This window comes from Methylopila jiangsuensis, assembly GCF_027922305.1.
Lineage (GTDB): Bacteria > Pseudomonadota > Alphaproteobacteria > Rhizobiales > Methylopilaceae > Methylopila > Methylopila jiangsuensis.
The window spans coordinates 898211-1011308 of sequence record NZ_BSFK01000005.1 but is presented as its reverse complement, the minus strand read 5'-3'; the positions used below and the strand labels follow the sequence as shown (position 1 = coordinate 1011308).

General features: G+C 70.5%; 102 protein-coding genes and 1 tRNA gene (2 of these 103 cut by a window edge). 65 read left to right on the top strand and 38 right to left on the bottom strand.

Annotation, left to right across the window (positions count from 1 at the left end):
• On the top strand, positions 1-1368 hold the 3' portion of the coding sequence (locus PKE85_RS06255; RefSeq protein ID WP_271203916.1) for a baseplate multidomain protein megatron. It extends 2571 nt beyond the left edge of the window; 1368 of the gene's 3939 nt are visible here — the last part of the coding sequence; the start codon falls outside the window, past its left edge; the stop codon is at positions 1366-1368.
• A gap of 39 nt (positions 1369-1407) precedes the next feature.
• Positions 1408-2919 carry a DUF2793 domain-containing protein gene (locus PKE85_RS06250; RefSeq protein WP_271203915.1) on the top strand — a complete coding sequence of 504 codons (1512 nt, stop codon included), beginning with the start codon at positions 1408-1410 and terminating at the stop codon, positions 2917-2919.
• An 86-nt stretch (positions 2920-3005) separates the two neighbouring features.
• Here the strand turns inward: PKE85_RS06250 and PKE85_RS06245 are convergent, their stop codons facing one another.
• Complete coding sequence (locus PKE85_RS06245; protein WP_271203914.1) at positions 3006-3218, bottom strand: hypothetical protein; 213 nt, start codon at positions 3216-3218, stop codon at positions 3006-3008.
• Positions 3219-3344: 126 nt separating this feature from the next.
• On the opposite strand from PKE85_RS06245, the gene PKE85_RS06240 reads away from it, so the two are divergent.
• From PKE85_RS06240 to PKE85_RS06225, 4 genes are all read left to right on the top strand, one after another.
• Positions 3345-3869: a PepSY domain-containing protein gene (locus PKE85_RS06240; protein WP_271203913.1), complete on the top strand. Its 525-nt coding sequence runs from the start codon at positions 3345-3347 to the stop codon at positions 3867-3869.
• A gap of 19 nt (positions 3870-3888) precedes the next feature.
• Positions 3889-4557, top strand: a complete 669-nt coding sequence (locus tag PKE85_RS06235) for a response regulator transcription factor (RefSeq protein ID WP_271203912.1) — start codon at positions 3889-3891, stop codon at positions 4555-4557.
• On the top strand, positions 4554-5969 hold the full coding sequence (locus tag PKE85_RS06230; RefSeq protein ID WP_271203911.1) for a sensor histidine kinase: 1416 nt from the start codon (positions 4554-4556) through the stop codon (positions 5967-5969). The genes PKE85_RS06235 and PKE85_RS06230 overlap by 4 nt, the downstream gene beginning before the upstream one ends.
• A gap of 119 nt (positions 5970-6088) precedes the next feature.
• Positions 6089-6565: a glycine zipper 2TM domain-containing protein gene (locus tag PKE85_RS06225; RefSeq protein WP_271203910.1), complete on the top strand. Its 477-nt coding sequence runs from the start codon at positions 6089-6091 to the stop codon at positions 6563-6565.
• Between the two features lie 67 nt (positions 6566-6632).
• On the opposite strand, the gene PKE85_RS06220 is transcribed toward PKE85_RS06225, so the two are convergent.
• A complete protein-coding gene (locus tag PKE85_RS06220) occupies positions 6633-8351 on the bottom strand; it encodes an FAD-dependent oxidoreductase (protein ID WP_271203909.1) in 1719 nt (572 codons plus the stop codon).
• The gene (locus tag PKE85_RS06215; protein ID WP_271203908.1) at positions 8348-9496 is read right to left on the bottom strand and encodes an NAD(P)/FAD-dependent oxidoreductase; all 1149 of its coding nucleotides are present in this window, start codon (positions 9494-9496) and stop codon (positions 8348-8350) included. Before PKE85_RS06215 ends, PKE85_RS06220 begins: the two co-directional genes overlap by 4 nt.
• A gap of 235 nt (positions 9497-9731) precedes the next feature.
• On the opposite strand from PKE85_RS06215, the gene ccmI reads away from it, so the two are divergent.
• From ccmI to PKE85_RS06180, 7 genes are all read left to right on the top strand, one after another.
• Positions 9732-10853 (top strand): c-type cytochrome biogenesis protein CcmI, encoded by a 1122-nt coding sequence (ccmI, locus tag PKE85_RS06210; RefSeq protein WP_271203907.1) that lies wholly within the window; start codon positions 9732-9734, stop codon positions 10851-10853.
• A gap of 12 nt (positions 10854-10865) precedes the next feature.
• On the top strand, positions 10866-11366 hold the full coding sequence (gene ccmE / locus PKE85_RS06205; RefSeq protein WP_271203906.1) for a cytochrome c maturation protein CcmE: 501 nt from the start codon (positions 10866-10868) through the stop codon (positions 11364-11366).
• On the top strand, positions 11363-13357 hold the full coding sequence (locus tag PKE85_RS06200; RefSeq protein ID WP_271203905.1) for a heme lyase CcmF/NrfE family subunit: 1995 nt from the start codon (positions 11363-11365) through the stop codon (positions 13355-13357). The genes ccmE and PKE85_RS06200 overlap by 4 nt, the downstream gene beginning before the upstream one ends.
• Positions 13354-13839 carry a cytochrome c-type biogenesis protein gene (locus PKE85_RS06195; RefSeq protein WP_271203904.1) on the top strand — a complete coding sequence of 162 codons (486 nt, stop codon included), beginning with the start codon at positions 13354-13356 and terminating at the stop codon, positions 13837-13839. Before PKE85_RS06200 ends, PKE85_RS06195 begins: the two co-directional genes overlap by 4 nt.
• A 181-nt stretch (positions 13840-14020) precedes the next feature.
• Complete coding sequence (locus tag PKE85_RS06190; RefSeq protein WP_271203903.1) at positions 14021-15607, top strand: Do family serine endopeptidase; 1587 nt, start codon at positions 14021-14023, stop codon at positions 15605-15607.
• Positions 15608-15841: 234 nt separating this feature from the next.
• Positions 15842-16534 (top strand): response regulator transcription factor, encoded by a 693-nt coding sequence (locus PKE85_RS06185; RefSeq protein WP_271203902.1) that lies wholly within the window; start codon positions 15842-15844, stop codon positions 16532-16534.
• On the top strand, positions 16518-17966 hold the full coding sequence (locus PKE85_RS06180) for a sensor histidine kinase (protein ID WP_271203901.1): 1449 nt from the start codon (positions 16518-16520) through the stop codon (positions 17964-17966). Before PKE85_RS06185 ends, PKE85_RS06180 begins: the two co-directional genes overlap by 17 nt.
• A gap of 9 nt (positions 17967-17975) precedes the next feature.
• Here the strand turns inward: PKE85_RS06180 and PKE85_RS06175 are convergent, their stop codons facing one another.
• Complete coding sequence (locus PKE85_RS06175) at positions 17976-20195, bottom strand: TonB-dependent receptor (RefSeq protein ID WP_271203900.1); 2220 nt, start codon at positions 20193-20195, stop codon at positions 17976-17978.
• A gap of 289 nt (positions 20196-20484) precedes the next feature.
• Here PKE85_RS06175 and PKE85_RS06170 point away from each other — a divergent pair, with 289 nt between their 5' ends.
• The 3 genes from PKE85_RS06170 to PKE85_RS06160 all read left to right on the top strand — a co-directional run bounded on the left by PKE85_RS06170 (position 20485) and on the right by PKE85_RS06160 (position 24650).
• Positions 20485-21834, top strand: coding sequence for a PQQ-dependent sugar dehydrogenase (locus PKE85_RS06170; protein ID WP_271203899.1), 1350 nt, complete (start codon positions 20485-20487; stop codon positions 21832-21834).
• A 119-nt stretch (positions 21835-21953) separates the two neighbouring features.
• Positions 21954-22727 (top strand): SDR family NAD(P)-dependent oxidoreductase, encoded by a 774-nt coding sequence (locus PKE85_RS06165; RefSeq protein ID WP_271203898.1) that lies wholly within the window; start codon positions 21954-21956, stop codon positions 22725-22727.
• 48 nt (positions 22728-22775) lie between these two features.
• Positions 22776-24650 (top strand): diguanylate cyclase domain-containing protein, encoded by a 1875-nt coding sequence (locus tag PKE85_RS06160; protein ID WP_309299068.1) that lies wholly within the window; start codon positions 22776-22778, stop codon positions 24648-24650.
• A gap of 11 nt (positions 24651-24661) precedes the next feature.
• On the opposite strand, the gene PKE85_RS06155 is transcribed toward PKE85_RS06160, so the two are convergent.
• The gene (locus PKE85_RS06155) at positions 24662-25708 is read right to left on the bottom strand and encodes an ATP-binding cassette domain-containing protein (RefSeq protein ID WP_271203897.1); all 1047 of its coding nucleotides are present in this window, start codon (positions 25706-25708) and stop codon (positions 24662-24664) included.
• A 258-nt stretch (positions 25709-25966) separates the two neighbouring features.
• On the opposite strand from PKE85_RS06155, the gene PKE85_RS06150 reads away from it, so the two are divergent.
• From PKE85_RS06150 to PKE85_RS06135, 4 genes are all read left to right on the top strand, one after another.
• The gene (locus tag PKE85_RS06150; protein ID WP_271203896.1) at positions 25967-27130 is read left to right on the top strand and encodes an aminotransferase; all 1164 of its coding nucleotides are present in this window, start codon (positions 25967-25969) and stop codon (positions 27128-27130) included.
• Between the two features lie 209 nt (positions 27131-27339).
• Entirely contained in the window at positions 27340-28704 is a 1365-nt protein-coding gene (locus tag PKE85_RS06145) for an NAD(P)-binding domain-containing protein (RefSeq protein WP_271203895.1), read from the top strand.
• Positions 28705-28855: 151 nt separating this feature from the next.
• Positions 28856-31099 carry a trimethylamine N-oxide demethylase gene (locus PKE85_RS06140; RefSeq protein ID WP_271203894.1) on the top strand — a complete coding sequence of 748 codons (2244 nt, stop codon included), beginning with the start codon at positions 28856-28858 and terminating at the stop codon, positions 31097-31099.
• A gap of 166 nt (positions 31100-31265) precedes the next feature.
• Positions 31266-31700: a GlcG/HbpS family heme-binding protein gene (locus PKE85_RS06135; RefSeq protein ID WP_271203893.1), complete on the top strand. Its 435-nt coding sequence runs from the start codon at positions 31266-31268 to the stop codon at positions 31698-31700.
• A gap of 124 nt (positions 31701-31824) precedes the next feature.
• Here the strand turns inward: PKE85_RS06135 and PKE85_RS06130 are convergent, their stop codons facing one another.
• Together PKE85_RS06130 and PKE85_RS06125 are read right to left on the bottom strand one after the other, a co-directional pair.
• Positions 31825-33108, bottom strand: coding sequence for an O-acetylhomoserine aminocarboxypropyltransferase (locus tag PKE85_RS06130; RefSeq protein WP_271203892.1), 1284 nt, complete (start codon positions 33106-33108; stop codon positions 31825-31827).
• Positions 33109-33465: 357 nt separating this feature from the next.
• Complete coding sequence (locus PKE85_RS06125) at positions 33466-33903, bottom strand: CoA-binding protein (RefSeq protein ID WP_271203891.1); 438 nt, start codon at positions 33901-33903, stop codon at positions 33466-33468.
• A 99-nt stretch (positions 33904-34002) separates the two neighbouring features.
• Here PKE85_RS06125 and PKE85_RS06120 point away from each other — a divergent pair, with 99 nt between their 5' ends.
• Complete coding sequence (locus PKE85_RS06120) at positions 34003-35472, top strand: S10 family peptidase (protein WP_271203890.1); 1470 nt, start codon at positions 34003-34005, stop codon at positions 35470-35472.
• Positions 35473-35522: 50 nt separating this feature from the next.
• On the opposite strand, the gene folK is transcribed toward PKE85_RS06120, so the two are convergent.
• From folK to PKE85_RS06100, 4 genes are read right to left on the bottom strand one after another with little or no spacing between them, the layout of a single operon-like run.
• On the bottom strand, positions 35523-36044 hold the full coding sequence (gene folK / locus PKE85_RS06115) for a 2-amino-4-hydroxy-6-hydroxymethyldihydropteridine diphosphokinase (protein ID WP_271203889.1): 522 nt from the start codon (positions 36042-36044) through the stop codon (positions 35523-35525).
• 6 nt (positions 36045-36050) lie between these two features.
• Positions 36051-36422, bottom strand: a complete 372-nt coding sequence (gene folB, locus PKE85_RS06110) for a dihydroneopterin aldolase (RefSeq protein ID WP_271203888.1) — start codon at positions 36420-36422, stop codon at positions 36051-36053.
• Positions 36419-37486, bottom strand: coding sequence for a hydantoinase/oxoprolinase family protein (locus PKE85_RS06105; RefSeq protein WP_271203887.1), 1068 nt, complete (start codon positions 37484-37486; stop codon positions 36419-36421). Before PKE85_RS06105 ends, folB begins: the two co-directional genes overlap by 4 nt.
• Complete coding sequence (locus PKE85_RS06100; protein WP_271204082.1) at positions 37483-38433, bottom strand: ATP-grasp domain-containing protein; 951 nt, start codon at positions 38431-38433, stop codon at positions 37483-37485. The genes PKE85_RS06105 and PKE85_RS06100 overlap by 4 nt, the downstream gene beginning before the upstream one ends.
• A gap of 304 nt (positions 38434-38737) precedes the next feature.
• On the opposite strand from PKE85_RS06100, the gene PKE85_RS06095 reads away from it, so the two are divergent.
• Positions 38738-39436, top strand: coding sequence for a HisA/HisF-related TIM barrel protein (locus PKE85_RS06095; RefSeq protein WP_271203886.1), 699 nt, complete (start codon positions 38738-38740; stop codon positions 39434-39436).
• Here the strand turns inward: PKE85_RS06095 and PKE85_RS06090 are convergent.
• The 6 genes from PKE85_RS06090 to PKE85_RS06065 all read right to left on the bottom strand — a co-directional run bounded on the left by PKE85_RS06090 (position 39390) and on the right by PKE85_RS06065 (position 45307).
• Positions 39390-40208: a triphosphoribosyl-dephospho-CoA synthase gene (locus PKE85_RS06090; protein ID WP_271203885.1), complete on the bottom strand. Its 819-nt coding sequence runs from the start codon at positions 40206-40208 to the stop codon at positions 39390-39392. The genes PKE85_RS06095 and PKE85_RS06090 overlap by 47 nt on opposite strands.
• A complete protein-coding gene (locus PKE85_RS06085) occupies positions 40198-41106 on the bottom strand; it encodes an ATP-grasp domain-containing protein (protein ID WP_271203884.1) in 909 nt (302 codons plus the stop codon). Before PKE85_RS06085 ends, PKE85_RS06090 begins: the two co-directional genes overlap by 11 nt.
• Before the next feature lie 270 nt (positions 41107-41376).
• Positions 41377-42336, bottom strand: a complete 960-nt coding sequence (gene mch, locus PKE85_RS06080) for a methenyltetrahydromethanopterin cyclohydrolase (protein WP_271203883.1) — start codon at positions 42334-42336, stop codon at positions 41377-41379.
• Entirely contained in the window at positions 42333-43487 is a 1155-nt protein-coding gene (locus tag PKE85_RS06075) for an ATP-grasp domain-containing protein (protein ID WP_271203882.1), read from the bottom strand. The genes mch and PKE85_RS06075 overlap by 4 nt, the downstream gene beginning before the upstream one ends.
• On the bottom strand, positions 43465-44358 hold the full coding sequence (locus PKE85_RS06070) for an NAD(P)-dependent methylenetetrahydromethanopterin dehydrogenase (protein ID WP_271203881.1): 894 nt from the start codon (positions 44356-44358) through the stop codon (positions 43465-43467). Before PKE85_RS06070 ends, PKE85_RS06075 begins: the two co-directional genes overlap by 23 nt.
• Positions 44345-45307, bottom strand: coding sequence for a beta-ribofuranosylaminobenzene 5'-phosphate synthase family protein (locus PKE85_RS06065; RefSeq protein WP_428981317.1), 963 nt, complete (start codon positions 45305-45307; stop codon positions 44345-44347). The genes PKE85_RS06070 and PKE85_RS06065 overlap by 14 nt, the downstream gene beginning before the upstream one ends.
• Before the next feature lie 243 nt (positions 45308-45550).
• On the opposite strand from PKE85_RS06065, the gene PKE85_RS06060 reads away from it, so the two are divergent.
• The 5 genes from PKE85_RS06060 to PKE85_RS06040 are packed head-to-tail and all read left to right on the top strand — an operon-like array spanning position 45551 to position 50489.
• The gene (locus PKE85_RS06060) at positions 45551-45922 is read left to right on the top strand and encodes a 4a-hydroxytetrahydrobiopterin dehydratase (RefSeq protein WP_271203879.1); all 372 of its coding nucleotides are present in this window, start codon (positions 45551-45553) and stop codon (positions 45920-45922) included.
• Between the two features lie 7 nt (positions 45923-45929).
• The gene (locus PKE85_RS06055) at positions 45930-47159 is read left to right on the top strand and encodes a hypothetical protein (RefSeq protein WP_271203878.1); all 1230 of its coding nucleotides are present in this window, start codon (positions 45930-45932) and stop codon (positions 47157-47159) included.
• Positions 47156-48814 (top strand): formylmethanofuran dehydrogenase subunit A, encoded by a 1659-nt coding sequence (locus PKE85_RS06050; protein WP_271203877.1) that lies wholly within the window; start codon positions 47156-47158, stop codon positions 48812-48814. Before PKE85_RS06055 ends, PKE85_RS06050 begins: the two co-directional genes overlap by 4 nt.
• Positions 48811-49707 (top strand): formylmethanofuran--tetrahydromethanopterin N-formyltransferase, encoded by an 897-nt coding sequence (gene fhcD / locus PKE85_RS06045; RefSeq protein WP_271203876.1) that lies wholly within the window; start codon positions 48811-48813, stop codon positions 49705-49707. The genes PKE85_RS06050 and fhcD overlap by 4 nt, the downstream gene beginning before the upstream one ends.
• Positions 49704-50489, top strand: coding sequence for a formylmethanofuran dehydrogenase subunit C (locus tag PKE85_RS06040; RefSeq protein ID WP_271203875.1), 786 nt, complete (start codon positions 49704-49706; stop codon positions 50487-50489). The genes fhcD and PKE85_RS06040 overlap by 4 nt, the downstream gene beginning before the upstream one ends.
• Positions 50490-50507: 18 nt before the next feature.
• Here PKE85_RS06040 and PKE85_RS06035 read toward each other — a convergent pair whose 3' ends face one another.
• Positions 50508-51392 (bottom strand): LysR family transcriptional regulator, encoded by an 885-nt coding sequence (locus PKE85_RS06035; RefSeq protein ID WP_271203874.1) that lies wholly within the window; start codon positions 51390-51392, stop codon positions 50508-50510.
• A 90-nt stretch (positions 51393-51482) separates the two neighbouring features.
• On the opposite strand from PKE85_RS06035, the gene PKE85_RS06030 reads away from it, so the two are divergent.
• Both PKE85_RS06030 and PKE85_RS06025 read left to right on the top strand, forming a co-directional pair.
• Positions 51483-51905, top strand: coding sequence for a CidA/LrgA family protein (locus PKE85_RS06030; RefSeq protein ID WP_271203873.1), 423 nt, complete (start codon positions 51483-51485; stop codon positions 51903-51905).
• Positions 51889-52593 (top strand): LrgB family protein, encoded by a 705-nt coding sequence (locus tag PKE85_RS06025; RefSeq protein WP_271203872.1) that lies wholly within the window; start codon positions 51889-51891, stop codon positions 52591-52593. The genes PKE85_RS06030 and PKE85_RS06025 overlap by 17 nt, the downstream gene beginning before the upstream one ends.
• An 11-nt stretch (positions 52594-52604) precedes the next feature.
• On the opposite strand, the gene PKE85_RS06020 is transcribed toward PKE85_RS06025, so the two are convergent.
• From PKE85_RS06020 to PKE85_RS06005, 4 genes are read right to left on the bottom strand one after another with little or no spacing between them, the layout of a single operon-like run.
• Positions 52605-53300, bottom strand: a complete 696-nt coding sequence (locus PKE85_RS06020) for a (5-formylfuran-3-yl)methyl phosphate synthase (RefSeq protein WP_271203871.1) — start codon at positions 53298-53300, stop codon at positions 52605-52607.
• Positions 53297-53863, bottom strand: coding sequence for a DUF447 domain-containing protein (locus PKE85_RS06015; protein WP_271203870.1), 567 nt, complete (start codon positions 53861-53863; stop codon positions 53297-53299). The genes PKE85_RS06020 and PKE85_RS06015 overlap by 4 nt, the downstream gene beginning before the upstream one ends.
• Positions 53860-55350: a DUF6513 domain-containing protein gene (locus PKE85_RS06010; RefSeq protein WP_271203869.1), complete on the bottom strand. Its 1491-nt coding sequence runs from the start codon at positions 55348-55350 to the stop codon at positions 53860-53862. The genes PKE85_RS06015 and PKE85_RS06010 overlap by 4 nt, the downstream gene beginning before the upstream one ends.
• The gene (locus tag PKE85_RS06005; protein WP_271203868.1) at positions 55347-55955 is read right to left on the bottom strand and encodes an amino acid kinase family protein; all 609 of its coding nucleotides are present in this window, start codon (positions 55953-55955) and stop codon (positions 55347-55349) included. The genes PKE85_RS06010 and PKE85_RS06005 overlap by 4 nt, the downstream gene beginning before the upstream one ends.
• A 169-nt stretch (positions 55956-56124) precedes the next feature.
• On the opposite strand from PKE85_RS06005, the gene PKE85_RS06000 reads away from it, so the two are divergent.
• The 5 genes from PKE85_RS06000 to PKE85_RS05980 all read left to right on the top strand — a co-directional run bounded on the left by PKE85_RS06000 (position 56125) and on the right by PKE85_RS05980 (position 61979).
• On the top strand, positions 56125-57096 hold the full coding sequence (locus tag PKE85_RS06000) for a quinoprotein relay system zinc metallohydrolase 2 (protein WP_428981316.1): 972 nt from the start codon (positions 56125-56127) through the stop codon (positions 57094-57096).
• Between the two features lie 319 nt (positions 57097-57415).
• Positions 57416-59224, top strand: a complete 1809-nt coding sequence (xoxF5, locus tag PKE85_RS05995; RefSeq protein WP_271203866.1) for a lanthanide-dependent methanol dehydrogenase XoxF5 — start codon at positions 57416-57418, stop codon at positions 59222-59224.
• 234 nt (positions 59225-59458) lie between these two features.
• Entirely contained in the window at positions 59459-60241 is a 783-nt protein-coding gene (locus tag PKE85_RS05990) for a substrate-binding domain-containing protein (RefSeq protein WP_428981327.1), read from the top strand.
• A gap of 31 nt (positions 60242-60272) precedes the next feature.
• A complete protein-coding gene (locus PKE85_RS05985; protein ID WP_271203864.1) occupies positions 60273-60821 on the top strand; it encodes a PQQ-dependent catabolism-associated CXXCW motif protein in 549 nt (182 codons plus the stop codon).
• A 105-nt stretch (positions 60822-60926) separates the two neighbouring features.
• On the top strand, positions 60927-61979 hold the full coding sequence (locus tag PKE85_RS05980; protein WP_271203863.1) for a fatty acid desaturase family protein: 1053 nt from the start codon (positions 60927-60929) through the stop codon (positions 61977-61979).
• Here PKE85_RS05980 and PKE85_RS05975 read toward each other — a convergent pair.
• On the bottom strand, positions 61973-62116 hold the full coding sequence (locus tag PKE85_RS05975; protein WP_271203862.1) for an entericidin domain-containing protein: 144 nt from the start codon (positions 62114-62116) through the stop codon (positions 61973-61975). The genes PKE85_RS05980 and PKE85_RS05975 overlap by 7 nt on opposite strands.
• 186 nt (positions 62117-62302) lie before the next feature.
• Between PKE85_RS05975 and PKE85_RS05970 the strand changes: the two genes are divergently transcribed.
• A complete protein-coding gene (locus PKE85_RS05970) occupies positions 62303-63391 on the top strand; it encodes a catalase family protein (RefSeq protein WP_271203861.1) in 1089 nt (362 codons plus the stop codon).
• A 149-nt stretch (positions 63392-63540) separates the two neighbouring features.
• Complete coding sequence (locus PKE85_RS05965; protein WP_271203860.1) at positions 63541-65079, top strand: LysM peptidoglycan-binding domain-containing M23 family metallopeptidase; 1539 nt, start codon at positions 63541-63543, stop codon at positions 65077-65079.
• Positions 65080-65149: 70 nt separating this feature from the next.
• On the opposite strand, the gene PKE85_RS05960 is transcribed toward PKE85_RS05965, so the two are convergent.
• Positions 65150-66034, bottom strand: coding sequence for an ATP-binding protein (locus PKE85_RS05960; RefSeq protein WP_271203859.1), 885 nt, complete (start codon positions 66032-66034; stop codon positions 65150-65152).
• 291 nt (positions 66035-66325) lie between these two features.
• Between PKE85_RS05960 and yajC the strand changes: the two genes are divergently transcribed.
• Genes yajC through PKE85_RS05935 form a run of 5 tightly spaced genes read left to right on the top strand, consistent with a single transcriptional unit; the run spans position 66326 to position 70527 of the window.
• Positions 66326-66664, top strand: coding sequence for a preprotein translocase subunit YajC (yajC, locus tag PKE85_RS05955; RefSeq protein WP_271203858.1), 339 nt, complete (start codon positions 66326-66328; stop codon positions 66662-66664).
• Between the two features lie 58 nt (positions 66665-66722).
• Positions 66723-68339 (top strand): protein translocase subunit SecD, encoded by a 1617-nt coding sequence (secD, locus tag PKE85_RS05950; RefSeq protein WP_271203857.1) that lies wholly within the window; start codon positions 66723-66725, stop codon positions 68337-68339.
• A 16-nt stretch (positions 68340-68355) separates the two neighbouring features.
• The gene (secF, locus tag PKE85_RS05945) at positions 68356-69312 is read left to right on the top strand and encodes a protein translocase subunit SecF (RefSeq protein ID WP_271203856.1); all 957 of its coding nucleotides are present in this window, start codon (positions 68356-68358) and stop codon (positions 69310-69312) included.
• 25 nt (positions 69313-69337) lie between these two features.
• Positions 69338-69712 (top strand): Mth938-like domain-containing protein, encoded by a 375-nt coding sequence (locus PKE85_RS05940; protein WP_271203855.1) that lies wholly within the window; start codon positions 69338-69340, stop codon positions 69710-69712.
• Positions 69712-70527 (top strand): squalene/phytoene synthase family protein, encoded by an 816-nt coding sequence (locus PKE85_RS05935; protein WP_271203854.1) that lies wholly within the window; start codon positions 69712-69714, stop codon positions 70525-70527. Before PKE85_RS05940 ends, PKE85_RS05935 begins: the two co-directional genes overlap by 1 nt.
• 9 nt (positions 70528-70536) lie before the next feature.
• On the opposite strand, the gene PKE85_RS05930 is transcribed toward PKE85_RS05935, so the two are convergent.
• Entirely contained in the window at positions 70537-71139 is a 603-nt protein-coding gene (locus PKE85_RS05930; protein ID WP_271203853.1) for an LOG family protein, read from the bottom strand.
• Positions 71140-71321: 182 nt separating this feature from the next.
• Between PKE85_RS05930 and PKE85_RS05925 the strand changes: the two genes are divergently transcribed.
• From PKE85_RS05925 to PKE85_RS05910, 4 genes are all read left to right on the top strand, one after another.
• On the top strand, positions 71322-72719 hold the full coding sequence (locus PKE85_RS05925; RefSeq protein WP_271203852.1) for a LysM peptidoglycan-binding domain-containing protein: 1398 nt from the start codon (positions 71322-71324) through the stop codon (positions 72717-72719).
• 55 nt (positions 72720-72774) lie between these two features.
• Positions 72775-74670 carry an ABCB family ABC transporter ATP-binding protein/permease gene (locus tag PKE85_RS05920; protein WP_271203851.1) on the top strand — a complete coding sequence of 632 codons (1896 nt, stop codon included), beginning with the start codon at positions 72775-72777 and terminating at the stop codon, positions 74668-74670.
• 62 nt (positions 74671-74732) lie between these two features.
• Positions 74733-75437 (top strand): phosphatidylserine decarboxylase, encoded by a 705-nt coding sequence (locus PKE85_RS05915; protein WP_271203850.1) that lies wholly within the window; start codon positions 74733-74735, stop codon positions 75435-75437.
• Between the two features lie 27 nt (positions 75438-75464).
• Entirely contained in the window at positions 75465-76277 is an 813-nt protein-coding gene (locus PKE85_RS05910; protein ID WP_271203849.1) for a CDP-alcohol phosphatidyltransferase family protein, read from the top strand.
• A 6-nt stretch (positions 76278-76283) separates the two neighbouring features.
• On the opposite strand, the gene PKE85_RS05905 is transcribed toward PKE85_RS05910, so the two are convergent.
• Complete coding sequence (locus PKE85_RS05905) at positions 76284-76478, bottom strand: hypothetical protein (protein WP_271203848.1); 195 nt, start codon at positions 76476-76478, stop codon at positions 76284-76286.
• Positions 76479-76602: 124 nt separating this feature from the next.
• On the opposite strand from PKE85_RS05905, the gene PKE85_RS05900 reads away from it, so the two are divergent.
• The 7 genes from PKE85_RS05900 (at position 76603) to PKE85_RS05870 (ending at position 81981) form a co-directional block, all read left to right on the top strand.
• A complete protein-coding gene (locus PKE85_RS05900) occupies positions 76603-77463 on the top strand; it encodes an urease accessory protein UreD (RefSeq protein ID WP_487353023.1) in 861 nt (286 codons plus the stop codon).
• 22 nt (positions 77464-77485) lie between these two features.
• Positions 77486-77788, top strand: coding sequence for an urease subunit gamma (locus tag PKE85_RS05895; protein WP_271203846.1), 303 nt, complete (start codon positions 77486-77488; stop codon positions 77786-77788).
• A gap of 11 nt (positions 77789-77799) precedes the next feature.
• Entirely contained in the window at positions 77800-78105 is a 306-nt protein-coding gene (locus PKE85_RS05890; protein ID WP_271203845.1) for an urease subunit beta, read from the top strand.
• A 43-nt stretch (positions 78106-78148) separates the two neighbouring features.
• Positions 78149-78448, top strand: a complete 300-nt coding sequence (locus PKE85_RS05885; RefSeq protein ID WP_271203844.1) for a hypothetical protein — start codon at positions 78149-78151, stop codon at positions 78446-78448.
• Complete coding sequence (locus PKE85_RS05880; protein ID WP_271203843.1) at positions 78445-78837, top strand: type II toxin-antitoxin system VapC family toxin; 393 nt, start codon at positions 78445-78447, stop codon at positions 78835-78837. Before PKE85_RS05885 ends, PKE85_RS05880 begins: the two co-directional genes overlap by 4 nt.
• Before the next feature lie 22 nt (positions 78838-78859).
• Entirely contained in the window at positions 78860-80572 is a 1713-nt protein-coding gene (gene ureC, locus PKE85_RS05875; RefSeq protein ID WP_271203842.1) for an urease subunit alpha, read from the top strand.
• Between the two features lie 170 nt (positions 80573-80742).
• Positions 80743-81981 carry a lytic murein transglycosylase gene (locus PKE85_RS05870; protein ID WP_271203841.1) on the top strand — a complete coding sequence of 413 codons (1239 nt, stop codon included), beginning with the start codon at positions 80743-80745 and terminating at the stop codon, positions 81979-81981.
• 134 nt (positions 81982-82115) lie between these two features.
• On the opposite strand, the gene PKE85_RS05865 is transcribed toward PKE85_RS05870, so the two are convergent.
• The 3 genes from PKE85_RS05865 to PKE85_RS05855 form a co-directional block, all read right to left on the bottom strand.
• Positions 82116-82433 carry a hypothetical protein gene (locus PKE85_RS05865; protein ID WP_271203840.1) on the bottom strand — a complete coding sequence of 106 codons (318 nt, stop codon included), beginning with the start codon at positions 82431-82433 and terminating at the stop codon, positions 82116-82118.
• Positions 82434-82813: 380 nt separating this feature from the next.
• Entirely contained in the window at positions 82814-83476 is a 663-nt protein-coding gene (locus PKE85_RS05860) for an SLATT domain-containing protein (protein ID WP_271203839.1), read from the bottom strand.
• A gap of 535 nt (positions 83477-84011) precedes the next feature.
• Positions 84012-84085 (bottom strand) — tRNA-Cys (locus tag PKE85_RS05855).
• Between the two features lie 186 nt (positions 84086-84271).
• Here PKE85_RS05855 and PKE85_RS05850 point away from each other — a divergent pair.
• The 4 genes from PKE85_RS05850 to PKE85_RS05835 all read left to right on the top strand — a co-directional run bounded on the left by PKE85_RS05850 (position 84272) and on the right by PKE85_RS05835 (position 87742).
• Positions 84272-84916 (top strand): protein-L-isoaspartate O-methyltransferase family protein, encoded by a 645-nt coding sequence (locus PKE85_RS05850; RefSeq protein WP_271203838.1) that lies wholly within the window; start codon positions 84272-84274, stop codon positions 84914-84916.
• 161 nt (positions 84917-85077) lie between these two features.
• The gene (locus tag PKE85_RS05845; RefSeq protein ID WP_309802632.1) at positions 85078-86505 is read left to right on the top strand and encodes a TolC family outer membrane protein; all 1428 of its coding nucleotides are present in this window, start codon (positions 85078-85080) and stop codon (positions 86503-86505) included.
• A gap of 137 nt (positions 86506-86642) precedes the next feature.
• The gene (locus PKE85_RS05840; protein WP_271203836.1) at positions 86643-87224 is read left to right on the top strand and encodes a PopZ family protein; all 582 of its coding nucleotides are present in this window, start codon (positions 86643-86645) and stop codon (positions 87222-87224) included.
• Between the two features lie 11 nt (positions 87225-87235).
• The gene (locus PKE85_RS05835) at positions 87236-87742 is read left to right on the top strand and encodes a GNAT family N-acetyltransferase (RefSeq protein WP_271203835.1); all 507 of its coding nucleotides are present in this window, start codon (positions 87236-87238) and stop codon (positions 87740-87742) included.
• 53 nt (positions 87743-87795) lie between these two features.
• Here PKE85_RS05835 and PKE85_RS05830 read toward each other — a convergent pair whose 3' ends face one another.
• Both PKE85_RS05830 and PKE85_RS05825 read right to left on the bottom strand, forming a co-directional pair.
• Positions 87796-89766 carry a calcium-binding protein gene (locus tag PKE85_RS05830; protein ID WP_271203834.1) on the bottom strand — a complete coding sequence of 657 codons (1971 nt, stop codon included), beginning with the start codon at positions 89764-89766 and terminating at the stop codon, positions 87796-87798.
• A gap of 257 nt (positions 89767-90023) precedes the next feature.
• Complete coding sequence (locus PKE85_RS05825; protein ID WP_271203833.1) at positions 90024-92540, bottom strand: TonB-dependent receptor; 2517 nt, start codon at positions 92538-92540, stop codon at positions 90024-90026.
• Positions 92541-92864: 324 nt separating this feature from the next.
• On the opposite strand from PKE85_RS05825, the gene PKE85_RS05820 reads away from it, so the two are divergent.
• Together PKE85_RS05820 and PKE85_RS05815 are read left to right on the top strand one after the other, a co-directional pair.
• Positions 92865-94886, top strand: coding sequence for a glycosyl hydrolase 108 family protein (locus tag PKE85_RS05820; RefSeq protein ID WP_271203832.1), 2022 nt, complete (start codon positions 92865-92867; stop codon positions 94884-94886).
• Between the two features lie 81 nt (positions 94887-94967).
• On the top strand, positions 94968-95951 hold the full coding sequence (locus tag PKE85_RS05815) for a DUF808 domain-containing protein (protein WP_271203831.1): 984 nt from the start codon (positions 94968-94970) through the stop codon (positions 95949-95951).
• 34 nt (positions 95952-95985) lie between these two features.
• Here the strand turns inward: PKE85_RS05815 and fhuB are convergent, their stop codons facing one another.
• Genes fhuB through PKE85_RS05800 form a run of 3 tightly spaced genes read right to left on the bottom strand, consistent with a single transcriptional unit; the run spans position 95986 to position 101059 of the window.
• Positions 95986-97917, bottom strand: a complete 1932-nt coding sequence (gene fhuB / locus PKE85_RS05810) for a Fe(3+)-hydroxamate ABC transporter permease FhuB (RefSeq protein WP_271203830.1) — start codon at positions 97915-97917, stop codon at positions 95986-95988.
• Positions 97917-98786, bottom strand: coding sequence for an ABC transporter substrate-binding protein (locus tag PKE85_RS05805; protein ID WP_271203829.1), 870 nt, complete (start codon positions 98784-98786; stop codon positions 97917-97919). Before PKE85_RS05805 ends, fhuB begins: the two co-directional genes overlap by 1 nt.
• 47 nt (positions 98787-98833) lie before the next feature.
• The gene (locus tag PKE85_RS05800) at positions 98834-101059 is read right to left on the bottom strand and encodes a TonB-dependent siderophore receptor (RefSeq protein ID WP_271203828.1); all 2226 of its coding nucleotides are present in this window, start codon (positions 101057-101059) and stop codon (positions 98834-98836) included.
• Between the two features lie 247 nt (positions 101060-101306).
• Between PKE85_RS05800 and PKE85_RS05795 the strand changes: the two genes are divergently transcribed.
• The gene (locus tag PKE85_RS05795) at positions 101307-102149 is read left to right on the top strand and encodes a helix-turn-helix domain-containing protein (RefSeq protein ID WP_271203827.1); all 843 of its coding nucleotides are present in this window, start codon (positions 101307-101309) and stop codon (positions 102147-102149) included.
• 17 nt (positions 102150-102166) lie between these two features.
• Here PKE85_RS05795 and PKE85_RS05790 read toward each other — a convergent pair whose 3' ends face one another.
• Positions 102167-102967, bottom strand: coding sequence for an ATP-binding cassette domain-containing protein (locus tag PKE85_RS05790; protein WP_271203826.1), 801 nt, complete (start codon positions 102965-102967; stop codon positions 102167-102169).
• Positions 102968-103065: 98 nt separating this feature from the next.
• Positions 103066-104757: a malate dehydrogenase (quinone) gene (gene mqo, locus PKE85_RS05785; protein WP_271203825.1), complete on the bottom strand. Its 1692-nt coding sequence runs from the start codon at positions 104755-104757 to the stop codon at positions 103066-103068.
• Between the two features lie 378 nt (positions 104758-105135).
• Between mqo and PKE85_RS05780 the strand changes: the two genes are divergently transcribed.
• Entirely contained in the window at positions 105136-106230 is a 1095-nt protein-coding gene (locus tag PKE85_RS05780) for an anhydro-N-acetylmuramic acid kinase (RefSeq protein WP_271203824.1), read from the top strand.
• Positions 106231-106561: 331 nt separating this feature from the next.
• Here PKE85_RS05780 and PKE85_RS05775 read toward each other — a convergent pair whose 3' ends face one another.
• Positions 106562-107272 (bottom strand): alpha/beta hydrolase, encoded by a 711-nt coding sequence (locus PKE85_RS05775; protein WP_271203823.1) that lies wholly within the window; start codon positions 107270-107272, stop codon positions 106562-106564.
• A gap of 191 nt (positions 107273-107463) precedes the next feature.
• Between PKE85_RS05775 and PKE85_RS05770 the strand changes: the two genes are divergently transcribed.
• From PKE85_RS05770 to sufD, 5 genes are all read left to right on the top strand, one after another.
• Positions 107464-108636: a cysteine desulfurase family protein gene (locus tag PKE85_RS05770; protein ID WP_271203822.1), complete on the top strand. Its 1173-nt coding sequence runs from the start codon at positions 107464-107466 to the stop codon at positions 108634-108636.
• Between the two features lie 111 nt (positions 108637-108747).
• Positions 108748-110217 (top strand): Fe-S cluster assembly protein SufB, encoded by a 1470-nt coding sequence (sufB, locus tag PKE85_RS05765; protein ID WP_271203821.1) that lies wholly within the window; start codon positions 108748-108750, stop codon positions 110215-110217.
• A 44-nt stretch (positions 110218-110261) separates the two neighbouring features.
• Positions 110262-110654: a hypothetical protein gene (locus PKE85_RS05760; RefSeq protein ID WP_271203820.1), complete on the top strand. Its 393-nt coding sequence runs from the start codon at positions 110262-110264 to the stop codon at positions 110652-110654.
• Between the two features lie 52 nt (positions 110655-110706).
• On the top strand, positions 110707-111459 hold the full coding sequence (sufC, locus tag PKE85_RS05755; RefSeq protein WP_271203819.1) for a Fe-S cluster assembly ATPase SufC: 753 nt from the start codon (positions 110707-110709) through the stop codon (positions 111457-111459).
• Between the two features lie 17 nt (positions 111460-111476).
• The gene (gene sufD / locus PKE85_RS05750) at positions 111477-112793 is read left to right on the top strand and encodes a Fe-S cluster assembly protein SufD (protein ID WP_271203818.1); all 1317 of its coding nucleotides are present in this window, start codon (positions 111477-111479) and stop codon (positions 112791-112793) included.
• 74 nt (positions 112794-112867) lie between these two features.
• Here sufD and PKE85_RS05745 read toward each other — a convergent pair whose 3' ends face one another.
• A protein-coding gene (locus PKE85_RS05745; protein WP_271203817.1) for a PilZ domain-containing protein crosses the window boundary here: on the bottom strand, positions 112868-113098 show its 3' end. 366 nt of this gene lie beyond the right edge of the window; only the last 231 of its 597 coding nucleotides appear in the window; its start codon lies beyond the right edge, outside the window; it ends in the stop codon at positions 112868-112870.

The following is a 113098-nucleotide window of genomic DNA, read 5'->3' as shown; positions in this document are numbered from 1 at the left end:
CGCCTCACCCGCGCGCAGGCCTCCGAAGTGCCGGCGGCGCTTCAGCTGCGCCATGTGGACCCGGAGATCGACTACCGGCAGGGCGCGGTGGAGGCGCGGCGGCTCGCGGGCGAGGGCCGCGCGGTGGCCGAAATCAGCGTGCCGCTGGCGCTGACCGCGCCAGAGGCGCAGGCGCTGGCGGACGGCCTGCTGATCGAAGCCTCGGTTCGGCGCGAGCGCGGCGAGTGGACCCTGCCGCCGGGCCGGCTGGCGCTTGAGCCGGGCGATCTGGTGGCCTTCGCCGCCCATGGCCGGACCACGCTGATGCGGCTTGACGAGGTGGGCGAGGAGTACGGCCGCCCGGTGAAGGCCGTGCGGGCGGACCCGGACGCGCGCTCCGTCGCGCCGGTGCAGGACGATCCCCGTCCGCCGCCGGACCGGCCGCGCGCGGTGGCGCCGGTCTTCGCCGTGCTCGACCTGCCGCTGCTCTCCGGCGACGAGCCGGCGCACGCGCCGCGGCTTGCGGCCTACGCCAAGCCCTGGGCGCCCATGGCGGTCTATCGCTCCCGCGACGGGGCGGCGTTCGAGTTGGACCAGGTGCTGCCGCTGCCGGCGACGCTCGGCGAGCTGAAGGCGCCGCTTCCCCGCCACGCCAGCGGCCGCTTCGACCATGCCAACGCGCTGGAGGTGGAGATCGGCCCGGACCGCACGCTCGAGAGCGTCACCGAGCAGGCGCTGTTCGCCGGCGCCAACGCGGCGGCGGTGCGGGGGCCTTCCGGCCAATGGGAGGTGGTGCAGTTCCGCGACGCCGCGCTCGTCGGGTCCGGCCGCTGGCGCCTCACCGCGCTGCTGCGCGGGCAGGCGGGCACGGAGGACGCCATGGGCGATCCCACGCCCGCCGGCGCCGCCTTCGCCCTGATCGGCGCGGCGACGCCGGCGTCGGAAGCGCCGGAGACCGAGCGCGGCCTGACGCTCGCATGGTCGGCGGGGCCGGCGACGCTGCCGCGCGGCGATCCGGCCTATGTCCCGCTCGCAGCGCCCATGGCCGGGCGCGGGCTGCGGCCGCTCGCGCCGGTGCGGCTCTCGGCGCGCAGGCTCGCCAACGGCGACCTGCGGTTCGGCTGGATCCGCCGCACGCGGATCGGCGGCGACGATTTCGACGCCCGCGAGGTCCGGCTCGGCGAGGAGACCGAGGCCTATGAGGCCGAGGTCTGGGCGGGCGGCGCGCGGGTCCGGACGTTCGAGACCACGTCGCCGTCCGCGCTCTACGCCGCCGCCCAGCAAGCGGCAGACCTCGGCGGGCCGGCCACGGCGATCGAACTGCGGGTGCGGCAGCTCTCCGCGACCGTCGGGCCGGGCCTGACGGCGGCGGAAAGCTTCGCCGTCTGAACGGCCGTCCGCGTTTCTCTCTGATCGGAGCCTGAACCCATGAGCGACAGCCCCCATCTCGGGCTCGGCTATCTGGCGCCGTCGCAGGCGCAGAAGCACGTCACCGTCAACGAGGCCTTCCGCCGGCTCGACGCGCTGGTGCAGTGCGGCGTGCTGGACCGGACCCGGACCGAGCCGCCGGCCGTCCCCGCCGAGGGCGACCGCCACATCGTGGCCGCGGGCGCGACCGGGCTCTGGGCCGGGCGGGACGGCCGCATCGCCGCCCGGCTCGACGGCGTCTGGGCCTTCATCGCGCCGAAGCCCGGCTGGCTGGCTTACGTGGCGGCGGAGAACGCGCTGCTCGCCTTCGTGGGCGGCGCCTGGGTCGGCGCCGCCGGCCTGATCGCCGCGCTCGACGGGCTTTCGACGCTTGGCGTCAACGCCACGGCCGACGCCGCCAACCGGCTGGCGGTGGCGGCCGACGCCGCGCTGTTCACCCATGACGGCGACGACATGCGGCTGAAGCTGAACAAGGCGGCGGCGGGCGACGTGGCGAGCCTGCTGCTGCAGACCGGCTTCTCCGGCCGCGCGGAGCTCGGCCTGATCGGCGCCGACCGCTTCGCGCTGAAAGTGTCCGGGGACGGCGCGGTCTGGAAGACCGTGTTCGAGGCCTCGCCGGAGGACGGCCGCCTATCCTTTCCGCTGTCGCCGCAGCGGGCGCAGGTCGACGTGCTCACGGCCGGTGGGACGTGGTCGCCTCCCTCCTGGGCGTCGCGCTGCCGGGTGCTGCTGATCGGAGGCGGCGGGGGAGGCGGAAGCGGCGCGTGCGGCGAAAGCACCTACATCCGCGGCGGCGGGGGCGGCGGCGGCGCAGGAGGCCTGGCGCTGGAGGAGTTCCCTGTCACCGATCTGACCGCTCCTTGCGGCGTCGCCATCGGCGTGGGCGGCGTTGGGGGCGCGGGCCTTGCTCCGGGCTCCCCCGGCGTCGGCGCGGCGGGCGGGGCCGGGGGAGCGACCTCGTTCTCGCTCAACGGCACGGAACCGGAGAACGTCGCGCTGAGCGCGCCCGGCGGCTCCGGCGGCGTCGGGGGCTCCACGTCCAACGCCGCCGGAGGCGCAGGCGGCGCCGGCGCTTTCGGAGCCTCGAACGGCGGCGGCGCGGGCTCGTCGACGGGCGCGGGGGCCGCGGGGTCCGTCTTCTTCGCTTCCGGGCCTGGCTCAGGCGGCGGAGGCGCCGGGCTGTCCACCGCGACCGCCTCAGGCGGCTTCGCGGGCGGCGGAGGATCGGCGGGCTACGCTATGGGCGGCGCGCTGCGCCTCGCGCCGGCGGGGGCTGGGGGAGCGGCCGGCGCGCACGGAGAGGACGGCGCCGGCCGCAGATGGGCGCGCGGCGCCGGAGGCGGGGGAGGTGGAGGAGGATCGATCACGTCCGGGAGCCCCGGCGCGGGGGGCGCGGGCGGGGAAAGCGGCGGAGGCGGTGGCGGCGGAGGAGCCGGACGCGCCGCTTACGGTTCGGGAAGCGGCGGCCTGGGCGGCGCCGGAGTGTGCGTGATCGTGTCCGTGGCGCTGTGACCCCGGCTCAGCGCCCGTTCCGAAACGGCGCCCTGCGGCGCCACGCAGGGTCGAGGAGGCCGCGGGACGACGTTCGGAACAGGTTCTCAGAGCCGCTTGAGCTGGTCGAAGCGGATCACGGTGAGCACGAAGATGCCGGTGGCGTAGACCATCACGCCGAGCGCCGGGAACCACGGCTCGTCCGCGAAGCGCATGTTGATGATCATGTAGTCGAACACGAGCCCGCAGAGCGCCGTCCAGAGCAGGAGGGCGAGGTAGAAGATTCTGCGGTGGCGCAGCCTGTGCATGGGCCGCAGCATGCGGCGCCGCGGGCCCGTTCGCCAGAGGACGCGGCGTCGCGCGTGCGCGCGTCCCGCGTATTTCCGCGAGGCGCCGCCGTCCGCGCGTTCATGAAGGGTTCAGCCCGGATGGACATAGTCCGCGTCATGATCCTGTCCCGTCTTACGCGCGCGCCGCTCGGGCTCGGCGTCGCCGTGTGTCTGGCGGCCTGTCTCGCCGGCGCGTCCGCGCAGGAGGGGCCGCGCGAGGATGGTCGCCCGCGCATCCTCGTGCCCGCGCCGGGCGCCGGCGAATATCTGCGGGTGCCGCCCTCCGCCGACCGCTCGCCGGACGCGCCGTCGCCCGGTCTCTATCGCCGGGTGCCGCGGGACGAGCGCTCCGACCGCCCGGTCTCGAAAGCCCTGCCGGACGACGACGGACTCGACGCGCCGCGGGATGGCGGCTGCCTGTCGGCCCGCGACGCCCGCGACGCCATCCGCTCCAAGCGCGCGGTGCCGCTTGCCGCCGCCGCGCGCGCCGCGCGCGCCGCCTGGGACGGCGAGGTGATCGACTATAAGCTCTGCCGCGTGAGCGGCCTTCTCACATACAATCTCACGCTGCTCAGCGACGACGGGCGCGTGGCGCGCGCGCGCGTCGACGCGGGAACCGGCAAGCTGCTCGCCGTGAAGTGAGCCCGTCGCAGGAGTCACCATGCGTCTTCTCGTCGTCGAGGACGATCCCGACCTGAACCGGCAGATCGCAACCGCGCTCGAGGACGCGGGCTACGCGGTCGACCGCGCCTTCGACGGCGAGGAGGGCCACCACCTCGGCGACACCGAGCCCTATGACGCGGTGGTTCTGGACATCGGCCTGCCCAAGAAGGACGGCATCTCCGTTCTCGAACAGTGGCGACGCGACGGGCGGGTGATGCCGGTCCTGATCCTCACCGCCCGCGACCGGTGGTCGGACAAGGTGCAGGGCTTCGACGCCGGCGCCGACGATTACGTGCCGAAGCCGTTCCACATGGAGGAGGTGCTGGCGCGGCTCAGGGCGCTGCTGCGCCGGGCCACCGGCCACGCCTCCAGCGAGCTGCTGTGCGGCCCGGTGCGGCTCGACACCCGCGCCGGCCGGGTGACGCTCGACGGCCATCCCATCAAGCTCACCTCCCACGAGTACCGGCTGCTGGCCTATCTGATGCACCATCAGGGCCGGGTGGTGTCGCGCACCGAACTGGTCGAGCATCTCTACGATCAGGACTTCGACCGCGACAGCAACACCATCGAGGTGTTCGTGGGGCGGCTGCGCAAGAAGCTCGGCTCCGACGTGATCCAGACCGTGCGGGGACTCGGCTACGTGCTGATGGCGCCGGACGGCGCATGAGCGCCGCAGCGCGGACGCCGGACGCGCAGGGCAAGCCGCGCCGCGCCGCCTCCATCGCGGCCCGCCTGTTCGGCTCCGCCGCGCTGTGGACGCTCGCGGCCCTGCTGATCGGCGGAGTCACCCTGTCGTCCTACTACACCCGCTCGGTGGAGCGGAGCTTCGACCAGCGGCTGCACGTCTATCTGAAGACGCTGGTCGGGGCGCTGGCGGACGGCGGCTTCGACAAGGACGATCCCGGCTCCTTCGGCGAGCCGCGCTTCGAGCTGCCGCTGTCCGGCTGGTACTGGCAGGTGACGCGGCTCGACCGCGACCCGCCCGAGGCCACCACCTCAAAGTCCCTGTTCGAGGAGCAGCTTCCGCGGCTCGCCGATCTCGGCGTCGAGGAGACGCTGGTAGGCACCCGCGAGGGCTACGCGCTCGGGCCGGAGAACCAGCGCCTCCGGGTGGTGGAGCGCATCATCGACCTCGGGCAGGACGGCCGGTTCCTGATCTCAATCGGCGGGCAGGCCAACGAGATCGACGACGACATCAAGAACTTCAACGCAGCGCTGCTGGTGAGCTTCCTGCTGCTCGGCCTCGGGCTGGTGGCCACCACCGGCTTCCAGGTGCGCTTCGGCCTCAGGCCGCTGGTCCATCTGCGCGCCCAGCTGGCGGAGGTGCGCGCCGGCGGCCGCTCCCGGCTGGAGGGCTCGTTCCCGGAGGAGATCGCGCCGCTGGCGGTGGAGCTGAACGCGCTGCTCGATTCGAACCGCGAGATCGTGGAGCGCGCCCGCACCCATGTGGGCAATCTCGCCCATGGGCTGAAGACGCCGCTGTCCGTCATCGCCAACGAGGCGGACGCGGGCGAGGGCGCCTTCGCGGACAAGGTGCGCGAACAGGCGCAGGTGATGCGCCGCCAGATCGACCACCATCTGGAGCGCGCGCGCCTGTCCGCCGGCGTCGCCTTCGCGGGCGAGGCCACGCCGGCGAAGCCCGTGGTGGAGGCGCTGGTCCGCACCATGCAGAAGATCCACCGCGACCGTGACCTGACGGTGGAGGCTCACGTTTCGGATGAGCAGCTCCGGTTCCGGGGCGAGCGGCAGGACCTGGACGAGATCGTCGGCAATCTGGTTGACAACGCCTGCAAATGGGCGGCTGGCCGGGTGACGGTTACGGTGGAGCCGGCGCCGGCGCCGGTGGTGGGCGGTGCGCGGCTGCTGAAGGTCGCAGTCGACGACGACGGTCCGGGCCTCACCGAAGAGCAGCGCATCGCGGCGCTCGCCCGCGGCAAGCGGCTGGACGAGACCAAGCCCGGCTCCGGCCTCGGCCTGGCTATCGTCGGCGACCTGACGCGGCTTTATGGCGGACGGTTCGAGCTGGAGCGCTCGAAGCTGGGCGGCCTGCGCTGCGCGGTGACCTTGCCGGCGCTGTGACCCGCGCCACATCGCCGCCCGCGAAGGCCTTCGTCCCCGCTTTCGCCCGAATCCCGCATTTCTGTGTGCCCTCAAGCCGAATCGTCCGGGGGGCGACGACGGCGGCAACGGGAGGTTTCATGTTGATTTCCAAAGCGGCGGCCCTGGCGGCCGTTGGCGTGCTCGCGCTGGGCCTCACGGCCTGCGGTCCGGGCCGTGAAGGCGAGGGCCTCGGCACCGTGGCGGGCGCGGTGGGCGGCGGCCTGATCGGCTCCACCATCGGCGGCGGCTCGGGCCGGGTCGCGGCCACCGTCATCGGCGCCGGTCTCGGCGGTCTGGTCGGCAACCGCATCGGCGCCGCCATCGACGACGACGCCCGTCGCCGCGCCCACGACGCGGAATACGAGGCGCTGGAAAGCGGCTACGAGGGCCGGCCCTACGAGTGGCGCAGCGATCGCTACCGCGGCGAGGTCATCGTCGGCCCGCGCTACTCCCGCGCCGATTACGAGCGCTGCCGCTCCTACACCCGCCGCATCTACATGGACGACGGGCGCGTGATCACCGAGCGCGGCCAGACCTGCCGCGGCCCGCGCGGCCGCTGGGTCGAGGTCGGCTGAACGATCTCGCTTCCGAACGGAACGTTCGACCGCCGCGCCTTCCCGGAAGGCGCGGCGGTTTCGTGTTTCAGGCGTTCTCCACCAGCCGGGCCCGCGCGGCGAGAGCGCCGAGGGTGAGGCGCGGCGACGGCGCTGACGGCGGGGCGGCTTCGCCCAGCACGTCGTCCGCGAGCGCCGATCCGGCGAGGCCGCCGTCGCGGCCCCGGCCGAGGCCGAGCCACCGCCGAAGCGCCGGGCCGGACAGGCCCATAAGCCGCGCCTGACGCAGATCCCCGAAGGTCACGTCCGCACCCGCGTCGATGACGGCCGCATCGGCCGGATCCCCGCTTTCGCCGAGCCGCGCGCGAGGGGCGGCGCGGGCCGCCGCGTCCTCCGGCGCGTCGGGGAGCCCCTGAACGTCCCAGCTCTCCGCCTCGGCCTCCCGGCCGAGGTGGCGCGCCGCGGCGGCGCCCGCCGCCACGCCGTCCCGGACCGCGCTGGCGAGATCGGCCTGGCGGCTCGCCACGAACAGCCCCTGCGCCTCGTCGAGCCCGGCGGCGTCCGCCAGCTCCCGCCGGGGCGCAAGACCGTCCGACGCCACCAGCGCGTCCGCGAACAGGGTGCGGCGGCCTGCGGCGGCGCCTTCGCCGCCGACGTTGCAGGCCGTCACGCCCACGATGCGGTCGGAGCCGTCGGCGGTGGCGACGCCGGTCGCGAGGCTCGACAGGCTGAGCGGCAGGCCATGCGCCTTGGCGCGGTCGACCAGGGCGCTGTCCGGCGCCGCGCGGGCGTCGAGGATCATCTCCACCGTGACGCCGGCTTCAGCGAGGTCGATCGCCGTGCGGTAGCCCTCGTCGCCGGTGGTGGCGACCACCACCCGGTCGCCGGGCGCCACCGCGTAGCGCCTCAGCAGTCCGCGCGCGGCGCCGGCGAGCAGGACGCCCGGCCGGTCGGCGCCGGCGATGAGCAGCGGACGTTCGTGGAAGCCGCAGGCGAGAATGATCGCGCCGGCGCGGATCGCCCGCAGTTTCGCCGGGCCCGGACGCGGGCCGGCGCCGCGCTGGCTCACCAGCGCCGTTCCATCGGGCTCGATCGCGAGCGCTTCGGCGCGCAGCGCCAGCGCGGCGGCGTCGCGGCCGGAAAGTTCTCCGGCGCGCTGAAGCGCCCAGTCCTGCGGCGCGAGGCCGTCGATCGCGCCGTCGTAGAGATCGGCCAGCCCGCCGACGCGCCCAGTGGCCTCCACCACGCGGACAACGAGGCCGGAGCGCTGGGCCGTGACGGCGGCGGCGAGACCCGCAAGCCCCGCGCCCACCACCAGCGCGTCGCAGCTCTCCTCCGCAGCCTCCACGAGCGGCGGGAGCGAGGCCGCGATCGCGGGCGGCAGGGCGGCGTGGCGCCGCAGCCGCGCCAGCAGGCGGCGGCCCGGCGGAAACGCTCCGGCCACGGGACCGTCCGCCGCCGCGCGGGCGAACAGCCGGGACGGCGCGGCCCCGGACGGAACAGCCGTCGCCGACCCGCCTTCGACGGCGGCGATGTCGTCGGCGCGCAGCGGTTCGGATCCGTCCTCCGGGATCGCCCAGGCGAACGGCTCGTCGAGCCCCAGCGCCGTCAGGCCGCGGGCGCGGCCGAGCAGCGGCCCGCGGCCGAAGCCGGCGCGGCCGTTTGCGAGCAGGGCGCTCGCCAGCGTGTCGCCGTAGAGCGCCGGCAGCAGGCGGCCGTCGAAGCGGAAGCCCACCGGCTCGCCGCGGTCGATGGCGGAGCCGAAACGCGCCGGCGCCGAGCCGGGAAGACGATGGAACCCGCTCATTGCGCCGCCTCCAGCAGCCGGAGCGCCGCGCGCCGGGTCGGCGCGAAGGGCGCGAGCGCCGGGGACAGGGCGTCGCCCGCAAGCGCCGCGGCCAGATGATCCGCCACGGCGAGCGCCGGCGACAGCGCGTCCCGCCCGAAGCCGAGCGCCAGCCACAGCCCCGGCAGTTCGGCAGCGCCGATCTGCGGGCGGCCGTCGACGCCGGTCCAGCTGGTGACGTTCTCGATGGCGCGGATGCGGGCGGCGCGCAGACGCGGCAAGAGCGCCTCCGCGCGCAGGGCGACGCGCTCCGGCGCGTCGGCGGCGGACAGCAGGACGGCGCCGCCGCCGTCCTGCGCCGCCAGAAGGTCGTCCTGGACCAGCGCCGGCCCGAAGGCCGTGTCGCTGTCGAGCGTCAGGGCGGAGCGCTCCTCCCGCGTCAGCGACAGCCGGCCGCGCCCTTCCCGCACCAGCCGGATGGCGGAGTGATCGTCCGCCAAAACGACGGCGCCGGCGCGGATCGCGCGGCCTTGGAGCGCGACGCCCGTGACGGCGGCGTCGTCCCGCGCCAGCGCCTCCACCGGCGTGTGGGCGAACACGGCGGCGCCCGCCGCCTCCGCCGCGATGGCGAGACCGAGCGCCAGCGCGTCCGCATACACGGTCACGGCCGCCGGATCGTTGAGCGCGGGCGGCGGCGTGACGCCGGCGAGCGCGGGCGAGAGCGCCGCGGCCGCCTGCGGCGCGTCCAGCCACACGTCGAGGCCGAGCGTCTGCGCGTCTGCAGCCTCGCGCGTCAGGGCGTCCAGATCGCGCTCGCGGCCCGCGAGCGTCAGACTTCCGACGCGGTCCAGACCGGGGGAGAGCGGCAGCGTCCGGGCGAGCTTCGCGGCCCGCGCCGGCGCGTCCGCCTGCAGCGCGGACCGGTTCGGGTCGGGCGCGCTGGTCCGGATCACGGGCCAGACCCGTTCCGGCGACGTGGCGCAGATGCCGGCCGGCGCGAGCAGCGCCACCGAGCGCCCGTCGAGCGCCGCGGCGCGGGCGATCGCGGCCGCGAGCACGCCGCCTCCGATCACGATCGCATCATAGGCGTCCGCCGGCCGCCGGCTCTCCTGAGACGCGAAAGCGGGCGCAGGGCGGGCGCGGGCGGGAAGAAGAGCGCGGAGCACGGATCCTCCGGAGGTCGTGGACAGATTGCGCCGTCCCAAGCCCGGAGGGCGCGTCGGGCTCAACATAAGGCGTCGCGCGCGGATGGGCGCCCCGTGGCCTGCGAATTGTTCCAAACCGCGCCAAATGCGCCGTCGGCGCCGAAAGCGTTAGGGGGTGCGCGGGCGAAGCCTCTTCTCGCGGGCGCGCTCCGGGTCTATGTCCTGCGCCAGAATTTGGAAGGACTAAAGATCGCAGATGGCTCTCTGGCTGATCCTGGCCGCCATGACGGCGGCGGCGGCGCTCGTGGCGCTGCTCCCGCTGGCCCGCAGGCGCGCCGCCGACCATGACGGCGGCGACGCCGCGGTCTATCGCGACCAGATCGCGGAGATCGAGCGCGACAAGGCGCGGGGACTGATCGGCGCCCGCGAGGCGGAGGCCGCCCGGGCCGAAGTGGCGCGCCGCCTGTTCGCCGCCACCGAAGCGGAGGCCGCAGCCCGCGTCCGCACGGGAAGCGAGGCCTCGGCGCTGCGCCGTCGCCGGATCGCGGCGGTCGCGGCGCTGGTGGTGACGCCGGCGGTGGCGCTCGGCTTCTATGGCGCGCTTGGCCGTCCCGACGTGTCGGACCGACCGCTCGCCGCCCGCCGCGCCGCGCCGCCGGACAGCCGCAACGTGGACGAACTGGTGGCCCGCGCCGAGGCGGAGCTGAAGAAGAACCCGAACGACGGTCGCGGCTGGATGGTGCTGGGCCCGATCTATCTGCGGCTCGGGCGCGCGGAGGAGGCGGTGTCGGCCTACGCCAACGCCATCCGCATCATGGGTGCCAATCCGGATCTCGAAGCCAGTCTGGGCGAGGCCATGATGGCCCGCGACGACGGCGCGATCTCGGCCGAGACCCGCGCGGTGTTCGAACGCGCCGCCAACGCCGAGCCGCCTTCGGTGAAGGGCGCGTTCTACCTCGCCCGCGCCGCCGAGCAGGAGGGCGACCTCGCGGCCGCGGTGGCGCGCCTCAAGGGGCTGCTCGCCAAGGCGCCCGCGGGCGCGCCCTACGTCCAGGGCCTGAAGGGCGAGCTGACCCGCATCGCCGCGCCGCCCGCGATCCCCATGCCGAGCGATCAGGAGGCCGCCGCCGCCAAAACGCCGCAGGAGCGCATGCAGATGGTGCGCGGCATGGTGGACCGGCTCGAGGCGCGCCTGAAGGACGGCGGCGAGATCGGCGACTGGCTCCGGCTGGTGCAGTCCCGCGCGGTGCTGGGCGACGCCGACAGCGCCCGGGCCTCGCTCGCCGAGGCGCGCCGGCGTTTCGCCTCCGATCCGCGCGCGACCGCCCGGCTCGACGCGCTGGCGGTCGGGGTTGGTCTCGAAGGGCAGGGAGCCTAAAAGGGTATCCGGATGACGATCGAAGCCTCTCCCTCCGCCTTTCCGTCGCCGCGCCGCCGGGGCTCCACCCGCAAGCGCCGGCGGCTCGCGCTGTTCGCCCTCGTCGGCCTCGTGCTGGCGGCGGCGACCGCGCTGGTGCTGACCGCGCTCGACGACACCATCGTGTTCTTCCGCACCCCGAGCGAGATCGCCCAGCGCGGCGAGGTTCCGGGCACGCGGCTGCGGCTCGGCGGTCTGGTGAAGGCGGGCTCCATCGTGCAGGACGGCGCGACGGTGCGCTTCGCGGTGACCGACAACGCCCGCGACATGCCCGTGACCTACAAGGGGCTGCTGCCGGACCTGTTCCGCGAGGGGCAGGGCGTGGTGTCGGAAGGGGTGCTGCAGGCGGACGGCTCGTTCCTCGCCGACACCGTGCTCGCCAAGCATGACGAGAACTACATGCCCAAGGACGTGGCCGACCGCATGAAGGCGCAGGGGCTCTGGAAGGGCGACGACGCGGGGGCCGCCAAGTGATCGCCGAGACCGGCCATTACGCGCTCGTCCTGGCGCTGGCGCTGGCGCTGCTGCAGTCGGTGCTGCCGATCTGGGGCGCGCGCACCCGCGACGCGGCGCTGATGGGCCTCGCCGGCCCGCTCGCCTACGGCCAGCTCGCCTTCGTCGCCCTGTCCTTCGCGGCGCTGACCCACGCCTATGTCACCTCCGACTTCTCGGTGGTGAACGTGGTGGAGAACTCCCACTCCGCCAAACCGCTGATCTACAAGATCTCCGGGGTGTGGGGGAATCACGAGGGCTCGCTGCTGCTCTGGGTGCTGATCCTGACGCTGTTCAGCGCGCTGGTGGCGTTCTTCGGCAAGAACCTGCCGGATCGCCTCCGGGCGGACGTGCTGGGCGTGCAGGCGATGATCTCGGTCGCCTTCCTGCTGTTCGTGCTGCTGACCTCCAACCCCTTCGCCCGGCTCGACCCCGCGCCCATGGAGGGCCAGGACCTCAATCCGCTGCTGCAGGACCCCGGCCTCGCGATCCATCCGCCGCTGCTCTACGTCGGCTACGTGGGCTTCTCGATGGCGTTCTCCTTCGCCGTCGCGGCCCTGATCGAAGGCAAGGTGGACGCCGCCTGGGCGCGCTGGGTGCGGCCCTGGACGCTGGGCGCCTGGCTGTTCCTCACGCTCGGCATCGCCATGGGATCCTACTGGGCCTATTACGAGCTGGGCTGGGGCGGCTTCTGGTTCTGGGACCCGGTGGAGAACGCCTCGCTGATGCCGTGGCTGTCCGGCACGGCGCTTCTGCACTCCGCGGTGGTGATGGAGAAGCGCGAGGCGCTGAAGGTCTGGACGGTGCTGCTGGCGCTGCTCACCTTCGCGCTGTCGCTGCTCGGCACCTTCCTGGTGCGCTCCGGCGTGCTGACCTCGGTTCACGCCTTCGCGGTGGACCCGGCCCGCGGCGTCGCCATCCTGATCATCCTGATCGTCTTCGTGGGCGGCAGCCTCGCGCTCTACGCGCTGCGCGCCCCGACGCTGAAGCAGGGCGGCATGTTCGCGCCGGTGTCGCGCGAGGGCGCGCTGGTGCTGAACAACCTGTTTCTCACCGCCGCCACCGCGGCGGTGTTCGTGGGCACGCTCTACCCGCTGGCGCTGGAGGCCATGACCGGCGAGAAGATTTCGGTCGGCCCGCCCTTTTTCAACAACACCTTCGGCCCGCTGATGCTGCCGGTGATGCTGGTGATGCCGTTCGCGCCGCTGCTGGCGTGGAAGCGCGGCGACGCCGCCCGCGCCGCCCGCGCCATGGTCTACGCCGTCGGCGTCGCGGTGGTCGCGACCGCTCTGGTGGCGGGCTTCGCCCGCGGCGGTCCGACGCTTGCGCCGCTTGGCGTCGGCCTCGCCCTGTTCGCCATCACGGGCGCCTTCGCGGAGCTGGTGGAGCGCTCCAAGCTGTTCCGCGCGCCCTTCGCCGAATCGGTCCGGCGCCTGCGCGGCGCGCCGAGCTCCACCTGGGGGTCGGCGCTGGCCCATGCGGGCATGGGCGTCACCCTGCTCGGCGTGGTCGCGGCCACCGCCTGGCCGAGCGAGGCGGTGGTGGCGCTGAAGCCGGGGCAGTCGGTCTCGATCTCGGGCTACGATCTCACCTTCGAGGGCGTCAGCCAGCGGCCGGGGCCGAACTACGCCTCCACCATAGCTGCGCTCACCGTGCGCAAGGACGGCGCGGTGGTGCGCCGCCTGGAGCCCTCCCGCCGGCTTTACGCCGCCCGGCAGATGGACCTGACGGAGGCGAGCATCGCCACCTTCGGCCTGTCGCAGCTCTACGCCTCCATGGGCGAGGCGCGGGGCGACGACGCCACTGCGCTGCGGGTGACCTACAAGCCGCTGGTGACGCTGATCTGGTTCGGCGCGGTGATCATGGCGCTCGGCGGCGGCCTGTCGCTGGCGGACCGGCGGCTCAGGGTCGGCGCGCCGCGCCGGGCCGCGAAGCCCGTTCCCGTCTCCGCCCATCCGGCGCCGGCGGAATGAGCCCGGCCTTGCGCCGGGCGGCGCTCGCTGCGGCGCTGACGCTCGCCGCTCCGGCGGCCGCGTTCGCCGTCCAGCCGGGCGAGGAGCTGTCCGATCCGGCGCAGGAGGCGCGGGCGCGGGCGCTGAGCGCGGAACTGCGCTGCATGGTCTGCCAGAACCAGTCCATCGACGATTCGGACGCGCCGCTCGCCAAGGACCTTCGGGTGCTGGTGCGGGAGCGCATCTCCGCCGGCGACAGCGACAAAGACGTGATCTCGTTCCTCACCGCCCGTTATGGCGACTTTGTGTTGCTGCGGCCCCGCTTCACCTGGGAGACCGCGCTGCTCTGGCTGTTCGCGCCGGCGGTGCTGCTCGCCGGACTGCTCGGCTATCTGGTCTTCGTCGTGCGCGCGCGCCGCGTAGAGGTCGCAGGCGCGGGGCTGACCGAGGCGGAGCGCGCCCGGCTCGAAGCGCTGCTCGCCCGCGAGGACGAGAGGGCCTGAACGCCCTCGGCCGCATGGGCCGCCAAGGGCGGCGGTTCAATGAATCGCGGCGATTTTCAGGGCGTCGCCCGTTACGGAATTTTCATCTCCGGGACAGAACGCCGTAATCCGGGCTGGGTGACTCTCCCCCTCGAACGCCCATATGAGGCGACAGGATCACCGCTTCGGAGAAGACCGCCCGATGTCGTCAGAACTGAATTCCACCTCCCGGCCCTCGAACTTCCTCGCCCGCCGCCGCGCCGCCATGCTTGGCTCCGCGGTCGCGCTCGGCGTCGTCGGAACGCTCGGGCTGCAGGCCGTCACGGGCGGCGCCTCCCCGGCCTTCGCCCAGTCCTCCGCCATCGCGCCGCAGGCCGGACCGCAGCTTCCGAGCTTCGCCGACGTCGCCGACCGGGTGAAGCCCGCCGTGGTCAGCGTGCGCGTCAAGATCGAGGCGCCCGCCCAGCAGCAAGGCTTCGGCATTCCCGGACTGCCGGGGCAGGGCGGCGATCTGCCCGGCCTCGACCAGCTCCCGGACGATCATCCGCTGAAGCGCTTCTTCCGCCAGTTCGGTCAGGGCGGGCAGGGCGGCGAGCAGCGCGGCCAGCGTCGCGGACCGCGCCAGTTCGGCATGAGCCAGGGCTCGGGCTTCTTCATCTCCGGCGACGGTTACGTGGTCACCAACAACCACGTGGTCTCCACCGCCAAGGAGGTGGAGCTGGTGCAGGACGGCGGCGAGACGCTGAAGGCCAAGGTGGTGGGCACGGACCCGCGCACCGACCTCGCGCTGCTGAAGGTGGACGGCGACCGCAAGGACTGGCCGCACGTCACCTTCGCCGACACCAAGCAGACCCGCGTGGGCGACTGGGTGATCGCGGTGGGCAACCCCTTCGGCCTCGGCGGCACGGTGACGGCGGGCATCGTCTCGGCCCGCGGCCGCGACATCGGCGCCGGCCCCTATGACGACTTCCTGCAGATCGACGCGGCCGTGAACCGCGGCAACTCCGGCGGCCCGACCTTCAACCTGCGCGGCGAGGTGGTGGGCGTGAACACCGCCATCTATTCGCCTTCGGGCGGCAACGTGGGCATCGCGTTCTCCATCCCCGCCGAGGTGGTGACGGACATCGTCGCCAAGCTGAAGGACGGCGGCGTGGTGGAGCGCGGCTTCATCGGCGTGCAGATCCAGCCCGTGACCGACGACATCGCCGAAAGCCTCGGCATGGCCAAGGCCGAGGGCGCGCTGGTGGCGGAGGCCCAGTCGGGCCAGCCGGGCGAGAAGGCCGGCCTCAAGTCCGGCGACGTGATCCTGAAAGTCAACGGCGAGGCCATTCCGCAGGCGCGCGACCTGTCCCGCAAGATCGCCTCGTTCAAGCCGGGCGCCAAGGTGGAGCTGACCTACTGGCGCGGCGGCAAGGAGGCGACCACCAGCCTCACCCTCGCCAAGCTGCCGGACCAGCAGACCGCTTCGCTCGACGGCGAGGACGGTGAAGGCGGCGCTCAGCCGACCTCCGCCGTCAAGCTCGGCATCCGGGTGCAGCCCGCCGCCCGCGTCGCCGGCTCCGGCGACAAGGGCCTTGTGGTGACGGATGTGGACGACGGCGGCTCCGCCGCCGGCAAGCTGCAGCAGGGCGACGTGATCCTCGAGGTCGGCGGCAAGGAGGTGGCCTCCGCCGGCGACGTCTCGTCCTCGCTCGACGCCGCCCAGAAGGACGGCAAGAAGACGGTTCTGCTGCGCATCAAGCGCAGCGACGCGACGCGCTTCGTCGCCATCGAGATCGGCCGCGGCTGACGCCCCGGCCGAACGGTCCCGCGGGCTCATGACCCCCCGCTGACCTTCGGGATCGACACGCGGACGGCGAGGCGCGCCGGGTTCCCCCTTCCCGGCGCCGCCCGCCGTTTCCGCGGCGCGCCTTGCGGCCTCCAGCGGTTTCTTTCCTCCCGCTGGAGGCCGCTTTTTCACGATCTTCGTTTTCGGCGCGATCAGCGCCGGACAGAACCCTTGCGGCCGCGCGGGAGGCGGGTCATGACCTCGTCCATGAAGCTGCTCATCGTCGAGGACGACCGCGAAGCCGCGGCCTACGTGGTCAAGGCCCTGACCGAAGCCGGCCATGTGGCCGACCACGCCGCCGACGGCGTGGAGGGGTACGAGCTCGCCAGCTCGTCCTCCTATGACGTGCTGGTGGTGGACCGCATGCTGCCCCGGCTCGACGGCCTGACGCTGATCCGGCGCCTCCGGGCCGAGGGCGCCGCGACGCCGGTGCTGATTCTCTCCGCGCTCGGGCAGGTGGACGACCGGGTGCAGGGCCTGCGCGCCGGCGGCGACGACTATCTCACCAAGCCGTACGCCTTCGCGGAGCTGCTGGCCCGCGTCGAGGCGCTGGCGCGCCGCGGCGGGCCGGGCGCGGGCGACACCGTCTACAAGGTGGCGGATCTGGAGATCGACCGCCTGTCCCACACGGTGACGCGCGGCGGGCAGGAGATCGTGCTGCAGCCGCGCGAGTTCCGCCTGCTCGAATACCTCATGCGCAACGCCGGCCAGGTGGTGACGCGCACCATGTTGCTGGAGAACGTCTGGGACTATCATTTCGACCCCCAGACCAACGTGATCGACGTTCATGTCTCCCGGCTGCGCTCGAAGATCGACAAGGGCTTCGACAAGCCGTTGCTGCACACCGTGCGCGGCGCGGGATACGTGATCCGTGACGGCGGCCGGTAAGCTCCTTCGCACCGCGGGCAAGCTTCTCCGCACCACCGCCTTCAAGCTGGTGCTGGCCTACCTGTTCGTGTTCGCCACGCTGTCCGTGGTGGTGCTGATCTATGTGTCGTGGCACGCCAACGCGCTGCTGGCGGCCCAGCTCAACGCCACCGTCAACGCCGAGGTGACGGGCCTGTCCGACCAGTACCGGCAGGGCGGCATACGGCGTCTGGTCGCGATCGTGGAGGAGCGCTCAAACCGTTCCGGCGGCTCGATCTACCTGCTCACCACCATGAGCGGCGAGGTGCTGGCCGGCAACGTCTCGGGCCTGCCCAACGCGTCGCTCGCGGAGGCCGGCGAGCGCGAGCTGCCCTACCGCCGCGTGGGCGAGGAGAACGCCGCGCCCTATCCGGCGGTGGTGCGGGTGTTCGTGCTGCCGGGCGGCTACCGCCTGCTGGTCGGCCGCGACACCGAGGAGCGCGAGCGGCTGTCGGCGGTCATCTCCAACGCCGTGCAGTGGTCGCTGGCGCTGGTGGTGGTGTTCGGCCTCGCCGGCGGCGTGTTCGTGGCGAAGCGCGTGCTCGGCCGCATCGACGCCATGACCGAGACCGCCCGCACCATCATGGCGGGCGATCTCTCCGGGCGCCTCGCCGTCACCGGCTCCGACGACGAGTTCGACCGTCTGGCGGGCGCCACCAACGCCATGCTCGACCGCATCAACGAGCTGATGGCGGGGCTGAAGGAGGTGTCCGACAACATCGCCCACGACCTCAAGACGCCGCTGACGCGCCTGCGCAACCGCGCAGAGGCGGCGCTGCGCGACGCCCGCACCGAGGACGACTGGGCGGCGGCCATGGAGCGGGTGATCGCCGACACCGACGCCATGCTCGGCATCTTCAACGCCCTGCTGCTGATCGCCCGCGCGGAATCCGGCGGCGCCCGCGACAAGCTCGCGCCGGTGGATCTGGCGGACATCGCCCGCAGCGTGGCGGAGCTCTACGAGCCGCTGGCGGAGGAGCGCGGCGCGCGCCTCACGGTGGCCGCGCCGGTCGCGATCTCCGTGCTCGGCAGCCGGGAGCTGATCGGGCAGGCGGTGGCGAACCTGATCGAGAACGCCCTCAACTACGGCGCCGACGACGGCGGCGAGGTGCGGGTCGAGGCGATGGCGGACGATGAGACCGCGCGCATCGTGGTGGCGGATCGCGGCCCCGGCATTCCGGAGGCGGACCGGGAGCGGGCGCTCGACCGTTTCGTGCGGCTGGACACCAGCCGCACGCGTCCGGGCTCGGGCCTCGGCCTTGCGCTCGCATCCGCGGTGGCCCGTCTGCATGGCGGGACGCTGGCGCTGGAGGACAACGCGCCGGGCCTGCGCGTGGTGGTGACGCTGCCCCTGCGGGTCCCGACGCTCGCGGCGCCGCCGCCGAAGCTCGCGCTCGCGGCTCCGGCGGCATGAGGCGAGCGCTTAGAAGCCCACCTTCACGAACAGTCGCGCGCCGGCGCCCGGCAACAGGATCTCGTCCTTCTTGAAAGAGGCGGCGTTGCGGATGCGGTCGTTCAGCAGGTTGTCGCCGAGCAGGCCGACGGTCAGCGTGCTCACGCGGCCGGGCAGGGCGTCGGGGAAGCGCTTGGTGTAGCTGAGCTCCGCCTTCAGGTTGTCGTAGCCCGGCGTCCGGGTCTCGTGATCCGCGAATTTGGTCTGCGCGAAGGCGTGCAGCAGGTTCACGCGGGCGAAGAACCCGGTTTCCGAGCGCCAGAACACGCCGCCGCCCAGGCGGTGCGGGGGGATGCGCGGCACGTTCGCGCCGTCCGTGAACTTCGCGCGGGTGAAGTCGTACTGCCCCTCGACGCCGAACGTGTTCTGGCCGACCGTCACCGCGTCGAACTGCGCCGCGAGCTCCACGCCGTAGAACTTCGCGTTCTTCTGCGAGTAGACGCTCTGGTCGAACTCGTCCTCCTCGCCGCAGCTCTCGAACGCGTGGCCGCATCCGACGCCCGTCAGCCGCCGGTAGATGAAGCCGTCGAACCAGGTGTGATAGGCGCTGGCGTCGAGCCTGAGCGCCCCTTCGGAGCGGCGCAGGCCGATCTCGACCGATTTCGCGGTTTCAAGCTTGAGATTCGGATCGCCGATCTCGAACAGGCCGGCGGCGTGGTGGGAGCCGCGGGAGAACAGCTCCAGCCCGCTTGGGGCGCGCTCCACATACTGGCCGGTCAGGCTGGCCACGAAGCCGTTCGGCAGATCCTGAAGCAGTCCGAGGCTGCCGCTGATCGGCGTGAACGCGCGCTTCCGGTCCCGGTCGATCGGATCGGTTCCGTCCGGGACCAGACCCGGATAGGTGGTGGACACGCCATCGGCGCTCGCATGTTCGATGCGGCCGGCGCCCTGAAGCTTGAGGCCCCGCCCGAAATCGATCTGCTCGAACACATAGGCCGCGACCGTCGTGCTGTCGGTGGGGGCGATAAGCCCGTCGCCCTCGCCGGACGTCTTGAGCTTGCCGCGACCGGCCTGGACGCCGAAGGCGCCCGTCAGGCTGCCGAAGGAGAACGTCGCCGGCGCGTGCTGAAGTTCGACGCGGGCTTCCGTCTCCCGGTTCCTGAACACGCCGTGGACGACGTCGGCGCGGGCCTCCTCATGCTCATCCTCGTGGTCATGATCGTGATCGTGATCATGCCCGTGGCCCTCGTCTTCATGACCGTGATCGTGGTCCTCCTCGAGCCCGAGCTCCCTGTGCTTGTAGCGCGACGCGTTGACCCAGAACCGCACCGCAGCGAACGGGCCGTCCTCGAAGCGATACTCGCCCTGCGCCTGGAGCTTGTCCTGTTTGGGATCGAGCCGGGAGTTGAGTTCCGCCGACTCGCCGCCGGGGATCCGGTAGAGGCTGTCGTAATGGCTGTAGGACAGCCCGACATAGCCCTGCTCGAACGTCTTCGAGAAACCGACCCCGCCGCCGGTCGAACGCGCCTCCGAATTCGCCTGCCGGCCGTCGGGGGTGTCGTAGGCTCCGGACTTCGTCGCGAAGCCGTCGGCGTGGAACAGGAAGCCGTTGTGGCCGGCGTCGAACCTCGCGGCGGCGGAGCGGCCACGGCCGACGGTCGAGAAGCCCGCGATCGCTTCGCCCGAATAGCCGCCCTCAGGCGCCGTCCGCGGAATCCGGGAGTTCTCGACGCTGACCACGCCGCCGATCGCGGACGAACCGTAGCGCAGGGTCGCGGGGCCGCGGATCACCTCGATCTGGTCGGCGACGAGCGGATTGACCGGCACGGCGTGGTCTTCGCCGAGCGCGGAGACGTCGTGCACGCCGAGCCCGTTCTCGATGATGCGCACGCGCGGACCCTCGAGGCCCCGGATGATCGGCCGGTCGGCGCCTGGCGCGAAGCTCGAGCCTGTGAGGCCAGGCTTGTCGCGCAGGGCCTCGCCCAGCGTGAGCGGCTGCGCGCGCGCGATCTCGTCGCGCGTGACGACCGTCACCGGCGCGAAAACATCGGTGACGACCGGCAGCGCGCCGGTCGGCGTCGCCGCGGCGGCGGCGGGCTGAGCCGGCGCCCGCCGCACGGGGCTCGGCGAGGTGACCTCGATCTCCGGCAGTTCGATCGACTGCGCGGACGCGCGAGGCGCGAGGACGAAAGCCCCCGCCGCGAGCGCGGTGGCGGACAGCAGCGCTGAGCGGGCGCAGAGGCGAGACATCAGGACAGCACCTGTTACGTTATGTTGTTACATAACGTTCTAACATCACATTTCAGTCGTGACGTCACCCCGCTTTCGCCGGAAATCGCGTCGCAGGGCGCGCGAGCGCGGCGCTGTCGCTTTTTTCCCGCACCGCCCGTCCGCCCCCCAAAACGCCGGTCAAAGGCGTCTTCGGCCATCTGCGATCCCGGCGTCGAGTCGGAACCGCGAGCGTCGGGGCGCGTTCGGACAGCGAACGCATGCGGCGTCGCCATCTTTGGGGCGAGGCCCAACACGATCGGATTGCTTTATGACGACGACCTTCAAGGCGCTGCTGCTGTCCTCCGCCTGCCTTGGCCTGGTGGCGTGCGGCGAACAGGCCAGCGTGCCGATCGAGAAGACCTACGGCCCCGATCCGGTGCTCACAGCGCCGCGCTCCAGCTGGATTCCGACGGTCAGCGTGCCGGAGGCAAAGGGGTGGCCGCAGGGCAAGGCGCCGACGGCAGCGAACGGTTTCGCGGTCGCGTCTTTCGCGGAGGGTCTCGCCCATCCGCGCTGGCTCTATCTGCTGCCCAACGGCGACGTGCTCGTCGCGGAGTCGAACGCGCCGCCCAAGGATGAATCCGCAGGCCAGAAGGGCCTGATGGCGCGGGCCAAGGACAAGGTGGCGGGCTTCTTCAAGGCCCGCGCCGGCGCGGGCGTCGACAGCCCGAACAAGATCGTCCTGCTGCGCGACGGCGACGGCGACGGCAGGGCGGAGACGAAGACGGACTTTCTCACCGGCCTGACCTCGCCCTTCGGCATGGCGCTGGTGGGCGACCGGCTCTACATCGCCAACGCCGACGCGCTGGTGGTCGTGCCCTATGCGGAGGGAGACCAGAAGGCCTCGGCCGCGCCGCAGAAGGTGGTGGACCTGCCGGGCGGCCCTATCAATCACCACTGGACCAAAAACGTCATCGCCTCAAAGGATGGCGCGAAGCTCTACGTGACGGTGGGCTCCAACTCCAACGTGGCCGAGAACGGCATGGAGCACGAAACCAACCGCGCGGCGATCCTCGAGGTTGATCCTGCCGCCAAGACCTCGCGCCTGTTCGCGAGCGGCCTGCGCAACCCCAACGGTCTCGCCTGGAATCCCGAGGATGGCCGGCTCTGGACCACGGTCAACGAGCGCGACGAAATCGGCTCGGACCTGGTGCCGGATTACATGACCTCCGTGCAGGAGGGCGGGTTCTACGGCTGGCCCTATTCCTGGTTCGGCCAGCATGTGGACGAGCGCGTCCAGCCCCAGCAGCCGGACCTGGTGAAGAAAGCGATCAGGCCGGATTACGCCCTCGGGCCGCATACGGCCTCGCTTGGCCTCACGTTCTACGAAGGCGACCTGCTTCCGGCGAAATACAGGAACGGCGCCTTCGTGGGTCAGCACGGCTCCTGGAACCGCAAGCCTCTGTCCGGCTACAAGGTGATCTTCGTGCCGTTTTCGGGCGGCAAGCCGTCCGGCCCGCCGGAGGACGTGCTGACCGGCTTCGTGGGCGAGGACGTGGCCTGGGGCCGTCCGGTCGGCGTGATCACGGACCGGACGGGCGCATTGCTGGTCGCCGACGACGCCGGCGACACGGTGTGGCGGGTCACGCCCGAGGGCGCGAAAACCGCAGCCAACTGACGAACGGCCGCTCTAAGGCCCGCGCGGCGGCCGCTTTGGCGGGATCGAGGGTTTTCCGCCCTTGGCCCGGCGGAGCGGCCGCGGTATTTCCGGGGCGCGCATCTCGGAGACGCATCGCCATGGCTTACCCGGCTCTCGATCCCAAGACCTTCACCGTTCTCATCACCGGCGCCACATCCGGGTTCGGCGACGCCCTCGCCCGGCGCTACGTCGCCGAAGGCGCAAGGGTGATCGCCACCGGCCGCCGCGTCGACCGGCTGGAGGCGCTGAAGGCGGATCTCGGCGACGCGCTGCATGTTGCTCCGCTCGACGTGCGGGAGCTGTCGTCGATCGAGGACCTGCTCAACGGGCTGCCCGAGGGCTTCCGCGACATCAATGTGGTGATCGCCAACGCCGGCCTGGCTCTCGGTCTCGGCCCCGCGCAGGAGGTCGACATCGCGGACTGGCGCACCATGATCGAGACCAACGTCATGGGCCTCGCCAACACCGTCCGCGCCACTCTGCCGGGCATGATCGCCCGCGGCGGCGGCCATGTGGTGACCATGGGCTCGGTCGCCGGCGACTACCCCTATCCGGGCGGCAACGTCTATGGCGGCACCAAGGCCTTCGTGAAGCAGTTCGCGCTGGCGCTGCGCTCCGACGTGCAGGGGACCAACGTGCGCGTCACCAACATTGAGCCGGGCATGGTGGAGACCGAGTTCTCGCTCATCCGCTTCAAGGGCGACGAGGACAAGGCCTCCAGCGTCTATGAGGGCGTCACCGGCATGACGGCGGACGACGTGGCGGAGACAGTGTTCTGGGCGACCACCCTGCCGCGCCATGTCAATGTGAACCGTCTTCAAGTCATGGCGGTCCAGCAGGCCTTCGGTCCATTCGACGTCAAGCGGGTTTAAACGACCATATTCGCTGTCTGATAACTTTATTCTTGCGCGGATGACGGGCTGAAAGAAAATTTAGGGCGATGGCGGGACAGGGTCACCGCATGTTCTGACCACCGCCATCGACCCGCCGGGGAGGTTTTTCTGAAACGACCCGCCCAGATCGCGACCCTCGCCGGCGTTTATGGCGTGGTCGCCTTCGCCACGCTGTTCTTCGCGCGCCAGTCCGGCGACGTGGCCGTGGTGTGGCCTGCGTCGGCGATCGCGGTGGGCCTGTTGCTGGTCTGGCGCCGTCACGACGTGCGGAGCGATGCGGCCGTCATCGGCGTCGTCAACGCCATCGTCAACATTCTCGCCGGATTGCCGCCGCTGGCCGGCGTGGTTCTTGGCGTCGCCAACGCCATCAACATCCTGGTCGCCTTCTGGCTGTTCCGCTTCGCAGGACTGTCCCGGACCACCAGCTCCCGCCTCCGCAGCGTGGTGACGCTGCTGCTGGCGTCGATCGCGGCGCCCGTCATCGGCGCGGTTATCGGCGGCGTCTGCCTGTCGGTGTACAGCCTGACCAACCCCGCGCCGATCATCCTGGCCTGGTGGCTGGCCGAGACAGTCAGCAACATGATCCTGCTGCCGGTGTTTCTCTACTGGCCGTCGGCGGCGCGCCAGGCGCAGTTCGCGCTGCGCACGGACGCCCGCGCCCGTGAACGGCGGAAAAACGAGCTCGCGCTCGCAAGTCTCGGCCTGCTCGCCGTCAGCCTGCTGCCGCCGCTGCTGGACAAAGGCGGCCTGATCCAGCTCGCCGGCGTGGCGATGCTCTATTTCGCCCTGCGTTTCGGCATGTTCTCCACGGCCCTCACCGTCGCGATCTACTCCGGCACGGTGGTGCTGGCGGCCGCGGTCGGCTTCTGGCCGCTGGGCGTCCAGACCGAACTCGCCATTCTGGCGCTCCAGACCCAGCTCGTGCTCACCACGCTTCCGGCGCTGGTGGTGGCGGCCGTCATGTCCCAGCGCGAGCATGCGCGGCGCACGCTCAACGAGACCGCTCTCAGGCTGCAGTTCGCGCTGGAAGGCGCCAATGACGGGCTCTGGGACTGGCACTTCCCGAGCCGGACGGCCTTCTACAGCAGCCGCTACCGGGAGATGCTGGGCTATGACCGCGACGCGCCCGCCTCCCTCTTCCTGTGGTCCGAACTGATCCATCCCGAAGATCGCGAACGGGTGGAGCGGGCCTTCGGCGAGCATGTGTCCGGAGAGTCCCCCACCTATCAGGCCGAACTCCGCGCGCGGACCGCGGAGGGGCATTGGCTCTGGGTTCTCGACCGCGGCAAGGTGGTGGAGCGCGACGCAGACGGCGGCGCCGTGCGCGCGGTCGGCACGCTGACCGACATCTCCGGCCGCAAGAAGCTTGAGGAGGCGCTCGAACATCTCGCCACCCACGATCCGCTGACGGGCCTGGTCAATCGCGGGGTGTTCGAGCGCGGGCTGGTCCGCGCGGGCTCGCGGCTTGATCGCCATGGCGGGCGGGTGGCGGTGCTGCTCGTGGACCTCGACCACTTCAAGAACGTGAACGACACTTACGGCCACGCCGCGGGCGACCTGCTGCTGGAGGCGACGGGCGAGCGTCTGCGCATGATCGTGCGCGGCGACGATCTCGCGGCCCGTCTCGGCGGCGACGAGTTCGCGGTGATCGCGAGCGGGCATTCCGCATCGGAATTCGACGGGCTGGCCCAGCGCCTGTGCGAGGAGCTGAGCCAGCCCGTCTCCGGCGCCGGCTTCGAGGTCCGGCCGAGCGTGTCGATCGGTGTGGCGGTGGCGACCACGGGCGCGCATGTGGGCGAAGAACTGGTGGCGCGGGCCGACCGGGCGCTTTACGCCGCCAAAAGCGCCGGCCGCGGCACATGGCGCTTCTTTGGAGGGCGGCAGGCCTCCGCCAGCGGGTGACGTCGGCCCTGTTACGGCACGAAGCCGAGCCGCTCCACAAGCAGACCGGAATCCTCCAGCCGCTCCACGGCGGCGGTGAAGTAGGGCTCGTCCGACGGCGCCGCCACGATCAGCACGCCGAACGGCTCGTCGCCGAGCGCGCCCAGCGATCCGGACACGATGCCGAGGTCGAAGCCGAGATCGCGAGCGACCTGGGTCAGGACGGGCCGCGTGGCGGCCTCGCCCTGGAAGGCGAGGCGCAGCAGCGCCTTGCCGCGCGGCGAGGGCCGCTCGCTCAGCTTGCTGCGCAGGAAGGCCGGGAGCGAGGCGCCGGAGACGGCGGCGGCGAAGCGCCGGGTGACCGCCTGCTCCGGCCGCGCGACCACGCGGGCGGTCGGGCCTTCCTCCACGATGCGGCCGCCGTCCAGCAGCGCCACCCGGTGGGCGATGGCGGTGACGGCTGTCATGTCATGGCTTGCGAGCACGGCGATGGCGCCGCGCTCGGCGCAGGCGCGCACGACGGCGGCGAGAAGGGTCTGCGCATTTTCAGGGTCGAGGCCGGCGGTCGGCTCGTCCAGCAGCAGAATGTCCGGATCGCCGCAGAGCGCGCGCGCGAACACCGCGCGCCGGCGTTCGCCGTCGGACATCTGCGCCGGCCGCCGGTCGCGGGCGGCGGCGAGATCCGCCAGAGCCAGCGCCCGCTCCACCTCCCATGCGATCTCGTCCCGCGACGCGCCCGCCGCATCCAGCCGGGCGGCGATGTTGTCCTCGAGCGTCAGGTCGGCGTCGAGCCCGCCGTGGCGCGCCACCACGCCGATGGTGGGCTCGCCGTCGCCGCAGCTCACGGCGATCGCGCCGGACGACGGGCTGTGCCGCCCCTCGATCAGGCGCAGCAGCGTGGACTTGCCGACGCCGGAGCGGCCGATGACCGCGACCACCTCGCCCGACGCCACGTCGAGCGTGACGCCGTCGAGCAGGGGCGTCTCGACGTCATAGGCGAAGCGGACGTCATCCAGGCGGATGAGAGGCGCGCGGCGCGTTGTGGGGACGGCGCGCAGGGCGTGCTGGGCAGCGGTCATTTCGGCCTCCGGACGAAGCCTATCGGGCCACGAAACGGCTCGCAAAATCACTTTGGGCGAAGAGGGACGGGCGGGGAACCGTCCGGCGGGCACCATCCGCGCTCCACGGGCGACCGTCAACATTAATCTGTATAGAAAATGTATATTAAATCTATTCTCGTTAGATCGTCGTGCTTTAATCCCTGCCGGGCCTGACGGATGGTGCGCGTCCACGCCGCCGCCGCCCGGCGGCCGGCCGCATGCGGAGAATCGCCGGCGATGACCGTGTCTTCCCCCTTCAATCCGGTGTTCGCCGCCTTGCCGGTGACGGTGTTCGAGCGCATGTCGCGGATCGCGCGGGACACCGGCGCCATCAATCTGGGGCAGGGATTCCCGGACGAGCCCGGCCCGGAGAGCATCCGTCGCAAGGCGGCGGAGGCGGTGGTCCACGGACTCAGCCAGTATCCGCCGATGATGGGGATTCCGGAGCTGCGCGCGGCGATCGCATCTCATTACGCCCGCTGGCAGGGCGTGACGCTGGACCCCGCCGAAGAGGTGATGGTCACCTCCGGGGCGACCGAGGCGATCGCTGCGGCGCTGTTCGCGCTGCTCAGCGAAGGCGACGAGGCGGTTCTGATCCAGCCCATGTACGACGCTTATCTGCCGCTGGTGCGCCGCGCGGGCGGCGCGCCGCGCTTCGTGCGGCTGGCGCCGCCGGACTGGCGGCTCGAACCTGAGGCGCTGAAGGCGGCGATCACGCCGCGCACCAAGGTGGTGGTGCTCAACAACCCGCTCAACCCCACCGGCTCGGCCTATGGCCGCGCGGACCTGGAGGCGCTGGCGGAGGCCATGGCCGGGACCGATGCGGTGCTGGTCTCCGACGAGGTGTGGGAGCACGTCACCTTTGACGGGCGCGAGCATGTGACGGCGCTGTCCGTTCCGGCGCTGCGCGATCGCACGGTGAAGATCGGCTCCGCCGGCAAGATGTTCGCGCTGACGGGCTGGAAGATCGGGCTGGTCTGCGCCGCTCCGCATCTGATGCGGGCGCTCGCCCGCTCGCACCAGTTCCTCACCTTCACCACGCCGCCGAGCCTGCAGGCGGCGGTGGCCTATGGCCTCGAGCGCGAGGACGCGTGGTTCGCGCCCATGCGGGCCGACCTGCAGCGCAAGCGCGACCTGTTCTCCGATGGGCTAAGGGCGGCGGGGTTCACGCCGCTCGACACCGCCGGCGCCTATTTTCTGAACGTAGATCTGGCCCCCCTCGGCGTCGACGACGACCTCGCCTTTTGCGACCGGCTGGCCTTCGAGGCCGGCGTCGTCAGCGTGCCGGTGTCGGCGTTTTACGAAGAGAACCCAGTGAGATCGGTGGCGCGCTTCTGCTTCGCCAAGCATGACCGGACCCTGCTCGACGCGCTGGAGCGTCTGGCGCGGTTCCGCCCCTGACGCGCTCGGGCGCCGCTTTTAAGGGCGGCGCTGAAGAATGTGAGCGTCTGACAGGCGTATAGGGCTGCGAAATTTCACAGCAAGAAAGTATGTTGACACACACGAAATCATGACGGAGCATCGCCCCATAAGCTTTCGGGGCCGGCGCGGAAGACGACGGCTGACGCGGAAGCCTAACGCCACATTGCGGTGTGTCGAGGGGAACTGTCGTGACGAAACGTATCGCTGTGATCGGCGCCGGACCAAGCGGCCTGGCCGTGCTGCGCGCCTTCGAATCCGCCCGCAAGGCGGGGGCCGACGTGCCGGAGATGGTCTGCTACGAGAAGCAGTCCAACTGGGGCGGCCTCTGGAACTACACCTGGCGCACGGGCCTCGACGAGTTCGGCGAGCCGGTCCACGGCTCCATGTACCGCTATCTGTGGTCGAACGGCCCCAAGGAGTGCCTCGAATTCGCGGACTACTCCTTCGAGGAGCATTTCGGCCGGCCGATCCCGTCCTATCCGCCCCGCGCCGTGCTGCACGACTACATCGCCGGCCGCGTCGAACGTTCGGGCGTCCGCCAGTATTGCAAGTTCAACCACGCCGTCCGCGACGTGGACTACGACGAGGCGAGCGAGAAGTTCTCGGTCACCGTCACCGATCTGGTCGCCAAGCAGCGCTTCACCGAAGAGTTCGACTACGTCTTCGTGTGCAACGGGCACTTCTCCACGCCGAACGTGCCCTATTTCGAGGGCGTCGAGAAGTTCCTCGGCCGCGTGCTGCACGCCCATGACTTCCGCTGCGCGGACGAGTTCGCCGGCAAGCATGTGCTGATGATCGGCTCCAGCTATTCGGCGGAAGACATCGCCACCCAGTGCCACAAGTACGGCGCGAAGCGCATCACCTTCAGCTACCGCACCAAGCCCATGGGCTTCGAATGGCCGGAGAGCTTCGAGGAGAAGCCGCTACTGACCAAGGTCGTCGGCCGCACCTGTTACTTCAAGGACGGCAGCACGGCGGAGGACGTGGACGCCATCGTGTTCTGCACCGGCTACCAGAACCACTATCCGTTCCTGCCGGATCACCTGAAGCTCGTCACCCGCACGAGCCTGTATCCGGGCGATCTCTACAAGGGCATCTTCTGGGAGAAGAACCCGAAGCTGATGTACATCGGCGCCCAGGACCAGTTCTACACCTTCAACATGTTTGACGCCCAGGCGTGGTACGCCCGCGACGTGGTGCTCGGCCGCATCACTCTGCCGGACTACGACACGATGCACGCCGACAGCGAGGCGTGGGTCGAGCGGAACGCCAAGCTCGAAGACGCCGAGCAGATGATCGACTTCCAGACGGATTACGTCCGGGAGCTTCTCGCCTCCACCGACTATCCCCATCTCGACGTCGACACGGTGGCGCGGCTGTTCAAGGAGTGGGAGCACCACAAGGCCGAGGGCATCCTCACCTATCGCGACCGCGCCTATCGTTCGGTCATCACCGGCACCATGGCGCCCTCGCACCACACCACCTGGATGAAGGCGATGGACGACTCGCTCGAGGCGTTCCTGAACCAGCCCGGCCAGCAGGCCGCGGAGTAAGCCGCCGCGCGTGCCGCCCGCATCCCGCCCTCGCGAGGGGTGGGATGCGGGCGGGACCAGACGTTTGAAGGGACGGGACCCCGACCGCGACGGCATGGCCGCGCGGGGGCGCCTGCGTCCGTTCGCCCAAGTTTCCCTCGGAGAGCACGCCATGGACGCCGTCTCGTCTCCGCCTCGCCTGACCACGTTCGTCGCCCGTGGCGGGGAGGCGATCGCCTTCGAACTCGCCCCCGGCGACCGTTGCCGCATCCTCGATCCCGAGGGACGTCAGCCCGGCCTGCTGTTCGTGGCGGGGGAGGGCGCGGTCGACGCCGGCCTGCTTCCCGCGGAGGGCGACGGCCCGGAAGCCGCCGCCGCCCGGGCCGCGCTCGCCGCCCGCGGCGCGGACGTCTCCAGGCTCGCCGGCTTCCGCCTGTTCGCAGAGGACTCCGCGCCGGGCGCCGAGCTGTCCTTCGTGGCGCAGGGCGCGGCCGTGGTGGCGCTGGCGCCCGCGGGCGCAGCCATGGACCCGGACCAGCAGACGCCGCCGACCGAGCTGAAGGTCGAGATCGAAACCAGCCGTCCCGCCGCCGGCCTCGCGCCTGAGCCGCTGGCCGCGCCGAAGCTCGACCTGCGGGTGAAGGCCGCGACCGCCGAGGCCTACCGCGTCAAGGCGGGCGACTACATCCAGATCATCGACGTGGACGGCAAGCAGTGCTCCGATTTCCTCGCCTTCGACGCCGCGGCGCTGGAGCGGGGCAAGGAGTTCGGCCTCGACCCCACCGTCACCCGCACGCTGATGGGCACCGCCAACCCCGGTCCGGGCCTGCACTCCAAATATTTCGACGCGCGCATGACGCCGCTGGTGGAGATCGTGCGCGACACGGTCGGCCGCCACGACGCCTTCCTGCTGGCCTGCTCCGCGAAATATTACGAGGACATGGGCTATCCGGGGCACGACAACTGCACGGACAACTTCAACCGCGCGCTGAAGCCCTATGGGATCGAGCCGCGCGCGGGCTGGCCGGCGATCAACTTCTTCTTCAACACGGTGGTCGGGCCGGACGACGCCATCGGCATGGACGAGCCCTGGTCCCGCCCCGGCGACTACGTGCTGCTCCGGGCGCTGACCGATCTCGTCTGCGCGTCCTCCTCCTGCGCCGACGACATCGACGTCGCCAACGCCTGGGCCCCCACCGACATCCATGTGCGCGTCTATGACGCCTCCGAACATTTCTCCAAAGGCATCGCCCACCGCATGACCCCCGACGCCGAGCCGAGGCTGACCCGCGAGAGCGGCTTCCACCCGCGCACCTCCGCGCTGACCCGCAAATTCGTGGAGTATCGCGGCTTCTGGCTCGCGGACTGCTATTCCGACGAAGGTCCGATCGCCGAATACTGGGCCTGCCGCGAGCACGCCGCCATCATGGACCTGTCGCCGCTGCGCAAGTTCGAGGTGCTCGGTCCCGACGCCGAGGCGCTGATGCAGCTCGCCGTCACCCGCGACATGAAGAAGCTCGCGGTGGGGCAGGTGGTCTACACCGCCATGTGCTACGCCCATGGCGGCATGATCGACGACGGCACCGTGTTCCGCCTCGGCGAGCACAATTTCCGCTGGATCTGCGGCGACGATTATTGCGGCGTCCACCTCCGCAACCTCGCCGCCGAGCATGGCCTGAAGGCCTGGGTCAAGACCTCCACCGACCAGTTGCACAACGTCGCCGTCCAGGGGCCGCGCTCGCGCGACATCCTGAAGGAGATCGTTGTCACGCCGCCGCACCAGCCCTCGATGGCGGAGCTGAAGTGGTTCCGTTTCACCATCGGCAAGGTGGCGGGCGTGCCCGTGGTGGTGTCGCGCACCGGCTACACCGGCGAACTGGGCTATGAGGTGTGGTGCCATCCGGACCAGGCGCCGGCGGTGTGGGACGCCATCATGGCGGCCGGCGAGCCGCACGGGCTGAAGCCGCTCGGCCTCAAGGCGCTGGACATGGTGCGCATCGAGGCGGGCCTCGCCTTCGCGGGCTACGAGTTCTGCGACCAGACCGATCCGTTCGAGGCCGGCATCGGTTTCGCGGTTCCGGCGAACAAAACCGACGCTTACGTGGGCGCCGAGGCGCTGAAGCGCCGTCGGGAGGCGCCGTCGAAGAAGCTCGTCGGCCTCGACGTCACCGGCGCCGAGCATGTGGGCCACGGCGACAGCGTGCATGTGGGCCGCGCCCAGGTGGGCGTGATCACCAGCGCCACCCGCTCGCCCATCCTCGGCAAGACGATCGCGCTGGCGCGCCTCGACGTCACCTACGCCGAGCCCGGCGCGGCGGTGGAGATTGGCAAGCTAGACGGCCAGCAGAAGCGCATCCCCGCAACCGTGGTGGGCTTCCCCCACTTCGACCCCGAGAAGACCCGCGTGCGCGCGTAACGTCCGTCCTCCCCAAGGCGCATCCTCCTAAGGCGCGGAGCCATCGGCTCCGCGCCTTTTTTCATGCGCTCTCGACGAAAGTCGCAATGGTCGTGCGGGCGTTCGCGCTATCTGCCCGTCCGCTCCCCGGTCACGGGGAGGCGTTCAGGAACGACGGAGAACGGGCATGCACGTCACGATCGAAAACGCTCAGGCCGCCATCGCCGCGGCCATCAAGAAGGCCCGGGAGATCGACACCTTCATGTGCATCGCCATCGTGGATTCCGGCGCGGACCTGAAGGCGTTCCACCGCATGGACGACGCCTGGGTCGGCTCCATCGACATCGCGATCAAGAAGGCCAAGACGGCGGTGTTCTTCGGCATGCCGACCGGCGAGATCGGCAAGCTGTCCCAGCCGGGCGGCTCGCTCTACGGCATCGAGCACTCCAACGGCGGCCTCATCACCTTCCCCGGCGGTCTGCCGATCGTCGACAAGGATGGCGTGATGGTGGGCGCGATCGGCGTCAGCGGCTCGTCGGTGGAGAACGACCACACGGTCGCCGCCGCCGGCGCGGAGGCGATCGGCGCCACCGACCTGCCGAGCCATCCCTGGCGCACCTGACGCGATCCGCGCTTCGACCGCTTTGCCGGCGGACGCGCTCCCCCTCACCCGGAGGGCGACAGCCCTCCGGGTGAGGGGGGTGCACCCGAACGTTCAGGCGCGCCTGAGGCGGCCGGCTCCGGCCTTAGGCGAGCGCCTGATTGAGGTCGGCGATCAGGTCCGCCACGTCCTCGATGCCGACCGACAGCCGCACCACCTCCGGGCCTGCGCCCGCCGCCGTCTTCTTGGCGTCGTCGAGCTGGCGGTGGGTGGTGGAGGCGGGGTGGATGATCAGCGAGCGGGTGTCGCCCACATTGGCGAGGTGGGAGAACAGCTTCACGTTCTTCACCGCCGCGACGCCGGCCTCGTAGCCGCCCTTGAGGCCGAAGGTGAGCACGGCCCCCGCGCCGAGCGGCGAATATGTCCGCGCCAGCGCGTGGTAGGGGCTCGACTCGAGCCCGGCGTAGCTCACCCACGCCACCTTCTCGTGCGCCTCCAGATGCTTCGCCACCGCCAGCGCGTTGTCGCTGTGGGCGCGCATGCGCAAGGGGAGCGTCTCGATCCCGGTCAGCAGCAGGAAGGCGTTGAACGGCGACAGCGCCGGGCCGAGGTCGCGCAGCGACAGGGTGCGCAGGGCGATGGCGAAGGCGAAATTGCCGAAGGCCTCGCCCAGCACCAGCCCGGCGTATTCCGGCCGCGGCTCGGTGACGAACGGGTAGCGCCCGCTCGCCGCCCAGTCGAAAGTCCCGGCGTCCACGATCACGCCGCCGAGCGAATTGCCGTGGCCGCCCAGGAACTTGGTGGCGGAATGCACCACGATGTCCGCGCCGTGCTCGATCGGGCGGATCAGGTACGGCGTCGCCAGCGTGTTGTCGACGATCAGCGGAACGCCGGCCGCCTTCGCCACTTCCGCCACGGCCGCGAGATCGGTGATCCCCCCGCCGGGATTGGCGATCGACTCCACGAAGATCGCCTTGGTCTTCGGCGTCACCGCGCGGCGGAAGGCCTCCGGGTCGTCGCCGTCGGCCCAGACCACGTTCCAGCCGAAGCTCTTGAAGGCGTGGCTGAACTGGTTGATCGAGCCGCCGTAAAGTTTTGTGGACGCGATGAAGTCGTCGCCCGGCAGCAGCAGGGCGTGGAACACGAGCAGCTGCGCCGCATGGCCGGAGGCGACCGCCAGCGCCGCCGCTCCGCCTTCGAGCGCCGCCACCCGTTCCTCCAGCACCGCGTTGGTGGGGTTGGTGATGCGGCTGTAGATGTTGCCGAAGGCCTGCAGGCCGAACAGCGCGCCGGCATGGTCCACGTCCTCGAACACGAAGGATGTGGTCTGGTAGATCGGCGTGGCGCGCGCGCCCGTGGCCGGGTCTGGCTGGGCGCCCGCATGCACGGACAGGGTGGCGAAGCCGGGCGTCGGCGCGGAATCGGTCATGGGCGGGCGTCCTCCATTTTATTGTTGAGTGATTTGATAGAGAAATAAATCGCCGGTCAATCGGTCGCGCGGAGGGGGGCTTCGCTGGGCGCCTGTGATGAGCGAGCTAAAGTCTTCGTGGCGGTCGGCGTGTCAGGACTTGAGGTTAAAGTCGTGGATGACCGAGACAAGCTCGGGCATGACGGAGATGTCGGCTCGGAATAAACGCTTTGAATAGCGTAATTTGCCGCGCCTCCGCTCTCAAGACCCGTCATGCCCGAGCTTGTCTCGGGCATCCACCACTTTGTGCGACGCGAAATACTACGCGAGCCGAAGCCGGGCTGCCGTTGCTTCAATGCCCCCAACGCAACGCCCGCGTCACCCGCGCGGCGGGATGCCCAGCCGGGGAATCTCGATCTTGGGGCAGCGGTCCACGATCACGTCGAGGCCGGCGGCCTCGGCGCGCGCGGTGGCGGCGTCGTCGCGCACGTCGAGCTGGGTCCAGAGCGCGCGGGGCAGGGGGGCGAGCGCCAGCGTCTCCTCCACCACGGCGGCGAGATGCTCGGACGCCCGGAACACCTCCACCATGTGAATCGGACGCGGCGCGTCCATCAGCCGGGCGTAGACCGGGCGGCCGTCGATCTCGCCGCCGGCCTGGCCCGGATTGATCGGGATCACGTCATAGCCGCGCTCGGCCAGAAAGCGCGCCACGTAGAAGCTTGGGCGCGCCGGATTGGGGCTCGCGCCCACCACGGCGATGGTGCGGACCTCGCCGAGCACGCGGCGGATGAGATCGTCGGAGGCGTCCTGGGTCATGGGCGCAACGATAGGCGCAGCCGGCCCGCCTTCACAACGGCGCGCGCGCCCCGCGGCGGCGGCTTCCCTCGGCGCTTGCGGCGCCCCATCTTGGCGCCCATGAAAACGCCGCTCGTCCTCGTTCTCGCCGCGGCGCTCGCCGCAAGCCCCGTCGCGGCCGCCGACGGGCCGCCCAAGGCCTCAGCCGCCGCGACGCTGCCCGCCGAGGCGACCAAGCGGGCGACCGTCGTCACCCACGACGACACGCTGGCTTATGTGGTCCGGGTCGAGGCCGTGCCGCTGTCGAACCCTAAGGGCGAGAAGCAGGCCGAGGTGGTGGTCACCTCCTACACGCTGGAGCGCACCGACCCCAAGGACCGGCCGGTCACCTATCTGTTCAACGGCGGGCCGGGCGCCGCTTCCGCCTATCTGCAGTTCGGCGGCGTGGGGCCCAAGCGACTGCCCTTCGGCGGGCCGGACAACGCGCCCTCCGACCTGCCGAAGCTGGTCGACAATCCCGACACCTGGCTCGCCTTCACCGATCTCGTCTTCGTCGACCCGGTCGGAACCGGCTACAGCCGCGCCAGTGGCGACGGCAAGGCGTTCTGGTCGGTGGAGGGCGACGTGGAGTCGCTGTCCCGCGTGGTGGCGAAGCACCTGGCCGCGCGGGAGCAGCTGGTGTCGCCGGTCTATCTGGCGGGCGAGAGCTACGGCGGTTTCCGCATTCCCCGCATCGCCCGCAAGCTGCAGGAGAAGGACGGCGTCGGCGTCGCGGGGCTCGTCGCCCTCTCGCCGGTGCTGGATTTCGCCATCCGCGACGGCGAAAACACCTCGCCGCTGCCCTGGGTCACGGCGCTGCCCTCGCTCGCCGCCGCCGCGCGGGAGCGCAAGGCGCCGGTGACGCGGGCCGATCTCGCCGACGTGGAGAGCTATGCGGCCGGCGAGTTCCTCGCGGACCTGATGAAGGGCCCGCGCGACGCGGCGGCGGTGGGGCGGGTGTCCGCCCGCGTCGCGGAGCTGACGGGGCTCGATCCGGAACTGGTGCGGCGCATGAACGGGCGGATCGACATCCGCACCTTCGTGCGGGAGATCGGCCGGCCTGAGGGCAGGGTCGGCTCGCTCTACGACGCCAACGTCACGGCCTATGACCCTTACCCCTCCGCCGCCCGCGCCTCCTGGGACGATCCGGTGCTGGACGGCTCCATGGCGCCGCTGACCCGCGCGGCGGTGGACTATTACGGCCGGGAGCTGGGCTTCCGGGTCGACAACCGACGCTATGAGCTGATCTCGTCCGAGGTGAACCGGGCGTGGAGCTGGGGCCGGGGCCAGTCGCTGCCCGAATCCGCCGGCGCGCTGCGCGAGGCGCTGGCCGCCGATCGCCGCCTGAAGGTGCTGGTGGCCCACGGCGCCACCGATCTGGTGACGCCCTACATGGAATCGAAGCTGGTGCTGGACCAGATTCCGGCCTTCGGCGACCCGGACCGGGTGCGGCTCGCGGTCTATCCCGGCGGTCACATGTTCTACAGCCGCGACGCCTCCCGCGCGGCCTTCACCGCGGACGTGCGCAAGCTCTACGGCGCGGCGGAGTAGCGGGCCGCCGGCGAAGACCGCGCGGCGCCGACCGGCCGCGCCGGCTCGGCTCAGGCGCCGGACAAGGGCTGGGAGGCCGGCCTCCACGGCTCCGCGATGATTTCGAGATCGGAGGCGTCGGCCTGCGCCGCGGCGTCGCGGATCGCCACGTCGTCGAGCACCAGATCGGGGCGGATCTCCGCCAGCGGCGTCAGCACGAAGGCGCGATTGAACATCTCCTTGTGCGGCACGATCAGCTTCTGGGTCGCGACCTTCGAGCCGCCGAGATAGAGGATGTCCACGTCGATCTCCCGCGGCCCCCAGCGGAAGGTCTTGTGGCGCCCCACCTCCTGCTCGACGCTCTGGGTGAAGGCGAGCGCCTGCTCCGGGCTGAGTTCGGTTTCGCCCACCGCGCAGGCGTTGGCGAACCAGTCCTGATCCACATAACCCCAGGGCGCGCTGCGCCACACCGACGACGCGGCGAGGAAGCGGATGTTCACGCCGTCGAACGCCCGCGCCATGGCGGCTTCGATGTTGGCGATCTTGTCGCCCACGTTGCTGCCGAAGCCGAGCCCGATCTCCGTCCGCGCCATGGCGCGTCAGCCCTCGGCGCGGTGGCGCAGGATCTCGACGCCCACGTCCGAGAAGATGCCGGCGATGGGGGCGGAGGGCTTGTGCACCTCGACCCGCACCGAGCGCACGGCGGCGAAGCGGGCCAGGATCGCCGCCGCGATCGCCTCCGCCAGCGCCTCGATCAGGTCGAACCGTTGGCCGGTCGCCACCTCCACCAGCGTGACATAGACGTCGTTGTAGGACACCGCCCGGGCGATGTCGTCGGCACCGGCGTAGGAGTGGGCGTCGAGCCAGTAGTCCACGTCGAACACGAAGCGCTGGCCGAGCGCCTGCTCCTCGGCGAACACGCCGTGGTGGGCGTGCACCTGCACGCCGCGAAGAAAGATACGATCGTTCATAAATCCGAAACCTGTCGCCGCCCGTCCGGGTTCCGCGCCGTCTCCCCATAGAGCCGTGCGACCGCCGCCGCCGGAGCGCAATCCGCGGCCAGCGCCGCCAGGACGGGATCGTCCGAAAACAGCGCGCCGATGTGGCGATAGCCGAGCCGCAGCCGTTCCGCCAGCCGTTTCGCGAGGAAACGCCCGACGCCGGCGCCGACGATGGTCTGCGGGGCCGGGATGTCGCTTCGGGTGACGAGCCCGAGCGCGGCGTCGTGCAGCCGGCGCAGCTGCGCCTCCGCCAGGTAGTCCGCGATCCGGCGCGCCGCGCCCCCTGTGTCCAGCGTCAGATCGGCGCCCACCATGCGCAGCAGGCGCCGGGCGCTGCCCTCCGCCGTCTTCGGCCCGCCGTCGGCGGCGGGGTGCAGGTCGGCGGCCTCGTCCAGATCGCCGGTCAGGCGATGGACGTCGGCGCTTGTGGCGAAGAACTCGGCCATGGGCGTCACCCAGGCGCCGGCGAAAGGCAGCCGTGGCGCGATCGCCATCACCGGCGTGCGCGCGACGCCGAGATAGACCAGCTCGTCCGCCGCCATGCGTCCGGCGTCGGTGGCGCCTGTCGCCAGCACGCGGCCGTCGCCATAGGGAATGAGATCGCTGGTGGTGGAGCCGATGTCGACCAGCAGCCCCGCGCCGCCTTGCGCCGCGACCGCCTCCGCCGTGGCGCGCCAGTTGGCGGAGGCGACCTCCAGCGCGTTGTCCGCGGCCGCGTCCGCCCGCACGAAGCGGCGCGCGCCGGCGTAGATCGCGAGCCTGTCCGCGCCAAACCGCGCGACTAGAGATTCGGAGATGGCGGCGACGCCGCTCGCCCGGTCCGGCCAGAGGTCCGCGAGCTCGCCGGTCATGGTGGCGGCGACCTCGGGCTCCTTGGCGTGGGCGCCGACCTTGTCCAGCGCGGCGTCGAGCTCGCTCAGCCCGCGCCACAGAGGGCAGGCGGCGATGCGCACCTCCACGAGCGCGCCCGATCCGTCCAGCCGCGCGAGCTTCAGATGGGCGCCGCCCACGTCGAGGCCGATGACGCCGCTCATAAGCGCAGCTCCACGGGCCATGCGGGCGGCGGCTCGATCGGGCCGCGCGCGAAGGGGGGCAGCAGCGTCAGCGGGTTCAGCCTGAGCGCCTCGCGCAAGCCCACATAGGCGGTGGTGACGCGGGGGTTGATCTCGATCGCCACCGGCGCGCCGCCGTCCTCCGGCATCACCAGATCGACGCCGAACAGCCCGTCGAGGCCGGGAATCGCCGCCGCGATCTCCTGCGCCAGCGCGTCAAGCTCCGGCGCGGCGCGGTCGAGCGCCGCCACCTGAAGCCCCGCGAGCGAGATCGCGCCGTCCGTGATGACGATGTCCTGACGGTTGGCGGCGAGCACCGAGACGCGGCCGAAGGCGTGGAGCACGGTAAGGCTCGCCGCCATGCCCCGCACATAAGGCTGCAGCACATGTGTTGCGGGCACGTCGCGCGGGGAGGGCGGCGCGGGCCAGAGCGTCGTGGCCTCGCAGCCGGCGCCGTCATCCGGCTTGGACACCATGGGCCCGGGCATCGACGGGGGCAGGCGTTCGGGCGGGAAGGTCGGGGGCGTTAAGACGCCGGCGGCCTGCAGCCGGGCGGCGGTGAGGCTTTTGGAGGACGTCACGCGGATCGCCTCCGCCGAAGGCGCCATCACCTCCGCGCCCGCCGCCCGGCCCATGGCGGCGAGCCGCCCCAGAAGGCCGTCGGTCTCCGGCGCCACCGGCCAGAACAGGTCGCAGGCCGCCGCCTCCCGCTCCCACATGCGCCACGGGTCGCCGTTCGCAACCTCCGCCGCCGCGCCGAAGGGGCAGGGCGCCGCCTGCGGGTCCTGCGCCACGGTGAGCGTCACGCCCGGAAGCTCCGCCAGATCGCGCGCCAGCGCGTCGCGCATCAGCGCGCCTTCGCGGGCGAGCGAGGCCGGCAGGCTCTTGCCGGCGAATCCGCCGCCGGTCACAAATTCGCAGAGAAACACGCGCAACGGATCATCGCCTGTTCGGACATTCGAGCGCGCCGTCATGCCCGAGCCTGGCCCGGGCGTCCACGACGTGGAACATGTCAGTCGTTGCGACGCCAAAGTCGTGGATACCCGCCTTCGGCGGGCATGACGAGATATGTTGTCCTGCTTCTGAGGCCTTTTGAAACAGGGACGGGCGTCGTCGACCTTGATCCCGGACGGTGACGCCCTTTTCTGGGCCGATCCGTCCGGTCTGTTGGAGCCGTCGCGCCGGGTCGGTCGATCGCGCGCCTGTGTCAGCCCAAGCGGGGGGCATCCGAACGTGGACGTCATTCCTGTCATCGATCTCATGGACGGTCGCGTGGCGCATGCGCGGCGTGGGGAGCGCGGGGCCTACCGGCCGATTGAATCGCCGCTCGCGCCGGGGGCCGAGCCGCTGGCGACCGCCGCGGCGCTGCTGGCGCTGGCGCCGTTCCGCACGCTCTATGTGGCCGATCTCGACGCCATCCTGAACCGCGGCGGCCATGACGAGGTGATCGCCGCCATCGCCGCGGCCCATCCCGGACTCGAGATCTGGGTCGATCGCGGCGCGGCGCCGGGGCGGGCGGGCACGCCGATCGTCGGGACCGAATCCCATGCGGACGCCTGCTCGCTCCATGACGCCCTTCAGGGCGACGCGATCCTGTCGCTGGACCACGACGCGGACGGGCCGCTCGGCCCTAGGGACGCCCATGATCAGCCGGAGCGCTGGCCGCGGCGGGTGATCGCCATGACGCTCGCCCGCGTCGGCGCAGGCGCCGGCCCCGATCTCGGGCGTCTGGCGGAGGTGCTGGCCAAGGCCGGACCGGAGCGTCAGGTGTTCGCCGCCGGCGGCGTGAGGGGCGAGGACGATCTTCAGGCGCTGGCGTCGCTGGGCGTCGCGGGCGCCCTTGTCGCGACCGCGCTGCATGACGGCCGCATCGGCGCGGAGACGGTCAGACGCCTTGCAGAAGGGACGCCGCGAACACCGCCGCGACCGTGAGGTCGGCGGTGGTGCCGGGGTTGAGGCCGCGGGTCTTGAGGTCGAGGTCGAAGGCGTCGAGCGCCGCGCGCCGGGCCTCCGGTTCCGCAGGCAGAGCCGCGAGGAACGCCGCCGCCTCGTCCCTCAGGCTCTCCGCCGCCTCCGGTCCGAACTTGCGCGCCACATGGCTGTCCGGCAGCCGCGCCAGCAGATCGAGGAACACGTCCTCCACCGCCGCAGGGCCGGGAGTCTTCGCGGCGTAAGCCTGAGCGGAAGCGAGCACGTCGGCGAAGCCGGTGACGTATTGCGCGGCGATACGGTCGCGGTCGGCCGCCTGCGCCATGGCGCCCCGCAGCGTCACCGTCGGGGCCGCGCGCACGTCCTGCCGGGCGGAAGCGCCGAGCCCGCCGGGATTGGCGCTCGCGATGGCCCTGTAGGCGGCTTCGGCGTCCACGAGCGTCAGGCCGCCGAGAACCCGGTCGAGCGCGTCCGTGAGGGATTCGCCGTCGCGCCGGGTGAGCGCCGCCTCGCTCAGCGGCGCGCAGAGCAGCACGATGCCGAGATTGGCGTTGCAGCCCACCGCCGCGAGCGACGCCAGCGTCGCCCCCTCGATGCGCGCGCCCACCGTCGCCCCCGTCGCCAGCGGCAGGGCTGCGGCCTCCGCCGCGCGCTCGAAGGTCGCCGCCGTCATGCCGTGGCCGGGGCGGAACACATGCACGTTGCCGGGCTTCAGCGCCTGAAGCTCCGCGCGGGAGGCGGCGCGGAAGGCCTGCGCGACGTCTTCAGGCCGCATCGGGGCGGGCCAGACGGCGGGCGAGGTCGCGGGCGAGTTCGGCGGCCACATCGACGCCGGTCGCGGTGTTGAGGCCCTTCCACGCGGGCATGGAGTTCACCTCCAGCACCAGAAAGCGGCCGTCCTCGTCCTCGATCAGGTCGACGCCGGCGTAGTCGGCTCCAACCGCACGCGCGGCGCGCACCGCGAGCGCCGCGGCCTCGCCGTCCACAGCCGCCGGCTCGCCGACGGCGCCCTGGAAGATGTTGGTGATCCAGCCTTCGTCCGCCCGGCGGATCATGGCGCCCACGGCGCGGCCGCCGATGGTGAACACCCGCCAGTCATGGGCGCGCCCGCTGGCGCGGTACCCGCGCGCGGCGACGAAGGCCTGAAGGTAATAGACCCCGCCCACCTCCCCGGGCTCCGGCAGCGTCTCGCCGGGGGAGACCAGCCTCACGCCCTTGCCCTGCGCGCCGAACAGCGGCTTCAGCACCATGGGGCCGCCATGGGCGTCGAAGGCGGCCTGCGCGTCGGCCCGGCGCTCGCGCACCAGCGTCAGCGGCGTCGGCAGGCCGGCCTCGGCCAGCATGAAGGTGGTCATGCCCTTGTCGACGCAGACCTCGATGGCGCGGGCGTCGTTCACCACCGCCACCCCCATGTGGCGGGCGGCGTGCAGCAGGCCGAGGCGGGAGGTGATCTGCTCGGTGGTGCCGGCCGGGATCAGCCGCACGAAGATCGCTTCCGGCAGGCCCTCGAGGCCCGGCACGTGCAGGCGCGGCCGGCCGGTGGCGAGGTCGAAGCCCGCCTCCGTCATGGAGCGGATCAGCGGCCGCAACCCCTCGCGCTCGATGGCGCGGGCGAGGCCGTGGCTGTGCCAGTCGGCCTTTTCGGTGAAGATGACGACGGCGGGATCGGACATGGCGCACCCAAGGCTTGGCCGGCGGTCGCGTGGCCGGGACGTCGACCTGTCGGAGCTCAGTCGGGATTACGCCCAAAGGCTCGATCATCCCATAGCGTCATGCCCGGCGAAGCCGGGTATCCACGATTTTGGGCACGGAAAGTCCCGCGCGTTCAAGTCGTGGATGCCCGGGACAAGCCCGGGCATGACGGTGAGCGTGCGGAGGGCTGAAAAACGATGCCGGAACAGCGGGCCGCCATGACGCTCATGACGGCTCGCTGGGGCATGGGATCAGCCGCGGAACGACTTCTCCACGAGCTCCGGCATGAAGGCGCCGGCGCTGAAGCTCTTGCCGGTGGACAGCGCCGTCACGGTGACGACGGCCGGCGAGAACAGGCCCGCGTCGCAGGCGTAGAAGTCGAAGTTGTAGCCGGCGAAGATCTCGCCGAACGGGCGGCCGTGGTCGCGCGAGGTGGAGGAGGGCAGGCCGTTGGCGAGCTGCTCGGCCTCGTCCTCGGGGCCTTCCACATAGAGCGTGATCTCGCCGCCGTAGAGCACCGCGTCGTTGGTGCGGCCCATGCCGCCGAGGAAGTCGGCCGCGGGCGGGGCGACCGGCGCGACGCCCGTGCCGTCCACGATGCGCTCCAGCGGGAAGTGCAGCGCGTGCGCCTTGTGGAGCGCCACCTCGAGCACGCGGCCCACCACCTGCACCGAGCCGGCGAGGCTGGTGGTGGGGGTGAGGATCAGCGTCAGCTTGTCCTCAGCCACGCCGCATTCCTTGGCGATGAAGGCGATCAGCGCGTCCGGCGGGCGCTTGTCGGTCTCCAGCACCAGCGCGGCGCTCTCCGCCTTGTCCTTGTAGCCGAGCTCGCCGAACAGCTCTTCCTTGGCCCACAGCGCGCGGGCGGGACCGGAGCCGAGCGCGAAGAAGTCGCCCTCGGACAGGCTCCAGCCGGCGTACTGGCTGCCGAGGCAGGCGATGACCGGATCGACGGTGGAGATGTGGATCGCCGTGTTCCAGCGCGGGAAGCGGGTGTCCGGCGCGAAGCGGGCGTAGCCGAGGCCGCCGAGGCAGATCTCGGTGATGCGGCGGCCGGCTTCGAGCCCGCCGCGCACGTTGATGCCGGCGTCCACGATGGTGGCGCCGGTGGCGGTGCGCTCGACGCCGAGGCGCAGCGTGGCCGCGTCCGCGATCAGGGAGGAGACGAGCGGGGCGACGAGCGTTCCGACGCTCGGGCGGGTCTCGGTCATTCGGTCACCATGGGTTCGAGTGCGTCATCGGCGAGGCGCGCGCCGTCGCGGCGCGCGGAAAGGGCGTCAAGCAGGGCCGCGCGGCGGCGGTCGACCAGAGCGCGCGCCGCCTCCGGCGCGCGGGCCGAGGCGAACACGGTGCAGAGGGGCGCGCCTTTCGGCGTCGCGTCGTCCTCCGCCGGCCAGTCGGCCGTCCAGGCGGGACGCCGCAGGCCGGACAGCGAGCAGCGCCAGGGGGCGTAGACCACGGCGGCGGCGTGCGCGTCCAGCCGGGATGGCGTCGCAGACCAAAGTCGACCCTCGCAGGCGTCAAGATGACGCGCCAGCAGCGACGGGTCGTCGCCGCGGTCGAACACGTCCAGCGTGGCGCCGGGGCGGGGGTTTACTTCCAGCAGCGTGAACGCGGTCTCGTCGCCGGCGGGGAGGATCATGTCGGCGCTGGCGAGACCGACGAGGTCCGTCGCCGCGACCAGCCGGTCGAGCGCCGCGCCGATGGTCGCGCGCAGGGGAGCTATGAGCGGGATCGGCCCCACGGCGCCGCCGTAGCGGTAGGGCGCGGACGGGGTCGGGTCGGTCCACTGTTCCGAAAAGCCGGCGATTTCGGCCCGCGCCCCGTTCGCCAGAAACAGGACCGACGCCGCGCGGCCGTCGACGCGGCGCTGGCCGTAGCGACCGTTCCCGCGCGGTCGCGACCCCGCGCGGATATGCGCGCCGCCGGAGGCGCCGGCGCGCTTCCACAGCACGTCCGGGCCGTCGGCGTCGGCGGACTGAGGGTGGGGAACGTCGAGCCGCGCCAGCAGCCCGGCGAGGGCGCGAGGATCCTTCAGCCGCCGCACCGTCTCCGGCGTCGCGCCTTTCAGCGGGTGACGCTGGGCGATGGCGGCCATCACGTCGGGCGCGTTCTCGAAGCCCGCGCCCAGAACCGCCGGCAGGCCGGCGGGCGCGTGGGCCTCCAGCGTCGCCAGCAGAGCGCGGCGGGACAGCGCCGTCGTCCGCACGGCGCGGGCGGCGTGCTCGCGGGTGTCGGCGTCGGCGAACAGGTCGATCGCCAGCGCGCGCAAGCCCGCCCGCCGCGCGGAGCGCGCCAGCGCCCGCGTGGACAGGCCGATCAGCGCGAGGTCGTAGGCCTCAGGCCGACAGCTGCCGGGCAAGCTCGAAAGCCTCGGCGAAGCCGATGTGCAGCGCCGTGTCGGAGTGGCGGATGCGCTTCAGGATCTGGTGCTGCACCTGGTACTTGACCTGACCGATGACCAGCGCGCCGATGCCCACGCCGTGGGGCAGGGCGATCCCGTCGTCATTGGCCCCGACGCCCGCGACGCCCGCCGGCGGCACGGCGTTGATGTCGGCGGCCACCAGCAGGTTCGTGGCGGCCTTCAGCACGTCGGTGGAGATCACCTCGACGCCGGCGGCGGCGGCGGTCAGGATCACCTCCGCCTCGGGCACGAGCGCCTTCTTCTCCTCGTCGTTGGCGGCGACCGCGCAGTTCAGCTTGACGCCGAAGCGCTTCTTGAAGTCGACCGCCTTGACCTCCACGTCCTCGATCACCCGATGGCTGACGATGGTGACGTCCGCGCCGGCCTGGGCCGCGATCACCGCCGCGATGCCGCCCACCACGCCGGTCGCGCCGTAGACCTGAACCTTCGCGCCCTCAAGGCCGCCCTCGCGCTTGCCGCGTAGACCCTTCTCCACAAGCGCGATCATGGCGGCGGCGGTGGTGAAGGAGCCGGCCGGATCGGCGAAGATCGAGATTTCGAACGGCGGGAACAGCGCGGAGGCCGCGGCCTTCATCTGGTCGAGGGCGAGGCTCGCGTCCTTGCCGCCGATGAACAGCACGGTGCGCTTGGCGGCGTCCGGCGAGCGGCTGAACATGGCGTCCTGCGTCAGCGGCGCGACGTCCTTCAGCTGCACGTCCACGTTGGACGAGATGATGTGGAAGCCGGCGTCCACCGCCATGTTCACGTCGAACGGGCTGGTGTGCTTCAGCGGCGTGATCATGTGCAGGATCGGTTCAGCGTCGGACATGGGCGTCTCCGGTAAGCGCAAGGCCGTCCTCGTCATGAAGGACGGAGATGTCGGCGCCGCGGCGCGCGCCGCGGACGATGTCGAAGGAAAGGTTCGGGCGGTCGGCGAAGCGTGCGCGCATCTCCTGCGCCAGCGTCTCGGCCTCGGCCGCGGAGCCGAGCACGGCGAAGCCGGTCGGGCCCCATGAGCTCTGGCCGACGCCCGGAACGCCCCGCGCCTCGATCGCGGCCAGGGCCTCGGCCACGTCGGCGCTGGTGAAGCGGCCGCCCTGCGCCTGGGCGAAATGATCGCCGAGCCGGCGCTGCATCTCGCCCACCGCGGCGCCGAAGGCCTGAGCGTCGCCCTCGGCCGCGGCGGGCAGGGCGCCCAGCACGGCGAGGCGGCACAGCCGGTCCGCCAGTTCGTCGGGGAAGGGCGGCAGATGCGCCATGGCGGTGGTTTCCCGCGAGCCGGACAGGCCGACGAGACCGTTGTCGTAGATCAGCAGGATGCGCCACGCTGGCGGAACGGGAATGCGCGAGACGATCGGAGGCGGCGCGTCCAGCGGCCCGCGGCCGCCGTCCAGGATGACGCCGCCGGTCTCGAAGGCGCCGAGCCCGATGCTGGAGCGCTGGCCGCGGCCGAGCGCCGCCGCCACCTGCCGCGGCGTTATGTCCTCGCGCCCGTTGAGGCGCGCCAGCCCGACGCCCACGGCGAGTCCAAGCTGGGTGCCGGAGCCGAGGCCGGAATGCGCGGGCAGCGCGGTCTCCACCGTGACCGCGGCGCGGTCGCCGAGGCTGAAGGCGTTCGCGATCGCGGCCATGGCGGCTTCGGCGCGGGGGGCGTCCGGCCCGGTCGCGGAGGCCGCCGGCGCGGACCGCAAGGTCACGGCGGTGAAGGGATTTTCCAGCGAGATCCCGAGCCCGCCGAAGCGCCGGCCGAGCCCGCCGCCGAGATCGAGAAAGCCCACATGCAGCCTCCCGGGCGCCCGCACCGTGACGGCGCAGGGCGCCCGCTTTCCGCGTCGCGGCGGGGAAAGGGGGCGATGATCTTGGGTCATGGCGTTTCCGGCGGCACCTTAAGAGGCCGCAACGGCATACGCCATCCTTCGCGGCTGCGCCAAAAGCCTAGCCGGACGAAACGTCGCGCCGCGTTGCGCCGGCCCGACCGCGCATGTAACGGTCCCGACAAATCAAAAACCGAGGAGCGCGCCGTGGCCGGTTCGAAAGCGACCATCCCGGAAGACGAGGTGAAGCGCCGCCTCGCCGCCGAACTTCCGAAATGGCGGATCGAAGAAGGCTGGATCCGGCGCACCTACAAGACCCAGAGCTGGAAGAGCACGCTGATGGTGATCAACACCATCGGCCATCTTGCGGAAGCGGCCTGGCACCACCCCGACATCACGGCGTCCTACGCCTGGGTCGAGGTCCGGCTCATGTCGCACGACGCGAAGGGAATCACCGAGCGGGACTTCGAGCTCGCCAAGAAGATCGAGAGCGTCGTGCAGTGGAAACCGTCCGAGGACGACGCGCTGGAAGGCACGCCCCAGGGCGACCAGCGCTTCGCCTATGTGAAATATGACTGAGGCCGACATGGGCGAAACCGTTCACACCGACGTCGTATGCCCGTTCTGCGGACTGGGCTGCGACGACATCACGCTGAAGGTCGACGGGACCAAGGTCACCGCCGCCGAGGGCGTCTGCGGCCGGGCCGCGGCGCTGTTCCGGCGCTCCGGCGCGCCCGCCCCTTCGCCGCGCGTCGGCGGCAGGGACGTGTCCTTCGATGAGGCGGTGGCCGAAGCCGCGAAGCGCCTCTCCGGCGCGCGCTCCATCGCCTACGCGGGCCTCGCCACCGACGTGGACGGCGTGCGCGCCGTGCTGAAGCTCGCGGGCAAGACCGGCGGCAGCGTCGACCACTACGCCTCCGAAGGCATGTTCCGGAACCTCGCCAGCTCCCAGCGCAAGGGCTGGGTCGCCACCACCTTCGCCGAGGTCCGCAACCGCGCCGACCTGTTCGTGGTGGTCGGTCCCGATCCGCTCAAATCCTATCACCGCCTCTACGACCGGGTGACGCCCGCCAAAGGCCGGTTCCTCAAAGGTCCGCGCCGGGTGGTGTTCCTGGGCGGCGAGCCCACCAAGGAGTCGCTGTCGCAGCTCGAAGGCTCGATCGTGGACGTGATCAAGGTGGCCGAGGGCGGGCTGGTGGACGCGCTGTCGCAACTCGCCACGCTGGTCGCCGACGGGACGCCTCCCAAGGCCGCGCCGGAGCTGGTTGAGCTCGCCGCAGCGCTGAAGGCCGCGTCCTACGGCGTGCTGGCCTGGAGCGCCGCCTCGCTGGACGACGAGGGCGATCTGGTGATCGAACGGGCCGTGTCGGTGATCGACACGCTCAACGTCACCACCCGCGCCGCGGGCCTGCCGCTGTCCGGCAAGGACAACCTGACCGGCGCCTACCACGCCTCGCTCTGGAACCACGGCTTCCCGCTGCGTCTCGGCTTCCGCGACGGCGTCTCGGACCATGACCAGAAGGCCTACGCCACCGAGAACGCGGTCAAGACCGCCGATCTGGTGGTGTGGACCTCGGCCTTCCGGCCGGAGCGTCCGCCGGCCTCCGGGGCCGCGGTGATCGCCATCGCCCATCCCGACACCACGTTCGAGCGCGAGCCCGACGTGTTCATCCCCGTCGGCCAGCCTGGCCTCGACCATCAGGGTCTCGCGTTCCGCGCGGACTCGGTGGTCGGCCTGCCGCTGCGCCGCCACCGCGACGCCGGCCTGAAAAGCGTGGCGGAGATCGTGACGCTGATTTCGGAGGCGCGCGCATGAGCGCCGTACGCATCACCAACGGCAAGGTTCTGGACCCCGCGAACGGGGAGGCCGGCGTGGTCCGCGACGTCGTGATCGACGACGGCCGCGTGGTCGCCGCGAGCGCCTTCCAGGGCGCGGCCGAGACCATCGACGCCAGGGGCGGCGTCGTGATGGCCGGCGCCATCGACATCCACAGCCACATCGCCGGCGGCAAGTCGAACATCACGCGCCTGCTGATGATCGAGGAGCAGCGCGCCAACCGCGAGCCCGCGGGCGACTTCTGCGGCTGCGGCGGCGGCGTCTCCACCATGACGGCCCACGCCACCGGCTGCCGCTACGCCGAGATGGGCTACACGGCGGTGTTCGAGCCGGCGATGGTGGCCGCCAACGCCCGCCACATGCACGCCGAGATGAAGGACATCCCCTTCCTCGACACCGGCGGCTACGTGGTGCTCGGCAACGACGACTTCCTGCTCGACCTGATCTCGAGCGGCGCCGGGCAGCAGGCGGTGAACGACTACGTCGCCTGGCAGCTCGCGGCCACCAAGGCCATGGCGGTGAAGATCGTCAATCCGGGCGGCATCAACGCCTTCAAGTTCAACCAGCGGAAGATGGACCTCGACGAGGCCAACCCGCATTACGAGATCACGCCGCGCGCCATTCTCACCACGCTGATGCGCGCGGTGAAGGAGCTGGGCCTCGCCCATCCGATCCACCTGCACGGCTGCAACCTCGGCGTTCCCGGCAACGAGGACACCACGCTCGCCACCATCGCGGCGACCGAGGGGCTGCCGCTGCACATGACCCATGTGCAGTTCCATTCCTACGGCACGGAAGGCGACCGGAAGTTCTCCTCCGGCGCGGCCAAGATCGCCGAGGCGATCAACACGAACCCGAACATCTCGATCGACGTCGGGCAGGTGATGTTCGGGCAGACCGTCACCGCCTCCGCCGACTTCATGTCCCAGCACCGCAACCGGGGCATCGCCTCGCCGAAGCGCTGGATCGGCATGGACATGGAGCTGGACGCCGCCTGCGGCATCGTGCCGTTCGTCTACAAGGACAAGTCCTTCGTGAACGCCCTGCAGTGGGCGATCGGGCTGGAGCTGTTCCTGCTGGTGGAGGACCCCTGGCGGATCTTCCTCACCACCGACCATCCCAACGGCGCGCCCTTCACCACCTATCCGCACCTCATCCGGCTGCTGATGGACAAGGACTTCCGCGACGAGCAGTTCGCCAAGCTGCCGAAGGCGGTGCGCAAGCACTCCATGGTCGGCGAGCTGAAGCGCGAATACACGCTTGAGGAGATCGCCATCGTCACCCGCGCCGCCCCGGCCAAGATCCTCGGCCTGACGGACCGCGGCCATCTCGGCGCCGGCGCGGTCGGCGACGTGGTGGTCTATCGCGACGAGGCCAACCGCGAGGAGATGTTCTCCCGCGCGGACTACGTGCTCAAGAACGGCCAGGTGATCGTGAAGGACGGCGAGGTCGTCAGCCTCGCCTACGGCCGCACCCACCAGGTGGCGCCGGACTACGACAAGGGCATCGAGGCCAGGCTCGACCGCTGGTTCGACGAGACCCTCGGCTTCAAGGCGAAAACCTACAAGATCGCGGACGACGAGATCCGCGACGGACAGGGCGCGGTCATCCACGCCACGGAGCGCTCGGCATGATCCTCAACGGAGTCGAGATCCGCGACTCGTTCGCGGAAGCCTTTCCCATGGTCGGCACGCGGCTGATCATCACGGCGGACACGGCCAAATGGGCCATGATCGCGGCGAAGACCGTGACCGGCTTCGCCACCTCCGTCATCGGCTGCGGCTGCGAGGGCGGCGTCGAGCGGGAGATCCCCGAGAGCGAGACGCCCGACGGGCGTCCGGGCGTTTCCGTGCTGTTCTTCACCATGGACCTCAAGGGTCTGCAGACCGTGGTGCCGAACCGCATCGGCCAGTGCGTGCTGACCTCGCCCACCTCCGCCTGCTACGCGGGCATGGAGGGCGGCGCCAAGGTCTCCATCGGCAAGGCGCTGCGCTACTTCGGCGACGGCTGGCAGATCGCCAAGAACGTCGACGGCCGCCGCATCTGGCGCGTGCCGGTGATGGAGGGCGAGTTCGTCTGCGACCATGACACCGGCTCGGTCTCCGGCGTCGGCGGCGGCAACATCCTGATCCTCGGCGCCTCGCGGGCCGAGACGCTGGCCGCGGCCGAGGTCGCCGTCGAGGCGATGCAGAAGGTCGAAGGCTGCATCCTGCCGTTCCCCGGCGGCATCGTCCGCTCGGGCTCCAAGGTCGGCTCCAGGTACAAGGGCATGTTCGCCTCGTCGAACAACGCCTACTGCCCGACGCTGCGCGCCCAGACGGAAACCAAGCTGACGCCGGAGGTCGCCTCGGTGCAGGAGATCGTGATCGACGGCGTCAGCTTCGAGGCGGTCTCCGCCTGCACCCGCGCCGGCATCGAGGCGCTGGTGGCGCTCGGCCGCGACAAGGGCGTGGTGGCGATCGACGCCGGCAACTACGGCGGCAACCTCGGACCCTTCCACTTCAAGCTGCGGGAGATCATGGCGTGAGCGGCTTCGTTCTCACCCCGCGCCGCGCGTTCGAGACGCGCGTCGATCTGGCCGGCGTGCTGCCGGGCGTCGATCTCTCCGGTCTGACCGTGGGCTATGGCGACCGCGGCGTGGCGCTGGCCGAACTGTTCGAGATCGGCGGCTCCGTCGGCGACCGGCTGACCCTCAAGAGCGGCTCCGCCCTGCTTGACCGCGTGGGCGCCGGGCTGTCCTCCGGCGAGCTCGTGGTCGAGGGCGACGTGGGCGACCACCTCGGCCAGTCCGCTGCGGGCGGCTCCATCACCGTGTCCGGCTCGGCCGGCGCCTATGCGGCGGCGGAGCTGTCCGGCGGCCGCATCGAGATCGCAGGCGACGTGGGCGAGCGCCTCGGCGCAGCCCGCGACGGCTCCCGCCGTGGCATGAGCGGCGGCGTGGTGGTGGTCGGCGGCTCCGCCGGCCCGCGCGCGGCCGAGCGGCTGCGCGGCGGCGTCATCGTGGTGAAGGGCGACGCCGCGGAAGGCGCCGCCACCGACCTGATCGCGGGCACGCTCGCCGTGGGCGGCGCGCTCAAGGGCAAGGCCGGCCGCGGCATGAAGCGCGGCACGCTGCTGCTGCGCTCCGCGGATGGGCTCGCGCCCGGCTTCGGCGACGCGCTGGAGCATGATCTGGTGATGCTGCGGGTGCTGGCCCGCCGCTCGCCCGACCTCGCCGCCTTCCTCGGCGGCGCGTTCAAGGTGCGTCGCTTCGCGGGCGATCTCAACGCCGGCGGCAAGGGCGAGGCGCTGGTCGTCCCGGCGGCCTGAGCGGCCGTTCTCCGGGGCTCACGCCTGCGCGTGGGCCTCGTCGACGATGGCGAGCCAGGCGCGGGCGGCGTGGGACAGATAGGCCCCGCGCCGCCACACCATGGCCATGTCCCAGCGGGCGCGTGGCTCGTCGAGCCGCACCGGCGCCACGCCCGGATGGGGGCGCTGGGCGAACATGAACTCCGGCAGGAAGGCGGCGCCCAGTCCGAGAGCCGCCAGCTCCACGATGAAGTCGATCTGGCTGCTGCGGGCCGCGACCTGCGGCTCGAAGCCGCTGGCCCGGCAGGCGTCCAGCAGGATGCGGTTCAGCGCGAAGCCGCGCTCGAACAGCACGAAGGGCGTGTCCTTCAGGTCGAGGAGATGCAGCGATGGCCGGCCCGCCAGCGGATGCGCGGCGGGCAGCAGCGCCGACAGCGGCTCCCGGCGCACCGCCCGCCACTCGAAATCCTCCGCCACCGGCAGCAGCGAGCCGGCGAGTTCGATCTCGCCCGCGCGCAACAGCTCCTCCAGCCGGTCGCTGCCATACTCCACCAGCCGCACGTCCACGCCCGGGAAGCGCTGGCGATAGATGGCGAACAGCGGCGCATAGAGCGTGCTGCTGCCGATGGGCGGCAGGCCGAGCCTGAGTTCGCCCCGCTTCAGCCCGCGCACCTCGCCGAGCTCCGCGATCAGGTCGTCCCGGTCCGCAAGCAGCTTGAGCGCCCGGCGATAGACGATCTCGCCCGCCGCCGTCAGCGCCACCCGATGGCCGATCCGGTCCAGCAGCGCCACGCCCGCCTCGTCCTCAAGCTGGCGCACCGCCTTGCTCACCGCCGACTGGGTGGTGAACAGGGCCTTGCCGGCGCTGGAGAACCCGCCCTGGCGGACCACTTCCACAAAAGCGCGAAGGACGCGGAAATCCATCGAAATTCCTGATTGGAATAGGATTTACGAAAACAAGTCATTTTGCGCATATGGACCTTGGTCGTAAAGTGCCGGTCAGGAGATTTCGCCATGACCGCCGTTTCGACCGCCGCCCGCATCGCCGTCCCGTTCCGCCGCCGCGTCCACGGCAGCCGCGTGGCGCAGCTCGCGCTGATCGCATGCCTCTGGCTCGCGGGCGAGGGCGTGACGCGGCTCGCGGGGCTGCCGGTTCCCGGGGGCGTCGTGGGGCTGGCGCTGGCGCTCGCGCTGCTCATGAGCGGCCGGCTCAGCCTGTTCAGCCTGAAGCGCGGCGCCGACCTGCTGCTGGCGGACCTGCTGCTGTTCTTCGTGCCGCTGGTGGTGGCGGTGGTGGAGCATCGGGAGCTGGTGGGTCTGCTCGGCCTCAAGATCCTGGTCGTGATCCTCGCCGGCACGGCGGCCGTCATCGGCGTCACCGCGCTCACCGTCGAACTGTGCTTCCGGCTGAGGTCGCGCCATGAGCGGGTCGCTTGAAGCCGCGCTCGGCCATGGGCTGCTGTGGTCGGCCGCGACGATCGGATTCTATCTCGCCGCCAAAGCGCTCTACCGCCGCTTCCGGCTGTGGTGGCTGTCGCCGCTCGCGGTCACGCCCGCGCTGATCGTCATCGCCGTGCTCGCGCTGCATGCGAGCTACCGCGACTACATCGGCGGCGCGGGCTGGCTGGTGATGCTGCTCGGGCCCGCGACCGTCGCCTTCGCCGCGCCGATCTACGAGCAGCGCGCGCTGATCCGGAAGCACTGGCCGGTGCTGATCGCCGGCATGGCGGCGGGCAGCGCCACCGCCGTGCTCACCGGCTGGGCGCTCGCCACCGTGCTCGGGCTCGACGGCGAGCTGCGGCTCAGCCTGCTGCCGCGCTCCATGAGCACGCCCTTCGCCATGACGGTGTCCGGCGACATCGGCGGCGCGCCGGAGCTGACGGCGCTGTTCGTGGTGATGACCGGCGTGCTGGGCGCGGCGCTGGGCGACCTGATGCTGGCGCGGCTGCCGATCCGCTCCACGCTCGCCCGCGGCGCGCTGTTCGGCATGGCGGCCCACGGCGCGGGCGCCGCCAAAGCCCACGAACTCGGCCGGGAGGAGGGCTCCATCGCCGGTCTGGTGATGGTGCTGGTCGGCCTGCTCAACGTGCTGGCCGCGCCGCTGGTGGTGATGCTGCTGCGCTGAGGGCCGCTCGCTCAGGCGGCGCGCTGGGCGTCCAGCGCGGCGCGCAGGCTCCGGGCGGCCTCCACGCTGAACGCGCCGGTCCGGCCGCCGTCGCACAGCGCGCCGCGGAAGCCGAGGTAGTCGGGTCCGAGCGCCGCCAGTTCCTCCACATCCGTCCGGCGGAGCGAGCCGGCGAGGCCGGTGAGCAACCCGAGCGCCCGCGCCTCGCGCACGAATCGCCCGAGCGCCGGCGTATGGATGTGGCTGCGCAGGCCGCCGGCGGTCTTGTCGGCGGTGTCGATCATGGCGCCGTGGAAGCCGGCCCGGGCCGCATGCTCCACCAGCGCGGGGTCCACGCCCTGATCGGCGAAGAACACCGCGATCAGCTTCGCGCGCCGGCTCAAGGGCCGCAGCGCCTCGAAACAGGCGCCGGCGTCGCCGTCCCGGAACACGCCGAGCTTCACCAGCGGCGCGCCGGTCTCCGCCACGGCTTCGGCGGCGGCGCGAACGGCGTCGGGGATCATCGGCCGGTCGCCGATGGTGGCGCTGAGAGAGGGGGCGCCGTCGCCCCAGCCGCGCCAGAGCGCCGCCGCATCGCGCAGATCGTCGAGCGCCCAGGCGCCCAGCGCGCCCTCGGCCGGGTTCTTCAGGTCCACGATGTCGGCGCCGGCCGTGCGGGCGAGCGCCATCTCGTCGAGGGTGGCGACGCTCGCCAGGAAGCCGGTCATGTGGCCGCCGTTTCGCGGTGCGCCCGAACCATGTCCAGAATCCAGCCCCAAGCCTCGCGCTCGGCCTCGCCCGCGGTCTTGTCGACGGCGATCTGGAGATAGGCGAATTCGGCGTCGATCTTCTCCGGCGGCAGCATGTGCAGCCGGCTCGCCAGCACCGCGCCCTCCAGCACCGCGGCGACCGCCCGGTTCAGCCCGCCGAAGGGCTTCAGCGACTGGCGGCGGACCACCCGACAGGTCAGCTTCGGGCGCTGGCCGTCGTCGTCCACATGGGTCACCTCCACCTCGTCGCAGGCGAGCGCCTCCATCAGCCGCACCGAGGCCACGGCGTCCGCCGGCACGGTCGGCCATTCGGGCTTTCGCTTGCTGACGCAACCGGCGAAGACGCGGGCGTCGTCGGTGAAGTTCACGACGCCGCAGCGGGTTGCGAGGAAGTTCTCGAGTGTCCGCGACGGGCGGAACGGCTGCAGCAGCCAGCCGCCCTCGATCGGCGTCGCCCCCATGGGCGCCACATGGGGCACGCCCTCGGGCGACAGCGTGGTGACGATGGTCTCGCGGATCACGACGTGGGCTCCTCGGCGCCGCCGCTCGCGGGCTCGGTCGGCTGTTCGGTCTTGGGCGCGCGTTTGGCGCGCTCCTCGCGCTTCTCGGCGAGGGTGGAGCCCGCGTTCTTGAAGCTCAGCTTGTGGGCCTGCTCCAGGCTCTCGGCGGTCTCGCCCGCCACGCCGAACTTCAGCGGCTCGTCCTGGGTGTAGCGCTTGCCGAGCCGGAACGCGATCTCGGCGCGGGCGATCTCCACCCCGAGATAGAAGGCGTGGCCGGGATCGCCCTCCACCGCGAGGTGCGGGTAGAGGTCGAACGGGTCGGCGCCGATGTGGTGGCCGTCCTTGTTGAAGACGTGGACGCCCTTCTCCGACACCTCGATGCGGTAGTTGCGGTCGCGGATGTCGCGGGCGAGCTCGTCCAGATCGGCGGCGGTGGAGGTGACGGGACGGCGGTCGCGCAGCGCCATCAGCCCGCCGCCGAAGCCCTGCGGCAGCGAGCCGATCTCGCGCGCGGCGAAATACTCCCGCCGCGCCCGGTCGAACTCCCGAACGGCGGTGCGGCAGTGGGGGCTGACCTGCACCGCCAGCACCGCCTGCACGTTCAGCTCCGAGATCATGCCCATCAGGATGGCGTTGATTCCCGTAGTGTCGGCGTCGGTCAGCTCGGTGACGTTGCCGATGCCCATCAGGATCGGAGCGTTGGGCCGCAGACGGCGCAGCTCGGCGTAGCGCACCACCGAGTCGGTGAAGCCGAAATGGATCGGATCGAGGATCGGGTCGGCGAGATAGGCGCGGCCCCTGGCTTCCAGCGCGTCCATGGCCCGCAGCAGCGAGTCCATGTCGGCGGGGGAGGCCGGCACCAGAATCGGCGTGGCGTCGCCCTCGTCGGCGATGGCGAGCGTCTTTTCGCTCAGGCTGAGCAGGTAGCTCGCGCCGGCGCGGTTGGCGCGGGCGAGTTCGTCCGCGTTGGCGGAATCCACGCTCACTCGGGCGCCGTCGGCGATCAGGGCGCCGATGTGGTCTTCGAGGTGGGGGTAGGGCGTGTCCGGCAGGCAGCCGAGGTCGATCACGTCCGCCCCGTCGGCGCGCAGGCGGCGGGATTTCTCGATCAGCTCGTCGTGGGACAGCATGGTGGCGTCCACGATCTCGGCGAAGATCAGGCAGTCGTGGCGGGACAGGTCCGGCTCCAGCCCGCCGCGTCCGAAGAAGGTGGGCAGGTCCGCAAGCTCCTCCGGCCCGCGCTCGAACGGCACGCCGAAGAACCGGGACAGCCGCTCCAGATCGCCCCGGAACCGGCCGGGCAGCACGGCGCGGTCGACGCCTTCGGGCAGCTTCAGCCGCCGCTCCAGAATCTCGGCGGTCATCAGCGCCGCCACCTTGACGCCCACGTTCACCACCTGCGGCTGCAGCGCCTCGCTGGCGAGGCTGGCGGCCAGCCGTTCGAGCCGCGCTTCCGCCAGCGAGCCGGTGACGAGCGCGACCTTCTCCGCCTCGCCGCCGCTCATGCCGCAGCTCGCGCAGGGGAGGAGAGCGCGGCGTCGAGCGCCTCGGGCGAAGCGTCGCCGACGCAGAGGATGTCGCCGCCGTAGCTTTCCGCGAGGCGGGAAGCGTAACTGTCGATCAGGCCGTCGCGGGCCCAGTCGGCGACGTTCGAGGTCGCCGGAGCAGGGGCCGATTTCACGAACACGATCCGCGCCGCGCCGACCGCCCGCGCGAGCCACAGCGCGAGGCTGTCGGAGGTGACGTCCCAGGATGCGGGAACGTCGGCTTCGAGCGCCAGAGGGACCGGGCGCCACAGCGCGGCCCGGCCGGCGTCGCGCGCGCGTTCGATCTCGCCCATCGACGCGACCCGGTCGAAGTCCGGCCGAAGTCGGTGGATCAGCGCCGCGCCCTGCGCCATGGCGAGAATCGCCATCTCATGGGCCGCGCGGTCGTCGAAGCCGAGCGTCGGCTGCAGCGCGCGCACCGCGTCCGCGAACGGGCCGCCGCCCGGAACCACCAGCGCGCCGCGCCGGACGGCGACGTCCAGCAGCGCGGCGAGCGTCGGGGCGCCGAACAGGCTGCCGCCGAGCTTGACCACGGCGAGGGGGCGCGGAGAACGGTTGAGCATCAGGCGACAAGGCTTTCGTCGGCGGTCCGGTTCGGGAGACCTAAACCCCGCGCCGTCGTAATCCAAGGGGCGGCGGGCCTCAACCGAAGGCATGAGCGGCGCGGCGTCACGGGCGGAGTAGGGTCTGTGGACGGCCGCTTTGTCCGCCGGTCCTGCGCGTGAGGTGATGATGATGGCCCGTCCGTTCCGATTCCCGCGCGTCGCCGTGCGCGTCCTCGCGGCCGCAGGCCTTCTGGCCGCCGTCGCGCCGAGCGCGCCCGCTCTGGCCGAAACGCCGGTGGAGCCCCTGCCGGTCACGGAGATCGCGCCCGGCGTGTTCGTGCATCAGGCGCCCTACCAGCTCATCACGCCCGCGAACGACGGCGCGATCTCCAACATGGGCTTCATCGTCGGCGACGAGGCGGTGGCGGTGATCGACACCGGCAACACGCCGCTCGCGGGCCGGCGTCTGCTGGCGGCGGTGCGGGCGCGGACCCAGCTTCCGGTCCGCTACGTCATCAACACCCACATGCATCCGGACCACACGCTGGGCAACGCCGCGTTCCGGGACGAGAAGCCCCGCTTCGTCGGCCACGCCAAGCTGCCGCGGGCGCTGGCGGCCCGCGCCGCTTCTTATGTGGACGCTGCGAAACGCGATCTCGGTCCGGAGTTGGCCCCGACCCGCGACGACGTGATCCTGCCCGACACCACCACGCCCGACCGGCTGACGCTGGATCTCGGCGGCCGGCCACTGGAGCTCGAAGCCGAGCCCACCGCCCACACCGACAACGACCTGACGGTGTTCGATCCGAAGACCGGCACCTGGTTCCTCGGCGACCTGCTGTTCATCGGCCACCTGCCGTCCATCGACGGTTCGCTGGAAGGCTGGGTGAAGGTGATGGCGCGGGCGCGGGGCAGGGCGGTGGCGCGGGTCGTGCCGGGGCATGGACCGGCTTCGGCGCCCTGGCCGCAGGCGCTGGAGCCGCAGCAGCGCTATTTCGACAGGCTCCGGGCCGATGTGGCGGCGCTGGTGGCCAAAGGCGCGTCGCTCCGGGAGGCCTCGGAAAAGGCCGGGCTGTCGGAGCGGGACGGCTGGGCGCTGTTCGACGAGTTCAACGCCCGCAACGCCATCGCGGCGTTCACCGAGGAAGAGTGGCGCTGAAACACTATGCTGCAATGCAAAATAATAAGTTAGCATTCGCAGCAATATCATAATAACCAGCTTATATCTTAAAGTCCTTATTGCGCTCTTAGACAAAGCGTCCTAGGGTCCGGCCGTCTTCAGCTACAACGCCTTGCGACGGAACGGAGTCGGGGCGGTTCGTAGGCCTAGGCCGGGGTTCGACGCAGCCGGCGACGCAGGTGGGAACATGTTCCCGATCGGCCGTGACACGAGCAGAAGGCGCGGGTCCAATAATAAAGATTACGCTGCGCGGAAGAGGCGCGGCGACCTGAGGACTGCGTTCATGAGGGAGAATGCAATGCGCAAAGTCGCACTCGTGGCGGGACTGCTGGGCACGGTGGCCGTGTCCTGGCCGGTGCTCGCCAATGACAGCGTCACCAAGCTGATCGAAGACCCCAAGCAGTGGGGCATCCAGACGGGCGACTACGCCAACACCCGTTACTCCAAGCTCGACCAGATCAACGCCAAGAACGTGAACAAGCTCCAGGTGGCCTGGACGTTCTCGACCGGCGTGCTGCGCGGCCATGAGGGCGGTCCGCTCATCATCGGCGACATCATGTACGTTCACACGCCGTTCCCGAACAACGTGTTCGCGCTCGACCTGAACGACAACGGCCGCATCATCTGGAAGTACGAGCCGAAGCAGGATCCCAGCGTCATCCCGGTGATGTGCTGCGACACCGTGAACCGCGGCCTCGCCTACGCCGACGGCAAGATCCTGCTGCACCAGGCGGACACCACGCTGGTGGCGCTCGACGCCAAGACCGGCAAGAAGGTGTGGTCGGTCGTGAACGGCGACCCGAAGAAGGGCGAGACCAACACCGCGACCGTTCTGCCGGTCAAGGACAAGGTGATCGTCGGCATCTCGGGCGGCGAGTTCGGCGTGCGCGGCTCCTTGACCGCCTACAACCTCAAGGACGGCTCCAAGGCGTGGCGCGGCTACTCCATGGGTCCGGACGAGGACATGCTGATCGATCCGGCGAAGACCACCGAGCACGGCAAGCCGGTCGGCAAGGACTCCTCGCTGAAGACCTGGGAAGGCGACCAGTGGAAGATCGGCGGCGGCTCCACCTGGGGCTGGTACTCCTACGATCCCAAGCTGAACCTCGTCTATTACGGCTCGGGCAACCCCTCCACCTGGAACCCCAAGCAGCGTCCCGGCGACAACAAGTGGTCCATGACCATCTGGGCGCGTGACGCCGACACCGGCGTGGCCAAGTGGGTCTACCAGATGACCCCCCACGACGAGTGGGACTACGACGGCATCAACGAGATGATCCTCACGGATCAGGAGATCGACGGCAAGAAGACCCCTCTGCTGACGCACTTCGACCGCAACGGCTTCGGCTACACGCTGAACCGCGAGACGGGCGAACTGCTGGTGGCCGAGAAGTACGATCCGGTCGTGAACTGGGCCACCAAGGTCGACATGGACAAGTCGTCCAAGACCTACGGTCGTCCGCTCGTGGTCGCCAAGTACTCCACCGAGCAGAACGGCGAAGACGTGAACAGCCAGGGCATCTGCCCGGCCGCTCTCGGCACCAAGGACCAGCAGCCGGCGGCCTACTCGCCGAAGACGGACCTGTTCTACGTGCCGACCAACCACGTCTGCATGGACTACGAGCCGTTCCAGGTGTCCTACACCGCCGGCCAGCCCTACGTCGGCGCGACCCTCGCCATGTACCCGGCGCCCAACAGCCATGGCGGCATGGGCAACTTCATCGCCTGGGACAACAAGAAGGGTAAGATCGTCTGGTCCAACAAGGAGATGTTCTCCGTGTGGTCCGGCGCTCTCGCCACCGCTGGCGACGTGGTGTTCTACGGCACGCTCGAAGGCTACCTGAAGGCGGTCGACTCCAAGACGGGCAAGGAGCTCTACAAGTTCAAGACCCCGTCCGGCATCATCGGCAACGTCACCACCTATGAGCACAAGGGCAAGCAGTACATCGCCATTCTCTCGGGCGTTGGCGGCTGGGCCGGCATCGGCCTCGCGGCCGGCCTGTCGGAAGGCTCGGAAGGTCTCGGCGCGGTCGGCGGTTACGCCGCTCTCGCCCAGTACACCGCGCTCGGCGGCCAGCTGACGGTGTTCTCGCTGCCGAACGACTGATCCCGATGAGGGCCTGATGGTCCGCATTGGATGCGAATGAGGAGGGCTCGGCCGATGGAGATGTCCGTCAGCCGGGCCCTTCGCGCTTTTAAAACCAAGGCGGCGCCGGAGAAGCGCCGCGCCCGGAGCGCCGACCTCAGCGCCCGGACCAGGAGGATTGACGTGATCGCATCGCGTACCGGACGCCGCGTCTCGCGCGGCTTTGGACTGGCGGCGCTGGCCCTTCTCGCCAGCATGACCGCCGCCGCCGCCCAGACCTCGGATCTGGTGAGCCGCGCCACCCTGCGCGTCTGCGCCGATCCGGCCGACCTGCCGCTTTCCAGCGACAAGGGCGACGGCTTCGAGAATAAGATCGCCGATCTGCTCGCCAAGGATCTGGGCGTCCCGGTGGATTACACCTGGTTCCCGCAGGCGACCGGCTTCTACCGCATGACGCTCGGCATGAAGCGCTGCGACGTGGTGATGGGCTATGTGGCCGCCGGCGAGCCGGTGCTGAACACCAATCCGTATTTCAAGTCCGCCTGGACGCTGGTGGTGAAGAAGGGAAGCCCGCTCGACGGGGTGGATTCGCTCTCGGACGAGCGGCTGAAGACGGCCCATCTCGGCGTCGTCGCCGGCACCGCCCCCGCGTCCTATCTGGCGCGCAACGGCCTGATCGGCCTCGCCCGGCCCTACGCCCTGACGGTGGACCGGCGTTACGAGTCGCCGGCCGAGGACATGCTCAAGGCGATCGCCGCGGGCGAGATCGACGGCGGAATCCTGTGGGGTCCGATCGCCGGCTATTTCGCGAACAAGGCGGGCGAGGGCGCCTTCACCGTCACGCCGCTGGTGAAGGATCAGGGCTTCCCACCGCTGACCTATCGCATCACCATGGGCATCCGGCCGAACGAGCTCAACTGGAAGCATCGGCTCAACGAGTTCATCGCCAAGAACCAGAATGAGATCAACAAGATCCTCCTGGACTTTCATGTGCCGCTGCTGGACGAGCAGAATCGCCCCATCACGGCGGCGGAGTAGAACGGCGTCCCAAGCGCTGGCGCTCGCCGGGGTGTTCGCTCTCGGCGGCGCGGCGTCCGCGTGGGCGGACGAGCCGGTGACGGGGCCGGTTCCGCCGGAGCCTTCGGGCTACCGCATGGACGGCTACCGCAGCCCGACGCCCGCCACGCTTCACGGCGCGCGGGTGCTCGACACCCCGGCCGCGGAGGCGCTGTGGCGCAGCGGAATGGCGGTGTTCGTGGACGTGATGCCGCGTCCCGTGCGGCCCCCGAACCTGCCCGCCGGCACGATCTGGAAGGACGCGCCCCGCCGGCACCTTCCGGGCAGCGTCTGGCTGCTGAACGTGGGCTACGGCGCGCTGGCGCCGGAAATGGAGGCGTTCTTCCGCGACAGCCTCACGCGCCTCACCGGCGGCGACACGGCGAAGCCGCTGGCGTTCTACTGCCGTCAGGCCTGCTGGATGTCATGGAACGCCGCGAAGCGGGCCATGGCGTGGGGCTATGCGTCGGTCGCCTGGTATCCGGACGGGACGGACGGCTGGGACGCCGCCGGCCTGCCGACCGAGCCGGCGGAGCCCTATCCGCCCGGGGCGCCGCGCTGAGGCCGTGTCCCGCATGGCGGTCCTGCGCTGCGAAGCGGAAAAAGGGGTGCTATGGTCCTGACGCGCGTCGGCGGTTCGGCGCGCGCCAGCGTGAGCCTGCAAGCCTTGTCAGCACCCGAACGGAATCTGGTGGCGACCGCGCACAAGCTGTGCGGCGACCTCGCCACGCCGAAGCCCGCGATCTACTGGACCGACCTGATCGTCACCGCGCTCACCGGCTACGGCGCCTTCGCCGGGGCCGTGCTGGCGCCGTCGACGCCCGTCGCCAGCATGTTCTTCGTGGTCGCGGCGCTGGCGCTCTATCGCGGCGTGAGCTTCATCCACGAGGTCAGTCACCTGCGTCCGCAGGACGTGCCGGGCTTCCGCAACGGCTATGACGCGCTGATCGGCGTGCCGTTCCTCACCCCGTCTCTGATGTATGAGGGCGTGCACAACCAGCATCACGCCAAGTCGCGCTATGGCACCGCGCTCGATCCCGAATATCTGCCGCTCGCCAGCGGCTCCTTCGGCCAGATCGCGCTGTTTCTGCTGGTGTCCCTGCTGGCGCCCGTGGGGCTGCTGCTGCGTTTCGCGCTCTTGGCGCCGTTGTCCGCGCTGTCGCCGGCCCTGCGCCGCTTCGTGGTGGAGCGCTGCTCGGCGCTCGCCATCAATCCCGAGTACCGGCGGGAGGCGCCGACCGGCCCGCAGGCCCGCAGGTTCGTCCTCCTCGAGACGCTGTGCTCGGTCTGGGCGCTCACCTTCCTGACGCTGGCCGCGACCGGCGTCATGTCGCCGCGCGTGTTCTTCACAGCTCTGGCTCTGGGTTCGGCGGTGGCCGTGGTGAACCAGTTCCGCACGCTGGTCGCCCATCACTGGGAGAACGACCACGGCGAGGAGATGACGCCGACGGAGCAGTTCCTCGACAGCGTCAACGTTCCGCCGCCTGCGACCCTGCCGATGCTGTGGGCGCCGGTGGGGCTGCGCTACCATGGGCTGCATCACCTGCTGCCCCGGCTGCCCTACCACGCTCTGGGCAAAGCTCACGCGCGCCTTTGCGCGCTGCTGCCCCCGGACTCCCCCTACCATAAGGGGAGCCACAGGGGGTTCTGGCAGGTCGCCCTCCGCCTGCTGCGGGCGGTCGGCGTCCGTCGCGGCGTCGCTGTGGCGCCGCGTCAGTAGCCGCGAACGGCCTTTTCAGTCGCCTGAACGTTGTTCTTGGTGTCGCGGCCGACGCCACGCGCCGTATTGGCGCAAGCGGCGAGGGTGACGCAGGCGGCGAGAACCAGCACGAGCGGCGCGAGACGGCGAGACGTCATGTTCGGAATTCCCTTGTGATCGGTCGCGCCATGGGAAGCGCATCTCCATAACGTGAAACCTGCGCGAAGGTTTCCGCGCGTCGCCGCATTTGTGGCGGGCGCGGCTTCCTTCTGCCTTCAAGGGAGCCGGCGGAACCGCGACGCCTCCGGCTCAGTTCTCTTTGGAAACGATCCAGGGAGAGACCGATGCCCGTGACGCCCCAAGCGTTTCACCCCGACATGGAACGGCCGGAAGCTGACGAGGAGCAGGTGCGCGACGAACTGATCGCCACCATGCGCTCGATCAGCGACGTCACCTTCGCCAATTCGGGCCACGGCCTGCGCAGCGTTCACGCGAAAAGCCACGGCCTGCTGGACGTGACGGTGGAGATCCTCGGCGATCTGCCGGGGCCTTACGCGCAGGGGCTGTTCGCGAAGCCCGGCCGCTACGCCGGGGTGATGCGCTTCTCCACCAATCCCGGCGACGTGCTGGACGACGGCGTGTCCGCGCCGCGCGGTCTGGCGCTCAAGGTGATCGGGGTCGAGGGCGATCGGCTGCCGGGTTCGGACGGCGTCGAGACGCAGGATTTCGTGATGGCCAACGCCCCGGCCTTCGCCGCCCCGGACGCGGCGGCCTTCCTGAAGAGCCTGAAGCTGCTCGCGAAGACCACGGACCGCGCCGAGACCGCCAAGAAGGCGCTGTCCAGCGTGCTGCGCGCGGTGGAAGGCGCGATCGAGGCCTTCGGCGGTGAGAGCGCCACGGTGACCGCGCTCGGCGGCCAGCCCATGACGCAGATCCTCGGCGAGACCTTCTTCAGCCAGACGCCGTTTCTCTACGGGCGGAACGTCGCAAAGTTCTCGATCGCGCCCGTCTCCAGCGATCTCAAGGCGCTGGAGGGCGCCTCGGTGGCGCTGGCCGGCCGGCCGGACGCCCATCGGGACGAGATCAACGCCTTCTTCGGCGCGCATGGCGGGGAGTGGGAGCTGCGCGTCCAGCTTCTCACCGATTCCGAGCGCATGCCGATCGAGGACGCCTCCAGCGTCTGGCCGGAGGACGAAAGCCCCTATGTGGCGGTGGCGCGCATCCGGGCGGAGCCGCAGCAGGGGTGGTCGCCGGAGAAGTCCGCGCGCATGGACGACGGTCTGTCCTTCAGCCCGTGGCGCGGGCTTGCGGCCCACCGGCCGCTGGGATCGGTCAACCGGGTGCGCCGCGCCAATTACGAGAGCTCCGCCGGCCGCCGCGCCGCGCGCAACGGCTGCCCCTTGCACGAGCCGCGCGCCGTAGCCCCGTCCTGAACGGCGCTGGGGCCAGGGAGGGCCGGCGACCCAGGAAAAGCCTTAAGGTTTATAATCCGCTACGCATTTTCGGCGCAGGGCTAACCGTCCGTTTACCTCAACGGCGGTTTACTGTCGGCATGTCGGTTCTGTCGGTGCGAGTGCCCAATATGCGTAATTCGGTTTCCTGCGTCCGCGCCAAGATGCTCGCCCGGGTCGCCGTGGTCGCTCTGTTGTCGGGCGGCGCCGCGGCGTGCAGCTCGGATACGGGCCGCTTCGGCGAAGGCCCCTTCTCCAACCCGTTCAACTCCGCCTCCGCGGAGCCCGCGCCCAGCAGGGCGCGTCGAGCGCCGGAGCCCGCCTACACCGGCGCGGTCCAGCGCGTGCCCACCTCCCGCGTCGAGCGCGCGCCGCTCGGCGCCCTGCCGCCGGCCCAGGCCGCGCCCATGCGCGGCTTCGAGGGCCAGCAGCAGCCCTACCGCTCGTCCGCGGTCTCCGAGCCGGCGACCACCGGCTCCCTGCCGCCGGTGCATCGCCCGCAGACGGCGCGCGTCGCCACCAGCTCCAACTGGACGGCCGAAGGCGGCTCCACCGTGACGCTCGCCCCCGGCGAGACCGTCCAGACCCTGTCGCAGCGCTACGGCGTGCCGGCGACCGCCATCCTGCAGGCCAACAACCTGCCGAACGCCAGCAGCGTCGGCGCCGGCTCGCAGGTGGTGATCCCGGTCTACTCCACCGCTCCCTCTCGCGTCGCCGCCGCCGCGCCGAGCCTTCCGGCGCCGCAGGCCGCCGCGCCGCGGGTCGCCCAGGCGCCGGCCATGTCCGCGCCCGCCGCAGCGGGCGGATCGCACACGGTGCAGCCGGGCGAGACCCTGTCCTCGATCGGCCGGACCTACGGCGCGACCCGGACCGATCTCGCGGCCGCGAACGGCATCTCGCCGGACACCATGGTGCGCATCGGCCAGAAGCTCGTGATTCCGGGCCGCAGCGCCCAGCAGATGGCGGCGATCCAGCGCACGCAGGCCCAGGCCAGGGCGGCCGAGGCTCCGGCCGCGACCGGCGCTGTGGGCCAGCCGCGCATGCAGTTCGTCCAGGGTCCGCAGGGGCATGGCGCGCAGGCCGCAGGTCAGCCCGCCGCCGCGAAGCCGATGCAGACGGCTCAAGCCTTGGCGCAGAAGCCAGGCGCGCCGGCGCTGAAGCCCAGCGTCGCCGCGCCCAGCGCGCCGGCGTTCGCCGCCGCCCCCAGCAAGGCGACCAGCGCGCCCGAGCCGGCGGAAGCGGCGAAGCCCGCGGCGCTCAAGGTCGATCCGGCGCCCGCGGCCTCCAACGGTCCGAACTTCCGCTGGCCGGTGCGCGGCCGGGTGGTGTCCAACTTCGGCTCCAAGGCCAGCGGCTCCACCAATGACGGCATCAACCTCGCGGTGCCGGAAGGCACCGAGGTGAAGGCCTCCGACGACGGCGTGGTGGCCTATGCGGGCGACCAGCTGAAGAACTTCGGCAATCTGGTGCTGATCCGCCATTCCAACGGCTGGGTCACGGCCTACGCCCACAACAGCGCGCTGAACGTGAAGCGCGGCGACACGGTGCGCCGCGGCCAGATCATCGCCAAGTCGGGCTCGACCGGAAGCGTGTCCTCGCCGCAGCTGCACTTCGAGGTGCGCAAGGGCGCGCAGGCGGTGGACCCCATGGACCATCTCGCCGGCATCTGATCCGCGCAGCCCAGACGACCAAAGAAAAACCCGGCGCCCTCGCGGCGCCGGGTTTTTCGTTTCGGCGACGTCAGCCCTCGACGCGGCCGGCGAGGTCCTGGATGAACTGCCAGGCCACGCGGCCGGAGCGGGCGCCGCGGGTGGTCGCCCACTCCAGCGCCTCCCGCCGCAACTGCTCGGGCTCCACCTTGAGGCCGAGATGGGCCACGTAGCCGTCGACCATGGCGAGGTACTCGTCCTGGCTGCAGCGGTGGAAGCCGAGCCACAGGCCGAAGCGGTCCGACAGCGACACCTTTTCCTCCACCGCCTCGCCGGGATTGATCGCCGTGGAGCGCTCGTTCTCGATCATGTCGCGCGACAGCAGGTGCCGCCGGTTCGAGGTGGCGTAGAGCAGCACGTTGGCGGGCCGCCCCTCCACCCCGCCGTCCAGCACCGCCTTCAGCGACTTGTAGGACGTGTCCTCGGCGTCGAAGGAGAGGTCGTCGCAGAACAGCAGGAAGCGGTAGGGCGCGCCGCGCAGCAGGCCCATGAGCAGGGGCATCGATTCGATGTCCTCGCGGTGGATCTCGATCAGCTTCAGCCGGGGATGGCCCTCCGCCGTGGCGGTCTCCGCCACGCTCGCGTGCGCCGCCTTCACCAGCGAGCTCTTGCCCATGCCGCGCGCGCCCCACAGCAGGGCGTTGTTCGCCGGCCGGCCGCGGGCGAAGCGCAGCGTGTTGTCGAGGAGCTGGTCGCGCACCCGGTCCACGCCCTTGAGCAGCTCGATTCCCACCCGCGACACCTCGGGCACGGGCTGCAGCCGCTTCTCGGCCGCGCTCCAGACGAAGGCGTCGGCCGCCTCGAAATCGGGGACCTTCGGCGCCGGCGGCGCCAGCCGGTCCAGCGCGTCGGCGATGCGCGCCAGCAGGGCGTCGCGGGTGTCGGTGGCGGGCATGGAATAGAACGGATCGGACATCGGGACATCGCCTCGAACGCGGGTGGCGCGGAGGCCGGGCGGGGCCGGCGCCTCCGTGGTTAGCGGCGGCGCGGGGACGCGTCCACAACGCCTTGGGCATGGCCGCTCCCCCGGCCGCGTCCGTTCAACCAAAGGCGAGGCCGGCGAGGCTCCGAGCCGTGATTTGCTTTCACAAGGGGCGTGGCTATAGTCCGCGCGCTTTCGCCGGGGTCCGCTCCGGCTCCTAACGTTCGTCAGGTTGAAGCCGGCTCGTTCGAGCGAGGCGCGCGACCCACGCCACCGGAGCTCACGATGTTCGTCACCCCCGCCTACGCCCAGGCCGCCTCGGCGGCGCCGAGCGGAACGGATTTCCTCATCCAGCTGCTGCCGTTCCTGCTGATCTTCGTGATCATGTACTTCCTGATCCTGCGGCCGCAGCAGCGGCGCGTGAAGGCGCATCAGGAGATGGTGAAGAGCGTGCGCCGCGGCGACACCGTGGTCACCTCCGGCGGCCTGATCGCCCGCGTCACCAAGGTGGTGGACGACGGCGAGGTGGAGATCGAACTGTCGCCGAACGTCCGCGCCCGCCTGTCGCGCGCCATGATCGCCGAGGTTCGGGCCAAGGGCGAACCGGTCAAGGCCGACTCCTGAGCGCGTAAAGCGCGCGCCGGGCCGCCCCGGCCGCGCGAACAAGAAGGCCGGAAGGCTCATGCTGCATTTCTCGTTCTGGAAGACCGCGGCGGTGCTGGCGCTCTGCGCGCTCGGCGTTCTGTTCGCGCTGCCCAACGTGCTGCCCCAGTCGGTTCGCGACGCCTATCCGAGCTGGTTCCCGGCCCGCACCATCGTGCTGGGCCTCGACCTGCAGGGCGGCTCCCAGCTCCTGCTGGAGGTGGACGGCGAGGCGCTGACGCGCTCCCGCGCGGTGGCGCTGCAGGAGGACGTGCGGCGGCAGATGCGGGAAGCCCGCATCGGCACCAGCGAGATCCGGCTCGACGGCCGCGCCGTCTCCGTGACGGTGCGCGACGCCGCCGATCTGGCCAAGGCGCAGGAGCGGCTGCGGACGCTCGCCCAGCCGATCACCAACACCGTGTTCGGCGCTACGGGCCAGCTCGATCTGGAGGTCGGCCAGCGCGGCGCCAACGTGGCGACCGTCTCCATGACCGACGCCGGCGTTCAGGCCCGCATCCGGCAGGCGGTGGACCAGTCGCTTGAGGTGGTGCGCCGCCGCGTGGACCAGCTTGGCACGGTGGAGCCCTCGATCCAGCGCCAGGGCGCGAACCGCATTCTGGTGCAGGTGCCGGGCCTCGGGGATCCAGAGCATCTCAAGCGCATCCTCGGTCAGACCGCCAAGCTCGAGTTCCGGCTGGTTTCTGAAGACACGCCGATAGAGCAGGCGCTGCAGGGCGCGCTGCCGGCCGGTACCGAGCTGCTGTACGAAGGTGGTTCTGCGGAGCAGGGCGGCCGCCCTCTTGTGATCGAGCGCCGCGCCATCATTTCAGGCGACGAACTGACCGACGCTCAGCCGGGTTTCGAGCAAAACACCCGCGAACCGGTGGTCTCGTTCCGCTTCAACAACCGCGGCGCCCAGGCCTTCGCGGACGTGACGCGTCAGAACGTCGGCAAGCGTTTCGCCATCGTGCTGGACGACAAGGTGATCTCCGCTCCGACAATTCGTGAGGTGATTCCAAACGGGCAGGGCCAGATTTCCGGCAGCTTCACCGTCCAGAGCGCGAACGACCTCGCCGTGCTGCTGCGCGCCGGCGCGCTGCCCGCCCCGCTGAATGTGATCGAAGAGCGCGTCGTCGGCCCCGGCCTCGGCCAGGACTCGATCGAGGCCGGCACCCGCGCCACCTGGGTCGCCGCCGTGTTCGTGGTCATCTTCATGTTCGCGACCTATGGCGTGTTCGGCTTCTTCGCCAACGTCGCGCTCACCGTGCATGTGGTGTTCATCTTCGCGCTGATGTCGCTGCTCGGGGCCACGCTGACGCTGCCCGGCATCGCCGGCATCGTGCTCACCATCGGCACGGCGGTCGATTCCAACGTGCTGATCTACGAGCGCATCCGCGAGGAGTTCCGCGCCGGGCGCAGCATGGTCTCGGCCATCGAGGCCGGCTTCAAGCACGCCTTCGCCGTCATCGTGGACTCGAACTCCACCATGGGCATCGCGGCCCTCATCCTGTTCGCGCTGGGCTCCGGTCCGGTGCGCGGCTTCGCGGTGGTCTTCCTGCTGGGCATCCTCACGACCGTGATCACGGCCGTGACCATGACCCGCATGATGATCGCGCTGTGGTACCGGCGCACGCGCCCGACCACGATGCCGTTCTGACCGAAAGCCCGCACCGATGCGTCTGATCCGTCTCTTCCCCGACGACAGCAAGTTCCGCTTCGTCCGCTGGCGCTGGCTGAGCTTCCCGTTCTCGGCGGCGATCTCGGTCGCCACCATCATCCTGTTCCTGACGATCGGCCTGAACTTCGGCATCGACTTCACCGGCGGCACGCTGATGGAGCTGCAGGCGAAGAACGGCGTCGCCGACATGGCGTCCGTGCGCGATAAGGCGCACGGCTTCGACGCCGGCGAGGTGGAGGTGCAGGAGTTCGGCTCCGGCGGTCAGGTCTCGGTGCGCTTCCGGGTGCAGCCGGGCGGCGAGCCGGCCCAGAGCGCGCTGGTGAGCAAGGCCCGCGCCGCCTTCGAGGCCGACTACGAGGTCCGCCGGGTCGAGACGGTCGGCCCCCGCGTCTCGGGCGAACTGGTGCAGTCCGGCACGCTCGGCATCGTGCTCGCGATCGTCTGCGTGCTGGTCTACCTGTGGTTCCGCTTCGAGCTCACGCTCGCCATCGGCGCCGTCATCGGCACGCTGCACGACATCGTGCTCACGGTCGGCTTCTTCATCATCACCCGCGAGGAGTTCAACATGACCTCCATCGCGGCGATCCTCACCATCGTGGGCTATTCGCTGAACGAGACCGTGGTGGTGTTCGACCGCACCCGCGAGCTGCTGCGGCGCTACAAGAACATCCCCACCGAGGAGCTTTTGGACATCTCCATCAACTCCACCATGTCGCGCACCATGATGACCGCCACCACCACGGCCCTGTCGCTGCTGGCGCTGGTGCTGTTCGGCGGGCAGGCGATCCAGGGCTTCGCCAACGTGATGCTGTTCGGCGTGCTGATCTGCACCTATTCGGCGATCTTCGTGTCCTCGCCCATGCTGATCTATCTCGGCCTGAAGACCTCGGGCCGGGCGGCGGCGGACGAGAAGGCCGAGGCCCAGGCGCGCGCGGCCAAGGCGCGGGCCTGAGCCGGGCCGGGAGCGCTCGGGCGCCATGGAGGACGGGCGGCACCTGCCGGGCGCGCATCTGATCGACGCCTATGGCGGCGGCGGGTTCCGCTTCGCCGACCTGTCCCATCGCGGCTCGCTGCTGTGCCTGCCGTCCGGGATGTGGGCCTGGCCCTACGGGAGCGCCCGCGATCTGGATGAGGCCGCCTTCGCCCGCGTGCTGGCGGAGGCGGACGCCATCGACACCCTGCTGTTCGGCGCAGGCGCCGATATCGCGCCGCTGCCGCCGGCCGTCCGGACCGCGCTGAAGGCGCGCGGGATTGTCGTCGAGCCCATGGCCACCGGGGCCGCCGCCCGCACCTGGAACATCCTGGTCGGCGAACGCCGCCGCGTCGCGGCCGCCTTGCTGGCGGTGGCGTGATGGCGGAGAGCGGGCCGGACCCGGTCGCGACGCTGGTGCGCGACGCCGCCTTCGACGCCTACTCGGCCGGCCTGTTCGCGCCCGCCGGGGCGCGGCCCCATCTCTACGCGCTGCAGGCGTTCGACATCGAGCTGTCGCGGGTGCGGGACCTGACCCGCGAGCCGCTGCCGGGCGAGATGCGCTTCCAGTGGTGGCGCGATGCGCTGGCGGACCCCGCCCGCGCCGACGCCGCGGCCCATCCCGTCATGCGGGCGCTTGAGGCCGCGATCCGTTACGGCGCGCTGCCGCGACAGGCGTTGCAGGACCTGATCGACGCCCGCAACGACGATCTCTACGACGATCCGCTGCCCACGGTGGGCGATCTGGAGGCCCGGCTCGGCGCCACCCGCTCCGCGCTGCTGCGCCTGTCGTCGCTGATCCTCGCGCGGGGGCGCGATCCCGGCGGGGCGGACGCGGCCGGTCATGGCGGGCTGGCGCTGGGGCTGACGCAGATCGCGCGGGAGCTGTCCCGCGCGCCGCAGCGCGTGGCGCGGCTCGTGCCCGTGGAGCTGCTGGCGGCGCAGGGCGTGGGGCAGGGCGATCTCGAACGCAACGAGGCGCCGGCCGCGCTTGTGGCCGCGCTTCGGGCGCTGGCGCTCCGGCATCTGAACGCGGCGCGGGCGGCTTACCCCGCGCTCGATCCCGTTGCGGCGCCGGCCTTTCTGCCGCTGGCGCTGGTCGCGTCCGATCTGACGCGGCGGGGGCCGGGCGATGGTCTCCGCTGGCTCAGGCTCGCCCGGCTGTGGCGCGCGAGTCGCCGTTCGACGCCGTTCTGAAGCCCGGCTTCAGAGCTGTTGCAGGGCGATCTCGTCGGGTTCGGACAGGTCGTCGATCAGCCGCGCGGCGTTCTCCAGCAGCGGCATCACCTCGTCCACCCCGGTCGCCACCACGTAAGGCACCGTCATGCCAGGACGGATGAAGCCCTGCGACGACATATGGTCCAGCAGGGCGATCAGCGGGCTCCAGAAGCCGCCGAAGTCGGCGATCAGGATCGGCTTGTCGTGGCGGCCGAGCTGGGCCCAGGTCATCTGCTCCACCAGCTCCTCCAGCGTGCCGACGCCGCCGGGCAGGGCCACGAAGGCGTCGGAGCGCTCGAACATCAGGCGCTTGCGCTCGTGCATGTCTTCGGTGACCAGCAGCTCCTGCACGTCGGCCAGCATCACCTCCCGGTCCACAAGGAACTGCGGGATGATGCCGGTGACGTGGCCGCCGGCGGAAAGCGTCGCGCGGGCCACCGCGCCCATCAGCCCGATGTTGCCGCCGCCATAGACGAGGCCGATGCCGGCCTCCGCCAGCGTCCGGCCCAGGGCCGCCGCGTCCTCCATGTGCCTGGGGTCCGCTCCGGGACTGGAGCCGCAATAGACGCAGACGGTTCGGATTCGGGTCATGCGATGAGTTGGCGCCGCGCTGCGGCGGCGGTCAAGACGAAGGGCGGGCACGGATAAGACCAATGGCGATCAAAGCGATCGGAGATGCGCGGCGAACGCCCACAGTGTAGGAGAAAAGCATGGAGCGCGGATGACGATGACGTCATTCGCCTTCGGGACGGGCGATTGTGGGCGTTCAGGTGATGAGCAAGGCGGTCAAGCGGAGTTTCGTGGTCGGGGTCGCGGTGGCGGCGGCGGTGGCCGCCGGCCTTTACGGTTGCGAGCCCGAACTGCGGCAGGCGCTGGATCGCCTGAACGGCGCGCTTCCGGCGCCTCCGGCCCAGCCTCCGGCTCCTTCCCCCGAACCGCAGACGCCGCCGGCTCCCGAAGCCCCAGCCGCCGCGCCCGCTCCAGCCGCGCCCCCTCCAGCCACGGCTCCTGCGCCGCAGCCGCCCGCGCCCGCCACGCCCCCGGCCGCCGCGCCGGCCCCTTCGACTCAGCCGGTCGAGCCGCGCGCCTCCACGCCCCCGGCCAATCCCGCGCCCTCCACGCCGCAGGCGCCGCGCGAGCCCGGCGCCGCGCCTGCGACGCAGCCCAAAGCCTCCGCCGAGGGCTCGTTCGACGTGGTGCGGGTGGAGCCCTCGGGCGATCTCGTGGTGGCCGGGCGCTGCGCGCCCGAGTGCGCCGTGGCGCTGCTCGCCAACGGCCGTCCCCATGACGAGGCCAAGGCGGACGCCGGCGGCCAGTGGGCCATGACGCCGAAGCCGTTGACGCCGGGTGACCACCAGCTCGGGCTTCGCACCCGGGACGTGGCCGGCGTCGAGACCGTGTCCCGCCAGACGCTCACCGTCGTGGTGCCGCAGCCGCCGTCGAAGGACGTGCTGGTGGTGCTGAACGATCCCGAGGCGCCGTCCAAGGTGCTGCAGAAGCCGGACGGATCGCCCGCCGCCCCGGCGCAGCCTCCGGCCCCCGCGGTCGCGGAGGCGCCGGCTCCCGCTCCGAAGCCCGCCGCGCCCATGAAGCGGCTCGCCATCGGCGTGGTCGAGGCGGAAGGCGGACGGTTTTTCGCGCAAGGTCAAGGACCTGAGGGCGCCCAGCTCAGGCTTTACCTGAACAACGCGCCGGTGGCCCGCGCCGTCATAGGCGCCGACGGAGCGTGGTCGCTCAGGGTCGAGAAGGGCCTCGCCGCCGGCGACTATGTGGTGCGCGCGGATCAATTGCGCGCCGACGGCGGCGTCGAGGCGCGGGCTGAGGCGCGTTTCGCCTATGCGCCATCGGCGCAGGCGCCCCAGGCGGCGCCTCAAGCCGCCGCCGCCCCCCGCGCGGATAGCCAGCCCTCGGCCGCGCCCGACAGCGCCGCGCCGGCCGGTTCCGCGCCGTCGTCGCCGTCCTCGGACGCGGTGGTCGGCGCGCTCGAGACCGCCACAGTTCAGCGCGGCGACAGCCTGTGGCGCATCTCGCGCTCGGCCTACGGACGCGGCACGCGCTACACGGTGATCTACGCCGCCAATGACGGGCAGATCCGCAACCCGAACCTGATCTATCCCGGCCAGGTGCTGGTGGTGCCGCGCAGCGAGGCCGACGACGCCGCGGCGCGATGAGCGCGGCGTCCGCGCCTCTCGCATTCGTGTTCCGGCTGCTTATCTGGCGGGTCTCATGACCGACGTCCCGCCGATGCAAGCCGCCGCACAGAAGACGTTCGACGCCGAGGGCTTCGCCCTGTTCCGGGCGCTCGCGGCGCTACGCCCGTTTTTCTGGCCGGCGGACCGGCCGGACCTGAAGCGTCGCCTGATCCTGGCCTTCGGTCTGCTGCTGGCGACCAAGGTCGTCACCGTGCTCGCGCCTTACGGCTTCAAATGGGCCACCGACGCCCTGACCGCGCCGGCGGGCGCGCCGACCGCCGACGCCTGGATGGCGGTGGCGGTGGCGTCGCCCGTGATCATGGTGGTCGCCTATGGCTTCGGCCGGGTGATGATGGTGGCGCTGGCGCAGGCGCGCGACGGCGTGGCCGCGCCGGTGGTGATGAACGCGGTGCGGAAGCTCGCGCTGCAGGTGTTCGGCCACATCCACAATCTCAGCCTGCGCTACCACCTCACCCGCCGCACCGGGCTGTTGAGCCGCGTGGTCGACCGCGGCCGCTCCGCGATCGAGACGCTGACGCGCACCGGCCTGCTCACCATCGTGCCGACGCTGATCGAGATCGTGCTGGTGCTGCTGGTGCTGCTGCGGCAGTTCGACTGGCGCTACATGGCGGTGGTGGCGGTCATGGTCGCGGCCTATCTCGTCTTCACCTATTCGGTGACCGAGTGGCGGCTCAACATCCGCCGGGAGCTGAACGACAACGACAACGACGCCAGCTCCAAGGCCATCGACAGCCTGCTCAACTACGAGACGGTGAAGTATTTCGGCGCGGAGCGGCGCGAGGCCGAGCGCTACGACCGCTCCATGGCCCGCTACGAAGGCGCCTCCATCCGCGCCTACACCTCGCTCGCCTGGCTGAATGGGGGCCAGGCGCTGATATTCGCCACGGGGCTGACGCTGTGCATGGTGATGGCGGTGGGCGACATCCGCGCCGGCCGCAACACGGTCGGCGACTTCGTGCTGATCAACGCCCTGCTGGTGCAGCTTTACGTGCCGCTGAACTTCATGGGCTTCATCTACCGGGAGATCAAACAGTCGGTCACCGATCTGGAGGCGCTGTTCAACCTGCTCAGGCAGGACGCCGAGATCGCCGATCGTCCGGGGGCGCAGCCCCTGCGGGTTCCCGCCGGCGCCATCCGCTTCGAGAACGTGGATTTCGCCTACGATCCCGAGCGGCCGATCCTGAAGAACGTCAGCTTCGAGGTGAGGCCCGGCCGCAAGATCGCGATCGTGGGGCCGACCGGTGCGGGAAAATCCACCATCTCCCGGTTGCTGTTCCGGTTTTACGACGTGTCCGCCGGCCGCGTGACCATCGACGGGCAGGACATCCGGGACGTGACGCAGACCTCGCTGCGCGCCGCCATCGGCATGGTTCCGCAGGACACGGTGCTGTTCAACGAGACCATCCGTTACAACATCCGTTACGGCCGCTGGGACGCGACCGAGGACGAGGTCGCGCGGGCGGCGGAGCTGGCCCAGATCGACGGCTTCATCCGCAGCCTGCCGGACGGCTACGACACGGAGGTCGGCGAACGCGGCCTCAAGCTCTCCGGAGGCGAGAAGCAGCGCATCGCCATCGCCCGCACCATCCTGAAGGGGCCGCCGATCCTGATTCTGGACGAGGCCACTTCGGCGCTCGACAGCGCCACCGAGAAGGACATCCAGGACGCGCTCGGCCGGGTGGCGGAGGGGCGCACCACGCTGGTGATCGCGCACCGGCTGTCCACCATCGTCGACGCCGACGAGATTCTGGTGCTGGAGGCCGGCCGGGTGGTCGAGCGCGGCTCCCATGCGGAGCTTCTGGCCAAGGGCGGCGCCTACGCCGGGCTCTGGCTGCGCCAGAGCGAGGCGGAGCGGGCGCGGGAGACGCTGGCGCGCGCGGGCGAGGACGCCTACGCCGCGGCGGAGTGATGCGCGGTTCCGTCGCAAGCTCGCTTGGTTCGGGCGCGCGCATGGCGTAAGACCTGCCGACCATGATCGACGACATCGCCGCCTCCATCCGCAAGGTCGTGCCGCCCATCCATAAGGAAGGGCGGCCGTTCATCGCCATTTTCGCCGCCATCGCGCTGGTGCTGTTCTTCATCTGGCAGCCGCTCGGCTGGCTGGGCGTGGGCGCGACCATCTGGTGCGCCCTGTTCTTCCGCGACCCCGAGCGCGTGACGCCGCTCCGGGACGGGCTGGTGGTCAGCGGCGCCGACGGCGTGGTCTGCGACGTCAGCCACGCGGTTCCGCCGCCGGAGCTCGGCCTCGGCTCCGCGCCCATGCCGCGGGTCGCGGTGTTCATGAACGTGTTCGACGTGCATGTGAACCGCGCGCCGATCGCGGGCCGCGTCACCCGGATCGCCTACACGCCCGGCAAGTTCCTCAACGCCGATCTGGACAAGGCGAGCGTCGACAACGAGCGCAACGGTCTCGTGATCGAGAGCGTGTTCGGCCCCGTGGGCGTGATCCAGATCGCGGGTCTGATCGCCCGCCGCATCGTCTGCTTCGTGCGCGAGCAGGATCAGATCGGCGCCGGCGAGCGCTTCGGCCTGATCCGCTTCGGCAGCCGGGTGGACCACTACCTGCCGGCGGGCGCGCAGCCGATCGTGGCGGTGGGGCAGCGCACCGTCGCTGGCGAAACCGTGATCGCCGATCTGGTGGCCGCCGGCGCGTCCCGGACGTTCCGGAAAAACTGACCCGCCGCTTCGCAAGGGCCTGAGCCGATGGACGAGTTCCGCCCCGCTCCCGAGCCTCAAGCCGCCGGCCGGCGCTCCCGGCTGCGATTCGTGCCGCTGCGCCTGCTGCTGCCCAATCTGGTGACGCTGCTGGCGCTGTGCGCCGGCCTCACCGGCGTGCGCATGGCGATCGAGGGCCGGCTGGAGCTCGCGGTCTACCTGGTGGTGCTGGCCGGCGCGCTCGACGGCGTGGACGGGCGGCTCGCCCGGCTGCTGAAGGGCACCTCCCGCTTCGGCGCGGAGCTGGACAGCCTCGCCGACTTCGTCAGCTTCGGCGTGGTGCCGGCGCTGATCCTTTACGTCTGGGGCCTGAACGGCCTCGGCCATGTGGGCTGGATCGGCGGGCTGATCTTCGCCATCGCCGCGGCGCTCCGGCTCGCGCGCTTCAACGTGGCGCTGGACGATCCCAACAAGCCGGCCTGGGCCGGGCAGTTCTTCGTGGGCGTGCCGGCGCCGGCGGGCGCGATCCTGTCGCTGCTGCCGATCTATCTGGAGTTCCTCGGCTTTCCGCGCACGCCCGTGGCGCTGCCGCTGGTGCTGGTCTACGTGCTCGGCGTCGCGCTGCTGATGGTGAGCCCGCTGCCCACCTGGTCCGGCAAGAAGCTCGGGGCGCGGGTGCATCGGGCCTATGTGGCGCCGCTGCTGATCGCCGCCGCGCTGCTCGTGACGCTGCTGGTGAGCTACCCGTGGCTGGTGCTGACCACGGTCACGCTGGCCTATCTCGCGACCATCCCCTTCGCGATCCTGCACCAGCGCCGGCTGATCGCCCGCGACAGGGCCGCGGCGACAAAGGCGGGCTGATCCCGCTCAGCCCTCGCAGGCGAGGATGCGCAGGCGCAGCGGCACGGCGGGGAATCGGTCCCGCAGCAGGCGCAGGGCTTCGGCGGTTGTGCCGGGATGGCTGGTGGCGAGATGGGCGCGCATGGCGTCCAGCGTCTGGCCGACCGACGCCGCGATCGCGACGGTCGCCAGAGGTTCAAGCGCGAGAGCGACGGGCGGCATGTCAGGCTCCTCCGCGAAAGACGGTACGTCAGTAACGTCAGCTTGGTTAACGCTGGTTAACATTCCGTAAACCACCGGTGCCGCCCGTTGAGTCCCTTGCGAAAGTCTTACGCCGCACGCCATCATGCCGCGGCATTTAGGAGCGGACGACGTGACGGCAAGCGCCCCAGACCTTGCTCGGCGGCAAAGGGCGCGGGGACGCGCCCATGTGGCTTTCGCCGAGCGCTTCGGCGCCGTGCGGGTGAGCGATCTGGAGCAGGGTGGTTCGCTCAGGGTGATGTTTCCGCGCCCCGAACCCGGCGAGCCGCTGTGCGCCGCGCTCGCCAACATCGGCGGCGGGGTCGCCGGAGGCGACGAGCTGGCGATCTCCGCCCACTGGCGTGAGGGCGCGGAGGCCGTCGTCACCAGCCAGGCGGCGGAGAAGGTCTATCGCGCCGTCGACCACGTCCCGGCCCGGATCGAGACCCGGCTGACGGTGGCGGCCGGCGCGCGGGCGCTGTGGCTGCCGCAGGAGACCATCGTGTTCGAGGGCGCCCGGCTGGAGCGCGGCCTCGACGCGGAGCTTGCCGAAGACTCGAGCCTGATCGCCTGCGAAAGCCTGGTGTTCGGCCGCACGGCGCGGGGCGAGCGGGTGGAGACGGGCCGCGTGTTCGACCGCTGGCGGGTGCGGGTCGGCGGCCGGCTGGTCTACGCCGACGCGCTGGAGCTGGACGGCGCCGTCGCCGCCACGCTGGACGCCAGGGCGGTGGGCGACGGCGCGGTCGCGGTCGCGAGCCTGCTCATGGTCGCCCCGGACGCCGAGGCCCGGCTCGGGCCGTTACGCGCGGCGCTGGCGCCCGCAGAGGTGGAGTGGGGCGCGAGCGCCTTCGACGGTTGCGTCGCGGCGCGCTTCGTGGCTCGCTCGGCCTTGGCGCTGCGGCGCGCGCTCGGGAGCGCCGTCACCAGCCTCTCCGGGCGCCGCCCGCCCCGCCTGTTCGCGTTCTAGCTGTCCGAAGGATGATCCCGCGATGAACCTCACCCCCCGCGAGAAGGACAAGCTGCTGATCAGCATGGCCGCGGTCGTGGCCCGGCGGCGGCTGGAGCGCGGCGTGAAGCTGAACCACCCCGAAGCGGTGGCGCTGATCGCGGATTTCGTGGTGGAGGGCGCCCGCGACGGCCGCTCCGTGTCCGACCTCATGGCCGCCGGCGCGAAGGTGCTGACCCGCGAGCAGGTGATGGAGGGCGTGCCCGAGATGATCCATGACGTGCAGGTGGAGGCCACCTTCCCGGACGGCACCAAGCTCGTCACCGTGCACCAGCCGATCCGCTGAGGAGCCCCCGCATGATTCCCGGAGAGATCTTCCCCGCCGACGGCGACATCGAGCTCAACGCCGGCGCGCGCGCGGTGACGCTGGAGGTGGCCAACACCGGCGACCGGCCGGTGCAGGTGGGCAGCCACTACCATTTCGCCGAGACCAACGCGGCGCTCGCCTTCGACCGCGCGGCCGCCCGCGGCCTGCGGCTCGACATCCCCGCCGGCACGGCGGTGCGGTTCGAGCCCGGACAGAGCCGGGAGGTGACGCTGGTCCCCTTCGCCGGCGAGCGGAAGGTGTTCGGCTTCCGCGGCGACGTGATGGGCGGATTGTGATAGTCTTCCGAAAGTCGGCCTGACAGAACGAAAGCTGAAGGACATGCCTACGTTCAGAGCGGAAGTTCAGCCTGACGGCTCCGTCGTTCTTCCGGACGAGCTGAAATCTCGACTGAGGATAGAGCCGGGCTCTCACGTCGAGTTTTTTCTTTCGTATGACGGACAGGTGCATTTTCACGCCATTACGGAGACGGCGTGGGGATGGAGCAAATTGTTCGAGAAGCGCACGCCCCCGCTTTCGATTCGGGAGATGGATGACGCCATCGTCGACGGGCTAACCGAGGACGATGAGCGCATCCGCTCCGAGGACCCGGCGGACACGCACGGCCACGCCGCCGAATGATCGGCGTCGACACCAACATCCTCGTTCGGATTTTCGCCTCTGACGACGAGGCGCAGTCGAGAGCCGCCGCGCGCTTCGTCGATCGGGCGGCCGAGCCGATTTACGTGAATCTCATCGTCGTGCTTGAGACGCTGTGGACCCTGAAGCGGGCCTACCGGTTCGATGAGGATCGGCTTGTGGTCATCTTGCGCAAGCTGACCGAACATCCGGCCATCGTCTGCAGCCACAAGAACCTGATGCGCGACGCCGCTCACCGCACGAAGGAGGAGGGCGGCGACGTGGCCGACAATCTGATCGCGTTGATGAACGGCTCTGCCGGCTGCTCCACCACCTACACCTTCGATCGGCAGGCCGCGCTCGGCGACGGCTTCACTCTTCTAACCGCCTGACCCTCCGGAGACCTCACGCCCCATGCCCGCCAGGATCTCCCGCGCCACTTACGCCGACATGTTCGGCCCGACCGTGGGCGACCGCCTGCGGCTCGCCGACACCGATCTGATCGTGGAGGTGGAGAAGGACTTCACCATCTATGGCGAGGAGGTGAAGTTCGGCGGCGGCAAGGTGATCCGCGACGGCATGGGCCAGTCCCAGGCGAGCCGGGCGGAGGGGGCGGTCGACACCGTGATCACCAACGCGCTGATCATCGACCATTCGGGGATCGTGAAGGCGGATGTGGGCCTGAAGGACGGGCGCATCCTGAAGATCGGCAAGGCCGGCAACCCGGACGTGCAGCCGGGCGTGGACATCGTGGTCGGACCCGGCACGGAAGTGATCGCGGGCGAGGGCAAGATCCTCACCGCGGGCCTGATCGACGCCCACATCCATTTCATCTGCCCGCAGCAGGTGGACGACGCGCTGTGCTCCGGCGTCACCACCATGATCGGCGGGGGAACCGGGCCGGCCACGGGCACCGCCGCCACCACCTGCACGCCGGGGCCGTGGCATCTGGCGCGCATGATCGAGGCCTCGGAAGGGCTGCCGATCAACCTGCTGTTCGCGGGCAAGGGCAACGCCTCGCTGCCCAGGGCGCTGGAGGAGCAGATCCTCGGCGGCGCGGCGGCCCTGAAGCTGCACGAGGACTGGGGCACCACGCCCGCCGCCATCGACTGCTGCCTGACCGTCGCGGACGCGCTCGACGTGCAGGTGATGATCCACACCGACACGCTGAACGAGAGCGGCTTCGTGGAGGACACGGTCGGCGCGTTCCGGGGCCGCACCATCCACGCCTTCCACACGGAGGGGGCCGGCGGCGGCCACGCGCCGGACATCATCAAGGTGGCGGGGCTGAAGAACGTCATCCCGTCCTCCACCAACCCGACGCGCCCCTACACGGTGAACACGCTGGACGAGCATCTGGACATGCTCATGGTGTGCCACCACCTCGACGCCTCCATCGCCGAGGACGTGGCCTTCGCCGAGAGCCGCATCCGCAAGGAGACCATCGCGGCCGAGGACATCCTGCACGACATGGGCGCGCTCTCCATCATCTCGTCGGACAGCCAGGCCATGGGCCGGGTGGGCGAGGTGGGCATCCGCACCTTCCAGACCGCGCACAAGATGAAGCTGCAGCGCGGCCGGCTGAAGGAAGAGAGCGGCGACAACGACAATCTGCGCGTGCGCCGCTATGTGGCCAAGGTCACCATCAACCCGGCCGTCGCCCACGGAATTTCGTCCCATGTGGGCTCGGTGGCGGAGGGCAAGCTGGCCGATCTCGTGCTGTGGTCGCCGGGCTTCTTCATGGTGAAGCCCGATCTGGTGCTGAAGATGGGCGTCATCGTCATGGCGCCCATGGGCGACCCCAACGCCTCCATCCCCACGCCGCAGCCGGTGCATTACCGGCCCATGTTCGGCGCGCTCGGGCGCTCGCTGCTGAACTCCTCCGTCACCTTCGTCAGCAAGGCGGCGCTGGACGACGGGCTGAAGGGCAGGCTCGGCCTGACGCGCGAACTCGTGGCTGTCTCCAACACCCGCGGCGGGATATCCAAGGCGAGCATGATTCTGAACGACGCCACGCCGGTGATCGAGGTCGATCCCGAAACCTACGACGTGCGCGCCGACGGGGAGCTTCTCACATGCGAGCCGGCCGACGTGCTGCCCATGGCCCAGCGCTACTTCCTGTTCTGAAGGTCGGTCTGAGCCACCGGCTCCTGCGTCATGCCCGAGCTTGTCTCGGGCATCCACGACTTGAGCGTTCCAGCTTTCGTCCCGCGGAAAGTCGTGGATGCCCGGCGTTCGCCGGGCATGACGGCTTTTCGGCAAAGTCTTCGATTCCAGCCACGCGGTCTCTCACAAATGTGGCGGCCGCCTTCCTCGGGCTTCTCACTTTCGCTTCCCCCACCACGGCGCAAGAGTTTCCGGCCGCCAAACGGCCCGCGGTGGAAGCCTCGTTCCAGGGCTGGCTGACGAGCGCCGTCCTTCCCGCCGCGCGCAAGGCGGGCGTGAGCGAGCGCGCCGTCAGCGAGGCCTTCGCCGGGGTGACGCTGGACTGGTCGCTGCCGGACCTCGCGCCCCCCGGCGCGCCGAAGCATCAGGGCCCGCAGCGCCAGCCGGAGTTCTCCGACCCCGCGCGCTATGTGGCGGAGGCGAATTTCGCCGGGCTGATCCCGGAGGGGCGCAAGCGCCTCGCGGCGGACGCCCGCGCCTTCGCCGAGGCCGAACGACGCTATGGCGTGCCGAAGGAGATCGTGGCCGCCATCTGGGCGCGGGAGTCCCGCTACGGATCGGTCCCGATCCGGGGCGACGCCATCCGCAACCTCGCCACCCAGAGCTTCATGGGCGCGCGCAAGGAGCGCTTCTTCCCGGAGCTGATCGCCGCGCTCAAGATCCTCGACGGCGACCATCTGACCCGCGCGGAGATGAAAAGCTCCTGGGCCGGCGCCATGGGCCAGCCCCAGTTCCTGCCGTCCAAATTCCTGGAGAACGCCGTCGATCTGGACGGCGACGGCCGGCGCGACATCTGGCGGTCCAACGCGGACTCCATCGGCTCCATCGCCCACTACATGCAGGTCCACGGCTGGGCCAAGGGGCGGCCCTGGGGCGTGGAGGCCAGCGTGCCGGCGGCCGTCTCCTGCACGCTGGAGGGGCCGGACCAGGGCCTGACGCTCGGCGAGTGGCGCCGGCTCGGCGTGCGTCGCGTCGATGGCGACGAGCTGCCGGGGGAGGCGGGGCGCAAGACGTTCCTGCTGGCGCCGGCGGGCCGGGCGGGCCCGATGTTCATCGTCTCCGAGAACTTCTACGCCATCAAGCAGTACAACGAGTCCGACCTCTACGCCCTGTTCGTGGCGCATCTCGCCGACCGCTACGGCCAGGGCGGCCCGCTCCGCGCCGGGTGGCATGCGGCGGCCAAGGGCTTCGACCGGGCGGACGTGGCCGCCATGCAGCTTCGGCTGCAGAAGCGCGGCTACGACGTGGGCAAGCCGGACGGTCTGGTGGGCTTCCGCACCCGCGTCGCCATCGGCCGCTGGCAGGAGGCGGGGGGGCTGCCCCCCACCTGCTGGCCGGACGCGGAGACCGTGCGCTCCGCCGGGCGCTGAAATAGGATCGAGAGCTCGATTTGGGCGTCATGCCCGAGCTTGCCCCGGCATCCACGACTTCGACGCTTAAGACTTCGCTCCGCTAAAGATCGTGGATCCCCGCGCGTGCCGCGCGGGGATGACGAGAGCAGGCCTCAGGTGGGGGCGAGACGCCGGCGGAAGTGGTCGCCGAGGGCTGCGAAGAACAGCCGCTGGCTGTGAAGCTCCGCCTCGCTTGGCTGGCCGCGCTTGGCCTCGTCGGGGGCGGCCAGCGCGATGGTCGCCGCGTCGAGCCGCTCGATCAGCGCGGCGAGGTAGCGCGCCGCGTTCACGGTCGGGGAATCGATCAGGCCCTCCAGCCGCTCCGCCAGCGCCGTCACGCGCTCGTCCAGGTCCGGGCCGCCTTCGGCGGCGTAGGCCGCGGCCTCTCCTGCCGCGATCTCCATGATCTCGCCCACGCTGATCGTCGTCATCGCCGCGCTCCACATTCGTGTTGTCGGTCGCTCAGAACCCAATCCGGTCTTGGTTGACGGAACGTTAACGGCGGCGGTTCAGCTGGGATCACAGTCTGGAATTGGACCGGTCACAATCACCCCGCGGCTTCGTGACGTGCGTGTGAGGGGCGGAGCGGCTAGCGTCTGCTCATCGCTTCGGGATCGCTGGACACGGGCTCGCGGCGACCAGCCCGCCCGGCTCCGCCGAGGCGGGCTTTTTTTTGTTGAAGTCCGTGCGAGGGCGGTGGAAGTCGCAATAAAGCGCACAAGATGTGACTTGGGAATAGGACTTGTCAGCCGGGCTGTACCGCGAATATTCATATCTTTCTGCCTGTCGCAGAATAAATCTACTTAGATTTTCATGACTTTAAAAATGCAGATACAATTATCATAATCATAAAATACAGCGCCATAAGAATGGGAATTATGGTGAGAAAGTATGCTTTGCGGCGATATTTTAATATCTTACGGCTAATTCTATCAATTTCCTCTGATTTTGCCCATGGAAATTTTTCTTTATGGTTTATAAAGTAAATATCATAATCTATTTCCTCGTGATTTATGCTAAATTTTTGAAGTATATTGTTGTATTTTTCGGAAAAAGCAATCAGATTGATCTGGCTATTTGTGGCAAAAAGGATCATTAATTCTCGTTTTATTTCGTTTATCTCAAGCCCGCTGCGGTGAAATTGCTCAGATTTTACCGTATAATGTCCTGAATATTGAATTAAAGATGTAGAAATAACGCATAGGGATAGGATAATTGTAAATAAATTTAATAAATTTAACTGAAATTTATCTATTGATATAAAATAGGGTGTAATCGTTAGTATTATTACAAATACTGAAAAACCTGTAGTAAATAGAGTGAGTCGCTTGTCTAATCGGTCAAGGCGGGCGGCTGCGCAAAAGCGGCATCCGGCGGTAATTTCTAGTGTTCGAATAAGTTGCTGGGCAGCGTGGTGTAACTCTCCATGATCATCTAATGTTTGGAGCAATTCATCTGGCGCGCCCCCGCTCATTTCCTTTCGCAATCCAAAGTCTCCAAGGTTGTATTTCCTGCTCAGGATGTACTTTAAGGTGGTCGCCTGTCGGCGGGCAAGCGCAACGAATGGCAAAGCCGGAAAAGACTCTCATACGATCGCCAAGGGCGCTGGGCCTGGAATCCCGAGGGGCCGCAGCAGGCTCGGATGCTCAACCTCAAATTTTGTTGTCTCGGTCGCGAGAGACTGCATGGACAAGCTGGTGGGCAAGCTCGACGAGCTGACCTCGGCCTTTCAGGCTATGACGTTGCGGATGGAGCGGGACGACGGCCAGAGAAGCACGTCGCGCGGCGGCGCGAGGTGACGCAGCTCCGCCGCGCCTAGCGTCGCGCCCAAGTCTACGCCTTCCGCGGCTTCCTCGCGCCCCTTATGCGGGCGCTCGAGCGCCTCTGCGGGCGGCCGGCGCACAAGCGGCGGACGTCGCCGCGAAGGGGAAGTCTCACGTGAGATTTTTTAAAAGTCTCACGTTCCCGGATCGTTCTTTCGAATTTGGCGCTAAGTTATTGAAAACGTTTGGAGGCCACGCCCGGAATCGAACCGGGATACAAGGATTTGCAGTCCTCTGCGTAACCATTCCGCCACGTGGCCTCGGGCTTTAGCGAAGAGCGGGCGGCAGAGCGCCCGAACGGCTTCGCGGAACGGCGCGCACTCCATAGCGCGGGCCTAAGCGCGCCGCAACTCGCGAATGGTTCCAGTTCTTGCCAGCGGGGCGGCGGTGGCGCAGAACAGAGCGCGGCGGCGCGCCACGCCGTCTGCGACGTGAGGATGACGGAAATGACGGAGTTCGAGCGCCTGCGCACCGGCATGGTCGATGGCCAGATTCGCGTGGCCGACGTGACCGATCGTCGTGTGCTCGCCGCCTTTCTCACCGTGGAGCGTGAGCGTTTCGTGCCCGCCGGGCGCCGGGAGCTGGCCTATCTCGACGTGCGCACGCCGCTCGGCGGCGGCCGGGCCATGGTGGAGCCGATGATTCTCGCCAAGCTGGTGCAGCTCGCCGACCCGAAGGACGGCGAGCGCGTGCTGGTGGTGGGCGCGGGGCTCGGCTATTCGGCGGCGATTTTCGCGCGCCTCGCCGGCTCGGTGGTCGCGCTGGAGGAGCCGGCGCTGGCCGGCGCCGCGCGGGCGGCGCTTGCGGGCGTCGACGGCGTGCGCGTGGTGGAGGGGCCGCTCGCCGCCGGCGCGCCGGCGGAAGGGCCTTACGACCTCATCTTCTGCGACGGCGCCGTGTTCGACGGGCTCGGCGCGCTCGCGGCCCAGCTCGCGCCCGAAGGCCGCATCGTCGCCCCCGCGGGGCGTGTCCGTCCCACCAAGGCCACGGCGTTCCGCGTGGCCGGCGGCGAACTGACCGGCGTCGCCGCGTTCGACGCCGCGGCCCCGACCCTGCCCGGCTTCGGGCCGGTGGAGGCGTTCGCGCTCTGACCACGGCTGTGGCGCCATTGCGCCACCTGTTCGCCATTTGTGGACAAAGGGTGAGGCGGCGGCTGTCCCGTCATGGGTAAGCCGTTAAGGTGTCGCCGGGACGCGTCATGCAGGCCGAAACGGAAACATCCGGCGGTGGCATTCGAAATCCGGTGAGTATCATGTCGACGAGCGAAGCCTCTCGCCGCAGGCGCCTAGCGCTGAGCCTGTCCGCCGTGGCCCTTGGCGCCGCTCTCTCTGTGGCGGGCGCGGGCGGGGCGGCGGCCCAGACGCTGGAAAGCGCACTGTCGCGCGCCTACGGCTCGAACCCCACGCTGAACGCCCAGCGGGCGCAGGTGCGCGCCGTGGACGAGCAGGTGCCGCAGGCGCTGTCGGGCTACCGGCCCATCATCTCCGCCACCGCGGACGTCGGCCTGCAACGCTCGCGCATCAAGGGCGAGACCTCGACGGGTCTCGGCGGCACGACCACCTTCACCCAGACCGAGACCACGAAGCCCCGCGGCGCCGGCGTCGCCGTGGAGCAGAACCTGTTCAACGGCTTCCAGACCCGGAATTCGGTCCGCTCCGCCGAGTCGAACATTCTCGGCGCCCGGGAGACGCTGCGGAACGCCGAGCAGAACGTGCTGTTCGACGCGGCGCAGGCCTATATGGACGTGCTGCGGGACTACGCCATCCTCGATGTGCGCCGGAACAACGTTCAGGTGCTGGAGGAGGAGCTGCGCGCCGCGCGCGAGCGCTTCCAGGTGGGCGAGGTGACCCGCACCGACACCGCCCAGGCGGAGGCCGCGCTGCAGGGCGCCCGCTCCGAGGTGAGCGCCGCCGAATCCCAGCTCAACACCAGCCGCGCCACCTACCGTCAGATCGTGGGCGAGGACATCTCCCGCCCCCGCACCGCCCGCTCGGTGGACAAGCTGCTGCCGAAGTCGCTGCCCCAGGCGATCGGCCTCAGCCAGGCGCAGCATCCGGCGATCCGGGCCGCCTTCCACGGCGTGGACGCCGCCACGCTGCAGATCCGGGTGGTGGAAGGGCAGCTTCTGCCTTCGCTCAATCTGGAGGCGTCGTTCCAGCGCCGCTACGACGAGAGCTCGTACAAGAACGTGACCGCGGGCTCGGTGGTCGGCCGGCTGACCATTCCGATCTACGAGGGCGGCTCGGTCTATTCGCAGGCCCGCCAGGCCAAGGAGACCGCGGGCCAGCGCCGGCTCGAGGCCGACGTGGCGCGGGACCAGGTGCGGCAGGCGGTGGTGTCCGCCTGGGGTCAGGTGCAGGGCGCGACCGCGCAGATCACAGCGGCGCAGGCCCAGATCGAGGCGTCGCAGACCGCTCTGAACGGCGTGCGCGAGGAGGCCAAGGTCGGCCAGCGCACCACGCTCGACGTGCTGAACCAGCAGCAGTTCCTGCTGAACGCGCGCCAGACCCTGATCGTCGCCCAGCGCGACCGGGTGGTGGCGTCCTACGCGCTGCTGTCCGCGGTGGGCTGGCTCTCCGCCGACCGGCTCGGCCTCAAGGTCGTCCGCTACGATCCGAACGTCCATTACGATCAGGTGCGCGACAAGTGGATCGGCCTGCGCACGCCGGACGGCCGCTGACGCATCTGTGGGCGGCCCGCGCGCTCCGCTTGTCGGCGGGGGCGCGACGGCGCGATACTTCGCGGCGGGCGGGAACGGCGTCCGGCGGCGATTCGTAACCGGCCGCGCCGGCGTTCCCGACGGCGAGCGGAGACACAATGACCAACACCGCGAGGGCGCATGAGCCGACGATGGAGGAAATTCTCGCCTCCATCCGGCGCATCATCTCCGACGACGAACCGAGCGCCGGCGCCAGGGAGACGACAGCCGTGAAGCCTGCGGAGAAGCTGGAGCCCAAGGCGTCCTTGGGGCAGGACGACATCGACGCCATGCTGGCGTCGTTCGACGAGCCCGCGGCGCCCGAGCCGGAAAAGTCCGAGCTGCGCCGTCCGGCGGAGCCGGCCCGCGCGGGCGCACGCATCGAGCTCGACCACGACGTCGACGTGTTCGAGCTGACCGACGACATGGCCGCCGAACCCGCGCCCCAGCCCGTCGCCCCGGCGCCGCCGCTGTCCACGGCGCAGGACCGGCTGCTGTCGCAGGCGACCGATCAGGCGGTGAGCGCCGCTTTCGGCTCGCTCGCCAACACCATCCTGTCCAACAACGGGCGCACCCTCGACGATCTGGTGAAGGAGATGCTGCGTCCGCTGCTGAAGAGCTGGCTGGACGACAATCTCCCCTCGCTGGTGGAGCGGCTGGTGCGGCAGGAGATCGAGCGCGTCGCCCGCGGCGGCCGCTGAGCCTCCCGATCATGATGGACGGCGACGTCGCGCTCGCGCTGCGGCGCGCTGGCCTCGATGATGGCGACGCCGTCTGGGACGTGATCCGCCCGGCCTTGCGCGCTGGCGAAACCTACGCCCTGCCGCGCGACATCTCCAAAGCCGATGCGCTGGCGCTGTGGCTCGCCGCCGATCGCGAGACCTGGCTCGCCGAGGACCAAGAGGGGCGGACGCTCGGCGTCTATTACCTCAAGGCCAACCAGGGCGGCGGCGGGTCGCATGTGGCGAATTGCGGCTACATGACCGCAGTGGAAGCGGCGGGGCGCGGCGTGGCGCGCGCCATGTGCGCCCATTCGCTGGAGCGGGCCGGGGGGCGCGGCTTTCGCGCCATGCAGTTCAATTTCGTCGTCAGCACGAATGAGCGCGCGGTGCGGCTGTGGCGCGCCTTCGGCTTCGAGACCGTCGGCGTGCTGCCGGACGCCTTCGAGCACCCGCGGCTTGGCGTGGTGGACGCGCTGGTGATGCACCGCCGGCTGTGATCGGCCCCGCGGAACGGCTCGAGCGCCGCGCCGCGGGGGTCGATCTGGAGCGGTCAGAGCAGGAAGTCGGCCCCCGCCAGCGTCGTCGCGCCCCGCAGGATGAAGGACGCGTCGGCGGACAGGTCGGAATCCACGTTCAGTTCGACGCGCAGCCCGTCGCCGAGGGATTCGAAGCGGATCTGCCCGGCCTTGGTGAAGGCGGTCTGCGCGATGAAGCTGAAGGCGTCGTTGCGCGTGGTTCCCGCGATGGCGTCGAGGCCGCTGATGTCGATCTTGTCCTTCTGGACGCGGTTGAAGTCGGCGATCTCGTCGCCGTCCCAGCCGCCGAACTCGGCGAGATCGTGCCAGATGAAGACATCCGCGCCGCCTGCGCCGGTGAGCGCGTCCGACCCCAGGCCGCCGGTCAACCGGTTGGCGCCGGCGTTGCCGAAGATGGCGTTGTCGAGCTCGTTGCCGGTTCCGGCCAGCGCCTTCGTGCCCTGCAGCCGCAGGTTCTCGACGCCGACGCCGAGTTCGTAGGAGAGGGTGGAGCGCACCTCGTCCAGCCCGGCGTCCGGGGCTTCGATCACCACGTCGCCGACGTTGTCGACAAGATAGACGTCGTCGCCATCGTCGCCGATGAGAATGTCGGCCCCGGCGCCGCCGTCCAGCACGTTCGCGCCGCTGTTGCCCTGAATGACGTTGGCGAGCGTGTTGCCGAGCCCGTCGATGTCGTCCGAGCCCCTCAGCGTCAGGCGCTCGATCGACACGCTGAGGCGGTAGCTGATGGAGGACTGGACCTCGTCCGCACCCTGTTTGGCCACTTCCGTCACCCGGTCGCCGGCGTCGTCGACCACATAGACGTCATCGCCGGCGCCGCCGATCATCGTGTCCCGACCCGAGCCGCCATCCAGCAGGTCATCGCCGGCGCCGCCGAACAGGGCGTCTCGTCCGCTTTCTCCGTACAGCTCGTCATCGCCTTCGAGGCCGGACAGCGTGTTCACGGCGTTGCTGCCGTAGATGCGGTTGTCGCCGTCGCCGCCTTCGATCCGGTTGGCGGCGTCGTTGCCTTCCAGCGCGTTGCCCTTCAGCGAAGCCGCCGCTGCGCCGGTCAGGATCGCGTTCTCCACATGGGCGAAGCGGGACAGGTCGATCGTGATCGCCGACCGGATCGTGTCCACGCCGCCGCCGCGGGATTCGACGATGCGGTCGCCCGCGGCGTCGATCACATAGGTGTCGTCGCCGGAGCCGCCGTAGAGCGTGTCCGCGCCGGTCCCGCCGTAGAGCGTGTCCGCGCCGGTCCCGCCGTAGAGCGTGTCCGCGCCGGTCCCGCCGTCGAGCCTGTCCGCGCCCCGACCGCCGAGCAGCGTGTCGTTTCCGGCGCCGCCGTCCAGCCGGATGACGTCCCCCGAACCCGAAGACGACGCCAGCACGATCAGCCGGTCGTCGCCGCCTTCTCCATAGACCGCCTGCCGGTCGCCCGCGAGATAGACCGTGTCGCGGCCCGCGCCGCCCGCATAGACCCCGTCCTCGGCGATCGGGGCCGGCGGTGAGGCCACCCGCACGACGCCTGCCGACAGGAGATCGCCGAAGCCCGCGAGACCGGCGGTCGCAAGCGCGCCGTCCTCGACGGCGCGGTACTCGTCCGACGCCAGATCGAAGCCCGCGTCCCGCGCGATCTGCCGCAGCACCGGCGTCGCGCCGGCCCAGTATTGCGCGACCGCCGCTCCGCCTTGCGCGGTCGGGGCGGCTGCGGTCAGCGCCGCCGCCACTTCGTCCAGTCCGCCGAGCGAGATGAACCTATCGTGCGCCTTGGAATAGGCGGAGGAGCCGGCGAGGGCGTCGCCCATGGCGCCGGCGTAGAGCAGACGGGCCAGGAACCCCTCAAGCAGACCAGTCCATGCGTTCTCCAGCGGCTCAGCCGCTTGGGCGATGGGGTTGGGGCCGTTGAGCGCGTCAAACGGCGTGCCGAAAAACGTTTCCAGGACGGCCAGCTTTCGACCGTCGAAGAACGCGCCACGCGAGGTCGGGGACACGTCCTGCACGGTGGCCGACGGCGACCTTGAAGCTGCTTCCCATAACGCCCGTTTCCCCGATGTGAGCGCCCGATACGGGTTGCATGAAGTGGGATATGCGCGCCTTGCGTCAAATGGGGGGAAACACCTACGCGGCGCATGCGCGACGACCGTTCGCGCCGCGATCGGGCGAGGCGGCGCCGGGCGCCGGCGAGGCGCTCGAACGCAAAAGGCCGGCCCCGCGAGGAGGCCGGCCTTCGATCGCGCCGCCTGTGGCGCGGGGCGGGTCAGTATTTGGTGGCGAGCACCGGAGCGGCGTCGGCGCCGAACTTCAGGTTCAGGCCCACATAGAGCGAGAGCGGGCGCGCGGGCGTGATGGTGCGCGGGTCGGACAGCTCGAGGAAGCTGATGTCGTCGGTCTCGAAGAAGGTGGCGTTGGTGGCGTACTTCTTGTTGAACAGGTTCTTCACGCCGCCGAACACGCGCAGCGCCTCGGTGACCTGGTAGGACGTGTTCACGTTGAACACCGCGTAGCCGGCGAGCTTCCGGTTCTGGTTGCTCTCGTCGCCGAGATAGTACTGGCCGCTCATCACGGTCGCGTCCATGCCGACCGTCCATTTCGGGGTGACGCGGTAGGCGGCGCCGAACTTGAACTGGTGGTCCGGGATGCCGGTCAGCCGGTCGCCCTTCTTCACATGGATTTCGCCGTCAGCCAGCGCGGCGGCGGCCGCCGCCGAAGCGCGACGATCATCATCATCGCCATCGTCGTCGTCGTCCTCGCCATAGCCCGCGGAGGCCGGATTGTTGGGGGAGGCGAGATTGATGGCCTTGCGGAAGGTGGCGTCCACATAGGCGTAGTTGGCGTAGACGGCCCAGGTCTCGGTGACGAACTGGGCGGCAAGCTCCACGCCCTGACGGCGGGTCTTGCCGACGTTGGCGAAATAGCCGCGGCCGGTGATCACGCTCGGAATGTTGAGGATGTCGTCCTTGTTGTTGGCCTGATAGAGGCCGGCGCTCCAGGTGAGCGCGCCGCCGGCGAGGTCCATCTTGCCGCGCAGGCCCACTTCGCCGGTGCGGGTGACGACCTGATCCAGCGGGGGATCGGACACCAGCGTGGATTCCAGCGGGCAGGGGATGTCGGGGTTGGAGCAGCCGATCTCCAGCGCGGTCGGCGCGCGGTTCGACTCCGAATAGGAGGCGTAGCCGGTGATGGCGGGCGTGAACTTGTAGGTCAGGCCGGCCATGGGGTTGAAGCGCTGGAAGGTGTGCTTGCCGTCCAGGTTCGGGCCGAACCGGTTTCCGTCCTCGTCCTGGGGGGAGTACGGGCTCTTGTCGTTGACGATGAGCCGGGCGTAGTTCCAGCGCGCGCCGACGGTGGCGGAGAGCTGCTCGGTCAGGTCGAGCGTGTTGACCGCATAGAGGCCCACATAGTGGTTCTTGGCGGTCAGATCGACCGGCAGAATGCCGCCCGGAATGGTGGTGTAGTAGAAGTCGCCGGTCCCGATGCATTGCAGACTGTTCGGCATGAAGCAGGTCTCGCTCCAGCCCCGGAAATCGGTCTTGCCGAAGTCGTAGGCGCCGCCGATGACGAAGTGGTTCTTCCTGCCGAAGATCTCGCTGTCGTTGGTGGCCTGCAGGGTGCCGCCGAGGCTGGTGGTGCGGATGGCCGAGCGCTCGATCGAACCCGGCGTGTTGCCGGCGACGAAGTCGTCCTCGTCCGCGGGGAAGCCGGGATTGATCACGGGCAGGCCGGTGCGGCGGTCGCGCACGATCAGGCGGGGATCGCCCTCCTCGGCGCCGAAGTCGTCCGCCTCGAGGCACAGCTTGGTGGGATCGTCCTCGCAGGCGCGGATGTCGGTGTCGTTGCCGTCCACGCGATCGGAGGTGTAGCGGCGGTAATAGGCGTTGGCCTGCAGCGACCAGGCGTCGGTGACCTGGAACTTGCCCTGCAGGTTGAGCATGCCCATCTGGTTTTCGTTGATCTGGTCGCCGGTGTAGACGTTGCGGCGGCGCTCATCCAGCAGCTCGACCGGGGTCGGGCCCACCACGCCGAGCTTGGAGTCGGCGTAGGAGAAGTTGAGGTGGATCTCGGCGTTCTCGTTGCGATAGCCGATGTCGCCGAAGGCGCGCTTGTAGTTCGAGTCCGAGAAGTCGCGCCAGCCGCCGTCCTTGGCGCCCTCGATCGCCAGATAGCCGGCCCAGTTGCCGACCTGCTTGCCCCACTGGGCGCTGCCCTCGTAGCGGCCGAAGGAGCCGACCTGGCCCTCGATCTCGACGCCGTCGAAGGTGAAGCCGCTCTTGGTCTGGAAGCTGAGCGCTCCGCCCAGCGCGTTCAGGCCGAACACCGGGTTGTTGGTCCAGATGTCGACGCGGTCGATGGCGACGCTCGGGATCAGCTCGTAATTGACGGTGTCGCCGAAAGCCTCGTTGATGCGCACGCCGTTCTGGTAGACGGCGAGGCCCTGGGGCGCGCCGTTCTGCTGCGACGACTGGAAGCCGCGGAAGAACAGGTCCTGGTTGAACGGGTTGCCGGTGACGTCGGTGAGGTGGACGCTGGGCGTGGAGTTGGCGACGCCGCGCTGGACGGTCGGCTCATGAGAGGCGCGCAGCTGGTCGCCGGAGATGGTGGAGATGTTGGCCGGGAACTTATCCCGATCCAGCCCGTCGCCGCCGAGCGGCGTGGTGCCGATGACGTCGATTTCGGGCAGCGCGGTCGCGCCATCCTGCGCGTAGGCGTTTGTCGCCAAAGCGATCGCCAGCCCAGACACGCCAAACAACGCGGCGCGCGCAATCCCAAGACTCATAAGCGTTTCCCCCGACATATGCCGCCACGAGTTTGACTCGTGTTGACCATTTTTAGGCCGGCATCGGCGCGTCCGGCAATTCTCCCTGAGGCTTGCAAGGAATATTGGAAAAGTATGATGCCCATAAGCAACATAAGATAATAAATGAAATCTAATAATTATATTTGATGACGTCCAGAGAAACGTTCGTCGGCGCGGCGCTCCCAAGCGGCGGGGTAGGGAGCGCTGACGGGCAGGCGCGCCTTGAAGAGTAGTATGAATGCGTATTGACAACTAGCAGTTGCAAATCGACCGTCCCTTGTCACCACACGAGGGGAGGGGCGCATGGGCACGGGCGCGGGGCTGCTGAATCGGGCGGGCAAGCATCTCGGGCAGGCGTACAAGAATGTGGACGTTCCGAAGGACGCCGCCGATTACGGCGGTCCGTGGGACTGCGCGGAGTTCGCGTCCTGGCTGGTGTTCCAGGAAAGCGGACAGCTTTACGGCTGTCTCGACAACGCCGTCGCTCCGGCCGTCGCCAACGCCTACACCGGCGCGTGGCGCGACGACGTCGCCCGGCGCGGCAAGCGCATTTCCGTCGAGCAGGCGGCCGCGACCAAAGGCGCCTTTCTGCTGCGCTACCCGCCGGCGGCGGGCAAGATGGGCCACATCGCCCTGAGCGACGGACAGGGCGGAACCATCGAGGCCATGGACCTCAAGCATGGCGTCGCCCGGGGGAGCGTCGCGGGGCGCCGCTGGGACACGGGCGTGCTGGTGCCGTGGATCGACTATGAAACGCCGGCCGAGGTCCCGCCGGTCGCAGGTCCTTCCGTCATCTATGCGGTGAACGCGCCGAACATGCGGGCGGAGGTGGTCAAGCGCATCCAGACCGCGCTGCGCGACAAGGGATTCTACAAGGACCCCATCGACGGCGTGTTCGGGATGAAGACCATGGACGCCGTCGCCCTGTTCCAGCAGGCGGCGGGCGTCGTCACGGACGGCGAGGTGGGCCAGATCACGGCGAAGAAGCTCGGCGTCAATCTGCTGGAGTTCGCCCTCGACGTGGGCGGGCAGGCGCTGCGCAGCGTGGTCGCGGCCAACCCGCTGATCGCGCTCGCCACATCGCTGCTGCCGGCGATCGCGCGCACCATCGCGGGCGATCCGGCCGGCGCCGCCGCGGGCGAGGTGGCGCGCGCCGTCGCCGACACGACCGGCGCGTCGGAGGCGGAGGTCGCGAAGGCGCGGGTCGAGGCGGATCCGCAGCTCGCCGCCACGCTGCGGATCCGGCTCGCGGAGATCGCGAACGAGCAGGAGCAGGCGCGCCATGAGCGCGAGGCTGCGGAGCGCGCCGCGGCGGATGCGAAGGACGCGGCGTTGCGCAAGGAGGCCAACGACCGGCTGGAAGCGCAACTGAAGGACGTGGCGGACGCGCGCGGGAAGATGGTTCAGTACGCGCAGATCGGAGGGCCTGCCGCCAAAGCGCCCGTCTACATTTCCTATGTCGTCACGATCGGGTTTTTCGTGACGCTGTTCCTGCTGCTCGGCGCTGGAAAATATCTCGGCATCGACAAGAGCAGCGACGTCTATCAGATCATCAATCTGGTCATCGGCGCGCTGATCGCGGCCTTCTCCACGGTGGTGAGCTTTTGGCTGGGGTCGTCGCAGGGCTCCCGCAACAAGGACGAAGCGGTCTCGCAGGAGCGGATCGAGCAGACCAAGCAGGCCACGCAGGCGGTCGCCGCCAGCCAGGAGCTCGTGAAGGAGGTGGTGGCGGCGGCCGCCGCGTCGCCGCGGCCGCCCGCGGCCGCCGCGGCGTTGGCCGGAGCGCCGAAGGCGAGCCGCTTCGACGCCTGCGTCAGCCTCGTCCTCGATCGCGAGGGCGGTTTCGCGGATCACCCGGAGGACAATGGCGGCCCGACCAACCTCGGGATCACGCTCAGAACGCTGTCCGAATGGCGCGGCGCCGCCGGAGCCAGCGTGGCGGACCTCAAGGCGCTCAAGCCCGATCAGGCGAAGGAGATCTACCGCGCGCTGTACTGGAACCGGATGCGCTGCGACGACCTGCCTGCGGGCGTGGACCTGATGGCGTTCGACTTCGCCGTCAACGCCGGGCCCGCGGCCTCCGCACGGCTGCTGCAGAAGGCGGCGGGCGCCGAGGCGGACGGCTCGGTCGGGCCGGCGACGCTGGCCGCCGTTGGAGCCGCTCCGCCCGACAAGCTCATCGAAGCCTTCCATGCCGCCAAGCTCGCCCACTACCGCGGGTTGAGCGATTGGAAGACGTTCGGCAGGGGGTGGGTGAACCGCGCGGCCATCGTGCGGGAGAAGGCGCTCGCCATGGCCAGGCCTGAGACCGCGGCCGCGGCCTGACGTCCCGGCGGTCTCCTTTCGCGCGCCGACGCCCTATAACGGGGCCATCGCCGAAGGCGTCGGCGCACGGGGGACCACCACATGAGCATCGGGCTGATCGCGCTTCTGGACGACGTGGCGGCCATCGCCAAGGTGGCCGCCGCCTCTCTGGACGATGTGGCCGGACAGGCCGCGAAGGCGGGCGCCAAGGCCGCGGGCGTGGTGATCGATGACGCCGCGGTGACGCCGCGCTATCTCGTCGGCTTCGCGGCGTCGCGCGAACTGCCCATCGTGTGGCGCATCGCGCGGGGCTCGCTGAAGAACAAGATCCTGATCCTGACGCCGATCGCGCTGGCGCTGAGCGCCTTCGCGCCCTGGGCGATCAATCCGCTGCTGATGCTGGGCGGCCTCTACCTCTGCTACGAGGGCGCCGAGAAGGTCTATGAGGCCATCGCGCCGCACAAGGCCCACGACCACGAGCAGGCGCTCGGCGCGCCTCAGGACCCGCAGGCGCTGGAGGACCAGCGCGTGGCGAGCGCCGTCAAGACCGACTTCATCCTCTCCGCCGAGATCATGGCGATCACGCTGTCGGTGGTGCCCGAGGCGAACTTCTGGATGCAGGCGGCGATCCTGATCGGCGTCGGCGTCGCCATCACCGCCGGCGTCTACGGCGCCGTGGCGCTGATCGTGAAGGCGGACGACGTGGGCCTCGCGCTGGCCAAGAGCGAGCGCGCCGGTGGTCTCGGCCGGGCGATCGGCCGGGGCCTCGTGGTCGGCATGCCGGTGTTCCTGAAGGGGCTCGCGATCCTCGGCACCGCCGCCATGCTCTGGGTCGGCGGCGGCATCATCGCGCACGGGCTCGAGGTCTACGGCGTGACCGCGCCGGCGCATGTCATCCACGACGCGGCGGTGGCGGCCGGGCGTCTCGCGCCCGCCATCGGCGGCGCGGTGGAATGGCTGGTGACGGCGGTGGGCTCCGGCCTGCTGGGACTGATCCTCGGTGCGGCGACCATTCCCGTGGTGGGCTACGCGCTGGCGCCGCTGGTGCGCCGCTTCAGCAAGGCGAAGCCTGCGCAGGCGCACTGATCCTCCGCGAGGCCGGCGGCGGATCCCCGTCCCGTCACCGCCGCCGCAGGAGGACCATGAGGTAGACGCCGCCGAGCAGCGAGGCGAACAGGCCGAGCGGAAGCTGGTAGGGCGCGATCAGCGTGCGGGCCAGCAGGTCGGCGATGGCGGTCAGCGCGGCGCCGACGAGAACCGCGCCGGCGAGGTGCGGGCCGGCGCGGGTCAGGCCCGAGGCGTGGGCGAGGTGCGGCGCCACCAGGCCGACGAAGCTCAAGGGGCCCGCGATCAGGGCGGCGGCGGCTGTGAGGAGCGAGGCGAGGCCCGCGAGCGCCGCGCTCGCCGCACGCACCCGCAGCCCGAGCGCGCGGGCGGTGACGGCGCCGAGCTGCAGCGTCTCCAGCCAGCGCAGCGTCAGGCCAAGCGGGGCGATCAGCGCCACAGCGGCGGCGCAGGCCGCCATCGCCTCCCGCGGGCCGACCGCGTCGGTCGCGCCGGACATCCAGGCGAGCAGCGCGAAGGCGGAGAGCGAGCCCGTGGCGATCACCGCGTTCAGTCCCGCGAGGCACAGCGCCGAGATGCCCGCGCCGGCGAGCAGCATGCGTTCCGGCCCCAGCGTCCGGCCTGAGACGCCAAGCAGGATCACGAGCGCGGCGAGCGCGCCGAGCGCGGAGCCCGCTGTCTGGAGGCTGAGCGAGACCCCTGCGCCGGTGAGATAGACCACGGCGAGCCCGACGCCCGCGCCCGCGCCGACGCCGAGCACCTCGGGCCCCGCGAGCGGGTTTCCGGTGAGACGCTGCAGGATCACGCCGGCGGCGGCGAGCATGGCCCCGGCGGAGGCCGCCGCGAGCGTTCGCGGGGCGCGGAACGGCAGCAGCTCGGTGAAGGCGGCGCCGCTGACGAGGGTCCAGCCGCTCGGGTCCCGGCCGACCATCAGCCCCGCGGCCAGCGCCGCGAGGGCCACGCCGGCCATCACGGCGAGGACGCGGGCCGTGTTCCGCCGCGGCGACGGCTTCGCAGCCGCGGGCCGGTCGGCGAGGCGCAGGCGCGGCAGCAGCCACAGCAGCAGCGGCGCGCCGATGACGGCGGTGGCGGCTCCGGTCGGGATCGCCTCGCCGGAGCCGATCTGCCGCGCCAGCCCGTCCGCCAGCCACAGCAGAACGGCGCCGATGGCCGGCGCGGCGGCAAGCACCTGACGCGCGCCGCGGGCGCCGCCGAGGCGGGCGAGGGTTGGCGCGGCCAGCCCCACGAAGGCGATCAGGCCGATCTCGGCCGCGACGGTCGTGGCGAGCAGCACCCCCACGCCGAGCGCCGCGATCCGGATCGCGGGGGCGGGGGCGCCGAGACTGCGGGCGCTCGCCTCGCCCGCCACCAGCACGGCGAGCGGCCGGGCGAGCGCGGCGGAGGCCAGCGCGCCGAGCAGCAGGACCACGCCGATCGCGACGCTCGGCCGCCAGCCCTCCTGGGTCAGGGCTCCGCCGCCCCAGATCAGCAGCGCGAACAGGTAGTCGCCGCGGGCGAGGATCAGCGCCGCGGTGAGCGAGCTCGCCACCATGGCCACCACCATGCCGCACAGCACCACCGTCACCGGATCGAGCTTGCGCCGCCAGCCGAGCGCGAGCACCAGCGCCGCAGCCGCCGCGCCGCCGAGAAAAGCCGCGCCCTCCCGGCCGAGGCTTCCGAGCTCCGGCGCGAAGGCCGCCGTCAGCCCGAGCGCGAGCTGCGCCCCGGCGAAGACGCCGAGCGTGGACGGCTCCGCCAGCGGGTTGTCGAGCGCCTGCTGCAAAAGCGCCCCGGACAGCCCCAGCGCGGCCCCGGCCAGCAGCGCCACCACGCTGCGGGGCAGTGCGCTGTAGAGCAGGAACGCCTGATCGACCGGCCCGCCGGAGAAGCCGGAGAGGATCGGCCCGAGCGACAGCGCCGCCGCGAGGCCGGCGAGCGCGGTCCAGAGCAGAAGCGGCCGCAGGCGGCGCGCGGCGGCGTCCGGCATCAGGCGACGCCCGAGAGGCTGTCGGTCAGAAGCCGTGCGAAACGCTGCGCCGCCGGCAGCGCGCCGTAGGGGTTCACCGGCGGAAGCGAGACGAAGCGGCCTTCGGCGATCGGGGGCAGGGCGCGCCAGAGCGGGCTGTCGCGCACGCCGGCCAGCGCGGACGGCGGCGTCGGCCCCACATTGACCACGATCGCCTCCGGCATGGCCGCCAGCGCCTCGACGCCCACGGTCGGATAGGCGCCGAAACGCGTCGGCGCCGCCCATGCGGGCTTCAGCCCCAGACGCCCGATCATGTCGCCGAACAGGCTGTCGGCGCCGAAGGCGCGGAAATGCCGGCTGTCGCCGAGGTTCATCACCAGAACCTGCCGTCCCCGGAGATGCGCCAGCGCGGCGCGGGCGGCGTCGAGCGCCTCTTCCGCGCGCGCGATCGCCTGCGCCGCCGCGTCCGGGCGGCCGAGCCGCGCTCCAAGCCGCGCCGTCGCACGAACGGAGGCGTCGTACGGCGGCTCCGTCCGCCCGTAGATGGCGTAGCTCTCCACCGGCGCGATCCGGGACAGCGCGCCGCGCCGGGCCTCGTACCAGGGCGAGATCAGGATCAGGTCCGGCCGCGCCGCCAGCAGGCGCTCGTAGCTTATGGACCCGCGCAGGCCGAGGTCCGCCACCTGACCGGGGACCGGCGGCTCCACCGCCGCCTTGCGGAACAGGATCAGCTCCGTCGCCGCAACGGGAACCACGCCCAGCGCCAGCGTGGTTTCGAGCATCGCCCAGTCGACGGCGGCGACCCTCGGGGCGGGGGAGAGGGCGCGCGCGGCGCCGGCGCCCGTCACGCCGAACGCCGCGGCCCCGATCAGGAGGCCGCGGCGCGACATATCCGAAGTCCTGCGGCGGGCTGTGGCGCCCGCCGCCCGGTCGTGGATCACCACGTATAGCTCGCCTTCAGCAGCGCCCTGCGGCCCTCGCCGTAAGAGCAGACCGTGATGCCCTGGCAGCCGGACACGTAGCGCTTGTCGAACAGGTTCGTCACGTTGAGGCTGACCTTGTAGGCGTCCCATTCGTAGCGCGCGGCGACGTCGAACAGGGTGGCGTCGGGCACCTTTACGGTGTTCGGCTCGGTGGCCTCCGACTTGCCGAGATAGCGCACGCCGCCGCCGAGGCTGACGCCCTTCAGCGCCCCCGCCGTGAACGTGTAGTCGAGGAAGGCCGAGCCAATGATTTCGGGAACAAGGAACGGCTGCTCGCCCTTCAGATCCTGCCCCGTGGTGGAAACGCCCTTCAGGATCTTCAGCTCGTAAGCCGTGAACGCGCCGATGAACTTCCAGTTTTCGGTGAGGTTCGCCTGCGCCTCGAACTCCACGCCGCGCGAGCGCACCTCGCCGAGCTGTGTCTGAACCGAAGTGGCCGAAGTCACGCCGGAGACGACGTTCTCCTTCTTGAGGTCGAACACCGCAGCGGTGAACAGTCCGTTGAACCAGGTTGGGGCGTACTTAACGCCGGCTTCATACTGGATGCCGGTTTCCGGTTTGAAAGGCTCGCGGCCGATCGTCACGCCGCGTGCGTTCTGGATGTTGTTGGTCTGGACGAGCGGATTGAACACGCTTGCGACGCTGACGTAAGGGACAAGGCCGTTGGCGAATTCGTAGCCGAGACCCGCGCGCCCGCTGAAGCGACCCTTATTGTAGCTGACGTCCGCGCCGGTGTCGAAAGGCAACGGGTCATAGTCACCGTCGAGCCAGGCGCGATCATAGCGGCCGTTGAGGGTCGCGATCCAGCCGCCGCCGAAGCGGATCTGGTCCTGAATATAGACGCCAGCCTGATTCAGCGTCGTCTTTTCGTCAAGATAAGGCGAGCCGAACGACGACTGGACTTCGTCGATCCTGTAGAACTTGTAATCGATGCCGAACAGCAGGGTGTGGTCTAGGCCGCCAGTCTGAAATTTGCCGACGACGCTGTTGTCGGCGGTGAAGCTGTAAGCCTTGGTGGCATGGTTGAACGGAATCGGCGACAGCGTGGTGTTGCCGGCGCTTGGCCTGTCGGCGAAGCCCCAACCAAACGGATAGACCAGAGCTTCCTTCAGGTCGGCGTAGGCGAAGCGCGCCTTCGAGTTGAACGTCCACGTGTCGTTGACGTCGTGCCTCAGGTCGTAGCCGACCATGGCCTGCCGACGGTCGTAGCGGTCGAAATCCGGATCCGAGAAATTGCTCCGACGCCCGATCCGGCCGAGATTGATCGTGCCGTCCACGGAAGTCGCATTCTTCACGCTGCCGTAATAGGGCAGGAAGTCGCCGCCGCCGTGCTTCTGATCGACGTGCTGGTAATTGGCGTAGAAGGTGAAATCGGTGCCGGCGTCGGGCGAATAGGTCGCGGCGCCCTGGATGACGCCGCGGATGCCGTCCTCGTGCTTCGCATAGCCGTCGCCGCCTTCGAGCTTTCCGGTGACGCGATACTTCCAGACCGGCGGCAGCGCGCCGAGCTTGCTCTCGACGCCGTTCGGAACCACCCGGTTGATGTCGAACGCGCCGTAACCGGTCGGGTAGTTGTCGATGCCGACCTCGATCTGGCTGAAGTCATGGTCGAGCGGGCGCTTGCTGACGTAATTGATGATGCCGCCAACGTTTCCGCCGCCGTAAAGCGAGGACGAGGCGCCGCGCAGCACTTCGACGCGCTCCAAAAGATAGGAGTCCTGGTAGAAGTTGCCGAAGGCGTAGTTGTAGAGCTGCATGCCGTCGCGGTAGACGCCGGTCTGGGTGGCGTCGAAGCCGCGGATGTAGAACCAGTTGGTGTCGCTGTCCTCGCCGAAGGGCTGGGCGAACACGCCAGCCGAATAGCGCACCGCCTCGTCGGCCTTCTGGGCGCCGAGATCGTCCATCTGCTGGCGGCCGACCACGCCGATCGACTGCGGCACGAGCTTCAGCGCGGTGTCGGTCTTCGCGCCAGTGGTGGTCGCCACCGGCGCCCAGCCCTGCACCGGGGCGACGCCGTCGCCCGCGCTCGCGCCCGTGCTGGACGAGCCGCGGCCTTCGACCTCGATCGCCTCCAGCTGCGTGACGCCGGCTTGCTGCGCCGCAGCGCGATCGGCCTGCACGATCACGGCAAGCGCCACTCCGGCCAGCAGGGCCGCGTTCAGTCCCGACTTGTAGATCACTTGAGGTCTCACTCGCCCTAATCGCGTCAAGCGCAGGCAGAACTCTCTAGATTAGAATTAATACAATCAAAGCTAATCCGTTGAGTCTTGACCGCCTTCGTTTGGCCACTAAAAGTTCGGGACGAGGCGCGGTCTTGAATGAATTTGGCTTTACGACGCCGAGCGCGAAGACTGTGTTCGCCATGCATCAGCCGCGACGCGCGTGAAGAACAAGGAGAGGCCCGGTTTGGGGGAGTTCCGGCCACGGATGACCGCGCAGCGGCACGGAGTCGCGGTGGTGGGCGAGCCCAGCGCGCATGTGTCCGATGTGGGGCTGGTGGAGGTGTGGCGCGCGCGTTGCGAGCCGGGCGCCACGGGGGACTACGTCTCGCTCGACCCCCGGCTGTTCATCGTTCTGGAGCCGCTCGACGCGGACATGGCGCTGACCGGCCGCGACGGCGGGGCCGCCGCGACCCGGGACCGGTCCGTGAGCTTCGTGCCCGCCGGCGAGCCGGTGCGCCTGACGGTGGAAGGCGCGACGGAGATCCGGCATCTCGACCTTCATTTCGACGCCAGCCGCATCGGCCCGGTCGCGGGCATGAAGGACGTCGCCGTCAGCCTGCCGCGCCTGATGTTCGTGGACGAGCGCGTGCAGCGCATGGCGCGCCTGCTGGAGGCGGCCTGCGCGCGCCCCGGCGGGGGACCGGGCCTGTACGGCGACGACCTGGTGATCGCGCTGATCTCCGCGGCGCTCAACGGCGGCGACGCGGGCGCCCGGCGCAGCCTGCTCTCCGACCGGCAGCTGTCCCTGTCGGTGGATTTCATCGAGGCGCACTGCGCCCGCAGCATCCGCCTGCAGGAGCTCGCCGAGCTGACCGGCCTGACGGAGAGCTACTTCAGCCACGCCTTCAAGGCCGCCACCGGCACGCCGCCGCACCGGTGGCAGCTTCAGGCGCAGGTGCGGCGGGCCAAGGACATGCTGAGCCGCAGCTCGATCTCGCTCACCGAGGTGGCCTTCGCGGCCGGCTTCGCCGACCAGCCGCACTTCACCCGCGTGTTCAAGTCCGCGACCGGCAAGACCCCCGCCGCCTGGCGCGCCGGCGTGAGATGACGCGCCGGGGCTGAGGTTCAGCGCGCGAAGGCGAGCAGCGCGTTCGTGCTCGGATGGGGAATCACGTCCATGGCGACGCCATAGATCTCTTCAAGCCGGTCGGGCGCGATCACGTCCGCCGGGCCGCCGCGGGCGATCAGCCGGCCGCCATGCAGCGCCACGAGGTCGTCGCAGAAGCGCGCGGCCATGTTGACGTCGTGCAGCACCACGATCACGCCGAGGCCGCGCGTCTCCGACAGCGTCTCCACGAGGCCCAGCACCTCGATCTGGTGGGCGATGTCGAGCGCGGAGGTGGGCTCGTCCAGCAGCAGCCACCGGGCCTGCTGCGCCACCAGCATGGCGAGCCAGACGCGCTGGCGCTCGCCGCCCGAGAGCTCGTCCGCCAGCCGCTCCGCGAAGGCCTCGACGTCGGTCAGCGCCATCGCCTCCCGCACGGCGTCCGCGTCCGCCTTGCTGAAGCGGCCGAGCGCGCCGTGCCAGGGGTAGCGGCCGAGCGCCACCAGCTCCTTCACCTTGAGGCCGGTGGCGAGAGGCGGGTTCTGCGGCAGATAGGCCACCTCGCGGGCGAAGGCGCGCGCCGACCACGCCCCGATCGGGCGTCCGTCCAGGCGGATCGCGCCGCCGGTGGGCGTCTCCTGCCGGGCCAGCAGCTTGAGCAGGGTGGATTTGCCGGAGCCGTTGTGGCCGATCAGCCCGACCACGCGGCCGGGCTCGAACCGCGCGGAGACCGGCTGCAGCAGCGTGCGCCCCGCCACCGCGAAGGTCGCGCCGTCGAGCTCGAAGCCCGCCTTGCCCGAGGAACCGTCAGCCGTCGCCATCTCGTCACCGCTTCTTCACGCAACCGAACGCTGGCCGCGACCATAGACCGTCCGGCCCGCGCGCCGCGAGACTTAATCGCCGCGCACGGGCTTTGCGTTCAGAGCTTGATCTCGCGGTCCACGGGCGGCGCGCCGGCCGCCGGGGCCGAGGCGCCGGCGGCGACGCCGGTCAGGTCCGGCGAGGGAAGCGCGAGCTGCAGCGCGTCGGCCGTCTCCTTCCAGACGGAGGCGAGCAGGGCGGTGTCTCCGTTCAGCTTGCGGCCGTAGCTTGGGATGATCGTGTTGAGCTTGTCCTTCCAGGCGCCGCCGACCTGATCCGGGAAAGCCTTCTCCAGCAGGCCGAGCATGACCGCAGGCGACGTGGAGCCGCCGGGCGAGGCGCCAAGCAGCGCGGCGATCGAGCGGTCCTTGGCCATCACCACCTCGGTGCCGAGCTTCAGCACGCCGCCCTTCTTCGGGTCGTTGTAGATGATCTGCACGCGCTGGCCGGCCTGCCAGAGACGCCAGTCCTCGTCCTTGGCCTCGGGGTAGTACCGGCGCAGTTCGGCGAGCTGGGCCTCCCGGGACTGCACCAGTTGCCCGGCGAGGTAGTTCACCAGCGCCATCTCGTTCCAGCCCACCTGCATCATGGGCGCGACATTGCTGAGCGTCACCGAATCCGGCAGGTCGAAATAGGAGCCGTGCTTGAGGAACTTGCTCGACCAGGTCGCGAAGGGGCCGAACAGCAGCACGCGCTTGCCATCGAGCACGCGGGTGTCCAGATGCGGCACGGACATGGGCGGCGAGCCCACGTCCGCCTTGCCGTAGACCTTGGCGAGATGCTGGGCCGCGACCTGCTCGTTCTCCGTCACGAGGAACGAGCCGCCCACGGGGAAGCCCGCATAGGCCTTGCCCTCTTCGATGCCGGAAAGCTGCAGCAGCGGCAGCGCGGCGCCGCCGGCGCCGATGAACACGAACCCGGCGTCGACCGTCTGGATCTTGCCGTCGTCGTTCATGTCGAAGGCGGAGACGCGCCAGCTCCCGCCCGGATTGCGGGTGATGGAGCGCACCTCGACGCCGGTGGTCAGCGTGAAGGTCGGCTTTTTGGTCAGATGCCCGAAGAACTGCCGGGTGATCTCGCCGAGATTGACGTCCGTGCCGAGCGACGAGCGGGTCGCGACCAGATTGGAGGCGTCCTTGCGGCCCGCCATGGCGAGCGGAATCCATTCCGCGATCTTCGCCGGATCGGTGGTGATCTCCATGCCGGCGAACAGCGGGCTCGCCTTCAGCGCCTCGACCCGCTTCGTGATGTAGGTCACGTTGTCCGCGCCCCAGCACAGGCTCATGTGCGGGGTCGAATTGATGAAGGTGCGGGGGTTTTCGAGAATGCCGGCGCGGACCTGATGGGCCCAGAACTGGCGCGAGATCTGGAACTGCTCGTTGATCGCGATCGCGCGGGAGATCTGGACGTTTCCGTGCTCATCCTGCGGCGTGTAGTTCAGCTCGCACAGCGCCGAATGGCCCGTGCCGGCGTTGTTCCAGCCGTTGGAGCTTTCCTCGGCGACGTTGGACAGCCGCTCGAAGGTCTCGATCCGCCACTCCGGCTCCAGCTCCGACAGCATGACGCCGAGCGTCGCGCTCATGATGCCGCCGCCGATGAGCAGCACGTCCACGCTGCGGTCGGCCGTCTCGGCGCGATACTGCCCGCCCGTCACCCATTTGTAGGCGGCGAAGGCGGCGCCGGCGCCGAGCGCCGTCCCCAGCAGGCGACGACGCGTGATCGCGAGCGGCTTCTTGTCAGTTTCGGTCATCGGAGGTGCTCCATACAGGGTCGCCTCAGACCGACCCGCAATCCCGACCGACGGCGCCAGTCTGGAATTTATAACGATTACAATCACGTAGAGGTGATATAGACGAAGGTATATATGCGACGTAATGGCCTGTCCAGCACGCGGCGCGAGGCGTCGCCACAAAACGCGCCAATTCCGGCCATGAGGCGGAAAACCCTGAAGAAACGTCAGGCGCGAGCGGCACGGGGAGACGGGCGCCGCCGGAAACCGCTGTGAGATCGGGTTGACGCCGCGAAGGCTTTCAAGCTGAAGCTCAGACGGTGCATATCGGCGGCTCCCAGGATCACGTCCGTCCACATCCTTTTCGGGGCGACGGTCCGGCGACATGGAGAATTGGGCATGCGCGCGATCGGGTTGATGAGCGGCACCTCCTGCGACGGGGTGGACGTGGCGCTGGTGGAGACCAACGGCGAGCGCATCTTCGGCTTTGGCCCCACCGGCTATCGGCCCTACGCGGCCGGGGAGCGCGCCGTGCTCGCCCAGGCCCTGAAGGACGCGGCCGCGATCACGGCGCGCCATGAGCGGCCGGGGGCGGTCGCGGAGGCCGAGGCCGTCGTCACGAGCGCCCATGCGGAGGCGGTCGAGGATTTTCTGGCGCGGAACGGCCTGACCGCCGACGACATCGACGTGGTGGGCTTCCACGGCCAGACCGTGCTGCACCGGCCCGACGCCGGGCTGACGGTGCAGATCGGGGACGGGCCGGGGCTCGCCCGCCGGCTGCAGATTCCCGTGGTCTATGATTTCCGCGCCGCCGACGTGGCGGCCGGCGGGCAGGGCGCGCCGCTCGCCCCCACCATCCACCCGGTGCTGGTCGCCGGGCTCGACCTGCCGCGGCCGCTTGGCGTGCTCAATCTGGGCGGCGTCGGCAACGTCACCTTCATCGGCGCCGGCGGCGAACTGGTTGCCTTCGACACCGGCCCCGCCAACGCGCTGATGGACGACCGGGTGGAAAGCGACATCGGCGCCCCGTTCGATCTCGACGGCCGCATCGCCGCGGGCGGAACGGTGGACGAGGCGGCGCTGGCGCGGCTGATGGACGACCCCTATTTCGACCTCGCGCCGCCGAAATCGCTCGACCGCAACGCCTTCGACGCCGCGCCCACCGCGGGGCTCGCCCTCGCCGACGCGCTGGCGACGCTCGCCGCCTTCACCGCGGAGACGGTCGTCAGCGCCGCGGCGCTGCTGCCGGCGCGGCCGGCGCTCTGGCTTGTGAGCGGCGGCGGAGCGCGAAACCCCACGCTGATGCGGATGCTGAAGGAGCGGCTCGGCGCGGAGGTGACAGGCGCGGACGCGGTCGGGCTTTCGGCGGACGCGATCGAGGCCCAGGCCTTCGCGGTGCTCGCCGTGCGCAGCCTGCGCGGCCTGCCGCTGACCTATCCCGGCACCACCGGCGCCCCGCGCCCGCTCACCGGCGGCGTGCTGGCGACGCCTTAGAACGACAGGCGAGGGACGCGAGAAGAGCGCGCGTCGTCATGCCCGCGCCTTTGCGCGGGTATCTACGACTTGCCTCCGGTGAGGACTTGCGCGCCCAAGTCGTGGATGCCCGAGACAAGCTCGGGCATGACGGTTGAGCGGGTTTTCATGCTGACGCCTTAAACCTGCGCGGGAACAGCTGAAGCGTTTCGCCTCCCCCACGTCATGCCTGCGCCTTCGCGCGGGTATCCACGACTTCCCATCGGCGAGGGCTTGTGCGCCCAAGTCGTGGATGCCCGAGATGAACTCGGGCATGACGGCGTGAGCGTTCGCGCCGCCTGCCCGGCGGCCGTTACGCCGCGTCGTCCTCGCCGGACTGGTCGTCCGGGGCGGGCAGGGCGGCGGGGGTCTCTTCCGGCTCCACGGCGCCGAGGCGCTTGTCCAGATAGGCGTTGACCTCGACCATCAGCTCTTCGGTGCGGTTCTCGAAGAAGTGGTTCGCGCCCGGCACCACCGCCTGGTCGATGACGATGCCCTTCTGGGTCTTCAGCTTCTCGATCAGGGTCTGCACGTCCTTCATGGGCGCGACGCGGTCCTGGTCGCCGTGGACGAACAGGCCGGACGACGGGCAGGGCGCCAGGAACGAGAAGTCGAAGCGGTTCGCGGGCGGGGCGACCGAGATGAAGCCCTCCACCTCCGGCCGGCGCATCAGGAGCTGCATGCCGATCCAGGCGCCGAAGGACACGCCGGCGATCCAGCAGGCGCGGGCGTCCGGGTTCAGCGCCTGCGCCCAGTCGAGCGCGGAGGCGGCGTCCGACAGCTCGCCCGAGCCGTGGTCGAAATTGCCCTGGCTGCGGCCCACGCCGCGGAAGTTGAAGCGCAGCACCGAGAAGCCGCGGTTCAGGAACGTGTAGTACAGATTGTACACGATCTGGTTGTTCATCGTGCCCCCGAACTGCGGGTGCGGGTGCAGGATGAGGGCGATCGGGGCGCGGCGCTTCTTGGCCGGGTGATAACGGCCTTCGATCCGGCCGGCGGGGCCGTTGAAGATGACCTCGGGCATGGTCGGCGCAGTCCTCATGGTGTGGCCCGCGCGATGAACGCGGCGCGGGCGGGGGGACGGGCGGGCCGAAATCGGGCCGTGATCGTCCGCTTGCGAAGTCGAACGGCAGTCTCTAGCACGAAGGACCTGCCGAAATGCAAGAACGGCGTGCGCCGCCGCCGCCCGCGCCGCCAGGAACGGGAGTGGCCCCCATGAGCCCGCGCCGCGTCTACCTCGACCACAACGCCACCACCGCCGTCCGGCCGGCCGTGATCGCCGCCATGGCGGAGGCGCTCGCCGAGGTCGGGAATCCCTCTTCCGTCCACGCCGAAGGCCGCGCCAAGCGCGCGCTGGTGGAGCGGGCGCGCGCCGAGGTGGCGGCGCTGGTGGGCGCGCGGGCGGACGGCGTGGTGTTCACCAGCGGCGGCACGGAGGCGTCGAATCTGGCGCTCACCCCCGCGATCCGCGATCCGCGCGACCCCCGGCCGGTGACGCGGCTCGCGGCGTCGGCGGTGGAGCATCCGGCGGTGCGCGCCGGCGCCCGCTTTTCCCCCGACGCGGTGGAGACGATCCCCGTGGACCGCCGCGGGGTGATCGACCTCGACGCGCTGGAGGCGGCCTTCGCCCGCCACGCGGCGGCGAGGCCCCGCGAGCGCATGATGCTGGCGCTGATGGTGGCCAACAACGAGACCGGCGTGATCCAGCCTGTCGCCGCCGCGGCGGCGATCGTGAAGCGCCATGGCGGGCTCATCCATGCGGACGCGGTGCAGGCGGCGGGCAAGATCCCGGTCGACATCGGGGCTCTCGGCTGCGACTTCCTGGCGATCGCCGCCCACAAGTTCGGCGGGCCGGCCGGCGTCGGCGCCCTTGTTCGGGCCGAGGAGGGCCTGTTCGTGGAAAGCCCGATCGTCCGCGGCGGCGGGCAGGAGAAGGGCTGGCGCGGCGGCACCGAGAGCGTCGCCGCCATCGCCGGCTTCGCGGTCGCGGCGCGGGAGGCGGCGGCCGGGCTTGGCGCCTTCGCGGACCTCGGGCCTCTGCGCGACCGGATCGAGCGGGCGCTGGCCGAGTTCGGGCCGCTGACGGTGTTCGGGGCCGGCGCCCCGCGCCTGCCCAACACCTCGTGCTTCGCGCTTCAGGGCGTGACCTCCCAGCACGCGCTGATGGCGCTCGATCTGGCCGGAATCGCGGTTTCGGCCGGCTCCGCCTGCTCGTCCGGGGCCACAAAGGCCTCGCCCGTGCTTGACGCCATGGGGATCAGCCCCGATCTAGCGCAAGGGATGGTGCGGGTCAGCCTCGGCTGGACCTCGACCGCGGCGGAGGCGGAGCGCTTCATCGCAGCGTTCGGCGAGATCGCGCGCCGCGCCGCCGCCCGTGGAGCGGCATGACGGAACTTTAACGCGAACAAGCGTTCAGCTTACGGCTTTCGTCTGCTATTTAGATGCGTTCAAGCGCCGCGCCGGCCCCTATGGCCAGGCCGCGAACCAGCGAGGATGAGAATGCCGGCAGTTCAGGAGACCGTCGCCCGCGTCCGGGAGATCGATGTCGACCAGTACAAATACGGCTTCGTCACCGACATCGAATCCGAGCGCGCTGAACAGGGCCTTAACGAGGACATCGTCCGCTTCATCTCGGCCAAGAAGGACGAGCCGGAGTGGATGCTGGAATGGCGGCTCGACGCCTATCGGCGCTGGCGGACCATGACCGAGCCCAACTGGGCGCGGGTGGACTATCCGCCGATCCCCTATGACGACCTGTATTATTATTCCGCCCCCAAGGCCTTCGTCGCGCCCAAGACGCTGGACGACGTGGACCCGGAGCTGCTGCGCACCTACGAGAAGCTCGGCATCCCGCTGCGGGAGCAGGAGATTCTGGCCGGCGTCGAGCAGCGCCGCGTGGCGGTGGACGCGGTGTTCGACAGCGTGTCGGTGGCCACCACTTTCAAGGCGGAGCTGGCTAAGGCGGGCGTGATCTTCTGCCCGATCTCCGAGGCCATCCGGGAGCACCCGGAGCTGGTGAAGAAGTATCTCGGCTCGGTGGTGCCCACCACCGACAACTTCTTCGCCACGCTGAACTCGGCCGTGTTCTCGGACGGCTCCTTCGTCTACGTGCCCAAGGGCGTGCGCTGCCCGATGGAGCTCTCCACCTATTTCCGCATCAACGAGCGCAACACCGGCCAGTTCGAGCGCACGCTGATCATCGCCGACGAAGGCGCTTACGTCAGCTACCTCGAAGGCTGCACCGCGCCCATGCGCGACGAGAACCAGCTGCACGCCGCGGTGGTGGAGCTGGTGGCGCTCGACGACGCGGAGATCAAGTACTCCACCGTCCAGAACTGGTATCCCGGCGACGCCGAGGGCAAGGGCGGCATCTACAACTTCGTCACAAAGCGCGGCGACTGCCGGGGCAAAAACTCCAAGATCTCCTGGACCCAGGTGGAGACCGGCTCGGCCATCACCTGGAAATATCCGAGCTGTATCCTGCGCGGCGAAGGCTCCCGCGGCGAGTTCTACTCGATCGCGATCTCCAACGGCCGCCAGCAGGTGGATTCCGGCACCAAGATGATCCATCTGGGCAAGAACACCACGTCCAAGATCATCTCCAAGGGCATCTCGGCCGGCCACTCGCAGAACACCTATCGCGGGCTGGTCTCCGCCCACCGCAAGGCGTCCAACGCCCGCAACTTCACCAACTGCGACAGCCTGCTGATCGGCGAGAACTGCGGCGCGCACACCGTGCCCTATCTGGAGGCCAAGACCTCCACCGCGGTGTTCGAGCACGAGGCCACCACCTCGAAGATTTCGGACGACCAGAAGTTCTACTGCCAGCAGCGCGGGCTGTCGGAGGAAGAGGCGGTGGCGCTCATCGTCAACGGCTTCGTCAAGGACGTGCTGCAGCAGCTGCCGATGGAGTTCGCCGTCGAGGCGCAGAAGCTGATCTCCATCTCACTCGAAGGTAGTGTGGGGTGACGTTTCGCCGGGTTCTTCTAGCGGGAGTCCTAATCGCCACAGCGGTGGCGGGAACGCACGAGGCGCACGCCTGTTCCTGCAGTTGGCCGCCCGAGGCGGAGACGGTCGAGGCGCGGCAGACATGGCGTCTTGATCAGGCCAAGGACATCGTGACGGGCAAGGTCGTCACGGTTACGGCGGCGGAGGGCTATCGCGGGGCGCATGGATTGCCGGCCGTCGCGGCGACCTTGCGGGTCGACAAGACCGTAAAGGGCTCCGTGAAAGGGGCCATAAAACTGCAGACCGGATTCAATGGCGAGGATTGCGGTCTGGCTGAACTTCTGATGAACGCTGTCGCCAACGATCTGCCTGTGACTCTGGAGCTGGCGCGCATCCGCAAGGCGCCCAATCAATTCTGGGTTCACAGCTGCGCCTTTCATCGACTCGAGACCCGATGACGCCTCAGCGCGGGGCTTGAAAAGCTAACGCCGGACTGGACACAGACAGACAATGCTCTCGATCAAGAACCTCCACGCCTCCATCGAGGACAAGCCGATCCTTCGCGGGCTCGACCTCGAGGTCAAAGCCGGCGAGGTCCACGCCATCATGGGGCCGAACGGCTCGGGCAAGTCGACCCTGTCCTACGTGCTCGCGGGCAAGGACGACTACGAGGTCACCGACGGCGAGGCGCTGCTCGACGGCGAGGACCTGCTGGAGATGGAGGCCGACGAGCGCGCCGCCAAGGGCCTGTTCCTGGCCTTCCAGTACCCGCTGGAGATTCCGGGCGTCGCCACCATGACCTTCCTCAAGGCCGCGCTGAACGCCCAGCGCCGCGCCCGCGGCCAGGACGAGCTGCCGACCCCGCAGTTCATGAAGCTGGTGAAGGAAAAGGCCGATCGGCTCGGCATTTCGCCCGAGATGCTGAAGCGCGGCCTCAACGTCGGCTTCTCCGGCGGCGAGAAGAAGCGCAACGAGATCCTGCAGATGGCGCTGCTGGAGCCCAAGCTCTGCGTGCTGGACGAGACCGATTCCGGCCTCGACATCGACGCGCTGAAGGTGGTGTCCGAGGGCGTCAACGCGCTCCGCGCTCAGGATCGCGGCTTCGTGGTCATCACCCATTACCAGCGCCTGCTCGACCACATCACGCCGGACGTGGTGCATGTGATGGCCAAGGGCCGCATCGTGCGCACCGGCGGTCCGGAGCTGGCGCATGAGCTCGAGGCCCGCGGCTATGCGGACTATCTCGACCAGGCGGCGGCGTGAGCGGGGCGACAGGCGCGATGAACGCTGACATCCGTCCCATCCGCACCGCGGCGGAGACCGCGCTCGGCGACCTGTTCGCCAGCGTGCGCGACGCGCTGCCCGGCGGCCGCGCCGTTTCGGCGGCGCGCGAGCAGGGCTTCGCCCCGATCGCCGCGCGCGGGCTCCCCAGCCGCCGGGTCGAGGAGTGGAAGTACACCGATCTCCGCGCGCTGATGCGCGTGGCGCAGCCGCTGTCCGGCCCGCCTTCGGCCGCCGACATCGCGGCCGCCCGCGCGCTGCTGCCGTTCGCCGAGGTCGAGGCGGCGCGGGCGGTGTTCGTGAACGGGGCTTACGTGGCCGAACTGTCCGATCCGCTGGACGGGCTGGAGGGCGTCAGCGTCCGCCGCCTGCCGGACGCGCTGGAGGCCGGCGGCGGCGCGGTGCTCGCGCCCTTCGGCCTGCCCGAGGGCGAGCCGGCGGCGGGCCTCAACGCCGCCTTCGTGGGCGACGGTCTGGTGATCGAGGTCGCGGCCGGAGCCCGGCCGGACAAGGCGCTGCATGTGGCGAACGTCCAGGTGGGCGTGGGCCACGCCGCCTATGGCCGGGTGGCGGCCACGCTCGGCGCCGGCGCCGCGTTCACCCTGATCGAGAGCCATGTGGGCGACGCGGGCGCGCACCAGACCAACGGCCTCGTGTCGCTTGATCTGGCGGACGCCGCCGAGCTGACGCTAGTGAAGCTGCAGGACGAGGGCCTCGCCACGCTGCATCTGGCGACGCTGACCGCCCGTCTCGGCGCCCGGACGAAGCTGTCCTCGCTGGCGCTGTCCGCCGGCTCGGCGGCCGCCCGCCAGCAGCTTTTCGTGAGCTTCGAGGGCGATCACGCCTCCGCGGAGCTGACCGGGGCGGGGTTCGCCGGCGCCAAGCGGCATCTGGACACCACGCTGGTCGTCACCCACGACGCGCTTCACTGCGCCAGCCGCGAGCACTTCAAGACCGCGCTCGACGGGCAGGCCCGCTCGGTGTTCCAGGGCAAGATCGTGGTCAAGCCCGGCGCCCAGAAGACCGACGGCAAGATGATGGCGCAGGCGCTGCTGCTGTCCGAGGACGCCGAGGCGGACGCAAAGCCCGAGCTGGAAATCTTCGCCGACGACGTGGTCTGCGGCCACGGCGCGACGGTCGGCGCGCTGGACGACGAGCTGCTGTTCTACCTCAAGGCGCGCGGCATCCCGCAGGGCGAGGCCGAGGCGCTTCTGGTGCGCGCCTTCGTGGGCGAGGTGCTCGAGGGCGTCGAGGACGAACCCCTGCGCGACGCCCTGCTGGACCGCGCCGCCCGCTGGCTCGTCGCCCGCGACTGAGCGGCGGCGGACGCCTGAATGAAAACGGCCCCGTTCGGGGCCGTTTTCATGTGACGCGAGACGGGTGGCTGCGTTCAGCCGAACTGTTCGGTCAGAGCTTCGAGGCTCTGTGTGCGGGCGAACTCGACCGCGACGCCGTTTTCCAGATGGCGCACGATCCGGCCGGCGGTGCGGCCCACCATGACCGGCGATCCGATCGGCGGCTGCAGCCCGATCATGATCGCAGCGCCCGACAGCGACACGTCGATCAGGCGGCATTCATGCACGACGCCGTCCTCGGTGGTCAGCGTGGAGCGCGGATTGCG

Bases quoted from the DNA above. Each gene is read 5' to 3' on its own strand.
- PKE85_RS06220 (WP_271203909.1), bottom strand. From the start codon at position 8,351: ATGAGCGGGTTCCATCGTCTTCCCGGCTCGGCGCCGGCGCGTTTCGGC.
- PKE85_RS05885 (WP_271203844.1), top strand. From the start codon at position 78,149: ATGCCTACGTTCAGAGCGGAAGTTCAGCCTGACGGCTCCGTCGTTCTT.
- PKE85_RS05850 (WP_271203838.1), top strand. From the start codon at position 84,272: ATGACGGAGTTCGAGCGCCTGCGCACCGGCATGGTCGATGGCCAGATT.
- sufD (WP_271203818.1), top strand. From the start codon at position 111,477: ATGAACGCTGACATCCGTCCCATCCGCACCGCGGCGGAGACCGCGCTC.
- yajC (WP_271203858.1), top strand. From the start codon at position 66,326: ATGTTCGTCACCCCCGCCTACGCCCAGGCCGCCTCGGCGGCGCCGAGC.
- PKE85_RS05795 (WP_271203827.1), top strand. From the start codon at position 101,307: ATGACCGCGCAGCGGCACGGAGTCGCGGTGGTGGGCGAGCCCAGCGCG.
- PKE85_RS05780 (WP_271203824.1), top strand. From the start codon at position 105,136: ATGCGCGCGATCGGGTTGATGAGCGGCACCTCCTGCGACGGGGTGGAC.
- PKE85_RS05865 (WP_271203840.1), bottom strand. From the start codon at position 82,433: ATGACGACGATCAGCGTGGGCGAGATCATGGAGATCGCGGCAGGAGAG.
- PKE85_RS05860 (WP_271203839.1), bottom strand. From the start codon at position 83,476: ATGAGCGGGGGCGCGCCAGATGAATTGCTCCAAACATTAGATGATCAT.
- mch (WP_271203883.1), bottom strand. From the start codon at position 42,336: ATGACCGAGACCCGCCCGAGCGTCGGAACGCTCGTCGCCCCGCTCGTC.
- PKE85_RS05815 (WP_271203831.1), top strand. From the start codon at position 94,968: ATGAGCATCGGGCTGATCGCGCTTCTGGACGACGTGGCGGCCATCGCC.
- PKE85_RS05965 (WP_271203860.1), top strand. From the start codon at position 63,541: ATGCGTAATTCGGTTTCCTGCGTCCGCGCCAAGATGCTCGCCCGGGTC.
- PKE85_RS06070 (WP_271203881.1), bottom strand. From the start codon at position 44,358: ATGTCCGACGCTGAACCGATCCTGCACATGATCACGCCGCTGAAGCAC.
- ureC (WP_271203842.1), top strand. From the start codon at position 78,860: ATGCCCGCCAGGATCTCCCGCGCCACTTACGCCGACATGTTCGGCCCG.
- PKE85_RS06105 (WP_271203887.1), bottom strand. From the start codon at position 37,486: ATGAGCGGCGTCATCGGCCTCGACGTGGGCGGCGCCCATCTGAAGCTC.
- ccmE (WP_271203906.1), top strand. From the start codon at position 10,866: ATGACGATCGAAGCCTCTCCCTCCGCCTTTCCGTCGCCGCGCCGCCGG.
- PKE85_RS06055 (WP_271203878.1), top strand. From the start codon at position 45,930: ATGGGCGAAACCGTTCACACCGACGTCGTATGCCCGTTCTGCGGACTG.
- PKE85_RS05925 (WP_271203852.1), top strand. From the start codon at position 71,322: ATGAGCAAGGCGGTCAAGCGGAGTTTCGTGGTCGGGGTCGCGGTGGCG.
- PKE85_RS05775 (WP_271203823.1), bottom strand. From the start codon at position 107,272: ATGCCCGAGGTCATCTTCAACGGCCCCGCCGGCCGGATCGAAGGCCGT.
- PKE85_RS06135 (WP_271203893.1), top strand. From the start codon at position 31,266: ATGCACGTCACGATCGAAAACGCTCAGGCCGCCATCGCCGCGGCCATC.
- PKE85_RS05970 (WP_271203861.1), top strand. From the start codon at position 62,303: ATGCCCGTGACGCCCCAAGCGTTTCACCCCGACATGGAACGGCCGGAA.
- PKE85_RS06130 (WP_271203892.1), bottom strand. From the start codon at position 33,108: ATGACCGATTCCGCGCCGACGCCCGGCTTCGCCACCCTGTCCGTGCAT.
- PKE85_RS06245 (WP_271203914.1), bottom strand. From the start codon at position 3,218: ATGCTGCGGCCCATGCACAGGCTGCGCCACCGCAGAATCTTCTACCTC.
- PKE85_RS06120 (WP_271203890.1), top strand. From the start codon at position 34,003: ATGAAAACGCCGCTCGTCCTCGTTCTCGCCGCGGCGCTCGCCGCAAGC.
- PKE85_RS05960 (WP_271203859.1), bottom strand. From the start codon at position 66,034: ATGTCCGATCCGTTCTATTCCATGCCCGCCACCGACACCCGCGACGCC.
- PKE85_RS05820 (WP_271203832.1), top strand. From the start codon at position 92,865: ATGGGCACGGGCGCGGGGCTGCTGAATCGGGCGGGCAAGCATCTCGGG.
- PKE85_RS05840 (WP_271203836.1), top strand. From the start codon at position 86,643: ATGACCAACACCGCGAGGGCGCATGAGCCGACGATGGAGGAAATTCTC.
- PKE85_RS06050 (WP_271203877.1), top strand. From the start codon at position 47,156: ATGAGCGCCGTACGCATCACCAACGGCAAGGTTCTGGACCCCGCGAAC.
- PKE85_RS05900 (WP_487353023.1), top strand. From the start codon at position 76,603: ATGCCGCGGCATTTAGGAGCGGACGACGTGACGGCAAGCGCCCCAGAC.
- PKE85_RS05905 (WP_271203848.1), bottom strand. From the start codon at position 76,478: ATGCCGCCCGTCGCTCTCGCGCTTGAACCTCTGGCGACCGTCGCGATC.
- PKE85_RS05935 (WP_271203854.1), top strand. From the start codon at position 69,712: ATGGCGGAGAGCGGGCCGGACCCGGTCGCGACGCTGGTGCGCGACGCC.
- PKE85_RS06230 (WP_271203911.1), top strand. From the start codon at position 4,554: ATGAGCGCCGCAGCGCGGACGCCGGACGCGCAGGGCAAGCCGCGCCGC.
- PKE85_RS06165 (WP_271203898.1), top strand. From the start codon at position 21,954: ATGGCTTACCCGGCTCTCGATCCCAAGACCTTCACCGTTCTCATCACC.
- PKE85_RS06035 (WP_271203874.1), bottom strand. From the start codon at position 51,392: ATGGATTTCCGCGTCCTTCGCGCTTTTGTGGAAGTGGTCCGCCAGGGC.
- PKE85_RS05940 (WP_271203855.1), top strand. From the start codon at position 69,338: ATGGAGGACGGGCGGCACCTGCCGGGCGCGCATCTGATCGACGCCTAT.
- PKE85_RS05920 (WP_271203851.1), top strand. From the start codon at position 72,775: ATGACCGACGTCCCGCCGATGCAAGCCGCCGCACAGAAGACGTTCGAC.
- PKE85_RS06190 (WP_271203903.1), top strand. From the start codon at position 14,021: ATGTCGTCAGAACTGAATTCCACCTCCCGGCCCTCGAACTTCCTCGCC.
- PKE85_RS06030 (WP_271203873.1), top strand. From the start codon at position 51,483: ATGACCGCCGTTTCGACCGCCGCCCGCATCGCCGTCCCGTTCCGCCGC.
- PKE85_RS05890 (WP_271203845.1), top strand. From the start codon at position 77,800: ATGATTCCCGGAGAGATCTTCCCCGCCGACGGCGACATCGAGCTCAAC.
- xoxF5 (WP_271203866.1), top strand. From the start codon at position 57,416: ATGCGCAAAGTCGCACTCGTGGCGGGACTGCTGGGCACGGTGGCCGTG.
- folK (WP_271203889.1), bottom strand. From the start codon at position 36,044: ATGGCGCGGACGGAGATCGGGCTCGGCTTCGGCAGCAACGTGGGCGAC.
- PKE85_RS06020 (WP_271203871.1), bottom strand. From the start codon at position 53,300: ATGACCGGCTTCCTGGCGAGCGTCGCCACCCTCGACGAGATGGCGCTC.
- PKE85_RS05895 (WP_271203846.1), top strand. From the start codon at position 77,486: ATGAACCTCACCCCCCGCGAGAAGGACAAGCTGCTGATCAGCATGGCC.
- PKE85_RS06085 (WP_271203884.1), bottom strand. From the start codon at position 41,106: ATGTCCGATCCCGCCGTCGTCATCTTCACCGAAAAGGCCGACTGGCAC.
- PKE85_RS05835 (WP_271203835.1), top strand. From the start codon at position 87,236: ATGATGGACGGCGACGTCGCGCTCGCGCTGCGGCGCGCTGGCCTCGAT.
- PKE85_RS06195 (WP_271203904.1), top strand. From the start codon at position 13,354: ATGAGCCCGGCCTTGCGCCGGGCGGCGCTCGCTGCGGCGCTGACGCTC.
- secF (WP_271203856.1), top strand. From the start codon at position 68,356: ATGCGTCTGATCCGTCTCTTCCCCGACGACAGCAAGTTCCGCTTCGTC.
- fhcD (WP_271203876.1), top strand. From the start codon at position 48,811: ATGATCCTCAACGGAGTCGAGATCCGCGACTCGTTCGCGGAAGCCTTT.
- PKE85_RS06150 (WP_271203896.1), top strand. From the start codon at position 25,967: ATGACCGTGTCTTCCCCCTTCAATCCGGTGTTCGCCGCCTTGCCGGTG.
- mqo (WP_271203825.1), bottom strand. From the start codon at position 104,757: ATGACCGAAACTGACAAGAAGCCGCTCGCGATCACGCGTCGTCGCCTG.
- PKE85_RS05790 (WP_271203826.1), bottom strand. From the start codon at position 102,967: ATGGCGACGGCTGACGGTTCCTCGGGCAAGGCGGGCTTCGAGCTCGAC.
- PKE85_RS06225 (WP_271203910.1), top strand. From the start codon at position 6,089: ATGTTGATTTCCAAAGCGGCGGCCCTGGCGGCCGTTGGCGTGCTCGCG.
- PKE85_RS05845 (WP_309802632.1), top strand. From the start codon at position 85,078: ATGTCGACGAGCGAAGCCTCTCGCCGCAGGCGCCTAGCGCTGAGCCTG.
- PKE85_RS06025 (WP_271203872.1), top strand. From the start codon at position 51,889: ATGAGCGGGTCGCTTGAAGCCGCGCTCGGCCATGGGCTGCTGTGGTCG.
- PKE85_RS06000 (WP_428981316.1), top strand. From the start codon at position 56,125: ATGATGGCCCGTCCGTTCCGATTCCCGCGCGTCGCCGTGCGCGTCCTC.
- sufC (WP_271203819.1), top strand. From the start codon at position 110,707: ATGCTCTCGATCAAGAACCTCCACGCCTCCATCGAGGACAAGCCGATC.
- PKE85_RS05910 (WP_271203849.1), top strand. From the start codon at position 75,465: ATGGACGAGTTCCGCCCCGCTCCCGAGCCTCAAGCCGCCGGCCGGCGC.
- PKE85_RS05975 (WP_271203862.1), bottom strand. From the start codon at position 62,116: ATGACGTCTCGCCGTCTCGCGCCGCTCGTGCTGGTTCTCGCCGCCTGC.
- ccmI (WP_271203907.1), top strand. From the start codon at position 9,732: ATGGCTCTCTGGCTGATCCTGGCCGCCATGACGGCGGCGGCGGCGCTC.
- PKE85_RS06155 (WP_271203897.1), bottom strand. From the start codon at position 25,708: ATGACCGCTGCCCAGCACGCCCTGCGCGCCGTCCCCACAACGCGCCGC.
- PKE85_RS05770 (WP_271203822.1), top strand. From the start codon at position 107,464: ATGAGCCCGCGCCGCGTCTACCTCGACCACAACGCCACCACCGCCGTC.
- PKE85_RS06170 (WP_271203899.1), top strand. From the start codon at position 20,485: ATGACGACGACCTTCAAGGCGCTGCTGCTGTCCTCCGCCTGCCTTGGC.
- PKE85_RS05825 (WP_271203833.1), bottom strand. From the start codon at position 92,540: ATGAGTCTTGGGATTGCGCGCGCCGCGTTGTTTGGCGTGTCTGGGCTG.
- PKE85_RS06185 (WP_271203902.1), top strand. From the start codon at position 15,842: ATGACCTCGTCCATGAAGCTGCTCATCGTCGAGGACGACCGCGAAGCC.
- PKE85_RS05990 (WP_428981327.1), top strand. From the start codon at position 59,459: ATGACCGCCGCCGCCGCCCAGACCTCGGATCTGGTGAGCCGCGCCACC.
- PKE85_RS06140 (WP_271203894.1), top strand. From the start codon at position 28,856: ATGGACGCCGTCTCGTCTCCGCCTCGCCTGACCACGTTCGTCGCCCGT.
- PKE85_RS06125 (WP_271203891.1), bottom strand. From the start codon at position 33,903: ATGACCCAGGACGCCTCCGACGATCTCATCCGCCGCGTGCTCGGCGAG.
- PKE85_RS05880 (WP_271203843.1), top strand. From the start codon at position 78,445: ATGATCGGCGTCGACACCAACATCCTCGTTCGGATTTTCGCCTCTGAC.
- PKE85_RS05915 (WP_271203850.1), top strand. From the start codon at position 74,733: ATGATCGACGACATCGCCGCCTCCATCCGCAAGGTCGTGCCGCCCATC.
- PKE85_RS06240 (WP_271203913.1), top strand. From the start codon at position 3,345: ATGATCCTGTCCCGTCTTACGCGCGCGCCGCTCGGGCTCGGCGTCGCC.
- folB (WP_271203888.1), bottom strand. From the start codon at position 36,422: ATGAACGATCGTATCTTTCTTCGCGGCGTGCAGGTGCACGCCCACCAC.
- PKE85_RS05930 (WP_271203853.1), bottom strand. From the start codon at position 71,139: ATGACCCGAATCCGAACCGTCTGCGTCTATTGCGGCTCCAGTCCCGGA.
- PKE85_RS06010 (WP_271203869.1), bottom strand. From the start codon at position 55,350: ATGAGCGGCGGCGAGGCGGAGAAGGTCGCGCTCGTCACCGGCTCGCTG.
- PKE85_RS06090 (WP_271203885.1), bottom strand. From the start codon at position 40,208: ATGCGGCCTGAAGACGTCGCGCAGGCCTTCCGCGCCGCCTCCCGCGCG.
- sufB (WP_271203821.1), top strand. From the start codon at position 108,748: ATGCCGGCAGTTCAGGAGACCGTCGCCCGCGTCCGGGAGATCGATGTC.
- PKE85_RS05805 (WP_271203829.1), bottom strand. From the start codon at position 98,786: ATGTCGCGCCGCGGCCTCCTGATCGGGGCCGCGGCGTTCGGCGTGACG.
- PKE85_RS06005 (WP_271203868.1), bottom strand. From the start codon at position 55,955: ATGCTCAACCGTTCTCCGCGCCCCCTCGCCGTGGTCAAGCTCGGCGGC.
- PKE85_RS06235 (WP_271203912.1), top strand. From the start codon at position 3,889: ATGCGTCTTCTCGTCGTCGAGGACGATCCCGACCTGAACCGGCAGATC.
- PKE85_RS06250 (WP_271203915.1), top strand. From the start codon at position 1,408: ATGAGCGACAGCCCCCATCTCGGGCTCGGCTATCTGGCGCCGTCGCAG.
- secD (WP_271203857.1), top strand. From the start codon at position 66,723: ATGCTGCATTTCTCGTTCTGGAAGACCGCGGCGGTGCTGGCGCTCTGC.
- PKE85_RS06175 (WP_271203900.1), bottom strand. From the start codon at position 20,195: ATGTCTCGCCTCTGCGCCCGCTCAGCGCTGCTGTCCGCCACCGCGCTC.
- fhuB (WP_271203830.1), bottom strand. From the start codon at position 97,917: ATGCCGGACGCCGCCGCGCGCCGCCTGCGGCCGCTTCTGCTCTGGACC.